Source organism: Bacillus sp. Root131 (assembly GCF_001429475.1).
GTDB lineage: Bacteria > Bacillota > Bacilli > Bacillales > Bacillaceae_G > Bacillus_A > Bacillus_A thuringiensis_S.
Genome location: NZ_LMJQ01000001.1, coordinates 1,806,501 through 1,921,843 on the forward strand (window position 1 = coordinate 1,806,501; position 115,343 = coordinate 1,921,843).

The window sequence follows — 115,343 nt, forward strand, 5'->3', positions numbered from 1 at the left end:
GGAATTTCGTATGGCACTGTAGATATCAAGAGAGGAGAGGGTTACATGCGTTCTCATTATAGTTATCTCAATGTAACGCCGTATTTATATTCATCAAAAGAATTACGCCACATGTATAACGAGTCAAGATCTAGAAAAGAGACGGAATCAATTCTTACTCACATGAGGAACCATGAAGTATTTGATAACAAAGAGTACAAAGGGTATTTCAGTTTATCACAAGTCATTGAAGAAGATTTATATGGAGAAGAGGAGGATATATTGAATTGGCAAGATTTAATGGAGCGGTATCAGATTGTAGCTACTAAATCGGGGATTAAATTTCGTGAAAAAGAAGAACTGACCGAGGAGGAATGGTTATGACACTTGCAGGAGAAGCAGTCATTATTTGGACAGCAACAGGTTTGTCTGTAATCGCGATGAATGTAGCTGAAAAAATGGGGAAGAGTGTTCCACATTGGCTTCCACGTATAACCTTGTATACGACGCTTACGGGCTCGTTCTTATATCTTCTACGTTATGTTCTCGTTATGTTTCTATGAAGGAATATGATGTGGAAGAGAGGGACAGTAGAAATCATAAGCGAAAATGCTTGTTCTGTCTTCTTCCAACAAAGTGCAATGATATCCTTATAGGATATCTAAAGGAGAAATGTTTATGCTGGAATTACTATTGGTCCCGACGACAGCTTTAACTATTGCATTCGTAAGTGATCGTTTTAAAAATAAAATAGATGATAAAAAGAAGATACAAGTATTTTTTGAAGTGTCAGGAATTGCAATTAAAAAAGATGATAAGATTCATTATCCAAAATTTAAAAAGCGAACTCATGATGATAGAAGTACAACATACGTGTATGAGTTGCCTGTTGGTATGCCAAGTAAAATTATTCGAAAGGTTGAAGATGTTGTAAGTGAAGGGTTAAATAAACCTGTTCGAATTCAGTATGACAATTATAAATTGAACATTCGTGTATTCGACCAAGAAATACCGAAGAAGTGGGAATGGTCAAACAATTTAATTCAAGGTGGAAAATGGCTTGTGCCAATAGGGCAAAGTTTAGAACAATTGATTTATCACGATTTTGATAAAACACCACATATGACATTAGGTGGTTTAACACGTATGGGAAAGACTGTATTCCTAAAGAATGTGATGACATCTCTTATTACTGCACAAGCAGAATATACGCACTTGTTTATTATTGATTTAAAAGGAGGATTAGAGTTCGGACCATACAAAAATGTAAAACAGATTGAGTCGATTGCAGAAAACCCAATCGAAGCTTTTCAGTTATTGAACATGGTTTTGAAAAAGATGGAAGAGAAAATGCTTTTTATGAAAGAACACCATTATACCAATGTGGTAGAAACAAATATAAAAGAACGCTATTTTATTATCGTGGATGAAGGCGCAGAACTTTGTCCTGATAAAAGTATGAATAGANTTTACATTATTGATTTAAAGGGTGGATTGGAGTTTGGACCTTACACGAACGTAAAACAGGTAGAATCTATTGCGGAAAAGCCAATTGAGGCCTTTCAAGTATTGAGTATGATTTTAAAAAGGATGGAAGAAAAAATGCTTTTTATGAAAGGACACCATTATACCAATGTGGTAGAAACAAATATAAAAGAACGCTATTTTATTATCGTGGATGAAGGCGCAGAACTTTGTCCTGATAAAAGTATGAATAGAAAACAACAAAAGTTATTAGGAGCTTGCCAACAAATGCTGTCTCATATAGCGCGTATAGGTGGAGCATTAGGATTTCGATTGATATTTTGTACACAGTACCCTACTGGTGATACTTTACCACGTCAAGTGAAGCAAAACAGTGATGCAAAATTAGGATTTCGATTACCAACTCAAACAGCTTCTCAAGTTGTCATTGATGAAACGGGTCTGGAATCGATTGAAAGTATACCAGGGCGCGCGCTTTTTAAAACAGATCGATTAACAGAGATTCAAGTCCCTTATATCTCAAATGAGCAGATGTGGGACGTATTAAAACAATACGAGGTGAAAAAAGATGCATATGCAGACACATATCAAAATGAATCGTCAGATGATGATTTTGACCTCGATTAGAAAGTTGAAATTCGCCACTAGAAGACATTTGATGGCCATTCACGATATGGGAGGAATACGGAATGCGAATCGGATTCTAAAAGATTTAAGCCCATATGTGAATAGTACCGTTTATAAAAAAGAGCATGTATACTACCTCAATAAACAAGGACGTGCGTTATTCGATGATGCAGAAAAGGTTGTGCCCACCATTCGATTAGCACACAGCCTCATGAGAAACGAAGCGTGGTTGCATCTATTTTGTCCCGAAGACTGGCAGATAGAAGCCCCTATACGTTATAAAGTGCATGAAAATAAGAGAACGATTATTCCAGATGTAAAGTACCGGGATAGTGACGGGATTTTAAACGCAGTCGAAATAGATCGTACACAAATGATGAATGTGAACAGTGAAAAAATGAATAAGTATGGTGAATTCACCTTGTATTATAAAAATAAATATAACGGGAAAGTTCCTATTGTTCACTTCTTTACAATCACACCATATAGGCAAAAGACGCTAGAACAATTTGCTATGCAGCATGGTGTATATGCAAAGGTATATGTGGCACCTGAAGTGTAAAGTGAAATCAGGACATCTGCTCTATTCAATATAGCCCCATTCCATCAGCTTCTTCTTTAGAGATTTTATAATATACACCTGGAGCAAAAGAGCTGTCTATTGTCTTTGTGGAAGGTATTTTTGAGCCATCAACCTCTAGCCAATTATAAAATATCCCATCACTAGTGCATGCACTTGTCTTACGATTTGCAAGATTATGTATCTCTCTAAAGTTATCAATGTAGTTATAGACCATCCTTTTGAATGTTCGAGTAAAGTATCCAATAGGATTTTTCATCAAATTTCCGTTATGCTCGTACTTATGTGTTTTAGAGTACAAAACCGAAGAAGCATTCGCAAGAAGGTTGTGAAATATATCTGTATCCCCTAGTAAATTAAATTGTTTTGCAGCCTTCTTCGCAATATTTTTGGCATTTTTGAAGGATTCATTAATAACATTTGATGAAAAAGAAGTTTGTAATTCCATACGCATAGATTGTGGCACACGATAATCAATGAAGTCTAAATCATGTCGAAAAGATTGCGAAACTTCCTCTTTACGTTTATTTATATCTTTAATCCTTTGTTTTAAGATTTTAGTAGTTGTTTTCTTGGTGTGACAAATTTCAGCATTTTTAGTAGGGTCTTCTGTGACAAACTCTTCTTTTGTGATGATTGGCTGGATTACAATAATGTTACTTGTTTGTCTCATATCACTTTTACGTTTCATTTCTAGTTGTTTGATGATACCAAGTAATTCTAAGTGTTGGCATGCACGAATAACTGTTCTACGACTAATATGAAGTACTTCAGCAATCTTCTTTTTGGATTTAAAAGAAACGCCAAAGTATTTAGAAGAATGGCTGTGTAAGTGATTAAGTACAGCCAATTGGTTTTTATTTAACTGATTAGCAAATTGTTTTTTATACGTTCGAACGGTATCATTCAATTCTGTAAGAGTTTGAAAGGATGCTAAGTTTTCATATGTCTCTATGCTAGCAAGAATGGTAATTGCTTGTTTCTTTTTCATAAGGCTTGTCTCCTCCTGAAATAAAAAAGCAACAGTATGCCACAAAATGTAAGCAAACTGTTGCGGAGGAACCCTTATGTACGATAAAATAAGGTACATAAAGAGTTACAGCAGGTGTTTGCCTAGTTACGTTAGGCGGACGGTTAATAAAGTGGTTGCACACTTTATTAACACGCTGTGCTCTTTTATTTTTTATTGGTTTCATTTTGATTTTTTTCGGTAACGAATTTGGTCACGAATAACCAGAAAAGTGTTGCCATTTATAAATTTAGGTAAAGTACAAAACTGCTTAATATAGCAGTTTTATGCGGTTTTAAGAAAATAAGGTTTTGTAAGTTATTTATGACGGGATTAAAACCAGATATTCTTGAACCGATGGTAGATTTAATTAAAGAAGTTGAGCCTGGATATAGCGGTATTTTTGCGGTATCAGAAGTGGAAGCGGCCATGCGTGATACTCGTACGAAGAAAACGAAAACAGTATGTACATTTTGTGGTGTAGGTTGTTCGTTTGAAGTGTGGACGAAGGGGCGTAAAATCCTTAAAGTACAGCCATCTTCAGATGCACCAGTTAACGCAATTTCCACTTGTGTAAAAGGGAAATTTGGTTGGGATTTCGTAAATTCTAAAGAACGAATTACAAAACCTTTAATTCGTAAAAATGGAACGTTTGTTGAATCTACATGGGAAGAAGCATTGAATGTAGTTGCAAGTAAATTAGGATCGATTAAAGAAGAGTACGGTAAAGATGCTATCGGTTTTATTTCTTCATCTAAAATTACGAATGAAGACAATTACGTTATTCAAAAACTAGCCCGACAAGTATTTGAAACGAATAATATTGATAACTGCTCACGTTATTGCCAATCACCAGCAACGGATGGTTTGTTCCGTACAATTGGTATGGGCGGTGATGCAGGAACGATTAAAGATATTGCGCAATCTGGTCTTGTTATTATTGTAGGATGTAATCCGACAGAAGGTCATCCTGTTTTAGCTACACGTATTAAACGTGCACATAAATTACACGGACAAAAGTTAATTGTAGCTGATCTTCGTAAAACAGAAATGGCAGAGCGATCAGATGTCTTTATTAGTCCAAAACAAGGAACAGATCAAGTATGGTTAATGGCTGTTACGAAATATATGATTGATCAAGGTTGGCATAATCAAGAATTTATTAATGAGAATGTAAACTTCTTTGAAGATTTCAAAGAGAGCCTGAAAGAATATACACTTGAATATGGAGAAGAAATGACTGGTATTTCAAAAGAAACACTTATTCAAATGGCTGAAATGATTCGTGATGCAGATGGTACATGTATCCTTTGGGGGATGGGAGTAACGCAAAATACAGGTGGCTCTGATACTTCCGCTGCGATTTCAAACTTACTTCTTGCAACAGGGAACTATCGTCGTCCAGGAGCAGGTGCATACCCACTTCGAGGTCACAATAACGTACAAGGTGCTTGTGATATGGGTACTTTACCAGGATGGCTTCCAGGATATCAGCACGTTACTAACGAAATGGAACGTGCGAAATTTGAAACTGCTTACGGAGTGAAAATTGATAGTGAACCAGGTCTTAATAATATTGAAATGCTTCACGCAATTGACGAAGGAAAAATGAAAGCAATGTATCTTGTCGGAGAAGATATGGCTCTTGTAGATTCTAATGCAAATCATGTACATGAAGTGTTAACGAGCCTTGATTTCTTCGTTGTGCAAGATGTTTTCCTTTCTAAAACTGCTCAATATGCAGATGTTGTATTACCAGCAGCGCCATCTCTTGAGAAAGAAGGTACTTTCACAAATACAGAGCGCCGTGTCCAAAGATTATATCAAGTTCTTCCTACGCTAGGAGATGCGAAACCAGACTGGTGGATCGTCCAGGAAGTTGCGAATAAACTAGGTGCAAACTGGAATTATAGCCACCCAAGTGAAATCTTTGCTGAAATGGCAAGTTTATCACCATTGTTCTCGCAAGCGAACTATGAAGTGCTTGAAGGATGGAACAGTTTCCATTGGGGAAGTTTTGATGGAACGAATACACCACTTCTGTTCCAAGATGGATTTAACTTCCCAGATAAAAAAGCTCGTTTTGCGATTGCTGACTGGGTACGTCCAGCTGAATTTCCAGCCGAGTTTGACCTTCACATTAACAACGGTCGTATGCTTGAGCATTTCCATGAAGGGAATATGACAAATAAATCAACAGGTATTCAAACGAAAGTACCTGGTGTTTTCGTTGAAATCTCTCCAGACCTTGCAAAAGAACGTGGCGTAAAAACAGGTTCGTTAGTTCGTCTTGTCTCTCCTTTTGGAGCATTAAAATTACGTGCACTCGTTACAGATCGTGTAAAAGCGAATGAGTTATATTTACCGATGAACTCTACAGATAACGAAACGGCAATTAATTTCTTAACAGGTCCTGCTGTGGATGTACGTACGAATACACCTGCGTATAAACAAACGAAAGTACGTATGGAAGTGTTAGAAGTTGATGGCGAAAATCCGATGCCAAAAGCGAACCCACGCAATAAAAAACGTCACCCTCAAGCTGGAATTGAGGTACATCGTAAGTGGGCACGTACAGGGTATGTGCATTTAACGGATAAGTAGGAGGAGAAAACTATGGCTGCACCTATAAAAATGATTCAAAAACAAGAATTAACTGAGGAAGAAATAAAACAGCAAAAGTTAGATGATTTAAAAGAGCTTCTAACTAATAATGAAGAAGCTCTAAATCAGATGTTTAATATAGTAGGGGAATTAAATGACATTGGAATGCTAGAAGCTGCAAATTCTATGCTAAAAGCGAAAGAACCAATTGCGAAGATTGTTCTAGGTCAAGTAACTCGTGAGCCTGTTACAAATTTAATTAATAATATGATGGGCGCTGCAGGTGCGTTAACTGAACTTGACCCAGAACTTACGAAAAAGCTTATAGGTAGTTTATTAGTCGGGCTAGAAGAAGGTAATGAACATCTAGAAAGTAATAAAAAAGTAGGGGTATTCGATCTTATGAAAGTATTGAAAGACCCAGATATTAACCGTGCGATCGGGTTTGGGCTTCATTTCTTAAAAGGAATGGGGAAAGGGTTAAAAGACGAATAAACTTCATGAAGTGAACCTTTTCGCCCAAATATTTGTACGAAATAGTTTGGGCGGAAGGCTCATTTTGGTAAAATATATAATAAAGTAAAATGAGGCTTTTGGGAGGTATAATTGTATGTCAAAAAAAGTACATGAATTTAATGATATGATCCGAAAACTTCGAAAGGAACTTTTCGGAAAAGGACCGGAACGAATTCATACTGTTTTTGCAGAAAATATGGCTATAGCGACTCTTTATGGAAACTTAACACCTACTGAAAAATTTATTTCAAGTACGATGGACGGTGCGGAAATGGTTCATCTGGCTAGAACAAAAATGATTCAAGAAGTGTATGCTGCGAATTCCCGTGAACATTTGGAGGAACTTGTTGGCGCGAAATTAGTGAATTTGTTTTCAGATATGAAAGTAGAAGAAGATATTGCAGTTTCGGTATTTGTTTTTGATAAAAATATAACGTGAGAGAAGGATACTGATCGTGAAACCGATACAGGTAGAAAGAGAAATCTTTCGTTATGAACAAGAGGTATTTAAGCATATAGAGGACAGCATTGTAACAGAGTTTCCTGTCACCATTAAAATGAACGGACAGGAGTTTGTTACAATGGTTAGTACTCCAGAATATATAGAAGATATGGTAATAGGCTTCTTAGCATCTGAAGGAATCATTCGAAAGTATGAAGATATTGATAGTGTATGGGTGCAGGAGAAAGAAGGATTTGTACATGTAACAACGACAAAAGTAAATCCGTATTATGAACAAATGCAAAATAAACGATATATTACGTCTTGTTGTGGTATGAGTAGGCAAGGATTTGTTTTTGCAAATGATGCACTAAGTGCAAAAAAGATGAAGGGTGTCCATGTACAGGTTGCTGCCGATGATTGTTTTCGGTTAATGAAAGAAATGCAGCAATCTGCGGATACGTTTCATCATACTGGCGGGGTTCATAATGCAGCTTTATGTGATGTGAATGGTATTATTTTAAGCCGAATGGATATTGGTAGGCATAATGCACTAGACAAAATTTACGGTTATTGTTTAAAAAACGATATTTCTATAAAAGATAAAATCATTGTTTTTAGTGGTCGTATTTCTTCGGAAATATTATTGAAAGTTGCAAAAATCGGTTGTGAAATTATACTATCAAAATCAGCTCCAACTGAGTTAGCTTTGCAACTAGCGGAAGATTTAGGTATTACGACAATAGGATTTATTCGTAATCACTCCTTAAATGTGTATACCCATCCAGAGCGTGTTTTAAATATAAAATAAAAGTGAGGCAATGAAGATGAAATCAGTTACATTAGACAAGTTGCAACGTCCGTTAAAGGATTTACGTATTTCAGTTACTGATCGCTGTAATTTTCGCTGTCGATATTGTATGCCAGAAGAAATATTTGGTCCTGATTACTCGTTTTTGTCTAATGACAAAATTTTATCTTTTGATGAAATTGAAAGGATAACACGTATTTTCGTTTCTTTAGGTGTGAGAAAATTACGGATTACAGGCGGAGAACCGTTACTTAGAAGAGGGCTTCCAAAGCTTATTGAGCGGCTTCATAAAATAGATGGTGTAGAAGATATCGGTTTAACAACCAATGGATCGTTACTTAAAAAATTTGCTCCTGATTTATATAAGGCGGGACTATCACGTGTAACAGTTAGCTTAGATTCCTTAGAAGAAGAGCGGTTTTTCTATTTAAATGGTAATAGGAGCAAAGTGCAAAGGGTTCTGGAAGGAATACAGGCTGCAGCTGAAGTTGGAATGAAAATTAAAATAAACATGGTCGTTCAAAAGGGAAAAAACGAACAGGACATTTTGCAGATGGCGCAATACTTTAAGGAAAACAAGCATATTCTTCGTTTTATTGAGTATATGGACGTTGGAAATTATAATGGTTGGGATTTAAAAGAGGTCGTCTCTAAACAAGAAATAGTAGATACGATTCATCAAGTTATGCCGTTAGAACGGATAGAAGCAAATTATTCTGGTGAAGTGGCTACTAGGTATCGTTATATAGGAAGCGACGAGGAAATAGGTATTATTTCATCGGTAACAGATTCTTTTTGCTTATCATGTACGAGAGCTCGTATTTCTGCAGAAGGAAAATTATATACTTGCTTATTTGCTTCTAAAGGAAATGATTTAAGAGAATTGCTTCGTTCTGAACATACAGATGAGGACATTACAGATGTAGTACGCGATATATGGAATAATAGGGAAGATCGTTATTCAGATGAACGCTTAAATCATAAAAATAAGAATACAATACCTAAAATTGAAATGTCACATATCGGTGGTTAATATATAAAGCTAGCGTCATAGTGAAAAATGGGGAATTTACAAGAGTTGTGGATTTTCTATTTTATAGTAAAAGTGATGATTGATATCTCTGTAAAAGATGTGCAGAGAAATTAAGCAGCATTCAAAAACCTTTATTTTGAGGAGGTTTTTTGAAGCTGCTTTTTTATTTGGAGAAAATGGAGGAATGGGTAATGGCATTTCATAAGCCGGAACAAATTGCTGAGCTTGTCATTGAGGCCGGTGTTCAAAAAGTAAGACAGACATTGCCAGCGATGCTTATTCTCGGTTTTTTAGGAGGAGCGTTTATTGCGATAGGTTTTTTACTTAACATTCGAGTTTTAGGGAATTTACCTGAGCGCTGGGGGAGTCTAGTGAATGTTTTAGGAGGAGCGGTATTTCCTGTTGGACTTATGCTCGTAGTATTAGCAGGAGGAGAATTAATTACGGGAAATATGATGTCACTGTCTATGGCGCTTTATGCAAAGAAAATTACATTGATAAGTGTACTGAATAACTGGGTTTGGATTACTCTCATGAATTTTATTGGGGCAATTTTCGTTGCGTATTGCTTTGGACATCTTGGCGGATTAACAGAGGGAGAGTATTTAAATAAAACAGTAGCGATAGCGGAAGGGAAGTTACATGAATCATTTGGAAGAACTTTAATTTTAGCAATTGGTTGTAATTGGCTCGTTTGTCTTGCTCTTTGGCTCGCTTACGGGACGAGTGATTTTGTCGGAAAAATCATCGGAATTTGGATTCCAATTATGGCATTTGTAGTGATTGGATTTCAGCAAGTAGTAGCAAATATGTTTGTCATTTCCGCTGTTATTTTTGCTGGTCATCTAACGTGGATGGATTTGGCTAAAAATTTTGTTCCTGTTTTTATCGGAAATGTAATTGGAGGAGCTGGGTTTGTTGGTTTTGCTTACTTTGCTTGTTATCAGAAACAACATTCTAATATGAAATAGAGTTCTTGAGAGGAAGGGTATGTAATGGCTGATCGGTATTCACGACAACAGTTGTTCAAACCAATTGGGAGTAAAGGACAAGAAAAAATTCGAAATAAACATGTGTTAATTGTAGGGGCAGGCGCATTAGGAAGTGCAAGTGCCGAAAGTTTCGTACGTGCAGGTGTTGGCAAGTTGACGATTATTGATCGTGACTACGTTGAATGGAGTAATTTACAAAGGCAACAATTGTACTCTGAACAAGATGCGAGAGAGAAAATGCCGAAAGCAATTGCTGCAAAAAATCGGTTAGAACAAATTAATTCGGAAGTACAAATACATGCTTTCGTAATGGATGCAACTTCAGAAAATATGGAAGGTCTATTAAAAAATGTAGATGTAATCATTGATGCAACAGATAATTTTGATATTCGATTTGTAATAAATGATTTATCACAAAAACATAATATTCCTTGGGTATATGGTTCTTGCGTTGGATCGTATGGTATGAGTTATACAATTATTCCGCAAGAGACACCGTGTTTACATTGTATGCTGAAAAATATTCCTGTTACAGGTGTGACATGTGATACCGCTGGAATTATTAGCCCGACTGTTCAAATCGTCGCAGCATATCAATTGGCAGAAGCACTCAAAATTTTAGTGGAAGATTTCTCAGCAATTAGAAAAACATTTTTCATGTTTGATATATGGAGTAATCAAAATCATTTTATAAAATTAGGGAAAATAAAAACAGACGCTTGTCTCTCATGCGGTTTGAATCGAACTTATCCTTATTTATCATACGAAAATCAAACGAAAGCAGCTGTTTTATGCGGAAGAAATACAGTTCAAATTAGAACAGTAGACAATAGGAAATACAATTTTGATGATATAGAAAAAGTATTACAAAAACTGGGGAAAGTAGATCGGAATCCGTATTTACTATCTTGCCAATTCGATGATTACCGCGTGGTTGTTTTTCGAGATGGTCGTGTTTTTATTCATGGTACAAATGATATTTCGAAAGCGAAACAACTATATTATCGCGTATTCGGTTAATAGAGAGGGTGTCAACAATGGAAAGAAGAGTGCCAATTACGGTTGAAGAAGCTGTTCGTAAAGTGATGGGATTTGCTGATAAAGGCTTAAAGGAGCTATTACCAATTGAATTAGCTTATGGACGTATATTAGCAGAGGATTTAATAGCTGACCATGATGTACCGTCATTTAATCGTTCGCCGTATGACGGATTTGCTATTCGAGCAGAAGATACTAATTTAGCAAGTTATGAAACGCCAATTGTATTTGAAGTAGTGGGTGAAATTGGTGCAGGATCGCTATTCCATGAGAAAGTAGGTCCGTTTCAAGCAGTTCGAATTATGACGGGAGCACAAATTCCGAATGGGTGTGATGCGGTTGTTATGTTAGAGCTGACTCGTCAATATGAGAAGAATGGCAACAATTATATGGAAGTGAAGCGATCATTCAAAAAGGGCGACAATATTTCTTTTCAAGGTGAAGATGCTCGTAAAGGAACGGTTCTTGCAAAGAAAGGATCGTACATTAATCCAGGTATTTCAGCTCTTCTTGCTACATTCGGTTATAGTGAAGTGCCAGTTGCGAGAAAGCCTGTAATTGGACTGTTAGCGACTGGGAGTGAATTGCTTGATGTCGATGATTCATTACAGCCAGGGAAAATCCGAAATAGTAATACGTATATGATATTGTCTCAAATTCGAAGAGCAGGCGGCAGAGTAAAATATTTTGGGAAGTTTAGTGATGATTTTAATACATGTTTTACAGCTGTGAAAGAAGCGCTTGGGCAAGTGGATATGTTAATTACAACGGGCGGTGTATCAGTAGGAGATTACGATTATTTACCAGCTATTTACGAAAAGTTAGGTGCCTCTGTTCTTTTCAATAAAGTTGCAATGCGGCCAGGGAGTGTTACGACTGTAGCACAATTAAATGGCAAGTTATTATTTGGTTTATCAGGAAATCCATCAGCTTGTTATGTAGGGTTTGAATTATTCGTAAGACCGTGTATTCGGGCGTATATGTTTAGTGAAAAAGTACATTTAAAAAGAGAAAAAGCATTATTAGGAGAAGATTTTCTAAAACCGAATCCATTTACAAGATTTGTACGAGCGAAATTGCAATATGATGAGGGGAAATTAATAGCTTATCCATCAGGTTTTGATAAATCTAGCTCAGTTTCCTCATTGGCAGAATCAAACGTGTTTATCGTATTGCCGGGCGGGACAAGAGGATATAAAAAAGATATGTTTGTCGATGTTCTTTTATTAGAAGATAACGAAGGTAGTGAATGGCCTTGGACATTTCATAAAGTGAGAGGTGGTTCTAATGGGACAAGTGTTATTTGAGATTGTAGATAATCCGATTTTAGTTGAAGAAGTAACGAATAAAGTCGCAAGAAGGGAAGTGGGTGCGATTACAACATTTATTGGTACCGTGAGAGAACTTACAAAAGGAAAACGAACGCTACATTTAGAGTATGAAGCATATAAACCGATGGCAGTAAAACAACTTATGAGAATTGGTGAAGAAATTAGTGAAAGATGGCCGGATGCAAAAGTAGCAATTACGCACCGTGTAGGGCGGCTAGAAATCATGGATATTGCGGTAGTCATTGCAGTTTCATCACCGCATCGTAAAGTAGCTTATGAAGCGAATGAGTACGCGATTGAACGTATAAAACGAATCGTTCCAATTTGGAAAAAAGAATTTCGGGAAGATGGAACGATGTGGGTTGGAGATCAACTTGAAAACACACCATATCCAGAAGGAAAACCAAAGAAGGAAGAATGAGAAAATGATTACAATTTTATTGTTTGCAAATTTGCGTGAGGAAGTCGGATTGGATCAATTAATAATTTCAGAAAAACAAGAAATGACTGTTGGGCAATTAAAAGAATGGTTGAAAGATAGTTATCATTTGCAATCCTTGGATACAGTAATGGTTGCAATTAATGAAGAGTTTGTAACGAATGAAGAGATGATAAAAGTAGGAGATATAGTCGCATTAATCCCGCCCGTTAGCGGAGGGTAATAAGCTTTTTCAACAGATGAAGCGCCGAGAAGATGTTGTATATAAATTAGAATAAGAGAAGGGATGAGTTCTATGCTTACTCAAGAACAAATAATAAATGCATTAAAACATGTAGAGGATCCAGAGTTACACAAAAGTGTTGTAGAATTAAATATGGTTAGAAATATACAAATGAACGGAACAGAGGTTAAACTTGAAGTAGTACTAACAATACAAGGTTGTCCGTTAAAAGCAAAAATTCAACAAGATATTGAAGAATCACTTCACGCAATTGGTGCCTCTAAAGTGGATGTAACATTTGGTTCTATGACACAAGAAGAACGTGCAGCTTTAACAGAGAAGTTAAAGAAAAATAGTAGAACAGAAACTGGTATGCCGAGCATGCTTCGCCTTGATTCAGGAGTACGGTTTATTACTGTAACGAGTGGAAAAGGTGGAGTTGGAAAATCAACGGTGACAATTAATCTTGCAACTGCACTAGCTCGTATGGGCAAAAAAGTGGGGATATTAGATGCAGACATATATGGTTTTAGTATTCCAGCTATGATGGAAACGAATAAGAAACCAACGATGATTGATCAAACAGCAATTCCGGTCGTTAGTCACGGTGTTAAAATTATGTCGATGGGATTTTTTACGGAAGGAAATAACCCGGTTATGTGGCGCGGACCGATGTTAAATAAATGGATTCAAAATTTCCTTGCGAATACGCACTGGGGAGAATTAGATTATTTACTTCTTGATTTACCACCTGGTACAGGAGATGTTGCTATTGATGTTGCAGCAATGATCCCGCAGGCGCAAGAAATTATCGTTACAACACCACACAATGTAGCTTCGTTCGTAGCGTCTAGAGTAGGAGTTATGGCAAAGCATACGAAACACGAGATTTTAGGGATTGTAGAAAATATGGCTTATTATGAAGAGCAAGATGGATCGAAAAACTATCTCTTCGGAAAAGGTGGCGGCGAAATGCTTGCAGAACAATTGCAAACAGAAGTGATCGCGCAAATACCTTTTGCAAAACGAGAAGAAAATAACGGTTCATCTGTATATGATGAAGACTCTCTTGTAGGAGAAGTGTTTACATCGTTAGCTGAGGATATTATTTATAGAGGATAGAGGGGGAAGTTTAATATGGCATGTAACATTGATCATTCTATTGAAGATGTGATGAATAAGCTTGAAAGTCAAAAGAGTTTTTTACCTGAAGGGATCTTTAAAGAGTTAAAGAGTTTTTTGCAAGGTATTCATTCACAGAAATTATTAAATGATGTTTTTCACCTCCTAAAAAAGTATGATTTAGTCAGTGAGGAAGAACGAGAGACGAGAAACGCACAATTATTGTACATTTTGAATTAAGTACTCTTTGGCTTTAGAATTTTTTCAGAAGGGGTGAATGTAATGAATATGAAAAAGATGATTGAAATGGTAGAAGCAACTAAAGTGACTGACGAAGAATTATCGATTTCTACTTTACATCAAAAGCTTGTGAAGTTGTATAGTCAAAAAGATTGTGCAGAGTATACGGAGTTATTAAAATATATTTTATCATTATCCGTGCAGCTGAAGCTGAATCTCGTATTGAAATATTTTGGTGTGCGTCCGGTTGTTGCTGCAGACGAGCGTATGCAATTTCAAGAGATATTTAAATGCTTAGCTAAGAAAGATGAGAATGGGGAATGGTTTCTAAATTTTGTTTCTTTATATGTAGGGCTAATTGTAGTTCTTCATTTTGATGAGAAAGTGATTGAGAGCAATTTTTTTGATGATATGGTAGTGGGTAAATGTAATGAAATATAAGATTCTGCTCATAACGTTTTTCTATTTAAATGCTTTAATTGCGATTTTAGTTGGTTATATAAATATGAAGGCAATTAATTAAGAAAAAGGAATGAAACTAGTTGGATAAAAAGAGTTCTTCAGTTGTTTCCGTCGTTTTTTCGTGTTACTATTAATCGAATTTTTCATAAGGAGAGAAAGCGATGAAATGGATTTATTTTCTTATTATTAACGTTATAGCTTTTAGCCTTATGGGGCTTGATAAACGAAAAGCAAAGAAGAAACAGTGGAGAACGCCAGAAAGTACGTTGTTTTTATCGGCGGCAGCTGGAGGAGCAGTTGGAGCTTGGATCGGCATGTATATGTTTCATCATAAAACTCATAAAAAGAAATTTGTTTTCGGCATACCGTTACTTGTTGTAATAACGGTATGTTTATTATTCGTTGTATGAGAAATGTCGAAAGAAATGCAGATTGATTATTGGTAAAGTGAGCATGTGAGACCGTATAATGGAGAAAAAATGAGAAGAGGAGAAAAAGGAAGATGGGGAGTCAATCAGCAGAGCAAAAAAAAGGAATACTATATGCGGCTGGTGCTTACACGATGTGGGGAATTCTACCGATTTATTGGAAATGGGTTGAGGAAGTTCCAGCAGATGAAATATTAGAGCACCGCATCGTTTGGGCATTTGTTTTTATGTTACTTGTATTAGGTGTTACGAAGAGGTTTCGCCAGTTTATTGGGGAATTTGTGAATCTTTTTAAACGACCTAAATTATTAATGTCATTAACAATAGCTTCAGTCTTGATTAGCGGAAACTGGTTTGTTTACATATGGGCCGTTAATCATAATCATGTTATTGAAGCGAGTCTTGGCTATTATATTAATCCGCTTATTAGTATTTTACTTGGTACAGTCGTTTTAAAGGAAAAGTTAAACTTTTGGCAATATGTTGCAGTTGGTTTAGCAGGAGTAGGGGTTGTCATTTTAACAGTACGTTTCGGATCTATTCCGTGGGTTTCTCTTTCACTTGCCTTTTCATTTGGATTATACGGATTAACGAAAAAACTATTAAACTATGATGCTACAATTGGACTTACGATGGAAACCATGTTAGTGACGCCGTTTGCGATCATTTATCTTGTTATGACAGGAGCACATGGTTTCGGCTCATTTGGATCTATTTCAATGTTATCAACGTTACTTTTAATAGGAGCAGGTATTGTAACAGCATTACCACTATTTTATTTTGCAAAAGGAGCACAACTTATTCCGCTTTATATGGTGGGATTTTTACAATATATTGCGCCAACAATTAGCTTAATTTTAGGTGTATTTGTATTTGGTGAACATTTCACATCTACACATATGATTGCATTTTTCTGTATATGGGTTGCTTTATTTGTATTCTCGGTAGCGAAAACAAAGTTTTTAGTGCAGAAACAACCGAAATTTATAAAAAATAAATCAGCAAAAGTATCATAATGCGTAGTATTTTCTACGCATTTTTCTTTATACTTATATTATATAGAATTTCCATTATAGTCAGTAAGGAGCTGAGAACATGGAAACAATTTTACATAATGATCCGCTTATGGCAGCTGTAATTTCATGGTTTTTAGCACAATTAACGAAAGTAGTCTTTAAATTAGTTAAAACGGGTGAATTTGATTTTGCAAAGTTTTTTGCTTCAGGTGGGATGCCAAGTTCTCATGCTTCAACAGTTACAGCGCTTGCTACAGGAGTTGGAGTTGTGGAAGGTGTGGAAAGCTCGATGTTTGCGGTTGCTGCTATTTTTGCCATTATTGTTATGTATGATGCTTCAGGAGTAAGGCTTGCAGTAAGTAAACAAGCAAAAATATTGAATGACTTTTTTCACGGTAGAGAAACAGAATATAAGAAGTTAAATGAACTTGTTGGGCATACACCGTATGAAGTAGTAGTCGGTGCTTTATTAGGGATTATTGTCGGAGTAGGATATTGTTTATGAGCAGAACATTTTATATGTTCTGCTTTTCTTTGTTTTCATACATATTCAGCTACCTTTTTGAATATCGTTATACGGATTTCGAAAGGGTGGGTGAGTAACTTGTTATTATATGAAAAAGTGTATGAAGAAATAGCGAGAAGAACAACTGCACTTCAAACGATGCAACGGCAAGATGGTACGTGGCGGTTTTGTTTTGAAGGAGCGCCACTAACAGATTGTCATATGATTTTTTTATTAAAATTATTAGGTAGAGATAAAGAGATAGAACCGTTTGTAAAAAGATTAGCATCACTCCAAACAAATGAAGGAACATGGAAATTGTATGAAGATGAAGTGGGTGGTAATTTATCTGCTACAATTCAATCTTATGCTGCCTTACTTGCATCGGAAAAATATACAAAAGAAGATGCGAATATGAAGCGAGCGGAAATGTTTATAAATGAGCGCGGGGGGGTGGCGCGTGCTCATTTTATGACGAAGTTTTTATTAGCGATTCATGGAGAATATGAATATCCTTCTCTCTTTCATTTGCCAACACCAATAATGTTTCTGCAGAACGATTCCCCCCTCAGTATATTTGAATTGAGTAGCTCAGCACGTATCCATTTAATTCCGATGATGTTGTGTTTAAATAAACGATTTCGAGTAGGGAAAAAGTTATTGCCAAATTTAAATCACATTGCAGGCGGGGGCGGAGAATGGTTTCGGGAGGATCGGTCTCCAGTTTTTCAAACGTTATTAAGTGAGGTGAAGAAAATTATAACGTATCCACTTTCTTTGCATCATAAAGGATATGAGGAAGTAGAACGTTTTATGAAAGAGCGTATTGATGAAAATGGAACATTATATAGTTACGCAACTGCCTCGTTTTATATGATTTATGCTTTACTTGCATTAGGGCATTCTATTCAATCGCCAATTATTCAGAAGGCTATAACGGGAATCGCATCTTATATATGGAAGATGGAGAGAGGGAGCCATTTGCAAAACTCTCCGTCAACTGTATGGGATACAGCTTTACTCAGTTATGCTTTGCAAGAAGCTCAAGTTCCGAAAGCAAGTAAAGTGATTCAAAATGCATCAGCGTATTTACTAAGAAAACAGCAAACGAAGAAAGTAGATTGGAGTGTACATGCACCGAATCTATTCCCAGGTGGTTGGGGCTTTTCGGATGTGAATACGATGATTCCAGATATTGATGATACAACTGCTGTGTTAAGAGCACTGGCGCGAAGTAGAGGGGACGAAAATGTAGATAATGCTTGGAAGAGAGCGGTTAATTGGGTTAAAGGATTGCAAAATAATGATGGTGGTTGGGGAGCTTTTGAAAAAGGGGTAACGAGCCGTATATTAGCAAATTTACCAATCGAAAATGCAAGTGATATGATTACAGATCCTTCTACACCAGATATTACAGGAAGAGTGCTAGAGTTTTTTGGGACATATGCGCAAAATGAATTGCCCGAGAAACAAAAACAAAGTGCGATAAATTGGTTAATGAATGTACAAGAGGAAAATGGATCATGGTATGGGAAATGGGGAATTTGTTATATATATGGTACATGGGCAGTGTTGACTGGTTTACGGTCACTAGGAATACCATCTAGCGATCCATCATTAAAACGAGCAGCTTTATGGCTTGAACATATACAGCATGAAGATGGTGGCTGGGGAGAATCTTGCCAAAGTAGTGTGGAAAAAAGATTTGTTACTTTGCCGTTTAGTACACCATCACAAACGGCATGGGCGTTAGATGCTCTCATTTCTTACTATGAAAAAGAAACACCAATCATTCGAAAAGGTATTTCATATTTGCTCTCCAACCCTTATGTAAATGAAAAATATCCTACTGGAACAGGTTTACCAGGTGGGTTTTATATTCGTTATCATAGTTATGCTCATATATATCCGTTGCTTACTTTGGCTCATTATACAAAAAAATATAGAAAATAAACCGAGAGATGTCTCTCGGTTTATTTTGTTGGGTAGTAGGTCCCTTTTGAAAAGAATAAGGTTGTGATGTACCTTATTTTTCGGTTGACTGGCGTTTTTGACGTGCATCAGCGGCATTTGCACGTGCGTTTGCTTCTAAGTCATTGTGGTCAGCGAGTTCGCGAGAGAACTCAACATCAATGCCATCAGTTGCTTTGCTTTGTTTGAAATTCTTTTTGTTCATTCGACACAATCTCCTTGCGTTTATGCGACGTTGCAAAGTTAGTTTGACACAAATAGACTTTTTTATACAAAGAGGAATTGGAAAGCAAAAAGCCGAAATATACAGTATAAGTAATAGAAATGGGGGATAGGAATGGAGTTTTTAAATGGGAAAACAGCTGTTGTAACAGGAGCTGCACAGGGAATTGGAAAAGAGATTGCAAGGGTTTATGCAAAACTAGGGGCGAAAGTATTAATTAGCGATGTAAATGAAGAGAATCTACAAAAGACGACACGTGAGTTATCAGATGAAGGATATGAAGTGTGCTCATATCGATGTGATGTGAGTAATCAAAATGAAGCAAAGTCGTTAATTGAATATGCGGTTCAAAAATTTGGTACATTACATATTTTGGTGAATAATGCTGGAATTACAAGAGACGCAATGTTACATAAAATGGAGAAGTCTGCTTGGGAACAAGTATTACAAGTGAACTTAACTGGAGTTTTTTATTGTATGCAACCAGCGCTTCTTTACATGAGACAACAAGGGTATGGACGCATTATTAACATATCTTCAATTAGTAGAGAAGGAAACATAGGTCAAGCAAATTATGCGGCTACAAAGGCAGGAGTTGTAGGATTAACAAAAACAGCAGCGAAAGAAGTTGGAAGTTTCGGTATTACTTGTAATGCGATTTGTCCGGGGTTTATGGATACAGATATGACAAAAACGATACCAGATAAAGTGAAAGAAAAGATGGTGGGCGCTATTCCAGTTGGTAGAATTGGAACGCCAGAAGATATTGCGAACGCAGCAGCCTTTTTAGCATCAGAATACGCATCTTATATTACAGGTGAAGTATTAAATGTGAGCGGAGGACTGCAAGTTTAAAGGAATACATAATGAAAAGAACCTGACCAGGTAAGTCAGGTTCTTTCTCATTAATTTAAGTTAAGCCAAACGCTCTTCACTTCTGTATAGTTATTTAATGCGTAAGATCCCATTTCACGGCCGAGACCAGATTGTTTAAATCCTCCAAATGGAGATGCTGCATCAAAGACGTTATAACAGTTTACCCATACTGTACCTGCACGTACTTTACTTGCAACATAGTGTGCAGTTTTAACATTTTCTGTCCATACACCAGCAGCTAAGCCAAATTGAGATTTATTCGCACGTTCAATTACTTCATCAATATCGTTAAACGGTATTGCAGAAATAACTGGACCGAAAATTTCTTCTTTTGCGATCGTCATTTCGTCATTTACGTCAGCGAATACTGTAGGAGAAACGAAGTAGCCTTGATCGAATGGATTATTTCCTCCGCAAAGTACTTCAGCGCCTTCTTCAATCCCTTTTTCAATGAAGCCCATTACACGTTTTTGTTGTTCTTCGGAAACGAGAGGACCGATTGTAGTTTCTGGACTTAGACCAGCGCCTTGATTTAATTTTTTAGAATAAAGGACGAGATCAGCCATGACATTATCATACATTTTCTTCGGAACAAATAAGCGTGATCCAGCAGAGCATACTTGTCCTTGGTTAAACATAACACCAGAAAGTGCACCAGGAATCGCGCGAGATAAATCAGCATCTGGCAAGATGATATTTGGTGATTTACCGCCTAACTCAAGTGTAACGCGTTTTAATGATTCGGATGCTTGTCGCATAATTTGTTTACCGACAGGAGTAGAACCGGTAAATGCAATTTTATCAACGAGTGGATGATTAACGAGAGCTTGTCCAGCTGATTCACCGAATCCAGGTACGATATTAATAACACCTTTCGGGAATCCAGCTTCTTCAATTAATTCAGCTAAGTATAGAGCAGATAGTGGAGTTTGTTCTGCAGGTTTTAAAACGATTGTACATCCTGTAGCAAGCGCTGCTCCCATTTTCCACATTGCCATAAGAAGCGGGAAGTTCCAAGGGATAATTTGACCAACGACACCAACAGCTTCATGGCGTGTATAGTTAAAGTAATCACCGGAAACAGGAATTGTTTGACCAACGATTTTCGTAGCCCAGCCAGCGTAATAGCGCATATGCTCAATTGCAAGTGGTATGTCTGCTGCCATTGTTTCACGGATTGGCTTTCCGTTATCTAATGTTTCGAGCTGTGCAAGCTCTTCTTTATGTTCTTCCATTAAATCAGCTAACTTGTACATGAGACGGCTTCGCTCAGCAGTGCTCATACGAGACCAAGGACCTTCGTCAAAAGCCATACGAGCTGCGACTACAGCTTTATGAATATCTTCACGACCAGCTTCAGAAACGACGGCAAGTGTTTCACCAGTTGCTGGGTTAGGTGTTTTAAATGTTTTTCCGGAAGCGCTTTCAATGAAAGATCCATTCACATATAACTTTTTTGTACCTTGAAGAAAATTTTCTACCTTTTCATGAAGATTTACAGCTAGTTGACTCATTGTATAACCCCCTTGAAAATATAATGTAAACGCAGTACGAGACGGCGCTTATTCCGAAATCAAGGATGTGGAAACTAGATGGAAAGCCTCTAATTAAAATCATAATTAATAAATACTGAAAATTCAAATTTCATTTGTGTTACAATTGTAAAAAATATGTAATGTAACAGAACCTTCTATATGATTGTAAAAAATCCTGCTTGTTTTTGCTTTCTAGTAGGAAAAACTAGAAGAACAATGGTACAATAATACATCGTGAGAGGAGGGGGAAAAATGAAAGATTATCATGATGATCCACGCTTTCGAATAGCCCATAGAGAAGCGTTAATTGGTCTTGGACTTGCTATTATTAATTTTATAATATGGTACGGATTCGCTTATGGGCTTGGTAGTAAAAATCCGAGTGAATATACATATGTATTCGGTTTTCCCACATGGTTTTTTTATAGCTGTATCGTTGGATTTATCGTTATGGTTATTTTACTTAGTTTAGTTGTTCGTTTTGTATTTCAAGATATTTCACTCGATGAGGAAGAAAAAAGTGAGGAATAATAGATGAATTGGTATGTAATCATTCCAATGATAATTTCGTTTATCGTTGTATTTTTAATTGGTGTATATGCTTCAAGACGCGTGCAAGCAACTGCTCATAATAAATTTTTACAAGAATATTTTCTAGGTGGGCGTGAGCTAGGCGGTTTATTATTAGCGATGACAATGATTGCTACGTACGGTAGTGCAAGTAGCTTTATTGGTGGCCCTGGTATTGCTTACAATATGGGGCTTGGATGGGTACTGTTATCTGCGATTCAAGTTGTAACAGGGTATATCGTTTTAACGGTTATCGGTAAAAAGTTTGCAATTATCGCTAGGAAGATGGAAGCAATTACTCTTATCGATTATTTAAAAGGGAGATACAATAATAAAGCAGTTGTTATACTCTCTGCGTTATGTATTATTATCTTTTTATTTTCGGCGACAGTAGCCCAGTGGGTCGGCGGTGGACGATTAATTGAGTCACTAACGGGTCTATCGTATACAACAGCACTATTTTTATTTACTTTTTCTGTACTTGTGTACGTATTAATTGGTGGATTTCGTGCAGTCGCGCTATCAGATACATTATTAGGAATCATTATGTTAGTTGGAACGACAATCATTTTAATTGCTACTGTCATTGCTGGTGGTGGAATTGAAAAGATTATGCAGGAACTTGTTCAAATTAATCCAAATTTAATTACACCATTCGGAGCAGATGGCAGTTTAACGAAATCATATGTTACATCATTTTGGATTTTAATTGGAATTGGCGTTGTAGGTTTACCGCAAATTAGCGTGCGTGCCATGTCTTATAAAAATTCAAAAGCTATGCACCAAGCTTTAATAATTGGAACAGTTGTCGTTGGTACAATTATGATCGGTATGCATTTAACAGGTGTATTTGCAAGAGTAGTACTTCCAGGTATAACGGTACCAGATAAAGTAATGCCGCTACTTGCGATGGAAGTGTTGCCACCGTGGTTAGCTGGAGTTTTCTTAGCCGCACCAATGGCAGCGATTATGTCTACAGTAAACTCTTTATTATTACTTGTAAGCTCGTCAATTATTAAAGATATATACGTAAATTACATAAAGAAAGATGCAGCAGACAGTACGATAAAAAAAGGAAGTTTGTGGATTACTGGTATTGTAGGACTACTCGTTTATGCAGCGGCGATTAAACCACCAGATTTTTTAATATGGCTAAATTTATTTTCTTTCGGTGGATTAGAAGCAGCATTCATTTGGCCAATCGTATTAGGGTTATATTGGAGGAAAGGAAATGCTACAGGAGCGCTTGCTTCCATTTTCGTTGGAGTAGGTTCATATATGTGTATTCATCTTTTCTATCCAAATCCGTTCGGTATACATACAGTTGTCTTCCCAATTTGTTTTGCGTTTATCGCTTATGTTATTGGAAGTATGAGTGCTGTAAAAAAAACAGTATAGGTTAGCTGAAGAACGTAGTCCTTATAGGACTGCGTTTTTTCGTATGAATTTGTTCTTTTTTATTCTGTATATCCACGTTTATTCATAAATTAATAACAACTGAGGGGATGGAGTTGAGGTCGATGAAAAAAGTGTTATTTTTAGGAGACCCAGGCATTGATGACTCTTTAGCAATTATGTATGGATTGTTGCATCCTGATATTGATATTGTTGGGGTAGTAACGGGATATGGAAATGTAACACAAGAAAAGGCGACAAGTAATGCCGCATATTTATTGCAAATGGCAGGACGGGAAGATATACCTGTTATTAATGGTGCGAAAATTCCTTTATCCGGAGATGTTACAACGTATTATCCAGAAATTCATGGGGCAGACGGTTTAGGGCCAATTAAACCTCCAAAAACTTTTTTGCCAAATATAAAGCCTTTTTGTGCATTTTTTGATCTTCTTGAAAAATATAAAGGGGAATTAATAATAGTCGATGCTGGTAGATCAACAACACTAGCGACGGCATTTATTTTAGAAAAGCCGATGATGAAGTATGTGAAAGAATATTATATAATGGGCGGTGCTTTCTTAATGCCTGGCAATGTAACACCAGTCGCAGAGGCGAATTTTCATGGTGATCCGATTGCGTCGCAATTAGTTATGCAAAATGCTAAAAATGTGACATTAGTACCACTTAACGTTACATCGGAAGCAATTATTACGCCGGAAATGGTAAAATATATTACGAAACACTCTAAAACGAGTTTTAATAAGTTAATCGAGCCGATATTTACGTATTATTATAAAGCTTATAGAAAGTTAAATCCGAAAATAAAAGGAAGCCCAGTACATGACGTCGTTACAATGATGGTTGCGGCAAATCCACCCCTTTTAGACTATGTATATCGTCGTGTCGATGTAGATACAGTTGGAATTGCAAAAGGAGAGAGTATTGCTGATTTTCGGCCGCAACCTGATGCAAAAGCATTAAAAAATTGGGTGCGAATTGGTTGGTCGTTACATTATAAAAAGTTTCTTGAGGATTTTGTGAAATTTATGACGTAGACATAATGGGAGCATACAAGTTAAAATAATGGAGATGGTTATTTAAATGACCATCTCCATTAATTTGTTTTTTAATGATAAATAGAGAAGAGTTACACAATAGGAGAGGAATTTTACTTGAAAAAAACTATAGTATGCGCAGTAATTGTGGGTATTTTCGTTTTGCTAATATCGGGTAACTTTTTAGTGAAAAAAGTATGGAGTTCAAATAATGATGATGCACAGTATATTGCATCTTTTATTGAAGAACATAAAGATGAAAAAAATAGTGCACTTCTAGTAAAGAGAAATGATAAAGTTGTTTATTCTGTAAATCCCAATGTTGTATTGCCAGTCGCTAGTACGATGAAATTAATTGTGGCGCTTGAATATACGAAACAAGTTACTGAAGGGAAAATTGATTCGTCTAGTTTCGTTTCGATTAATGATGTGAATCGTTATTATGTTCCGAATACAGATGGAGGTGCACAAGATAGATGGCAAAAGTATTTGGAGAAGACAGGCAAGATAACTGAAGGAGCGGTTTCTTTAGAAGAAGTGGCAAAAGGAATGGTTAAGTTTAGTTCGAATGCGAATGCTGAATACTTAATGGAATTGTTAGGATTAGATAACATTAATCGGAATTTACAAAGTTTATCACTTCCTGCACATCAACCACTATTTCCAATCGTTTCATCTTTATATATCCCGGGATATTTGCATAAAGAATTGCATGTTCCAAAATATAAAATAGAAAAAAAGTTAAAAGAAATGTCTCAAGAGCAATATCGTGAATATGCGATGAATATTCATGAACGCTTAAAGAAGAAGGGACCATTATTACAGAAGGAAATTCCGCTTTATTTAGAGGAACGTTACGACAAAATTTGGTCAGATAGATTACCAGCAGCTTCCGCAAATGATTATATGGTATTACTTCAAAAAGCAAACCATAAAGGCGGCTTGACAGAGGCTGAAGAAAAAGTATGGGCAAATATCGTTGAAACAGACATGAGTGCCAAGAAATACCGTAAAACATTTAGACATGCTGGGCAAAAGAATGGTTACACACCATGGACGGTGACAAAAGCAGTTTACGCTATGGATAAACGTGGAAACTGTACAGAAATTGTGTTTTTAGCGAATAATTTAAATGAAGACGATAGTGCAGAAATACGGAAACATTTAGCAAACTTACATTTCCAAGTGTTGCAAAGTGATAAGTATGATGCGACTTTTATTAAATAAACTCGGTGCAGAGAGCACCGAGTTTATTTTTATGTACAAGCACTTTTTTTCTATCTCTGGGTATGATGGGTAGTAATACTTAGGTGAGAGGGGAAAAGGTGATGAAACAGAGTAAGGAAGAGTTTATAAAGAGTGAAGGCGCTGATTTCCCTGGAAAAACATATGTGGATTGTGTATTACAACATGTATTTGATTTTCAACGAAATTACTTATTGAAAGATATGTTTCAAGTGCATAAAGCACATATTACGATGTTGACTGAAGAAAGTTTAATGAAAATAGAAGAAGCTAAAGTTATATTAAACGCACTTAGAAAAGTAGAGCGAATACCAAAAGATAAATTGGTATATACAGAGCAGCATGAAGACCTCTTTTTTTTAGTCGAACATTTAATTTCTCAAGAAGCGAAATGCGATTTTGTAAGTAATATGCATATTGGTAGGAGTAGAAATGATATGGGTGTAACGATGTATCGCATGAGTTTAAGGCGATATGTACTACGGTTAATGGAGCATCATTTGTTATTGCAAGAAAGTATATTACAACTTGCCGATAATCACAAGGAAACGATTATGCCAGCTTATACACATACACAACCAGCACAGCCAACAACATTTGGTCATTATACTTTAGCAATTTATGATACGATGCAAAGAGATTTAGAACGAATGAAAAAAACGTACCAACTTTTAAATCAGTCTCCAATGGGGGCGGCTGCACTCTCTACAACAAGTTTCCCGATTAAACGAGAACGAGTTGCTCATCTACTTGGATTTACAAATGTAATTGAGAACTCATATGATGCTGTTGCCGGGGCGGATTATTTATTGGAAGTTAGCTCGCTACTTATGGTAATGATGACGAACACGAGTAGATGGATTCATGACTTTTTGTTGTTAGCAACGAAAGAATATGACGGTATTACTGTTGCAAAGCCATATGTACAAATCAGTAGTATAATGCCGCAAAAACGAAATCCAGTTTCAATTGAACACGCTCGTGCAATTACGAGTGGTGCTTTAGGAGAAGCATTTACAGTATTTCAAATGATCCATAATACGCCATTTGGTGATATTGTCGATACGGAAGATGACTTGCAGCCGTATTTATATAAAGGAATTGAAAAGACCATTCGTGTTTTTTGTATGATGAATGCAGTTGTTCGAACGATGAAAGTAGAAGAAGAAACGTTGAAAAGTCGTTCCTATAAACATGCAATTACGATAACTGATTTCGCAGATGTTTTAACAAAAAATTATGACATTCCATTTCGGCATGCTCATCATGCAGCAAGTGCTATTGCAAATATGTCATTGGAGCAGAAAAAAGAACTACATGAATTACACTTCAAAGATGTAAATATGTATTTGCAAGAACATTTTAAAATAAATTTATTAGAAAAAGAGTGGAAAGAAATTATATCGCCAGAAGCTTTTATTCAAAAAAGAAATGTATACGGTGGACCGAGTAAAAAAGAAATGGAGCGCATGATTAAAAATCGAAAAGAGTCATTTCAAAATGAAGAAGAGGTATTTGAAAGGGAAAAACAAAGAATTTTACAAGCTGAAACGAATTTGAATTCATTAACTTTGAATATTGTTGAATCGTAAAAGAGGAATTTAGTGAATTAATCGCCAATACTTTATGAAACTATAAATAGAGAGAAGAGATTGTCGATGATTCAATTATATGTATATGAAGAGATTTTTCATTTTAAAGAAGATGTTACAACATTTCTAGAAAAGAATGAGCAGGAAAACAATCTCATATTAGGTGTATTACAAATGGTCCAAGAACCGATATTTATGGGGATAGCGAAACAAGGAGAAGAAATTGCCGTTGTATTTCTGCAAACAGAAGAGAAGAAACAAATCATTGTTGCAACTTCTGAAATTGCAGGAGTAGCTATTGAGGAACTTGCAAAAGAGTTAACGAAAGTATACCCGGATATTCCTGGATTGATCGGTAATAAGAAAATTGTACAGAAATTAGCGGAAGAGATTGCGGTATTAGAAAATAAGAAAACGAATGTTGCAATGGAGCAAGGTGTGTATGAGCTGAACAAAGTAAAGAAGAGGTGTAATGCGAACGGACTTTTCCGGGCAGTAAATAATGATGAATTACCATTAATAGAACAGTGGATATATCAATTTTGTGAAGATGTAAAGCTTCCTACTACGAAAGAAGAAGCAAAACAAACTGCGCATACATTAATAACTACAAATCGACTGTTTGGTTTGGAAGTGGATAGGAAACTCGTTTCTGTAGCTGCAAAAACGAGACCAACTAAAAATAATATAACAGTTAATTTTGTATATACGCCGAAAGAAGCAAGGAAAAAGGGATACGCATCTAATTGTGTAGCGGCACTTAGTCAATGTATGTTAGATGAAGGGTACAAGACGACTACGTTATATACTGATCTAGCGAATCCGACATCTAATAAAATTTATCAAGAAATCGGTTATGAGCAAATTGCGGAGTCTGTGCTTATATTTTTAGAGAAGTAGAACAAAAAGGTGTGCTAAAATAGCACGCCTTTTTATTATTCATCAATCCTAATAACCTCGCCTTGAGGGAAGTCCTCAGTTTCTAGTAAGTTACGAATAGCTTTCGCAACATATTCAGGTGATAATAGTTTTCCTTCTTCTTTTAATGCAATGAAGCGGTCCAAATTTATAAAATCTTCTTTATTTGTTTCACGAATTTTTGATTGCATATTTGTATCAACAACACCAGGTGCAAAAGCGACGATTTTTAATGGATATTCTTTTTCTACTTCTTCAGTTGCTACGCACTGTGTAAACATATTTACACCAGCTTTCGTTGTGCAATAAGCGCCCCAGCCAAAGTAAGGATTTTTTCCTGCGCCAGATGAAATGTTAATAACGCGTTTATCTACTTTCCAGCCTTTCGTATGCTTCATAAACGTAGATGTAAGAATCATAGGTGCAAGTAAATTAATGTGAACGTTCGTAATGAATTGTTCGCTTTCAGCTTTTTCAATTGGCTTCATAGGTGCAACTGTACCCGCATTATTAATTAAATGAATAGAGGATACATTTTCTTTTCTAATAGATGAAATGATCTCTTTAAAGTTAGTTTCTAAGTTATGTACATCTTGAAGATCTAGGGAATGAAAAATGCAATTGCTGTTATATTGTTCTGCAAGTTTAGTAAGCTCTTTATTTTCTCTTCTAGAAATAGAGATGACAGTTGTATTTTTTTCTAATAATTGCGTGGCAATAGCTTCCCCTAAACCTTGTGAAGTTCCTGTTATAATAACATAGCGCATAGTTTTATAAACTCCTCTCATATGTGCGGAATTTTGTTGGACAACGTACATCCCATAGGTTGTCTACATTTTATAGTATAGAGCACTTTTTACTATAAATGAAATGAGATGATTGTGTGCCTTTTATAAATCGTTTTACGACAACAGTACCTGGTGCCGTCACGTTCACTGGGAATACACTGGGACTTAGTCCTACATCACCTGCACCAGGTAATATTTTTGGTACACTTGCTGTGTTTACGACAGTAAATACAGCATTGCAAGTACCAGGATTCCCAGCAGGGACAACAGATGAATGGGAATTGAATTCTTCAAGTGCAATTTTAAATCTTCCAGCGGGAAGCAGTGTGTTATATGCAGAATTAGTTTGGGCTGGTACGTTCCGGACTGATACGGAAGATGTGTTACCATTTTTAAATGATAACATTACATTTACAACGCCAGCAGGGACGTTTTCTGTTACGCCAGATCCTGTTACCGCGCAGCAAGGTTCAGTAGGAAACCAGTTTTATTATGCTCGCTCTGCCAATGTAACGAATCTTGTTAGTGCAGGTGGAGCAGGAACATATACAACGGGTGCTGTGCCAGCTGCAAGAACTTCAGCCGACCCAACAATCAGTCGTTCAGCTGGATGGACGCTTGAGGTTGTGTATCAAAATGCCAATTTACCACTTCGAAATTTGTCAGTATATGCAGGTCAAGAAATTATTGATGCTTCATCACCACCAGTTGATGCCACTATTTCAGGATTTACTACTCCAGCTACAGGAGCTGTAACAGGACGAGTGCTCGTAACTGCTCAAGAAGGTGATTCTAACATTGTTGGAGATCAACTTCGCTTTGGACCGAATGCAAATGCTACAGTTGCATTATTCGGACCGAGAAATCCTGCGAATAATTTTTTTCAGTCACAAATTTGTAATGACAGTGGAAATTTAGATACGAGTGGCACGTTTGGAGATTTGAATCAGCCGTTAGGGATAGCTTTGGCCGTCCGAAGACAGGGGTGGGATATTACAAATGTAGATGCCTCCTCATCTTTAGTAAACAATCAAACATCAGCAACGGTTCGATTCGTTACTAATGGAGATGGATACGCTGCAGCTGGTTTTGGGGTTCAAATTGATGCAACGGGGCCAATTATTAATCCTGTTAAATCGGTCAATAGAACAGTTGCAGGAGTTGGAGATATTCTTACCTACACAATTACAGTTCCTAATACAGGTACAGGAAGTGCAGAAAATGTTATATTACAAGACAGTATTCCGAACGGAACGACGTTTGTTACAGGTAGTGTAACAGTAGGTGGAGTAACACAGCCGAATGCGAACCCTGCTAATGGAATTAATTTAGGCACAATCCCAAATAACACGCAAAGAATTGTTACATTTCAAGTACGAATAACATCGTTTCCGAACCCAAATCCTATTCCAAATCGTGCAATGGTGTCATATCAATTCCGTCCTTTCGTTAGTAGTCCTCCTATTACAAGTACGTCTTCTTCAAACACAGTACAAACGACAGTGAATCAAGCGACTATAAGTATGCAAAAATCTGTAGATTTACAGACGGCAACGCTTAATGATGTATTAACGTACACAGTTAATGTCACAAATAATGGGAACGTTACTGCAAACAATGTTATTTTTGTTGATAGTATACCTGCTGGAACAACATTTGTTCCAAATAGCGTTACAGTGAATGGAGTAGCACGCCCAGGAGCGAATCCAGCAAGTAGTATAAATCTTGGAAGTATTAATGCTTCGCAAACGACTATAGTGCGCTTTCAAGTTCGAGTAACATCTAATCCTCTTGTCAATCCAATTCCCAATCGTGCAAGTGCTACATTTACCTTTACTCCAGTGCCTGGTCAACAACCAGTTTCAGGGCAAGCGACAAGTAACACTGTAGTTACGACCGTTAACATAGCTGATATAAGAACGAGAAAAACAGTGGATAGAGCTTTTGCGACGGTAAATGATGTTCTTACGTACACTGTTACAATTGAAAATACAGGAAATGTACTTGCGACGAACGTTATTTTTCAAGATCCGATCCCAATTGGAACGACATTTATCGCAAATAGTGTGACTGTGGACGGGGTTTCACAACCTGGGGCAAATCCAGCAACTGGGTTTACAGTAGCTAATATATCTCCTGGCGGAAGTAGGACTGTTACATTTCGAGTACGAGTTACATCTACACCATCGGGAGGTACGATTGCGAATCGCGGAAATGTGTCTGCTAATTTCGTCGTTATTCCGAATCAGCCACCGATAACAATTAATAGACAAACGAATACAGTTGTGACACAAGTTAATACAGGCGGTTTAAATGTAATAAAAGAAGTGAATACAACGCAAGCGGCGGTAGGGGATACTTTAACATACACAATTGCCGTCCAAAATACAGGAAACGTTCCGTTAACAAATGTATTTTTCCAAGACCCTATTTCTTCTGCTGTTTCATTTGTTGCAAATTCTGTAACAATTAATGGAGTATCGCAAAGTGGATTGAATCCGAATACAGGATTTTCTCTTCCGAATATTCCTGCGGCTCAAACAGTTGTAGTCACATTTGACGTATTAATTGTACAGGATCCAGAAAATGAAGATATTTTAAATCAAGCAAATGTAACAGCAAGTTTTCAAGTGAATCCGAGTGAACCACCAGTAACCATCAATGTTCCGAGTAATGTTGTGAATACGACAGTACAAACAGGGAACTTTGAAGTTGTGAAATCAGTGAATACGGCTGTTGCAACTGTAGGGGATATTTTAGTATATACAATCGAAGTTATAAATGCAGGTAGTGTACCAGCTACAAATGTATTTTTCCAAGATTCAATTCCACAAGGGACATTATTTATTGAAAATAGTGTAGTTGTGAATGGTGTTTTACAAGAAGGGGCAGATCCAGAACTTGGATTCCAATTAAATGATTTGCCTACTGGCGCGAGTGTTATTGTTACGTTTGAAGTATTAATTGATGAAATTCCCCAAGGGAATAATGTCGTAAATAATGCGAATGTAACTGGAGATTTCCTTGTAAATCCAACAGAGCCACCGATTACTGTAACAGTACCAAGTAATACTGTTATGACGATTGTGAATTCTTCAGGGTTAAATGTAATGAAAAGTGTAAGTGCTACTGAAGCCGGTGTAGGAGATACGTTAACGTATACAGTTCGTATACAAAATAGTGGAACGGTGACAGCGACAAATGTATCATTCCTTGATCCGATTCCAGTTGGAACCACTTTTGTAGCGAATAGTGTAACAATAAACGGGACACCTCAACCAGGTTTAAACCCGACAATTGGATTTCCACTTGCTAATATTCCAGTAGGAGGTATGGTGACGGTCACTTTTCAAGTGGCAATCACGAGTGTACCACCAAATAGAGTTCTTCCGAATAATGCGAATGTAACTGCTGATTTCCAAGTAAGTCCTCTCCAGCCACCAATTACAATTGTAACGATTAGTAATATTGTTGTGACGCGAGTGAATGTAGGATCACTTAATGTAATGAAGAGTGTAAATACACCACAAGCCGGTGTAGGAGATACGTTAACGTATACGATTCTTATTCAAAATACAGGAACTGTTCCTGCAACAAATATTGTTTTTCAAGATCCAATTCCGTCTGGTACTGCGTTTGTAACAAATAGTGTGACGATAAATGGAGTTGTTCAGCAAGGTGCGGATCCTATGCTAGGTTTCCCGGTACCAAATATTCCGGTCGGGCAAACGGCTACGATTACGTTTCAAGTTACAGTGACGAGTGTTCCGAGCGGTGGAAATATAAGAAACCAATCGAACGTTACTGCAAGTTTTCTTATAAATCCAGCAAACCCTCCAATAACGACTGTTACAAATAGTAATTTTGTTGTGACGCAAGTAAACACAGCACAGTTAAATATACAAAAATCTTCATCTGTACAACAAGCAGCACTTGGAGAAACTTACACGTATTCTGTTGTCATTCGGAATAACGGTACAGTAACAGCAACGAATGTCTCTTTCCTTGATCCAATTGCTTTAGAAACAACATTTGTAGCAAACAGTGTAACGATAAATGGAACGCTACAACCTGGATTTGACCCAAATGTTGGTTTCCTGCTTCCTAATATTGCTGCTGGAACATCATTGACAGTAACGTTCCAAGTTACGGTAGTTGCACCGTCTACACGTGGAGCAGTATTAAATACAGCATCTGCTACAGCCACTTTCTTATTAAATCCTTTACAACCACCTGTAACAACCACGAATTCAAGTAATACAACGGTAGTTACAATACCGTTACCTCCTCCTGGTGAAGTAACAGCAACAAAAACAGTTGATGTTGCAACTGGGGCCGTTGGGGATGTATTAACGTATACTGTGCTCATTTCAAACGTAGGAATTATCCCTGTTACAGATGTGTTCTTCCAAGATGTCATACCAGAAGGAACGACGTTTGTTGACAATAGTGTAACGATAGGTGGAGTGCAGCAACTTGGTTTAAATCCAGAAATAGGATTTACAGTTACTCCATTATTAATCGCTGGTGGAAGTATTGAGGTCACATTCCAAGTGACGATTACAGAAATTCCAGATAATGAAGTCATATTAAATGATGCAGATGTTACATTTACTTCACAACCAAATCCGCAGGAACCACCGATTACGGAAACGATATTAACAAATTTAGTCGTTACGACAATTAATATAGCGTTTATTTTTCCATTGAAACTAGTAGATAAAGAAGTAGCGACGGTAGGAGAAATATTAACGTATGATGTATTGATTTTTAATTTCGGAACAGTGCCAGCGACGAATGTTCAATTTATCGATACTACTTCCGCGGGTGTAGCATTTGTACCAGGAAGTGTGAGCATAAACGGGGTACCAGCACCAGGATTAGATCCTTTCATTGGTTTTACAGTTCCAGATATACCTGTCGATGATTTTGTACTTGTCACATATCAGGAAGTGGTTACAAGCATACCAGAAGGTGGAACGATTGTTAATTTTGTAGACGTTACAGCTACATTTGCTGTAAGTGAAACAGAACCGCCTATTACGGAAACAACGACAAGTAATACGACATTAACAGAAATCAATGAGCCTGGTTTGAATGTTTTAAAATCAGTGAGTCAGCCGGTTGTTGCAGTAGGCGATACAATCACATATACAACAGTAGTTCAAAATACAGGAACAGTGCCAGCAACGAATGTTCAATATAGTGATGTATTACCTTCCTCTATAGCATTCGTGCCGAACAGTGTAACGATAGATGGTGTGTTACAACCTGGATTCAATCCGAATAACGGATTCCCGCTTCCAGATATAAATCCAGGTGAAAGTGTAGAAGTCACCTTCCAAGTAACCGTTGTTAGTGCGCCATCAAACGGAACAATTGCCAATACGGCAAATGTAACTGGAAGTTTTGTATTAGTACCAGGAGAACCACCAGTTATAGTAACAGAGCCGAGCAATACAACACTTACAACTGTAAATAGAGGGCAATTTAATGTTATTAAACAAGTAAATAGGGTTGCTACTCTCGTTGGAGATATATTAACGTATACGGTTCAAATAACGAATACAGGAACAGTAACAGCTAATGCTGTTCAGTTTGTTGATACCATTTCAGCAGGGGCGTCATTTGTACCAAATAGTGTAACGATAAATGGAGCCTCGCAACCAAACTTAAATCCAATTACTGGATTTGGAGTTGGAGATATACCGGTAGGTGAAACAGTTATAGTGACGTTTCAAGCGACAGTTACAAACATCCCGTCATCAGGAACAATTACGAACGTTGCAAATATAACAGGAAGCTTTACTTTAGTGCCAGGAGAACTACCAGTTGTAGTAACAGAGCCGAGTAATACGACGATAACTAGAGTGAATAGAGGACGATTCAGCGTTATAAAATCTATAAATAAAGAAGCGACACGATTAGGAGATACGTTAACGTATAGTGTGCAAGTTACAAATACGGGAACGGTAACAGCAACGAATGTTCAGTTTATCGATGTTCCATCACCTAGTTTAGAATTCGTTCCTGGAAGTGTACAAATAAATGGGGTTCCGCAAGTAGGTTTAGATCCATTTGTAGGCTTTGCATTGCCTGATCTTGCAGTAGGGGATAGTGTATTAATTACATTTGAAGTAAATGTAATCGCAGTTCCGCCTTCTAGTAGCATTATGAATACAGCAAGAGTAACGGGAGATTTCGAATTGATTCCAGGAGAACCTCCGTCTACAATTACAAATTCAAGTAATACGACGGTTACGCCGGTAAATAGAGGCAGCTTAGATATGTTAAAAGAAGTAGACCATTCAGTTGTTGGTGTAGGAGAAACGGTAACGTATACTGTTCGTATATTAAATACTGGTACTGCTGATGCAATGAATGTTCAATTTATCGATGTGCTATCTCAGGAAGCTGATTTCATTCCAAATAGTGTAACGATAAATGGGGTTCCGCAACCGGGGTTAAATCCGCAGATTGGATTTACGATACCTGATATACCAGTTGGTGAGACGGCACTTGTAACATATGAAGCTACGATTACAAGTTTTCCGGATGGTGGAACAGTAGTAAACGTTGCTGGAGCGTTAGCAGAATATATTTTAGTACCAGGAGAGCCGCCAGTTACAGTGATGGACACGAGCAATACAGTTATTGTAACGGTAAATACTGCAATCTTATTTGTTGCAAAAGGAGCAAACTTTGAAGTAGCAATGATAGGGGATGTTGTCACTTACGGAATCGCTGTTATAAATGATAGTACAGTTCCTGTGACCAATATTGTGTTAACAGATATCATTGATCCGAATACGCTATTTATAAATGGTACGGTAACGGTAAATGATGTACCTCTTCCATTTGCTAATCCGAATACTGGTATTCCGTTAGGTGATTTTCAGCCAAATGATGCAGCAATTATTAATTTCCAAGTTGTAATAACAGGAGGGCAAGTAAATAATTTAGTTACAAATACCGCTACAGCGAATGGGCTCGCAACTGTAAATCCGAATGAGCCGCCAGTAGTAGTTGAAGGTGATAGTAATACAGTTGTTATCCCGTTTATTCCTCAAAATGTCTCAACGACAGTCGTAAAAACGGCAGATTTACAGGCAGCAACAATTGGAGATGTCATTACGTTTACGACAGTCATCACAAATACGGGTGATACTGTAATGCAAAATATTCGTTTTCAAGATATGTTAGATAGTAGTGTTCGATTTGTTCCTGGAAGTGTAACGGTTGATAATAGGCCAGTGCCGAATGTAAGCCCGGCAGTAGGGTTTCTTATCGGAATTTTAAATCCTGGTGAAGCAAGGACAGTTTCGTTCCAAGTAGCAGTACAGAGCGCGCCAAATGGCTCAGGAAATTATATAAATCAAGCGAGTATTCGTTTTGAACATCAAGTAGGCACAGTATTGCCACCTGTTACACAAATAGTAGAAAGTAACATAGTTGTCATTCCATTTGTTCCAACGATTGAACAAATTTGTGAAACAAACTTTAATTGCTTAGATAAAATTCCATTTCAATGTTCTCCGTGTAATCATTTGCATGGACATAAAAAATAAAAACAGAAAGAGCATCCTGAAAAATAATTGGATGCTCTTTCTGTTTTAATCATATAGATTCATTTTCGGGTGAGGTGAAAAATTCGTCGGTTTTGTCGGAGAGTAGTAATGGAATGGCTCCTTTTATAACAGAAATGTCCCAGTCCCACCATGCGAGATTCTCTAGTTTGTCAATCGTTTCTTGTGGGAAACGATATCGAACAAATTTTGCAGGATTACCAGCTACAATTGCATACGGGGGTACGTCTTTTGTAACAACGCTTCTGGCGCCGATAATGGCCCCGTTACCAATTGTAACACCAGATAAAATGCAGGATTGATAACCGATCCATACATCATTGCCGACTACGATATCACCTTTTGAAGAAGGGTGACCAGTAATATGTGCTCCTTCATCAAAAAGTGCATTAAATGGATAAGTTGTTATCCAGTCTGCGCGATGTTCACCGCCGAGTATGAAAACGACTTCTTCTGCTAATGAACAAAACTTACCTATTTTTAATTTTGTTTCATCGTTCCAAGAAAAAATGGTTGGCCCTACTTTACTATAAGTATAATCACCAATATCATATTTATTATATTCAGGTTTTTGATTTAAATATAACATGCTTCTTCAGCCTCCTTTCTCAATTAAGCGATACGTATGGAATATTATATGCAAGATGTAGTAATGTGAACTGTATTAATAGGTGAAATGAAAAAAAGGGAGTGGGATGTATGCGATACGAAATGGGTTTATATAATAAACCGTTTCAGTCAATTCAATCAGGAAAAAAAGTATATGAAGTACGCCTATACGATAAAAAACGTCAACTAATAAACAAAGGCGATGAAATCGTATTTACGAATCTTACGACGACAGAAATGATGACGGTAAAAGTAACGGAAATAAAGCGATACGAGAGCTTTAAATCTATGTATGAACAAATTGATAAAAAATTATTGGATTGTGAGAATGATAGTTTAGAGGAAATGTTAGAAAGTACATACAAAATATATACGAAAGAACAAGAAAAAGAGTGGGGAACAGTCGCGATTCGTATTGAGGAAATAAAATGATAAGAAATCGCGGGGCGGCTATCATTGTACAGGAAGGGAAAATTGCTCTTATAAAACGTATTCGAGAAGAGGAAACATATTATGTTTTTCCTGGCGGAGGGGGTGAGGAAGGTGAAACGCCTGAAGAGGCAACGAAAAGAGAGGTATATGAAGAATTAGGGCTACATATAAAAGTGGAGCACCTTATTGCAAAGGTAAAATATAAAGGAAATGAATATTATTATGGTGCCTATATTACAGGCGGAGTGTTCGGAAGTGGAACAGCTGAGGAATTTCAGCGGGAAGGTAGAGGAAGTTATATTCCGTTATGGCTACCGATAAACGAGTTGGAAAAAGTGAATATAAAACCTTATGAAGTGGTCGGAAATATATTTAATCATTATAAAATATAACGTCTGACAACATACAAAAAAACCCATTGACATAGGCTTCTGATTTAAGTATTGTATTCGAGTATGTTTATAATCAGGAGGTTTATATGAGCAATCAAACTACTACACATCATGTGAAAATGACAACAGCGGATCCATCTGGAATTGGTCTATTTGGATTAGCAATGGTAACACTTGTAGCATCATCTCAAAAGTTAGGCTTAACAGATGGCGTTTCACTTGTATTACCATGGGCAATCTTTTTAGGAGGATTTGCACAAATCTTTGCTTGCATTCACGATGCAAAGCATAACAATACATTCGGTACGACAGCATTTGGTGCGTACGGCCTATTTTGGTTAGGTGTTGGAATGACTTGGTTAATTCAACTTGGAGTATTTGGCGAAAAATTAGCACAAGCTGCAGATTCAAAACAGCTTGGTGTAGCCTTTATCGGATATTTGATTTTCACAATCTTTATGACGATTGGTGCAATGGAAACACATAAAGTATTATTTATGATCTTTGTCCTTATTGATTTCTTATTTATTGGTCTTTCATTAAGTACTTTAGGTGTTATGCCGCACGCAATGCATAATTTAGCAGCATATTCTGAACTTCTTATTTCATTATTATCTTTCTACGGTTCAGCAGCAGCAGTGTTAAATACACACTTTGGAAAAGTTGTTTTACCAGTAGGAAAGCCTTTTGGTATTTTTAAAAAGTAATAAAAAAGCACAGATGATTGTATAGTCATCTGTGCTTTTTTATTTATCCCGCTATTTGCCGGGCAGTAAGACCCCCCACCTCAAAATTCAGTGGAAGCAAAGAAGTTAGGGGAGGGCCCTGCTGCCCGTAAAAGTCCGATTGGTTCAACTAATAATGAGTGGGGGATGAACAAAACTCCCACTCATTAAAATTTCACTTTATTTGAAATAAGTAATATAAATAAAAGTAGAAAAAATCAATTGAAATTGATTCTCATTATTAATATAATGAGAATGAGAATCATTTATTGTTAGAGGGGGATGCCAAAGTGGCAAAAATTTTAATAGCTTATGCAAGTATGTCAGGAAATACAGAGAGTATTGCTGATTTAATTAAAGTTAGTTTAGATGCTTTTGATCATGAAGTAGTATTGCAAGAAATGGAAGGCATGGATGCTGAAGAATTATTAGCTTATGATGGAATTATTTTAGGATCTTATACGTGGGGCGATGGTGAATTACCATTTGAAGCGGAAGATTTTCATGAGGACTTAGAAAATATAGATTTAGCTGGGAAAAAGGTAGCGGTATTCGGATCAGGTGATACGGCGTATGAACTATTTTGTGAAGCGGTAACGATATTTGAAGAACGTCTTGTAGAACGCGGTGCAGAGCTTGTACAAGAAGGGCTGAAAATTGAATTAGCTCCAGAAGATGAAGAGGATGTTGAAAAATGCAGTAATTTTGCAATTGCATTTGCTGAGAAGTTCTAAGAATGGGAGTGTCAACGTGGAGACAATGTTAAGTGCAACTGCTATTGCAAAGTTAAGAGATGGAAAACTGTTGTTAGCTACTACATATAATGGCTTATTTATTGAACAAGACGGAGAATGGAAACGAATTTTAAATGGTTTTCAAAAACGAATTAGGGATTTACATAGCGAAGATAATGTAGTTTATGGTGTAGGTGACGAAGGGATTTTTATTCGTAGTATGAATGGTGGGGAGAACTGGACAATTCAGCGTTTTCCAACAAAAGCAACGAGTTGGAATGTATGTAGCAATGTACAAGGAACTGTCATTGCTCATGGAGAAAAAACGCTGTATCTTTCTAATAATTTCGGTTCGACATGGGAGACTATTCATCCGTTTCTTGAGTATGGCAGTGCGGCACCGTCTATTCGATCGTTATTTTTATATAAGCATTACTTATTTATTGGTACGAAAATACATGCTAAATATGGTGGTGTTTGGCTCTTTGATTTGAAGACACGTAAATTAAAGAGGATTAAAATTGCGATGAATCAAATGATCTCCGCGTTGACTTTACACAATTCTTATTTAGTAGCGGCAAGTGGATCGTGCAAGGGAGTTAGCGGGAATATTTCTTATTGTAAAATAGATGAAAGTATTGCGAGTGAAAAAATATATTGGCATACATGTCAAAGTGAGCAGAAAGCAAGTAGTTATTTAGACTTAAGTGTAGATCAACATGTTTTATATACAACTTCAACACAAAATAAGGCGGGTATTAGTAGTGTGTGCCGTGTGCTTCTTGACGAAGGTATTGTTACAGTATGTGATTCAGTTAAAGGGCACGGATGGCGCATTGTTAATCAAAAAGATGGTTATGTAGTAGCCGGATCAGGCGAATTAAAAGCAATGCAGTGGGAACAAAAAATAATTTAAGAAAAAAACTTTACTTTTATTATATTGATATGATATAGTATATTTAAACCATTTTACTTTTAATAATATAGAGATTTAAATGAGCTGTAACTTCCGAGGAGGATAGCAATGTTAAATCTCCTCAGGGGTTGCAGTTTTTTAATATCTGGCTTATTATTGTAAGGTGGTTGAAAATGAATATGTACATATAGGTACATTGTAGGAGGATTTTTTTCATGCAAAACGGTAAAGTAAAATGGTTTAACTCAGAAAAAGGTTTCGGTTTCATCGAAGTTGAAGGCGGAGAAGACGTATTCGTTCATTTCTCAGCTATCCAAGGCGAAGGCTTCAAAACTTTAGAAGAAGGTCAAGAAGTTACTTTCGAAGTAGAACAAGGTAACCGTGGACCTCAAGCTACTAACGTAAACAAGAAGTAATTTTTGAAAAAAGAAGGGCGAGCCCTTCTTTTTTTTGCATTTTTATAGATGTCCTCCTACTTACATATCATAACGAGACTGAATTTTCATTTATTTATTCGGAGTATTTTTGTATAAAGTACATGAATAAATAAATACTGAAAATAGAGTGTTTGTGTGAAAAGGAATTTAGAAAGAGGTAAATAAATTGAAAAACGCTACACATTTCATTGTGTTTGATATTGAGAGGAATTTCAGACCGTATAAATCAGAAGATCCGTCAGAAATAGTTGATATCGGAGCTGTAAAAATAAAAATAGGTACAATGAAGATAATTGAAGAGTTTTCGGAGTTAGTAAAACCAAGTGCACGATTAACTCGTCATACGACAAAATTGACTGGAATTACAAAGGAAGATTTAATTGGTGTAGAAAAATTCCCTCAAATTGTAGAGAAATTTATTCAGTTCATCGGCGAAGATTGTATATTTGTTTCATGGGGAAAAGAAGATTATCGCTTTCTATTTCATGATTGTGCATTACATGGTGTTGAATGCCCAAGTATAGAAAAAGAAAATAGAATTGATTTGCAAAAATTTGTTTTCCAAGCGTATGAAGAATTATTTGAACATACGCCAAGTTTACAATTTGCAGTAGAACAGCTCGGTTTAACATGGGAAGGGAAACAGCACCGAGCTCTAGCAGATGCTGAGAATACAGCAAATATACTTCTTAAAGTATATAGCGAGAGAGATATTCATAAACGGTACAAAAGACATGGCGAACTGGAACTTGTAAAGGACGGGAAACTAACGGAAAAAGCGAAAAAAAAGATGCGAAAATGGGTGTTTAAAGAACTAAAGAAAAATACAGAACGCTCTTTTGAATGGAGTACATTTGAAAGTAGTGACACGTGGGAAAGTATTACGGAAAGATATTATATAAGTGAAAATACAGTAGAACTGCTGAAAAAACATTTTCGTACGGCAGTGCGAAAAGCAGAACGGCAGATTAGGTATTTGGCTGAGATGGAGGAGAATGTAGAGGTTAAATGACATTCTCCTTTATTTCTAGCTACATAAATTTAACATCATTATATTGATGGATGAATAAAGTATTCATATTAAATAGGAATTGATTTGTTGTGATTGGGCCATTATAATTACTTTGAAAATTAAGGGGCGGTAAGAATTTTTAAATACATTCATAAAATTAGAGCCCATAGAAATGAAAGAGGATACAGTTAAATGGAAGCAATCTTCAACATTGTAACAGTTGTAGTTTTGGGGATAATATTTACCACGCTATCAGCAGTAATTATACTTCCTTTCATAGCAAAGAAGAAGAATTGGAAAAAGCTTAATATATCTTTAAAGCGTGGTGTATTAAAGATTAAAATCGAAGAGTAAAATATGAGTTTTATACAAGGGAGGTGTGATAGTGATAGACTTGGATATTAAAGACGTCACCGTACAGATGGAATTAAACGGTGTCTTTTGGAATGAGGATGGGGTTGCTGAAATGACGGTGACTACAAAAGCTGAGCATTCTCTTCTTCTTCGTTTAGTAGTTGACTTGAAAAGTAAAACTATTAGGGCGACAAGTGCCGACATAGTAAATGGATTCTGCCCTCTGTGCAAACAGAAAAAGGACAAATGTAGTGAACTTAATGACTTGCAAAACAAAATGGAAATTTTAGAAGAAGCCTACGATTGGGTGAGAGAGCATCCGGAATATCGTTTTCAATTATCTTTTTACGAGTATAATAAATTTGAGGTAGTGAAGTGAAGTTTTCATTTTACCAACATACATAGTGACTACTCTAATGGAAATACGCTTGCACAACAAGGAAGGAATTTACTTGATTCTGCGACAATTGATATCTTGAATCAATAATAATTTTTAAAAATAAGCATATTTTTGTTATAAATCAGGAAAAACGATTCTATTAAGAATCGTTTTTTAATATAAACATCAACTAAGCTCAAAATAAAAGAGCGCTTATTAAAAGCGCCCAATAAAAACAGATATATGGAAGGATTTATTCAATCCCGTTCGGATCATACGAATACTGTTGCTTATTCTCAATCCGCTCAATCACATCTTGCAGCTCATCTGGCTTCAGAAACTCAATAGGAGAGAAGCCCTTTTCAAATGTAAGTGTGTCTGCTTCAATCATAAGTACATATCGGTCATTTACCTTCGCAATATGTATTTGATCCCCGAAATCAGCAAGTAACGCCTTCACAGAAATATGGTCTGCTTTTAGCTTTAATTCCACTTCAGGAGCATGCTCAACGATTTGAGCGGTAGCTTCCATTACTTCTTCGGTTGAAAATTGTTCCATAATTTCGCGTTTCGGACTGGCAGCCCATACTTCCATCGCTTGGTCGAATTGTTCGCGTTCTTCTGTACCTTCTTCAAATACATCTTCAATTTGGTCGTATACCATGTCCATTACTTGTGTTTTCATAATTTCAGGCATAGAGCGTTCATATTCGACGAATTTTAAGAAGTCTTCAAAGTAGCGGGCGTGTGATGCTTGGTGAATTTTTAATTCGCCCACTTCGACCATACCTTCTTCAGGCATGTACGGATATTGGATAGATTTCATATTCTTTGTTGTGATGGCCATTTCAACGTTACGAATCAGTGTTGATTCATCAGAAATAGAAGCCACCTTTGGTTCGAAGTCGCATTTCATTACAAATACGAATGGATCATCAAAGTATTTGCGTAGTTTTGCCTGAGCAATTAAAAATACACCACCGCGTACAGCGCTTGTGTCAAGATATGTATAAACGAGAGGTTCGCTCATATCTTTAAAGTTTTCCTTTGTTTCTGCAAAGCGAATACGATTAAAAAGGTTGTAATGAGGGTTTGAATCAAGTTCGTGCCCTTCCTCTACAATAAAGCGACCAATTTTTGTTGGGGCTTGTTCTGTTTTTGCATGACGTTCTACTTTTCGCTTCGATATTTTTAATAACTCACCATTCAAAAATTCTTTTAAGGAGCTATCTTCATATTCTTCAGCGTCTAAAGTTTGAAAATGTTTGTAGCGTTTATCAACTGCTTCACCTTTTCCTTCTACTTGTACAACATAAAAGGAAAGATAATTTATTTCAAAATCCATATTTATCACCTTGTTTCATTTCATTAACTCTTATCAGTATAGAGATGGAAAAAACTTTCGTCAATTTATATAAGGAAGGGGGAGCCCCTTCCTTTATATAATTTTTATCCCGCTATTTGCCGGGCGGGCTGCCCGTAAAAGCCCGATTGGTGAAGGTTGATTAAAGTTTCACTTTATTTTCTCGATTAAAATCCGTCTTCTAATGCTGCGAATGGAATGTTTAGTCTGTTTTCTACTGTGCGTAAACGTTGGTTTAAGCGGTTTAGTCTACGTGTATGGCGCTCAACTGTATTTTCTAGTTGACGTACTCTTTGTTCAAGCTCATTTACGCGTCTTTCTAATTGACGATTTCCAGTGCCAGGAAAAGAGATTGGAAGTTGGAATTGTCTATTTTGGTCATATGGATTCGTTTGCTCTGCGTGATCTATATAAGATTGGTATTGTGCTTGTAAGTCATACTGTGGTTGTTGGTACGCATATTGATTATATGGATCATATGGATTGTAGGGATACATAATAACATCCTCCATTTCTTTAAAATAGGTTGAATTCACCATAATGTATGTGCAAAAGCGGAGCGGTGGCACGGCAAATACCTATTTATGTTGAGGGATTTTTCTTTATAAAAAATAGCTTGAGGGTTTTTGATTTGTATTTCTTTTGCTTAATGGTATATACTGGATAAAAGGGAGAGTTTACATAAAAGTTACAATTCTATCAAACTCAAACTTTTATGTAAATATGTATAGACATTTGTAAAAGAAAAGAGTAATTTATATAGAGTGAAAAATAACTTGTAACATTTTATAAACATATTGTAAAATGATTGTAACAAAACATACATAAAAATGAAATAAATACATAATAGTGATGTTGGGGAAAGGGAGAGAGTATATTGTTCCGTAAAGTAAAGGGTATATTAGTTGGGGTGTTATGTGTAGCTGTAGTGAGTGGCTGTGGTACAAAAGTAAGTGATGTTGCATTGGTAAGTGATATTGGTGGGCACACTGTAGAGGCTAAAGCAGAAGTGCAGGATACTATTAGTTTAGTTGATGGTCGAACTGGTACTGAAGTGAAAAAATTAGATTTATCTGGTTTAGGCTATTTTGAAGATGAAGCGAAATTTAAAAAGTCTGTAACAAAGGTTGTTGGTGAGGTTGGAAAAAGCGTCGACAAAAAAATGGTTCCTTCACGTATAGCACCTGATGGAAGTTGGCAAGAAGGAAAACCTTCTTATGAATTAATGGAAAAAGAATTAGTAGATAAATTGTTAAATGTGGGTATGTGGGATGCTACGTATCAGTTGCCGATCGTGGAGAAAAAACCAGTCGCAACATTAAGTGATGCGCAAGGAAATGGTACGGTAATTGGTAGATATGAAACGAACTTAGGCGGTTCAACAGGTGGCCGTATTGAGAATATTCGTTTGTCAGCAGCGAGTATAAATGGAGTTGTGTTAGCAAAAGGAGACCGTTTCTCTTTTAATTCATTAATCGGTGATACAACACCAGACAAAGGATATCAATTAGGGAAAGAAATAGTTGATGGTAAATTAGTAGATGGATACGGTGGTGGTGTTTGCCAAACATCTTCAACTTTATACAATGCAGCAGATCAAGCTGGCCTGAAAATGGTGGAGAGAACTACACATTCTAAAACGGTAGGTTATGTTCCTCAAGGAAGAGATGCTACAATTGCATATCCATATTTAGATTTAGTATTTGAAAATACGAATGATGCACCTGTGAAGCTTTATATGGGCATTCAGGGTGGAAAGCTAGTTGCTGAAGTACATAAAATGAGATAAGCGTTAAAAAGCCCCCTTTTCTGAAAGTTAGAAAAGGAGGCTTTTTTTATTATGAAAATAAAAATGTATGTAAATTCTGACTTTTCTTATTTACATAGGATGATTTTAGTTGTATCCTTCATAGTAACGGTTATATGTAATGGTAAAATATAGGGATAAGGAGATGAAGTTATTCATGGTACGAATTCATCCGAAAACACGTATTGGTCATGTTGAATTTAAAGTGAAAGATTTAGAGCGTCAAATTGCTTTTTATGAGAATGTTGTAGGATTAGAGGTAATTAAGCAAGAGGGGAATAAAGCATATTTAGCAGGAAAAGGTAGTAAGAATACATTACTTGTTCTTGAAAAGATAGAGGACGGGGTACTGCAAGAACCGCGTACGACTGGTATATATCATGTAGCCTTTTTAGTTCCGACTCGTGAAGCTTTTGCTTCTGCGCTATTTGGGGTTCTTCGTAATAAGAATGTAATTGACAGCCCAGCTGAGCAAGAAGGGCGTTATACATATTCAAATGAAATTTTACCAATCTCAAGGTTTAACAGTGCAAGTGATCATACATATAGCGAAGCGTTTTATTTGCAAGATCTAGAGGGGAATGGTATTGAAATTTATGCAGACCGTCCGCGTGATCAATGGGGAGAAGGACCAGGAGGAAGTACGCCACTAGATTTAAAAGAGCTGGCAACACTCGTTGATTATGAGGCTGATGGATTACCTGCTAATACTGTCGTTGGGCACGTACATTTACGAATAGCTGATGTAGAGAAATCACAAGAGTTTTATGTAGAGACAGTAGGGTTTGAAGTGCAACAACGTGAAGATGACTGCTTATTCATTTCTGCAGGAGGATATCATCACCATATCGGTGCAAATACGTGGAACGGAGTAAATAATCCACACCCACCAGTACATGCAACTGGACTAAAGGTATATACAATTGTACTACCGCATAAAGAAGCGTTAGATGCAGTGAAAGAAAGATTAATAGAAAAACAACATGAAATAAATGAAACTACAAATGGGTTTACGGTAGTAGATCCAAGTGGTATTACAGTGCAGTTTGAAATAGAAGCAGTGTAAAATAAGCGAGAAAGTGTATAATCACTTTCTCGCTTATTTGTGATCATTCATAGCTCAATCCAATATCTTCTTACTACATTCCCATCTTCCTCAGTGAAATCATCATCACGAAGCCCGCCGTTATGTAAAATCGTTTTTTCAGAAGCGGTATTCACTGCGTCGCAAACGACAAGTACTTTCGTGATGTCTAATTCCTTCGTTTTTTCTAATGATAATGCTAGTAATTTCGTAGCATAACCTTTTCTTCTTTCAGAAGGGCGAATGCCATAACCGATATGACCGCCAGCGTTAAATAGATGTTCAGTTAAACTATGACGTATATTAACAGCTCCGACAATTCTATTATTATTTGTAACGAGCCAATATGTAGAATCTGGTACCCAAGTTTCAGGGATATTTATTCCGTTATGCGCATCGAGAAGTTCTTGAACCATAGCTGGGAAGTTAGCAGGATTTTTTGAGATAACCCACGGGATCATTGTTTCACCGCTATCTTTCCATTCGATATAGAAATCTAAGTATTCTTCTTGTAAATCAGTAGTAGGTGTAAGTAACGAGACGTTCATTGTTAGTAAGCTCCTTTGTTTATGTAGTATTTATAAAAAAATTATGACACAAAATGAAAGCGTTTTCTTAAGTTTCTCAACCTAATTTCATGTAATTCACCTTTGATTTTTTAGAAAATTAGTGAAGATTTAAAATTAGAAGTTATTTATTTTATGTTAATATTTTAAATATTAACATAAAATGGTCGGAGTATTAAGTGTATTTTAGTGGTATTCCTTCATGTTGATAAATGGATGTTTGTGATAATTTTTGTTTTATCTATCTATAATGAATGAAAGGGGGAAGTGCCCGTGAGTGTAGATTTTGATTTTATTATACGAATCGGTGTTGCTGGCTTGTTAGGAGCAATGATTGGTATTGAAAGAGAAATTCGATCGAAAGAAGCTGGATTAAAGACTCATTTCCTCGTAGCGGTAGGAAGTGCGTTAATAATGGTTGTTTCGAAATATGCCTTTTCAGATATTGTGTATGAAGAGCATACGTCTCTAGACCCAAGTCGGATTGCAGCACAAGTCGTTAGTGGAGTTGGTTTTTTAGGTGCAGGCACAATTATTATTCAAAAGCAGGCGGTGAAAGGATTAACGACCGCGGCTGGTTTATGGGCTACTGCCGGCATAGGATTAGCAATTGGAGCGGGAATGTATGTAGTAGGGATTGGAGCGACGATTCTCGTTTTAATTGGTTTAGAAATTGTGAGTCGTATTTTTAAGGTGCAATTTTTATTTCCACAAAATATAACGGTGCAAATGTGTATAAATAAACATGAAGCGGTACAACAAATAGTAGAAACGCTACAAGTGAAAGGCATTCCAATAGTTTCATATGAGGTGGAGGCTTCACAGCAAGGTACAGAAACTGTTTATAAGGTAGGGATGCAACTGAAAAATATATCGTCAGAAGAAAAGAATGAGTTTATTCAGTATATGCAAACATTACCGGAAGTTACGTTTATAAAGTTAAAATCATAGTGTTGAAAACGAGGATAGATGTAGCAGGAATTTTGCTATTATCTATCTTTTTTGATATAAAACGCACATAAAGTCAAGTGCTAATTTTGCGCAGCAAGGATACATATGTGAACGTTCCCTTATTTTTTCTCAATACAGGACAAAAAGTAAAATTAGTAAAATAATGGAGCGGGACACTAAAAATGTAAGGTAGGGGAGAGTATGAAAGGCTATTCAAAAAAAATGTTAGTAGGGGTAAGTTTTGCTAGTTTAATGTTAGGGAGTTTTCAAGGGGTAAGTTTGGCAGAAGATACTAAGGGAGAGCAAGTTTCTTATCGAAATGTACTCAAAATGGAGCCAGTCGGTGTACAACTACCAGTACAAGAATTAGCTCATTCATCGAAATTGCTCGAAAGCAAGTCTTTTGAGCAAAGGATACAATTTGCTGATTTATCACAAAGACCGCCTGAGGTAAAAAAGGAAAGTAAGCAATTAGCTGTAGCGAAAACTTATACAATTGCTGAATTAAATCAATTAAGCAATCAGCAGTTAGTAGATTTACTTATAACCATTGATTGGGAGCAAATTACGGGGCTATTTCAGTTTAATACAGACAGTCTAGCATTCTATCAAAATGATAGTAGAATGCAGGCGATTATTAATAAATTGAAGCAGCAAGGACAAGCCTATACGAAGGATGATTCAAAAGGGATTGAGACATTAGTAGAGGTATTACGTTCAGGATTTTATTTAGGATTTTATAATTCGGAACTTAGTAAATTAAATGAACGGAGTTATCATGATAAATGCTTACCTGCATTAAAAGCGATAGCTAACAATTCAAATTTCAAGCTGGGTACATTAGAGCAAAATAGAGTGGTATCATCATACGGAAAGTTAATAGGAAACGCTTCGAGTGATGTGGAAACGATAACATCGGCTGCAAAGATTTTTAAACAATATAATGATAATTTCTCTACATTAGTATATAATCTTTCAGCTGGAAATGCTATTTACGATATTATGCAAGGTGTTGATTACGACATTCAATCGTATTTGTACGATACGAGGAAAGCACCGAAAGATACAGTATGGTATCAGAAAATAGATAGTTATATTAATGAACTAAGTCGTTTTGCATTAATGGGAACGATTACCGCAAAAAACGGTTGGCTTATTAATAATGGCATTTATTATACAGGTAGGCTCGGTTCGTTCCATAGTACAGGAACGAAAGGATTACAAGTTGTAACAGATGCGATGAAAATTTATCCGTATTTAGGGGAGCAATATTTCGTAGCTGCTGAGCAAATCGCGACGAATTATGGCGGAAAAGATGCAAATGGTAAAGTGGTGAATTTAGATCAAATAAGAGAAGATGGAAAGAAAAAATATTTGCCAAAAACGTATATGTTTGATGATGGGGCAATTGTTTTAAAAGCTGGAGATAAAGTGACAGAAGAAAAAGTAAAACGTTTATATTGGGCGGCAAAAGAAGTGAAGGCACAATTCCATCGTACGGTTGAAAGTGATCAACCTTTAGAAAAAGGAAATCCTGATGATGTATTAACGATGGTTATTTATAATAGCCCAGCAGAATATCAGTTTAATCGTCAATTGTACGGATATGAAACGAATAATGGTGGTCTTTATATAGAAGGAACAGGTACGTTCTTTACTTATGAGCGTACGCCAGAAGAAAGTATTTATAGTTTAGAAGAATTATTCCGACACGAGTTCACGCATTATTTACAAGGTAGATATGAAGTACCAGGGTTATGGGGTCAAGGGAAAATATATGAAAATGAAAGATTATCTTGGTTTGAAGAAGGGAATGCTGAATTTTTTGCAGGGGCAACGAGAACGGATAATGTTGTACCGAGAAAGAGTATTATAGGAGGATTATCTTCAAACCCAGCAGAGCGTTATACGGCAGAGCGAACGTTAAATGCAAAGTATGGAACATGGGATTTCTATAATTATTCCTTTGCTTTACAATCGTATATGTACAATAAGAGATATGATATGTTTGATAAAATACATGATCTTATTAGGAAAAATGATGTAACAGCATATGATGCATATCGCTCTACATTAAGTAAAGATGCGAATTTAAATAAAGAATATCAAGATTATATGCAAATGCTATTTGATAATCGTGAGAAATATAACGTACCATTAGTATCAGACGATTATTTAGCAAATCATGCACCGAAACCAGTTTCAGATATTGCGGCAGAAATAACGGCGGAAGCAAAATTGAAAAATGTATCAGTGAAGAAAAATAAATCAAAGTTCTTTAATACATTCACACTACAAGGAACATATACAGGAACTGCAGCAAAAGGAGAATATGAAGATTGGAAAATAATTACACAAAACGTTAATGATACGTTAAAACGTTTAAGCGCAAAAGAATGGACAGGCTATAAAACGGTAACAGCATACTTCGTAAATTATCGCGTGAATGCATCAGGACAATTTGAATATGATGTTGTGTTCCACGGTATTAATACAGAAGAAGGTGCAGAGAATAAAGCGCCAGTTGCGGTTATAAACGGTCCGTATAGTGGAAATGTGAATGAAGCAATTTCATTTAAAAGCGACGCATCAAAAGATGAAGACGGGAAAATTACTTCATATAAATGGGAGTTTGGAGACGGTACTGTAAGTAATGAGAAAAATCCAACTCACGTATATACAAAAGAAGGAGCGTATACAGCGAAATTAACAGTAACAGACGATAAAGGAGCAACTAATACTGCTACAGCGACTGTAACTGTTCAAAAGAAAGAAGATAACAGTTTAGAAAAAGAACCGAATAACTCATTCCAAACAGCAAACAAACTGCAGTTAAATCAAGTTTTACGTGCTAGTTTAGGAAATGGAGATACAAGTGATTTCTTTGAAATTAATGTGGAGACTGCTAAAAATCTTCAAATTAACGTAACGAATGAAAATAATATCGGAATGAACTGGGTACTTTATTCTGAAGCAGATTTAAATAATTATGTTACGTATGCTCAGCAACAAGGGAATAAACTAGTAGGTAGTTACTACACGTATCCAGGGAAGTATTATTTACATGTGTATCAGTATGGTGGTGGAACAGGGAATTATACGGTGGAAGTAAAGTAGTAAAAGGGGAGTTGTCTTTTTCAATGAACGGCACAAGGTCTGTACTTTAATGAAAAAACAACTGTAGGAAATGTCCCTAACGATAATAACAAATTAAGTGTCGAGAGATGCTATATTTACATTAAACAAATCTAATTAGTAAAAGAGATAAACTATTATTTCATCCAGATGTAAGAAAAGTTATAAATATTAAGTGCGTTTACTGTAATTAAACTAAAGGATCAGAGTGTATCTGTAACAATAGATAAGCTCTGACCCTTATTATTTTATAAATTTAAGATAATTAATAAGTAAGCTAGCTAGCGGGATTCTTAAAATTCATTTATATAATTAACTAAACAGAAAATTTTTATCACATTGGCAAGGGATACTAATAGAAAAGCGTGTCCCTTTACCTAATTCACTCTCTATCTCTATATCTCCGTTTAATTCTCTAATAATACTATAAGCAATCATAGTACCAAGCCCAGTTCCTTTTTCTGTTGTTGAATAGAATGGCAAAGCAATTCGTTTTATTTGTTGAGATGACATCCCAATTCCTGAATCAATAATATCAATTATGATATTTCCTTTTACTTTTTGTATATTTATTTGTAATAATCCACCATTTTTCATAGCCTCAATTCCGTTTTGGATGATGTTGTTTAGACAGAGTTTGAATTTTTCGGGGTCCCCATTTATATAAAAGGAATCTGTACTATTTTGTTTGATTTCAACTTTGTATGATAGAGCGAGTGGTGAAATAGTATCTTTCACCTGATTTAAAATGTGATTAATATCTATTTTCTCTTTTAGGGTGTTCTGTGGTTTGGTTAAAGATAAATAGTTATTAATAGTAGATTGTATTTGCTGCATTTCAATTAACATGATTTCTAAGTATTGATCCTGAGATAGCTTAGAGGCATGTTTTTCATTTAATAATTGAGTGAATCCATGTACCGTGGTTAGTGGATTGTGGATTTCGTGTGCAATTGACGCCGCTAGTTCGCTAGCTATATAAAATTTTTCAGCCCGTTGCAGTTTTTCTTCCATTTTATATTTCTCAATCATTCCCTCTATTAAATAAACTGATAATAATACTGTGAAAATATTAATGACTATATAATTTAATAAAAATTCTATGAGAGTAGAGTCTATTTTCCCTCCTGTATTTATTTGAGTTACAATACCGCAAATAGAAAGTGAAGTTGTACATACTAAAATAAGGAGTAAGCTTAATAATACTTTTTTTTCTTTAATATACATAGGTAATAGGTAACGAAAGAGCATTGTTATACCAAAAATAATAGTGAAGATAATAAATGATGGAAGAACGCCATTTCCGCCTAAGTAAAACCGATAAGAAAGATATAAAATTCCTATAAAAATAATGTTTTTTGTATTTCCATATAGAAAAACTAATATAATAGGAATAAAACGTAAATCATAAATAAATCCCACATGTAAATGAAAAGGAAAAGTCATACAAAAAATAATAGCAATGGAGGAAAGGATAGAAAATAACATATTATTACATGTTGTTTTTTCTTTAAACTCTAGCCAAAATACGTGATAGCTAAGGATACAAATTATTATAATAAAGGTATTTAATAAAAGAGTAGAAATTCCCATAGTTTTGCATCTCCGATAGTTTGTAAGTAGAATTATGTATGAGTTGGACATAGATGTTTAGTATTAGTAGACTTTTTATCTAAAAAAGGAAGGGTACTTGAAAAACATGCTGTTATATTACTCGTATTAAAATTGATAAGGAAAATAGAAAAAATCTATTTAAATTTATGTACATATGAAATTATCAACTAACTTTTGTATGGGTAAAATCGGGATTTAGTTACTGATAAAATAAGGTTTTTAAAGTATGAATATTCTGTGAAAATGATATGCGTGGTGACTTCTGTTTTGTAGCCTCCGTTATATTAACATGGAATATATCAAATTACAAAGTGAAATTTTAGAAAAATTTTATTAGTACATTTTATCTGAAATAGAAATGCTATTTATGTGAGTATTTTGGTACTTACTCGTATAAAACTTTGTTAGAAAAAGACTTTAAAATTTACATGTTTTTTATGAAGCGTAATATTGTAGCTTTATCTATGTGGGGTTCTCAATAACTGTTAATACAAAAAGTTAAGATATATAGTTTTATAGATATGAATTATTACATAAAAACGCACTTGGAAAAGGATGTATGATGGTAATAGAATACAAACATCAAGGGGGAACTTAAAATGAAGTTAAATAAACTAGTGCTTAGTTGTGGAGTAGTTTCAGCATTAACACTTGGTGTGTTAGGGAATAATACTTATGCTGAAGAAGTACACAAAACGAATGATCCAATTCATGTAGTTGAACATGTTTCTGCAGACTTATTATTAACCCAAACAATGGATTATAGTGGCGAGGCTGAAACTTCTTTCGTATATGATGGGAGTACTGACTTAAGCTTCTCTATGAAAAATAATGGTCAAAATACAATGGGATATAGTGTAAAAGGTCCAAATACAGAGCTAATTGTTGGTGGTTATATAAAACCTGGAGAACAACAAATTAATGTTACAAATGTACGGAATGCTTTATCTCCATTACCGAATGGAACATATAAAATTTACGTTTCAAATGATGATGGTTCTAAGGGGCAATTCCAAGTTTCAGTAAGATCTATGAATTAAATTTAAAACGCTTTGTTTTTAAGTTAATTTAATCTTTACTTATTGGAAAGAAGCTAAATTGAATTGAGAATTACCGATAAAAATGAAAACGAGCACCTTATCTAATTGTGAGAGGGTGTTCTTTTTTGCTATTAAACAGAAAACAATTACTTCCAACCACCTATAAATATATTTTGATATTTTCATTGCTAATCTACTAGTTTGTGTCAACGAGAGAATGTCTACTATAAAAGATATTAAAATAAAGATGATGTAACATTCAGCTAAATTATATGGGGAAATAGAAAAACCACTCTTATATGAGTGGTTTTTAGTAATTATTTTTAGGTTATACATTTAAAATTAGGCTAAGTTATAGAAATAATAAACATTTAATCCCGCATTAACTGGCAGTAAGACTCCCACCTCAAAATTCAGCGGAAGCAAAGAAGTTAGGTGGGGGTCGGGCTGCCAGTAAACGCCCGATTGGTTCAACTAATAATCAGTGGGGGATGAACAAAACCCCCACTGATTAAAGTTTCACTTTATCCGTTGTGATTATTTTGGTTCTGGATAATGATTGTAGTAAGAGATTCTAATAAATTCTTGGTAGACATTTGTTAATTTGGCATCTCTAAGAGCATCGTTGAATTTTTGCATACGTACACTACCTTGAGCGTAGCCTCCACCTGGGGCATAAGGGTTTCTAGCTTCAAAGTCATCCAAAAATACTTTTAATTTTTTATAGTCTTGAGATTGATAGAAAGCCACGGCCTCTTCAGGAGTGACATCAAAGTAAGAGGATGATGTTGAGTTATAAGAAGCTGCTTGAGCAGTAGGTGCCTCTAGCATAGTTGCAGCTCCACCGAACATAGTAAGCGCCATAGAAGATACAATAATTTTTTTAAACATAATAAAACCTCCATGTAGAATATTGGACTAATAGCAATCCTGTAATCATTATAGTTACATTAAAAATGATTATCAAATGCAATGTTGCATAATGTATCCTGCTATTTGTGGGCAGTAAGGCTCAAAGCAGAGAAGTTAGATGGGGATCGGGCTGAATAAAGTTTTACTTTATTCTTTGAATGAAGAGTCACCCTTATATCTCAATGAAGGAGCGTAATAGAGAATTAATAGATTAAAAGAGGTGTATAAATTACTCGGATTAACAAGAAAATGAAAAGGCTATTTTTAATAAGGGGAAGGTTAATAGAAGATTAATAACTGGAGCAAAGGAATTGCTATTTATATATTTAACATACATATTTGTCTTTTAAATTGTAGGCGTGTTTTAGAATTTGTATATAGTAAATTCGTTAAAAAACTTGATAAATAATAAAATGTGTAAATTTTTTGACTATTTCATTAAAATTATTTAATATTTGTAATTTATTGTTTTATAATGATAATCGGGTCGATCGTGAATGTTTTAGATATTGCGATATATACTCGGATTAATTTATTCTAGGGAGGTTACAAAATTGGGTAAGAGAGTCATTATAAGAGTTTTTACATTATTATCAGTACTGGCATTATTCCTTAATGTATTTTTACCTAGGGCTAGTGCAGAGGTTATGACGCACGAGAAATATTCAATGAACTGGAGTTATAGTAATAGTTTAGGAAAGCACATTCGAACTGAAATGATTAAAAATTCAAGTGGTCAAATTGCTTATTGCTTAACTCTTGGACTAAAATCACCAAATGGTGAAGATCTTCCTGAAATGGGGAAAACAGATAATGTAGTATATAGGGTCCTATTAAACGGTTTCCCGCAAAAAAGTGTTCAGCAGTTGGGAGTAGCTAATCAGAATGAGGCACACTACGCAACTCAGCTTGCAGTTTGGAATGCATTAGGTCAACTTGATGTAAATGAATTAAAACATGAGAATAAAAATGTTGAAAAAGCAGCTAAGGCTATTATTAGTAATGCTAATAATAGTGAGGAGACTCAAGATGTTTTTATGAATGTGATTCCTGCTGAAAAGCAAAAAGCAGAATTAAAGGGTGAATTCTTCGAAACAAATCTATATTCAGTACAAACAAATGCTAAGGGTGGTTCTTATAAAGTAGTAGCAAAAAATGCACCTAATGGAGTAAAAATTGTTAGTGAAAATGGTGAAGTGAAAGATCAACTTTCAGTTGGAGAGAAATTCCGTATCCAAATTCCTAAAAATACTAAAACAGGTGAATTTAATCTAAGTGTTGCTGCAAACTTAACAAAAGTTCAAGCAATTGCTTACCGTGGTACGGATACTGTTCAGAATGCTACAGTACTATTAGAAAGAAATGAAGAAAAGCTTAGTAGTGATCTTGCAGTAAATTGGGAAGCAGCTGGTTCTTTAAAAATTAAAAAGGTTGGAGAAAATGGAGAAGTTTTAGCTGATGCAGTATTTGAGGTCTTTAATGCAAATAATGAATCAGTTGGAAAAATCACGACTGGTGCTGATGGTATAGCAGAATTAAACAACTTACCAATTGGTACTTACACATTAAAAGAAATTAAAGCACCAACAGGCTATGTTTCAGATGATAAACCACAAACTATTGAAGTTAAGACAGGAGAAACAGGAGCTGTCCAAATAGTAAATAACAAAGTAAAAGGTAACATCGAAATTAAAAAGCTTAGTGATTCAGGAAAGGTTTTACCAAATGTTGAATTCACAGTCTTCACTGAAGATGGTAAAGAAGTGAAAAAAGTAGTAACAAAAGAAAATGGAATTGCAAACGTTGAAGGTCTTACGTATGGTAAATATTATTTCTTAGAGACACAAACACCTAATGGATATATTGGAAATAAAACAAAGTATCCTTTTGAAATTAAAGAGCACAATAAAACACTTACTTTTACAGTGGAAAATACAGAAGTAAAAGGTAGTGTAAAATTACTTAAAGTGGATAATGAAGATGTTAGTAAAAAATTAGAAGGTGCAGAATTCGAGCTAAAAGATGCAAGTGGAAAAGTAATTGGTGAATATAAAACAGATAAAAATGGTGAGATTAACGTCAAAGATTTAGCGTATGGTAAATATTCATTTGTAGAAAAGGCTTCTCCAAATGGTTATGTTCTTGTTAAAGAACCAATTATGTTCGAAATAAAGGAACATGGAAAGATTATTGAGTTATTGGCAGTTAATCATCTTATCAAAGGTGATCTAGAAATTACAAAGGTAGATGTAGCTGATGGAAATAACAAGCTTCCAAATGCAGAATTTACGATTTATAACGAAGCAGGAAAAGAAGTAGTAAAAGGAAAAACAGACGATAAAGGAATCGCTAAATTTGAAAAGTTACCATTTGGAAAATACACATATAAAGAAACTGTTGCACCAAAAGGTTATGTATTAAATGAAGAAACGTTCTCTTTTGAAATTAAAGAGAATGGTCAAATCATTAAACACATTGTCAAAGATGAAAAGATTCCTTCAATAAAAACAACAGCTACTGATAAAACAGATGGTACAAAAGAAATGCACACGTCTAAGTCTGTAACAATCCAAGATAAAGTGGAATACAAAGATCTACAAGTAGGTAAAGAGTACACTGTAAAAGGTAAATTAATGAATAAAGAGACTAATAAACCATTAGTTGTAAATGGTAAAGAAGTAACTGCTGAAACGAAGTTTACACCAACAGAAGCAAATGGTTTTATTACACTAGATTTTACTTTTGATGCAACTGGTTTAGAAGAAAAAGAAGTAGTAGTATTCGAAGAGTTACTGAAAGACGGAAAAGTTGTTACGACACATGCTGATATCAATGATAAAGGTCAAACAGTTAAGTTCGTTAAGCCATCAGTAAAAACGACAGCTACAAACAAAGCTGATGGTGGAAAAGAGATTCATTCAAAGGATTCTATCACTATTCAAGACAAAGTGGAGTATACTAACTTAGTTGTAGGTAAAGAGTACACTGTAAAAGGTAAACTTATGAACAAAGCTATTAACAAACCATTATTAATTGATGGAAAAGAAGTAACAGCTGAAACGAAGTTTACTGCAAAAGAAAAGAACGGTTTTGTAACATTAGACTTTACTTTTGTTGGTGCTGAACAGCAAGGAAGAGAAGTAGTCGTGTTTGAAGACTTATTACATGAAGGTCAAGTAATTGCAACTCATGCTGACATTAATGATGTAGGTCAAACAGTTCGGTTTGTAGAACCTTCTATTAAAACGACAGCTACAAATAAAGCTGATGGTTCTAAAGAGTTAGACGCTTCTAAATCTGTAACAATCCAAGATAAAGTGGAATACAAAGACTTAATCGTGGGTAAAGAGTACGTTGTAAAAGGTAAACTAATGGATAAAGCAACAAACAAGCCATTATTAGTTGATGGTAAAGAGGTAACAGTAGAATCTAAGTTTACTGCTAAAGAGAAGAATGGTTCTATCATACTAGATTTCACATGTAATGCTTCTGCATTACAAGGTAAAGAAGTAGTAGTATTTGAAGAACTGTATCAAGATAATATATTAATAGCTATTCACGCTGAAATTGAAGATAAGGGACAAACAGTGAAATTTAAAGAGGTAAAGCCGGAACAACCTAAACCAGAACAGCCGAATTCGGATGAAAATACTCCAACACCAGAGCAACCTAACGAGCAAGTAAAAGAACAACCACAACCTAAGAAAGAAATCCAATCTAAAATTGGATGGTTACCACAAACAGGTACTAATCTTACAAGTTGGATCTCTATGGCTGCAGGAGCATTACTGTTAATTGTTGGTGGAGTGATTTTCTTAAAACGTAAAAATGCATAGAAATTAAAAATAAGCACATCTGTTTTTATAACAAGATGTGCTTATTTTTATCATTTTAGCCAAGAAAACTCCTATATTTAAGTCTGAATGGCATTTAAAATAGCAACTTTATTTGTAGTAAATAATACATAATTTTGTTTTACTGTTTTAATTAAAATACGGTCTGTTGTCCCATAAGCTGCTCCAATACGTATTACATCTACGTCTTCAACACCAGCATAGGTAGCATCTTCGGTAACCTCAATCACATCACGTAATGGAATTGTAATCTCCGCCAATTGCCATGAAATAATTAACTCTTCATTTGTTTTTTTTACATTAATGCCTAGCATTATACCAAGACCCTTCAACAATAATATGCTACACTTCTAATCTCATTATATAAATTTTTAGATTTTTTATCTATATGTAGCCATAGAATTTATTTATATTTGTGAGCATCTTAATGATGTCAAACAAATAGAAGGATATACAGTCTTTCTATTAAGAAATATGTTAAGAACAAAAGTTCACTTCAAATTAATATGAATTTGATATGGTTGAGATATTATGAACGAGAAACAGTAAGAGTTGCAGGAAGGAAATGAATAATGAGACTTAAATTAGTAGGGATTTTCAGTTGTGTAATTATGATGTTAGGTATTTTTATAATTTACACCAATCAATCTATTGGTAAAGAACCAGATAAGACGAACTATGAATCTCGTGAAAACTCCATAAATAAAGAGAAAGATAGTAGAGGAAAAGGGCAATCAAAATACAATGAAAGTTCTTTTGCTAGTATACAGGCTGTAGTTAATAAGGAATATGGATTACCCGAAGACTATAAACCAGAGGATTTAGTTGTACCAAATGTACCATTCTCATTTAGTGGAACGGTAGAAAAGAGCCACCTCCGTAAAGAGGCGGCAGAAGCACTGGAAAAGTTATTTGATTTAGCAAAGCAGGAGGGGATTCAGTTAAATGCTGTTTCGGGATTTCGTTCCTATGACTATCAACAACGACTGTATGCGAACAATGTGAAAAGAAAAGGACAAGAGCATACGGATCGCTTCTCGGCAAAACCAGGACATAGCGAACATCAAACAGGGTTAACAATGGATGTTTCTTCTAAAAGTGCGAACAATGAATTAGAGCTATCTTTTGCTAATACGAAGGAAGGAAAATGGCTGAAAGAAAACGCGCATCGTGCAGGGTTTATCATTCGTTATCCTAAGGGGAAGGAAAGTATTACAGGTTATGCATATGAACCTTGGCATATTCGCTATGTAGGAGATATTGCTGAAAATATATATGAACAAAAGCAGACTTTAGAAGAATACATGAATCTATGAAAATAGAATTGAAGAATTAAACGGGCTATCAATAGACGTGAGATTGTAAAAGGCAGGGGATATAAATTAAGGTGTTTTTTAATTTTTTTAGTGAAGAGGGAAGGTATCCCTCTTCTTTTTTCATTCCTTGTAAAATTTGAGGATGTCTTAGGGGAGTGAAAAGATGGATTGTGTAGGTGTATTAATAAAGGCTACTTTCGATGGCTTCTGGAGATGTTTTTTGAGGGAATATATTCATTGCAGCAATTGACTATATTATAGGAGCATTCACGTTGGGATATAACAGAGAATTATAGAGTAAAGTAGGATTCAAAAGCATTGTTAACAATGTGGGTGTTATAAGTTATTTTCCTATCAAAACAATTAGTTTTTGTTCAAAATTTAAGAGTGTTATTTTATTATATCTAGTAACTATTTATATTATTTAATAATTACTTGATTTACTATTAAGGTGATTATCTTACAAAATTGTAAGGTTATTTTAATTGACACTCGTATGTATAAGTAACTATACTAGTTACAAAATGTTGGTGAGTATATTTAATAATCTTTATCTATAAGTGTATGTCCGAGGATTATTTTTGGAGCAATAATTCGATTTTAAATTTATTATCTGATATATATTAATATAAACAACTTAATCTATTCTTTATTCAAGGTCGTATTATTTAAAGATTAATTATAAATGATATATTTACCAAATTGTAATAATTTGATAGAGGTGTTACATTTTGAAATACAAATTAATTGCTACAGGAATTCTTGCTGGAAGTCTATTAACCTACTCATCTAATACATTTGCAAATACTCATAAGTTCCCAGATGTTCCTGCATGGGCGGACAAATCCGTTAATTATTTAGTTGATAAACAGGTATTGAATGGCTATCCAGACGGAACGTTCGGTTCAAATGACTCATTAGACAGAGCTTCGGCTACAAAAATTATGACAAAAGTTTTAGGTATACAAATTGACTCTAATGCAAAACCATCATTTACAGATTCACAAAACCACTGGGCTACTCCGTATATTGCTGCTGCTGAAAAAGCTGGTATTGTTAAAGGTGAGGGAAATGGAATCTTCAATCCATCCGGAAAAGTAACTCGTGCTGCTATGGCTACGATGCTAGTAAATGCATATAAACTACAAAGCGCAGCAAATCATAATGAGCAGGTTAAATTTGAAGATTTAAAAGGGCATTGGGGAGAAAAATATGCCAATATTTTAATCGGTTTGAAAATTTCCAATGGTACTGAGAACGGTTGGCAACCAAATAGATTTATAACACGTGCTGAAGCTGCTCAACTTACTGCAAAAACAGATATGATGCAACATCGTCCCCAAAACCCATTAGAAAGCAAAACAATCATTATTGATCCTGGACATGGTGGCGAAGATCCTGGGAAATCCACAAAGGGATTACCTGAAAGTAAGATTGTACTAGACACTTCTTTACGTCTACAACAATTACTTGAAAAGCATACACCATTTACAGTTTTATTAACTCGTCAATCTGATAATAGACCGGGGCATGATCAAAAAAGTTCTTTACAGGAACGTGTTAAATTTGCTAAGAAAAATCAGGGTGATATCTTTATAAGCGTACATGCAAATGCTTTTAATGGTAATGCAAAAGGGACAGAAACATATTACTATAAATCTTCTAAATCCGAAAAAACAAATCCTCATGTGGAAGAAAGTCGTGTTTTAGCAGAAAAAATTCAAACACGTTTAGTAGAGGCACTTCAAACACGAGACAGAGGAGTTAAACATGGAGACCTTCATGTAATAAGGGAAAATGACATGCCAGCTGTGTTGACGGAACTGGCGTTTATAGATAATGGTATTGATTACAGTAAATTATCTACGGAAGATGGCAGACAAATTGCAGCAGAAGCCATTTATGAAGGAATTTTAGATTATTATGAATGGAAAGGAAATAATGTATCTGAATATAGGCTGTAATAAGTAATTGAAAATATAGTAATTCTCGAAATGAAGAATTCTATAATTTTTTTGTATTTTTTTAAACAATAATTTTAAATTTGTATTTTATGTTTTAATATTATTGATAATAGTTATCAATAATAGTGAGAGGAAGATTAGTGAAACATGTGTTTTTAGTTAGTGTCATAAAAGTTAATGAATTTCTATATTGTATGGCTATGAATCTATCTCTATTTTTGCGAACTAGAAATAATATATTTATATCTTTTAAATGTTTAAGAAGGAGTGGCTGTCTGTATGAAAAAAGCAAAAGAAATAGCTAAATGTGTTGCGGTAGCGTCCGTTATTATGTCTGGATCATTTAGTTTACAAGCAACATCTGCATTTGCAGATTCTAAAGGAACTGTAGAAAATCTTCAAAATGGTGGGAAGGTCTATAATAGTTTTAAAACTACTTATGACATGAAGCAGAATATCAAAAATTCGATAAAGGTTTCTTTTATTGAGGATCCTTACGCAGATAAAAAGATTGCAATTGTGACCACTGATGGTAGTAATATTGATGCTAAATATACAGTTAATAGTGGATACTATAACGCAGGCTTAAAATGGCCATCAGCTTATCATACTGAAGCAGAAATAACAAGTGGTGATAGTGCTCAGTTCCATAAAGCTGCCCCAGTTAATACAATGACTTCAGCAAAGGTCACTTCTGAGGTAGGGTATACACTTGGTGGAAGTGTTAAAGTAGGAGTAAATGATAAAGGGCCAAATGCCGATGCAAGTATCACAGGTAGCTTTGCTTGGAAAGAAAGTGTATCTTATGATCAAGTAGATTATAAAACGGTATTAGAGACTCACACAGATAAGAAATTAAATTGGAAAGTAGGATTCTTTGTGAATTAAGCAATATCAACGGTTAGAATAGTGTTGGTAACATCTTGGTAACGATTATACCAAATCGTTCTCCATAAAAGCAACTACTTCCGCTTGTTTTGATGGATATAAATGACTATAAGTATTTAAAGTTGTTGCAACATCTGAATGACCTAAACGTTGTGCTACTATAAGTGGACTAACACCTTTATTTATTAGATATGATGCATGAGAATGTCGGAATTCGTGTAGCACGATCTTTTTTACTTGGGCGATTTTTATATATTTTATAAATTTTTGTCGTAAGGTACTCGAAGATATACTATTGTAAAACTCACCAAAAACTACATAATCACTTTTAACTGGTGCGTTTAGGGCGGCAGTTTTTTTTATGTCGTGTAACATATCCATTATAAAGCTAGGTAACATTATTATTCGATTAGATGCTTTTGTTTTAGGTTCCGTAACTTGCCGATTATATTCAGTTTTGTTAATGTTAATTGTTTTCTCATCAAAATTAATGTCTGACCATGTTAATGCCATAAGCTCTCCTTTTCTAGCTCCACTATAATAAAGTACTGAAAAAAATGTTTTATATAATGGATCGTCCACAGCTAAAATAAATTGTTTAAACTCTTCAAATTCCCAAAAATTCATTCGTTTATTCGATTCTTTTTCAAAATTCCCTGTAATTTTTGCGGGGTTATTTGTTAAACCATGAAATTTAATTGAGAAATTAAATATAGCAGAAAGGACTGCATGAATCTTTTTTAGATGCTTAGCTGAATACTTATTAATAATCTTATTTTGATAATTCATGACATGTTTAGGAATAATCTGCTCCACCTTTAAATTTCCAAACTCTATTACTAAATGATTGTAGATTACATTTTTTATTGTTTCTATTGATGATTGCTTTCTTCTTTGCGAATACCAATTAAAATAGCTATCAGCAGCTTGAGAAAAAGTTAAACTTGAAGTTGTCTCCTTTTCCACTAACATTTTTGCTTCAGCTTCCCGTGCCTCTTTCTTTGTTTTGAACCCACGACGTTTTACTTGTTTTAGTGTTCCATCGAATTGTCGGATTCTAGTGACGAAGTAGTATGTTCCACGTTGTTCATCTTTATAGATTACCAAAGGAATTCCCCCTTGTATGCGTATAGAATTATAAATAAATTAATTGTTTAGAAAATAGTATAACATTGTGTTTTATAAAAAGAAAAGACGCTTCAATTAAATTGAGCGCCTATTTCAAAAATATATGGCATAGAAGAGTTAGGAATACCATTAAATAATACCATATTTAGGTTTTTCAGAACTTGAGAAAACTTCCATATTATTAAGTATCAAAAAAAAGATGCTCTAATGAGAACATCTTAATAATCGATTTAAGTTTGAAGAAATAACAATTGGTAAACGGCTAATTTTATGTTATGCCATTTGTTAATAAAAGGAGACAGTCCAATAAAAAGAATCCGCTACAATCTGCAACGGATTCTAGTCTTAGAAGTTTGAAGCAACTAAGACGTTTTGTGATGGAAATTCGAATATAACATATGACGTTTAAAAACCAAATGGACCTTATAGGATTTGAACCTATGACCGGACGGTTATGAGCCGTCTGCTCTGACCAACTGAGCTAAAGGTCCTTGTATGGATAGTATATCAGCGTGTATAAAAAAAGAAAAGGCACAATCAATATGANGGTTATGAGCCGTCTGCTCTGACCAACTGAGCTAAAGGTCCTTGTATGGATAGTATATCAGCGTGTATAAAAAAAGAAAAGGCACAATCAATATGAAAGTGCCTTTTCTTTCAGCTTAATATTTCTTTAAATAAATAGAGGTGTACCTCTTTTATTGGGATGTAAACACACCCTATAAAACAGAATCATCTTTAAATCCAGATTGTTAGCACACACAATAAAAAAGAAGCGAGGTAAATATTTAGATAAACGCTATGTCACTAGTGCGATTGACATATTACGCTCTTAATAATAAGAGAATCTGCTTTATAGAATATATCCACGTTTTTTATTGTACTACTTTTATTATGCACATGGTTTATTTTTTGGTGATTATGCAAAATTGCATTATTGCAGTTTCTATAAAACAAAAAAAGACATCCAAATAAGGATGTCTACGAAATTAAACCATCTTACTTTTAATAACAGAAGAGTAAGGGAACTCAATTATTATTAAACCATCATATTGATAAAAACAGAAAGGATACTTTTATATTATCATATAGTGCTATCTGTTAATATTGATAAAAAATAAAAGGGGATTTTTGGGGAATGGATAGAAATTAATGATTGGCTGGTTGTGAATTTTTCGTAATGGCTGGTTTTTCACCTTTAAAATTAAAATATAATAACAAAACAATGGGGGAATGGGAAACAATTGTCATTTTAGAGGAACAATTGTTGAAAAAATCAAAAAAGACAATTATTTTAAAGGGAATTGTGTTATATTGGGTGCGTATATCCAATTATGGAAGAGAATTTGCAGTTTTGAAAGTTTATGAAATTAACAAAATAATATTATTGAACATAAATAAAGACCCATAGAAGCGCGTGTAAGAGTGTCCTACCACAATTACACCGTTCCTTAACCCAGCCTTAGGAAACACTTGCCTCGTATGAGTCCATCTTAGTATATCACATTTACGCAATGTTCCTTATTGAAAAAATTGTTAGGATGGAAAATTTATGTTCGGAGAAGGGGGAAGTAAGTTTGTGAAGGAGTTAAAAGAAAGGACGATAAAAAATTCTAAAAAACATCTACAAAAAGAATTTAAGTACAATTTGATGAAAGAACTAATGAAGAAGATAAAGCAAGATATGGATGATAAAGGATTTAAGATTCGTCCATTAGCAAAGAAAGTAGGTGTGGATCGTTCTGTTATTACTGACGGAATTGTAACTGGTAAAACAGCTGAAATGAAATTAGACACATTTATGAAAATTATGGATGTTGTCTATGAAAATTTAGAAGAACGGCAAGAAGTGATACGGAAATTTATTAAACTTTCTCGAAATGATCTTAATATTCGTAAATCTTTGGTTTATTGTCAAGGTACTGGTGAGTATGATGTAATAGCAGATTTGGTGAAAATACATCAAGGAGATCGTTTATTAAATAAATATATTCGAGTGTATGAGTTATTCAACAAACGTAATCAAAACATAAAAAAAGGACAACCATTAATCGAAGAGATGGATGAACAGTTATTCTCAAGTGATGCAGAACTCCAAGTAGTAATCAATATATTATACGCTTTGTCTATGCATGACACCTTCAATATAAGAGCGATGAATCCGTATATGGATAAGGTGGAAAAAAATCTAATTGAGGTTCATGATAAATTTATAAACAATTGGTTAACAATGTTTTTCGATGAAAGGATGGCATATGTTAATTTGTTTGATGATAATTTAGAATTATGTCGTCAAAAATGTGAAAAGTTACTAAAAGAGGCTAATAATGTCCCACTAATTTATACGACTAGTATGTGTTGCATTGGCGAAAGTTATATGTTTGATGACAAATTCCTTGCTGAGAAGTGGATTTCGGATAGTATTGCTTACCTAGATAAACATGGAGTATCTCGCGAAAGCAGAAAGTATAAAGCTTTTAATACTACGCTAAATTACTTATATATCGAATTTGGTTTTAATTTAGACAAAATTAATTTCGATTACATTGATACTTCAGAATTAGGTTACTATATAGGATTGTATGAAGATAAGGAAAAAGGGTTAGAAATGATATATAATTTAGTTAAAGAACGTGGTAGTTCACCGTTTACTGATTACTACATCGCTAGGATAAATGAAGATTTAGAGGGCTTGGAAAAGGCTCTTATACGCTTTGAGCGGGTTGCAAACTACCATTATGCTAAAGCGGTACGACGTACAATTCAATTGTTAAAAAATAAGCAGGAAGAGGTCGAGAGAGTATGAGAAAAGTTGGTATACTATTGTTAAGTGTTGTCGGTGCGTTCGCACTAGTATTAAACACAGGGGTATTGGAGAAAGACCAAGCTGTTAGTAAGCAAACAAATAACGAATATGTACAATATATGAGTTCAGAACCCGGAGGGTCTTGAGTTTAATAGGAATAAATGGGAGACGTTGCCAAATGGCGACGTCTTTCGTGCTTTCTAGGCCTGGTTGATTATATGTACATGTCCAAAAAAACAACCGTAAATTTTTACCAATATAAAAAGGAGGGGTTTTGATGCTAAAAACAGTAGGAGTAGATGTTAAAGAAAAAATAAGTGAGTTAGTTGAACTTGCATATAAAGGAAATCAAGAAGCGATTGAGAAATTAATCAAAATAAAAAAAGAACTTGGTGGAAATTAATCTGCCAAGTTCTTTTTTTATAAATCATTAATCATGTTTATAATTTTTTCTCGTTTATCCGCAGGGAGCTGATTGATACGTTTCATAATATCTTCAACATCATCTATTATTTTTTTTGATGTTTCTTTATCAAAAGTTTTATGCTTTGAAAGCCCCATAATATAATCAGCAGAAACGTTTGTAACACGAGCGATATTTTCTACGGTCTCCCTACTAGGTTCGCGTTTATTTGATTCATATAGCGAAATCATTGTGTAGTTTACACCGACAGCATCTGCAAGTTCATTTTGTTTCATTTTTAAAGATTTACGAACCTCTTTTATACGACTACCCATAGTTTCAGACATTATTAAACCTCCTTTTAACTTTACGTTTATTTCTCTCTTTGTTATATATAATGTACAATAAAACTTTGCTTAAAGACAAGTTTTTTTATTTTTTTTTAGAAAAATACTTTGCAACAAGCAAATTTAATTGTACAATGTGTTTAACAAAAGAAAAATAAAGAGAAAAAGATAAACAAATACTTTGCAACAAGCAAATTTTATTATTAAATACTTTGCTTGTAGCAAAATTTTAGGGAGGTATATAGTGTGGATAATAAAAAAGACTTATCTGCTCGAGAAGCAAAAAAGGCTTACATGCGAGCCTGGAGAGCAGCTAATAAAGAAAAGGTTAAAGCAACTCAGGAACGATATTGGAAGAAAGTGGCGCAGAAAATGAATATGAAAGAAAGTGAAATTAAGAATGATTACAATCGCAATTGGTATCAGAAAAATAAAGATAAAAGAAATGATTACATGCGAGATTATTACCAAAAGAAAAAACAAAATTCTTAAGGTAACTGAAAGAAGGTGATAACAAAATGATAGAGGAAAGCAAGTTTTCATTAATGATAGTTGCAATCTTGATTTGTATAGTCTCTTTAGCAGTTTGTTTTTTGGATGAGCCAATTGAAAAGTTTATAAAGGATGATGATAGAGATGTATAAAAACCTATTTATTGTTCGAAGAGAACATCGTATGACGCAAGAGGATGCTGGGAAGTTAGTAAACATATGCCAGCAAACGTATTACCTAAAGGAAAAAGGAAAACGTGATTTTACTCTTACAGAAGCAAAATTACTCGCACAACATTTTAAGACAACAGTAGACGACCTATTTGCGAAGTAACTGGAGGGGAATTTTAATGAAAAACGGTAAAAAATTGACAAAGCGTGAAAAAATGCACCTTAAATCATACAAATTGAATCCTGAAAGCTGGTTAATCTTTAAGAAGGTAGATGGCGAATTACATTTAGTTCATCGTCACACAAACTCAATACGAGTCATTCCAAGTGCATAGGGTGGTGGACTGGACAAGCATTATTAAAATTTAGGAGGGCTTTACATGGATGGATTAACAGTAGCAAACGAACTGGTATTTGCAAGTAATGGTGAGGTAGTAACAGATAGTTTGACAATTGCTGAGATGTTTGGAAAGGAGCACAAAAATATAAAACGAGATATCTTAGAAACAATTTCGAAATTAGCAAGTCTACAACATAATGCTGAAGTGGATGAACTAGGTATTAATTTTAATACGCTCAAATTTGAGCCCATTGAATATCGAGATAACCGCAATCGAATACAAGAAAAATACATTTTAAACTTCGATGCGTTTATGCTCGTAACTATGAGTTATACAACGCAAAAAGCAATGTTGCTAAAGGTAAAATACATCAATGAGTTTAACCGTATGAAAAACTATATTCAGAGCCAGCAACAAGTTCCTACAGATCCAATGAGTATCTTAAAGCTTACTTTTGAAGCGCTAGAAGGGCAAAAGCAAGAACTCCAGCACATCAAATCAGATGTCAAAGATTTAAGAGAAAATGCTCCGTTATTCGCTGTAGAATGCGATGAAATATCAAATGCAGTCAAGCGTCATGGCGTTGCGCTATTAGGTGGTAAACAGTCTAATGCGTACCAGCATGCGGGGATTAGAGGTAAAGTCTACCGTGATATCTATAAGCAGCTGTATCGTGAATTTGGAGTAACAAGCCATAAAGCAATTAAACGTGGTCATTTAGCACTCGCAACAAAGATTGTTGGAGAGTATACGTTACCTATTGTGCTGAGTGAGAAAATTAATATAGTAAACTCTCAAATTAAGTTTTCTGAGATGTAGAGCAAGCCGAAAGGGGGAGATAACCATGATGGAAGAAAGTATTGTATCACTATGTATTGTTGGGTTTGGCATCTGTGGGCTTTTATTTGCTGTTTATGCTCTAGATAAACCAATCAAAGAATTTACAAAAGATGTGGAATGAATTTGAGGGGAGAAAGCGCTATGACGTTATCAGTTTTAAAGAAAGATGTAAAGAAAAAACAAATACTAGATGAATTCTTGCAGCATTGTGAAAAGAAGCAAATAGAGGCAATTCAAAAGAATGATCCATTGTTACTTTGTACTTGGATTAAAGAAGCAAGATTGGCTCGAAGGGAGCTTATAGCGCTATATCGTGAGAAAGAAAAACATGATACCCAACTTGAACGGGATCGTAAAAGCATTCTAGGGATTGTGGAACATTTAAAAAGTAGAGGTATTAATGCTTCAACTGTAGGGAGGGCACATCATAGTACGCTTTCTGAGGAGTGCTATTAAAAGTGAAAAAGCCCTATAGAATAGGACTTCTTCTGTACATAGGTCATACTACTTGAAGTGCACTGACATTCATCATAAATAGTATATCAGATATATTCTGAATTATCTTCATGTAAATGCTTCCAAAATGACGAAAAGACCTATAATAAGGTCTTCTCATCGGCAATATCAGTCTAGAACAGTATACCTAACAGGAGTGAGTTAAGTAACCGGAATGCTTTTATAGTATAGCAAACTATTATATCTAAAAACAAGAAGGGATGGTAAAAGAAAATGACAGCAGAAGAATTATTTAAAGAAAAACAATATTTAGTAATTGCGGCAATCAAGCAACAATTTGGAAGTATCGCAAGAGCTGGACAGATTGCAGAAATAAACAATATGGATTTGGAGGATTTAATTCAAGTTGGCCATCTGTATTTATGGGAGCATTGTGTGAATTATGATCCAGAGAGAGTAGATACATTCAATGCATACGTGATGAAAGGTATGAAATGGGCAATGAGTGATGAGCTTCACTTGAAAGGAACGCCTTTTAAGATAAGCAGACGAGTTGGTCATGAGGAACGAAATAAAATGAATATTCATTCGATTGATTTACATCGAGATGAGGAAACAGTAAACGAATTCTACGCAGTTTCTCCAATTGATGTGGAAGAAGAAGTAATGTTATCTATTGAATTTGAAGAAGTAACAAGTGTACTTGAAGAAAAAGAAAAGTCAATTATACTGCACGTTGGTGAGGGGTATACCACAGAAGAAATTGCTATCAAATTAGAGATGAAAAAATCTACTGTTCATACAAGAAAGACACGGGCATTTTTAAAGATGAATCCAGATTATAAGCCACTAAAACAAAAATCCTTTTTCTTAGGGAAAAGAATGATAAAGAGAAACCACCAGTTGGGGCTGGTGATTTAATAGAAACATATATGTTGTCCATAGTAACACATGTTGTCCACGAGATGCAAAAAAAGACCTGTTATAGCAGGTCAAAAGTCAGGGTATTTCGTGAAAGAATACAACTTATTCATCATTCTAACAGGAAAAAGTGAAAAGTAAAAGATTGAAAATAAAAAAAATTAAATCTTTTTGTTGAGAAATATCAAATACCCTAGCAGTAAAGATATATTGAAAAAATGTTAGATAGAGAAGGGTGACGGGGATGAATACCAATGTAATAAAAGTCGCAAGAATAAACCTGCAAGGTAACACTTTAGACCAAGGTTGGTTTAAGTATCTTACTTTAGAAAATGGCAAGCCCTATATGGTTGCGATTACAATACTTAGCGAAATTTTTTATTGGTATAAACCAACTGAGATAAAGGATGAAAGAACAAATGAAATCCAATATAAACAAAAATTTAAAGCAGACAAACTGCAAAAAAGTTATCAACAATTGGCTGATTCATTTGGTTTTACCAAAAGACAAGTACAAGAAGCATGCAAAGACTTAGTAAAAAGAGAATTAATTGCAATTGAATTTCGTACGATCATAGTTAACGGAACGAGGCATAACAACGTTATGTATGTGGAACCAATTGTGAAGAACATCGAAAAAATTTCTATTTTATATCAAGACCCTATCACATCAGAAAGTGACACCCTCCCACATTCTAATGAGAGAGACTCCCACATTAAAACGAAGGAGGCTCTCACATTGAAACGTGGGACAAATACAAAGATTACTACAGAGATTACTACAAATAAAAAGACTTCTTGTCACAAGTTTGAAACTTGCGACATGGAGCATGCCAAATTGTTATTTCAGTTAATTTTAGAAACCAATTCAGAACATAAAGAACCGAACTTCGAGAAGTGGGCCAATGAATTTCGCTTAATTCGTGAAAGAGACAAGAAAACAAATCAACAAATTGTGTATCTCTTGGAATGGTCCCAGAATCATTCCTTCTGGAAAAAGAATATATTGTCACCTAGTAAGTTGAGAAAGCAATGGGACAGGCTGGTGATTGAAGCCAAAGAAGAACACGAGGTGAAGAAAAATGAGCAGATTCGCAAGCATAGCGGAAGTCATGGCAGATTTGCAAAAGAGGGCTATGAAAAACTGCCAGAGCCGACAAGAACGTGGAGAGAGCTTACAGAAAAAGAACGAGAGGAATCACAACAAGAATATGAAAATAACATTGAATGGCTCGGAGAAGACGCTTAATGATACCTGTCCGTTATGCAGTGGAACGGGAATAATCTTAAATGGATGGACAGGTAAAATGTGTGATTGTCAAAAGAAACAATCTGAAATAGCAAGGTTGAAAAATGCAATGATACCAGAAGAATTTGAAGAAGCACGTTTTAAAAATTATATTCGTCATACCGATATGCAAAAGAAAATGTTTAACAGCATGATGGAATACTTAAAAAAGTTTAATGAAATCAGGGATACGAAGCGCAATAGCTTTGGATATATCGCTACATATGGCGAGGCAAGATTAAAAGCTTTATCCATCGATGAACGAGTTGAAAAAATGAAACTTCACAACAATTACGGATTAGGTAAAACACATCTACAAATAGCAGCTGCTAGATGGATCATACAAAATGTTCAAACTGTAAATAAAGACATTGTAAATGCACAACCGAGAGGGTGCAGAGTAGTTTGTATAAGTGATGTCACTTTTATGACAGAGATTATGTCGGCAAAGCGTGATGATAAAAAGGAGTACTTTGAAAAGCTTCATACCGTCGTAGATTATGCGGATGTGCTGGTTTGGGATGATTTGGGTAAGAGCAAACATACAGAATCCCGTGAAGAAATGTATTACGAAATCATTAATGAGCGATATAAGCGTAAAGCGCCCATCATTTTTAGTTCAAATGAAGATGAATATACCTTACCTGAAAAAATTGGGTTTGCAGCTGCTGATAGATTGCTAGGGATGGCAAACGATTATTTGATTGAAGTCGAGGGAGAAAGCTATAGACGGTAAAAGAGAGAAATGAATCATTTTGCGGGAATGGAGTTGAGAGCATGGAACAATTAACTTTTGAAGACATCGTAGGAAACATGGACTATACAGCACATAGTACGGCTGCGAAGTTCCTCTCTAATCATTCAGTAACACCAACTTATGCAGTAGAATTTTTTGATCGGGATAAAAAGCAGAAGTTACGTTGGTTTGAAGTTAATACAGAGGGTGAAGCAAAAGAAATGGCCGAAGAAACATACGGGAGAATTCAAATTATAAAAGTATATGTGTCCAATCGAACGTTGAAAGAAATTATGGAGCTGGACTAAGGGCATTTTCATCCAGAAAGCACATGCATTTCCTAAAATGGACAAGCCTATGCAAAGGAGAACGAACATAGATGAAAAGAGAAATAGACATGAAAACAAACGGCATCTACATTGTGGTGGATGGGAAAATCAACTTTGAAGAACCCCCAAAGAGCGGCTACGGACAGCAAGTCTTATATTGGGTAAAGGGAAAAGTGTCTCATACACAAACAACGATTACGAAGAAGTTTAAATAAAACGAGGTGGGAAAATAATGAATATACAAGAAGCTACTAAGTTAGCGATGGAACAAAATAAATTTATTTCACGATTACACTTTATGAAGACCTTTAAGGTCAAGATTAAGCCAACAAATACGTATGAGTTGTGTGGAAATTATCCAATTTATCCTAACGAATTTAAACCGCGCAGGGCGTGGAATCCCTGCGCAGATGATTTAATTGCTGATGATTGGATAATTGTTGATTAGGATAACCATGATCTTGCTTCTTTTGCAAATTTGTATCCGGTTTTAAGAAAATTATTCTCTTCACAATATGCAATCCCTTGTGGAAGTAAGACAGTGTTATAGGCGACATTGTCTGCTGCATACACAGAGACTAAATCTTCATCTCGCAAACGATAGAGTGCTTTCGAAATAAAATCATCAGTCTCATTTTGGTACAACTCTTTAAATGTTTCAAAAGAGAACATATCTGTCCCATGGTTTTTATACTCAGTTACCATGTATTTTAGTAGTTTTTCTGAAAGCTTAGTTATTTTCATTAATTACACCTCCCCTCTATGGGGAATTATATCAAGAAAATTACAATAAATGAGAATTTTATGGAGAATTTAGTCGGGAAGCAAGTCAAGCACGTGTAGATATAAAGTAAGACAAAATTTGAATTTTATTAAATATAGCTAAACCAATTGTTGGATTAGGACTTCTTGTAAGGATTGGAAATGAGGTCGTTTTTCCAGCGCCAGTTGGTCCTGGCAGTCCAGTTCCAACAAGGTTAACGACCTATAGAGGTAACAATAAGTTAATTCCTAAATAATGTATTACGCTTTGAATGTTATAAGAAAAGCGGAGGATGGATTAAATATCTTTAATACATAAGCGTTTGTAACTGTGGATCTTGTGATAAAAGGAGAATGGATATGGACAGAAAAATTACATTTAAAGCTAAGAAGGATATTTTTTGGGAGGACTGGGGGCATTTAAGATTGGTCTTTTCAAGAGGGAATGTATATCCAGGTATTCTTCATAAAGATGGAAGTGTTACAGCAGAGACACCTTATTTTGAAGGCATTTCTGATTACGTAGATATAGACTCTATAGAAATAATTTAAACCAAAGCGTTATTTTAATCGGAATGGCAGGTAATTGACCAAATCACCTGCCAAGTGCCTAAACAGTCCGGAGGGGTAAAGCTCCGTTTTGAAAGAGTGTAGCTGACTTGGAGATAGTATTTGTAATGTAAAAAAAGATTATTCGTAAAGGAGAATGAAAAATGAATACAATCACTATTAAATTTGGCCAAGGTACAGAAGCTTGGAAGGATATGCAAGAAGTTGTTAAGGTACTACATGGTAAAGGATATATCGCTCAGCCTTATGAGGACATTGGAACAGTTAAATTAACTAAGGAAATCAATGACGAGTTAGTAGATAAGAAAAGGCAATTCAATTGTGATCTTTGTTTTCAAAACAAGATTATTGAGGAGAAATCAATTTATCAATTCGATGAAGATGGTGACATTGTAGCATGTGTAGAATGTGAGAAAAAGGCATTTGAACAATTAGGAAATCAAACAAAATAGTTATTTGAATAGAAAGGGCGAATAAAAATGAGATATCAATTTAGAGTTTGGAATGTAATGAGTAAAAAAATGATGGGATGGGGAGAGATTTTTGATTTACCTGCATGGGAGATCTTCCCCGGAACTCCGGAACAACGAGCGTTTAATGTAATGCAATACACAGGCTTAAAAGATAAGAACGGAAAGGAAATTTACGAAGGTGATAGTGATGGGTTTTACATTGTGAAAAACGGAGAATTTCCAGTTAGATGTCACGAAACAGGTGAGATTATCGATAGAGCGCACGGTTGGTATTTAGATCCGATAGATAAATCAACGGAGCCTTCTAGTTGGGAAATACCTTTGAATGATTTCTATATAAACAGACTGGATGCATTTGATAAAAACATTTATGACAATCCAGAGCTACTAGAAAACTAAACAAAATTCTTATTTTGAAGCGTCAGGGAGGGTATTGGATTTGGATAAGTACCGAAAATTACATTTGATACTTAAAGATACAAATCAAAAGTTATTGGTGTATAGCCAAGAAAGTTTTAATTCCATTATGGATTATTTGAATGAAGATAAATTTATTATGTTATTCGAGCTAGAAAATAATTTGTATCTTCCTTGTGCAATAAATACAGCAGATATTATTGCTATTTCAAGAGTTGAAGATTAAAACAAAATCTTTATTTTAAACTAAAGAGCGCCTTGTAAAGCACCCCTAATACCTAATCATAATGAAAATAATGAGCTCATATAGGGAGGTATTTATAACAATCATGGATCATCATGTTCCAGCTTAGATTTCTCGGCTGGAGGAATAAAATGCTCACGAACAAAGTTTTGATAAATCATACCGCTTATAAATGTAATATAAAACACTACACACAAAAAGATTAAAATATATTTAAATAACTTCTTCAAATTAGCACCACCCTAAAAGAGAGTTTTCATAGGATGTGTAAAAAAAGGTACGCTTATACAAGGGCGGAGCGGTTAGCAAGAATAAAATAAAATCGTTATTTGAATAAGGACGGTGAAAAATGAGTTTACTACAAACATTATTAGAAACAATTAATCAAGAATGGTCTAGTCAAAGTACGGATGTATTTGGAGAAGTTGATAACGTTCTATCGATAGCATATATTGCTCCTGTTTTAGCAAAATACATTGAAAGTGAAGGTGATAAGGTCCCAACGGAATTTGAGCCTAATAAATTTAACTCTGATAAAGAGGGTAATTATTACACGGTAGAAATCAAAGTTTGTACAGATCAAGATACATTGATTGAATTTTATTATGAGTAATACGAAGTCTGGAAGAGAACAAAAGGCTATTTGATCAATTATTTTACAAATAAAAAGAGCACATTAATATATGTGCTCTAGGTAAAGGTCTTTAAAAGAGGAGTTTTAAAGAATTTAAATTGACAATATAATATATGCTTGTCTTTAAAAAGTGTGACTGAAATAAAACCTTCATTTTAGAAAAAAGGGGAGTTGGAACGTGAGCCCAAAAGTGTACGCCGTTTATAAAGGTGAATCACTAATATGTATTGGAACTGTACAGGAGTGCGCTCAACATTTGGGAGTGCTTCCTAAGACAGTATATTATTACAAGTCATCATCTTATAAAAAAAGAGTGGCTATTAGAAAGAACGCTCGTAATTATTTAACTGTTATAGCCTTAGAAGAAGATTAACATAAAAATTTCATTTGGGTGGAAGTGAGGTGTAGGGGATGGAATTAGTTTTTTGGATGGTTATCTTCATTGTACTGGGCCAAATTGTTTGTACAAAGATGGATTTAAAAGACTTAAAAAAACGTTTAGATACTTATAAGGAAATGCTGGATATGCAAAACGAAAAGATTGATGACTTATGGAGATATATTAATAAGCGTTAATTAGTAGAAAATATTTAAAAAGAAGGACCCACATTGAGGGGGTGGGTCCTTTTAATGAAGCCAAGCATATATACTAAGCATATAGAGATTAACTATATATTACCAAAAACAGATTGAGATTTCTATGTGTTAATTGTTGAGAAATATTTTTTAAAAGTTTCATTTTTTAGAAAATCAACAAAATAAAACGAGCACTTGTGCCAGAGTGCCCGTTTTATAAGATGACATCATTTATTATGTTATGTTTGTGAGTCATGAACAATTAAATGAGTCGAAAAGTAAGGTTCGAAATAGTTTATGTACCTGTTAATAAATAGGTGCTTGTACTAAAAAGAAGTGAAAAAATACAAGGGAGGATTATTTGAGTTCAGGCTTATCGCCCATGTATAGTATGTGCTATGCATGAAAGGATATTCAGATTTGCAAAAAATAAAAAGAGCACCTTCGAACAGTGCTCTTTCCCGGAAGTGTATATTGCATGGACTTGCAAGAGGTTTTTAAGGAATAAAATGAATAAGCTCGCTCCTGAAAGGAAGAAGCCATACAATAACATATGAAAACGTCGTCGCAGGAGTGACAATGAAAGTATTTAAAACGCAACAAAATGATTTTCTTAAGTGGTATTTGAATGTTTTTTTGTAATTTCATAGCGAAAAATATTTTATCAGAATTGGTAGGATGCACAAATTTACTGTCGAATTGATACATGAACTAGAAGGAGGGAGACAGTATATGCTATATCATTTGATAAAATTAGGGGAAGCATTAGAATCTGAAGTAAAGCAATCTGAGGGTAGATTATATTTTGATTCAGTTAATTTTGGAGTTTGGGTGTCAAAAAGTATTTTGTATATCGAAAAGTATCATAAAGATTCTTTTATAGTAAATCAAATGAAGCAAAGTTATAAAGAAATAGATTATACAAATAATTATACATTTTACAAATTGATGTTAAGTACATTGAAAGTAATACAAGAAGAGGAAAATGAAGAAAAAGAGGAGGCTAAAGCATAATTTATAATCAATTGAAGGGAAAATCATAAGGTTATCATATAAGTTTTGAGTAGAAGAATGGAATAAAGTCCGGCTAGAAAACTAGAGGACACCAATTCATTAAAGCAGCAATTCAAGCTGTTTTAGGAATCGGTGTCCTTTTTATTTTGAGAAGGGAGATGGGGAGATGAAGGTGTTGAGAGATCAATTAAGTGAATGGAAAAGCAATCAAACAAAAAAGAAAACTAAGAAAAAAACGAAAAGAGAAGTTAAGCACTCGTAAAATTGAGGATTTAATGGAGGGGCATAGACCTTGTTATGAACGAAGATATGGAGCAATAAGAGAAAAGTAATTTAAAAATAAAAAGGAGTGGTCTGGAATGACTAAGCAATTATCTTTCTTACCAAAAATTGATAGAGCAGCAACACAAGAGAAATTAGAGGGCATTCTTGAAAGTGTACGTATATATAAGCAATTTGGAATGATGCGTAAGGAAATGAAAGTCACTCCTTCTTATGAAAAGAGAGAGCATGGTCCTACACATGCAGTTGGCAAACCGTTAGAAGATGTAGCAATCTCTAATATCCAACAAAGCAAACGTGAGGAATGGTTAGAGAAAACGGCATTTCGAGTTGAACAAGCATTAAGTCGATTCGGAAACAGTACAGCTGGAAAAAATCAGAGGGACATTATAGTGAAACGATATTTAGAAGACGAAGATGTATGCGATTATATGGTGTATAACGAAATTGGCATGAGTGAACGTACGTATCGACGTGTGAAAGCTAGAGCGTTTTATAAATTGGCCTTTGCTCTTAGATTAGAAGTATATGAAACTGAAGAAACTGGAGGGAATGAATCATGAATTTTGTCCAGCCCATACGTGATCCAGAGCAAATACAACAAATCAAAGAATACTTAAAAGAAAAGAATGCACGTAACTATATTTTGTTTGTAATGGGAATCAATACAGGGTTACGCATAAGCGACATTCTAAAACTGAAGGTAGGAGATGTACAAGGAAGTCACATCTCAATGCGTGAAATCAAGACAGGGAAGCAAAAACGTATTCAAATTACACCATCTTTAAAAAGAGAGCTGAAATGGTTCAACGAAGGAAGAGAAGTCGAAGAATATTTATTAAAGAGTAGGAAAGGGAAAAATCGTCCTATTGGCCGTAGTATGGCATATAAAATATTAAAAAGTACAGCTGCGGAGTTTGGATTGGATGAAATCGGTACACATACACTCAGAAAGACCTATGGGTATCATATGTATATGCAGACGAAGAATATAGCTTTGTTAATGGAGATATTTAACCATTCAAGCGAAAAAGTAACATTACGGTATATAGGAGTAAACCAAGATGCAATGGATAAAGCAATGAGCAGATTTAAAATCTAATCATTGCTTTTTCTTTTTATATTTCTACTAATTACCCATAAATTTCGTACTGTGTAATTGAGAAAAGGAAGTCTTATCAAAACAGTGATAACAAGGGATGTAGCGTTTTGGTGAATGACACACAATTAAACATATGGGTAATTCATTTGCTGGAATCATAGTATGAAATAATGAATACAAATAAATGTAGAACATAAGGGGAGGAAATCTAATTCATGTTAAATGAAGAATTATTAGAAGCGCTAATTAAATATCGAAAGTTTAACGGGAAAAATCCTGATATCTTACAAGTAAATCCAAGGTATTTTAGAAGCCTTCTAGAAGAATTGAATTATCCAGAGTGGCTTATTAAAAAGAAAGAAGCAGAAACAGGAACGAAAAAAAGTTTATTAGGAGTGGCAGTTGAGCTAACAGATACAGTAGAAAAATTTAAACTATGAAAAAAGTTGGCAGAGTCGTGACCGCTTTTTGGCAGGAAATGTGCCGGTTGTTTTGGAATTATCGTGTTATATTTGTATTGTGAGAAGTGGCGGAAAACACAACTCATAAAATTTCTTTATAATATATGTTGTTTAAACGGTTTCATAATGACGGCACATAAAATCCGAAACCAGCAGATGGTCTTGATTGAGTGGTACTGTTGGTAAGAAAGAGCATCCATTTGAGATGCTCTTTTTTGTATTAAGAAGCAAACCAAACAACTAGCAGTATGAGAAAAATGAAAAGAAATAACAACCAGCTTGCAATCTTCATAAAGCACTTCCTTTAGAAATGGTATGTGTTAAAAGTGCAATTAATTTAATATAAATGTTAAAAATAAGTATACAGTATTAGGGCAGTCATTTTATGAGGTAAGGGTGGTAATTAGGATGAGTGGCTATTCTAAACTTATTTTATCCAATGGGAATGAATATATTGTGCCAATTCACCCGAGTATTTTAATTGAGAAGGAACTTACAAATAAGAATGGGGAGATTTATAATAAGTTTATTCTTGTTCCACAAATAGATACAGAAACAGGGAGTAAGATGCAATTTAATTTAAATCCTCAGCATATAGTAACAATTGAAGAATTTAGCATAAGAAGACAAAAGACCGTTCCTTCCGTATTTAGAGTGGAAACAAATAATGAAAGATTGAAGGGAAAGCATCCATAGCGGTTGCTTTTTTTATTTCGGAGGAGGATGAAGGATGGAATCTATAACAAAAATAATTGCTAATTTAGAAAGAAGTGTTAACGGTTTACAAAGAGATAATGATGGTATGAAACAAGCATTACTTAATGTTTCAACGAGTGTAGAAGCATTGAATAGAAAAGTCAATATGTTAGAAGAAACGTTAGCAACGAAAGCAGATATAATTCATGTTCAACGATTAATCAAACAATCTGGGGAGGATTCACAAAATGGCTAATAACAAATTAATTATTGAAGTAACTGCGGATACAACTGAAGCATTAGAAGGGATTAAGGAAGTAACAGAAGCTGCTAATGAATGTGCATCTGCATTAGAGGATTTGGATAAGGTTATGGGTAGGTTTACAAATAAGAATGAACAAGAAGATATAAAGTTTGTCATGACTTTAGGTGAGAAAGTATTGGTTAAATCTATGATTGAACATACAGCTGATTCAATCCGAGTTCGGGTAATTAAAGGAGAAGAACTTAGGAGTGAGAAAAAATGAAACTAACTAAACAAGAACAAGCGGTTGCAATTGGTACATTCATTTCAATGCTAGGACAAGACCTTGTAAATGAACGCATTGATAAACAGAAATTAGAAAATGTACTTCCTATCTTTAATGAAATGCAAGATAATACAACACCAAAGCAAAAGAGAGAAGCAATGATTAGTTTGCTTGGTAAAGCGGTGGATGAATTCTTAGAAAAATAGCTATAAAAAAAGAAAAGCAACTCGCTTGGGGGGCGAATTACTTTTCCAAATGGCAATGTTAACTCTATTATAACAATTTGTATTTATTTGTAAATATATAATCGGAATATTCTTTTAAATGAGGTGAGGATAGATGCAAGTCTACTGTTCTAACTGTAATAAAGATTATGATATGCAACCACAAGTAGCACAGCTTTCTAATCGCATTGAGAAGTGTTACTTCACATGTCCTCATTGCGAACATGAGCATGTCGCTGCATATGTGAACGATAAGATTCGTAAGCATCAAGCGGATATAACTAAGTGTCATGAACGGATTAATAAAAAGAATCTAGCCATCGAGGATGAAATGAAACGATTGAGGAAGAGGATGGAAGGTGCCAAGTAAACCATTCAAGCCGTGCAAGTCATTAGGTTGCAATGAACTAACACGGGATAAGTATTGTGCTAAACATACCGAAAAAGAAAAAGAAACTGTAAGATATTACGACAAACATATTCGAAACAAAAGCTCACGTTCATTCTACAACTCAAGACTGTGGAAGGATATGCGTGAGCTTATTTATCGTAGAGATCATGGCCTATGTGTTCAATGTAGAAGCAAGGACATCATTAAGATAGGTGATGTAGTCGATCATATCATTCCTATTCGTGTTGATTGGTCGCAACGATTAGAACCGACTAATTTACAGACGCTTTGCCATGCTTGTCATAACAAGAAAACAAAAGAAGATGAGAAGAAAAACAAAAAATAATTCGAAAGAAAAAATTCATAAACACCCCCCACCATGAAAAAGCAAAAGGCGACTTCCTGGAGACCGCCGCCTAGCTTTCCGTGCAAAAAGTTCGTTTTATTCCATAAAAGGGGGTTCAGCCGAGGGAGGTGGCTCACATAGGAAGGAAAGCGAAGCCGATTCATTTGCATTTATTAGAAGGTAATACAAATCGATTGACAAAGGATGAAATCGAACAGCGATTAAAAGCTGAAAAACAGTTACAAGCAAAAAAAGACAAGGTAAAGCCACCAACGTGGTTAGATTCAGTTGCAAAGAAAGAGTTTAGGAGAATTGCTGGTGAATTATTGGAGCTAGACGTAATCACGAACATAGATGTGAATGCATTGGCAACGTATTGTGATGCTTATTCTGACTATGTTGAATGCACCAAAATTATCCGACAAGAAGGACTTCTTGTTGAATATACCAATAAGGCAGCTGAAACAAATAAAGTTCCACATCCACTACTTACAAAGAAAAAACAATTGCATGAACAAATGAAGGCTTTGGCTGTTGAGTTTGGTCTTACACCAAGTGCAAGAGCGAAAATTGTCATTCCAAATAGTAAACAAGGTCCGAAAACAAACGTAGAGAAGGAGTTTGACGTATAACATGATCAGACAATGGATGTTGGACTACTGTGATGATGTATTACATGGTGAAGTTGTTGCTTGTCAGAAGCATAAACAAGCTTGTAAACGATTTTTAAGAGATATTGAGCGTGAAGGTTCTGAAGACTTTCCATATGTTTTTAAAGAAGAAAAAGCGCTTCGTTTCTTAAAGTGGATGTCTCTTTTTAAACATACAAAAGGAAAGTTAGCAGGTCAGAGAATTGAACCACATTCGATACAAATTTTTGTGTTTAGCAATATTTATGGGTGGGTTCATCGTAATACGGGATTACGTCGATTTAAAAAGGCGTATTGGCAAGTCGGACGTAAAAATGCTAAATCCCAATCGTTAGCGTGCGTGGGTTCATATGAAGCGATGGCCTTTGGTGAAAATATGTCGGAAGTATATGTTGGTGCCACAAAAACAGAGCAAAGTAAAATTGTTTGGAACGAAATTAAAGCGCAAATGAATGGGTGCGAAGACCTAAAAGAAAAATTCAATATTGCGTATGGGAAAATCGAACATCTCAAAACAGATTCTTTTATTTCCGCGCTCTCAAAAGATGCGGGGAAATCTGGTGATGGACTGAATGTTCAGTGCGGGATTATCGATGAGTATCATGCCCACCCTACTTCTGAAATTTATGATGTTCTGGTTTCAGGTTCGGGCGCTCGTCCGAATCCACTCATGATGATTATAACGACAGCTGGTTTCAATTTGAGTCATCCTTGCTATCGTGTGGAGTATCAATATGTTTCTAAGATTTTGGACCCTAATATTGATATTGAAAACGAAGAATACTTTGTCATGATTAATGAGTTAGATAAAGATGATGAGATTACGAATCCAGAAGTGTGGGAGAAAGCAAACCCAATCCTATGTAGTTATGAAGAAGGACGTACTTTCTTAAAGGGAGAACTTCAATCAGCCCTTGATGTACCTGAGAAAATGCGTAATTATCTCACGAAAAACATGAATAGATGGGTAGATATGAAAGAAAATGGCTACATGGATATGCAAAAATGGAAAGATTGCAAAGAAACGGTGGAATTATCAGAATTAAAAGGGTTGGAATGCACAGTAGGTGTCGATTTATCAGCAAAAATTGACTTAACAAGTATTTCATTTGAATTTAAAAAGGATGATAAGTATATCGTAATTAGTCATAGCTTTATGCCCGAAGATACGTTAGCTGAAAAGAGAAAAACGGATAAAGTTCCTTATGATCTGTGGGTACAACAAAAATGGATCACAACAACACCTGGTGCAGTAGTTGATTACGAATATATTAAAACGCATATTAGAAATATGGAAAAAGACCATAAATTTAAGATTAAAGAAATATGTGCTGATCCTTGGAACGCAACACAATTTATGCAAGACATGGAGACAGAAGGGTATACCATGATAGAAATACGCCAAGGGATGGCAACTTTATCAGGCCCTACAAAGGATTTTCGTGAACAAGTGTATCAAAAGAATGTCATCCATAATAACAACCCTGTGCTGAACTGGGCAACTAGTAATGCTATAACAAAACAGGATGCTAACGAAAATATCATGTTGGACAAGTCGAAAACTACAGAAAGAATTGATCCGATAGCGGCTGTTATTAACTCGCATGTTCGATGCATGCTCAATTCTGGTGAGATGGACTTAAATTCCTATATATTAAGTCAAGATTTCTCATTTTAGGAGGAATTACATGCGATTCTTGTTGTTTTTTATAAGTATTTTAGAAGATATTCTATTGATTTCGGGGTTGTCCATTATTGTAGGGACGACTTTTTTTGTTAACCCGATTTATGGATGGTATCTGTTAGGGATTATTCTCACAATGTTGGGGGTGGTGATGATAAGAAGATAGAAAGGAGGTGAAACTTTTGATTTTTCGGCAGTTATTTAGAAATCAGGATACGACAGATTTAAAAAATCCTTCTCCTTGGTTTAAAAGTTTATTTGGATATCAAGCCGCAAGCGGTGAAAAGGTAACGGTTGAATCCTCTTTAGGTGTTCCGACGGTTTATCGATGTATTAATATCCTTGCAAATAGTGTTGCGATGCTTCCTTTTCAAACGTTTAAAAAGACAGCGAAGGGAAGGGAACGGGATAAGGCACATCAAGTATCGTTTGTTTTGGAAAGACGCCCGAATCCTTACCAAAGCCCATTTAAATTTAAACATTTAATCGAAACACATCGAAATACATGGGGAAATGCCTACATCAATATTCATTGGGGTGTAGATGGAAGGCCAAAAGAGTTGTGGGTATTAAATCCAGCTGTTACAACGCCCACGGTGGACTTAAAGACCAATAAACTATGGTATTTTACGAGCTTGCCAGACGGTACACCTATAAAAATACCTGATGAAGACATAATCCATCTTACTACACTATCTACTGATGGTTTAAGGGGGAAACCTCCTATTCAAATTGCAAGAGAGTCTATAGGTAGCTCACAGGCGGCCCAAAAGTTTAAAGGTAAATTCTTTACAAACGGTGCAGCGCATAGCGGGATATTAAAAACAGAACAACCTTTAAATAAAGAGGCTAAAAATAAACTTCGTGATGCCTGGGAAGAAGCAAATACAGGGTTAAATAATGCGCAAAGAATAGCTATTTTAGATGCTGGACTAGAGTTTGAAAAGGTTGGAATGCCTTTGAAAGATGCTCAATTTATCGAAGGTATGAAGTTTGATAAAGGTGAGATTGCAAATATTTTTAATATTCCTTTGCACATGATTAATGAGTTAGATCGTGCTACTTTCTCCAATATTGAGCAACAAGCGTTGGATTTTATTCAAAATACATTGAGTCCAATTCTTATTCAATATGAAGAAGAGTTTTCTTATAAATCATTTTCGTTTCATGAACAAAAACGATATTACTTAAAGTTTAATTTAACAAGCTTATTACGTGCTGATTCTAAATCACGAGCAGAATTCTACAAAATTATGTTAGATGCTGGTGCATTTTCAATTAATCAGGTGCTGGAACTGGAGGATATGGACGGGATTGGGGAATACGGTGATAAACACCGTGTTGACTTAAACCATGTATCTATTGAAATCGCAGACGAATATCAATTGACAAAAGCAAATGGAGGAGTTTTACAGAAGGGAGATGAGGACGATTAAAGACGTATTTACAATTAAAAATCAAACAGATTCTTCAGCTGATCTATTCATTTATGGTGACATCATAAACAATACCGGATGGAAATGGGACGATTCCGATGTGATGCCGGATGATGTGAAAAATATTTTAGGGCAGTTGGATGATAAAAGTAATTTAAATATCTATGTAAATAGTGGTGGTGGTTCTGTATTCGCTGGTTTAGCTATTTATAACATGTTGAAACGTAATAAAGCGCAAAAAACTGTTTATGTGGACGGTGTTGCAGCTTCTATCGCTTCCGTAATCGCCTTGGCTGGTGATCGTGTTGTTGTCCCTTCTAATGCTTTTTTAATGGTCCATAAACCATGGACTGTAAGTAGAGGGAATGCAAATGTACTTCGTAAAATGGCAGAGGACTTGGATAATCTTGAGGCTGGAATTATGAATGTATACAAAGAAAACTTGAAAGAAGGCATCGAAATGGAAGTAATTCAGCAATTAGTAGATGCTGAGACCTGGTTAAGTGGTGAAGAAGCTGAAAAATACTTCAATATTGAAGTTGTGGAAGCAAAAGAAGTCGCAGCTTGTAGTAGTGATTACTTTGATAAATATCAGAAAACACCTAGTAAAGTAGTAGCAAAAGCTCCTTCTATTCCAAAGAAAGACAATAATGAACAATTAAAAATTCAAAACGCACTAGACCTGTTAGAGCTATAGGTCTATTTTTTGTGCCAAAACAAGGAGGAAATACGGAATGGATAAACGTGAACAAGAGTTACGCCAAAAAGTTGCAGATTTGAAAGCGAAAGCGGAAGAGTTTAATAACAGCGGTAAATATGAAGATGCAAAAGCGAAAATTGAAGAAGCGAAAAACGCGAAAAATGAATTAGATAACTATCTAGCAATGATGCAAATTCAAGTTTCTGACCCTGTAAATTCACAAGCAAGGGTTTTGCCTCCATCATCAGTTAAAAATGAAGATTCATCGTATAAAGAAGTGTTTATGAAAGCTATACGTGGTCAAAATTTAAGTCATGAAGAAGCAAGCGTTATGCAGGAATACAAAGCAGCATTATCTGAGAATACAGGTAAAGACGGCGGTTATATTGTTCCAGAAGATATTACGACAACGATTAATCAATTAAAACAAACGGTTGATAACTTAGAGCAATATGTAAATGTGCAACCTGTTTCAACGAATAAGGGCGCTCGCACATTAGAAAAACGTGCAGCATCTACACCTTTCGCTCCATTATCTGAGTATGGAAACCCAAATGCAATGCAAGAAATTGCTTCGCCACAATTTGATCGTTTACCGTATGTTATTGAGGATTATGCAGGATTTCTACCTGTACCAAATGATTTATTAAATGATACGGATCAAGCGCTAGAAGCTTATTTACGTCAGTGGATTGCGAAGAAATCTATTGCAACTCGTAATTATTTAATTTTACAAGAAATCAACAAATTAACAAAAGTTGATTTAAAGGATTATAAAGGCATTAAAACAGCGTTAAATGTCACATTAGACCCAGCTTTCTCGGCTGTAGCAAACATTATTACAAACCAAGATGGATTCAATTATTTAGATCAATTAGAAGATAAAGATGGCCGTCCACTTCTTCAACCAGATCCAACAAATCCAACACGTAAGCTATTATCAGGAAAGCCCGTTATTGTTTTATCCAATAAGACAATTGCTACAGATAAAGATGGTAAAGCACCATTTATTGTTGGGGACCTAAAAGAAGCAGTTGTGTTATGGGATAGACAGCAGTTATCGCTTGATATGACAAAAGAGGGTGGAAGTGCTTGGAGAGGTAATACAACAGAATTCCGAGCAATTGAACGTGAAGACGTTACGTTATGGGATACAGAAGCGGTTGTATATGGCCAAATTACAGTTACAGCTAAAGCTTAATGATGTAGGAGGGGTTCTTCTTGGTACTAACATTAGAAGAAGCAAAAAAGTATCTTCGTGTGGATGGTGATGAAGAGGACAATCTCATTACATCTTTCGTAATAGCAGCTGAAATATATATTAAAAATGCTACAAGTAAAAATGTAGATTTGAAGAGCGAGCTTGCTAAATTAGCAGCTCGTATTTTAATTGCTCATTGGCATGAAAATCGTGAAGCAGTTGGAAAGGCTGAACAATTAGCATTTAGTTTGCAGTCGATATTAGTTCAGTTGCAATATTGTGGTGGTGATTCAAGTGAATCCAGGTAAATTAGATAAACGTCTTACATTTCAAGTGAAAGACGAGGAAGCAAAGAGCCCGGACGGTGATCCAATAGAAGGTTACAAGGATTCCTTTACTGTATGGGGCTCTTTTATTTTTTTAAAGGGAAGAAAATATTTTGAAGCAGCGGCAGCTAATAGCGAAATTCAAGGTGAAACAGAAATCCGATATCGTGCTGATGTGAATGCTGATATGAAGATTAAATATAAGAACGTAATTTATGACATTGTTTCAGTTATTCCAACTGAAAAACACACTTTATCAATCATGTGGAAGCGTGGTGGAATGAATGGCTGATGGTGTTGATTTTTTAGGTTTTGATCGCCTGATATCTGAATTAGAGCAAATGGGTTTACGTGGAGAAAAGATTGAGGATAAAGCCCTTGCAGCAGGTGGTGAGCCTATTCGAAAAGCTATTTCTGAAATAGCCCCAAGGAGTGATAGCCCTAAAAAAGCAACAAAAAGCGAACCGTGGCGAACAGGACAACATTTGGCTGATAATATACGGGTTACAAAAGCAAAAATGGAGGGCGGCATAAAAACAATCAAAATTGGTATAGATAAAGCGGATCGTTCCCCCTATTTCTATGGAAAGTTCTTAGAATGGGGAACTTCTAAAATGCCAGCAGAGCCATTTATAGAACCTGGATTTAATTCTTCAAAAGAAGCGGCAATTCGTGCTATGACAGACATCTTGAAGAATGAAATGAGGTTGAATGTATGATAAATTTACGACCTGAAATCGTGCAAGCTCTTGAAAATAATCAGGAGCTTGTTTTTTTATTGGGTGGAAAACGTGTTTATTATCGTAAAGCTAAAAATGCTGAAGAGTTTCCGCGTATTACGTTTTTTGAACTAGACAATAGACCAGATGGATTTTCGGATAATGAAGAAAGTGAAAGTGAAATCACATTTCAAATCGATATTTGGTCAAAAGGTAGTACAACAGCAATCCATCAAAAAGTAAATGAAATCATGAAAAGTATTGGTTTCTCACGTTATGCGGTTGCTGATTTATATGAAGATGATACACAAATTTTTCATTACGCGATGCGATTCGCAAAAGGAGTGGAGTTATAGATGGCCGGAGAAGTGATTAAAATTAGTTCAACTGTCGGTGTAGATAGCCTTGTTTATGCCAAGTTATTGAAAGATGATGCAACAGGTGTTGACTATAGTGCAGTGAAAGAAATGGAAGGCGCTGTAAAGATTAAAACTTCTAAAAAGGTAGCTTCGGAGATTATGTGGAGCGATAATAAAAAATCAGAAATTGCTGAGTCTGATGGGGAAGTAGAAGTAGAGATTGAACTTCGTAGTATTTCATTATCAACCAAAGCAGATATTGAAGGGTATCCAGAAGTGAAAGACGGTGTGTTAGATGAGAGACGCGAAGGTGAAAAGCCTTATTTAGCAATCGGATGGCGTTTCTTAAAGGCTAATGGAAAATATCGATATGTTTGGTTATTAAAAGGGAAGCTTTCACAAGAGGAAGAAGAAGGCGAAACGAAGAAGGATAAGCCTAACTTCCAAACAACCAAACTCAAAGGTTCATTTATTGAGCGTGATTTTGACGATAGGCCCAAATTTACGGCAGATGCTGATGAACCTACATTTACAAAAGCTGTGGGAGATAATTGGTTTAAAAAGGTGTATGAGAAGCCTGTAGTACAACCACCAGCAGGAAAGTAGGAGGGAGCAAAAGCTCTCTCTTTTTATTAACTACGAGGAGGAATAGCTATGAAACTAACTTTACAAATTGATGGGGAAAAGAAAACTTTTCATTTACCGGAATTCATTCCAGCTCGTTTAATCCGTCAGGCGCCTGAGCTTGCTGATATTCCAAACAATCCAGGTCCTGAGGATATGGATAAAATGGTCCAATATGTAGTAAAAGTTTACGGTGAACAATTTACATTAGATCAATATTGGGACGGCGTGGATGCTCGTAAATTTTTATCTACAACTTCAGACGTAATTAATGCAATTATCAATGCAACTGTGGATGCGGCTGGTGGTACACCAGCAACTGGAGAAGAAACAAACCCAAACGTGTAGAGGGAGGGGGGCTAACGTTCAGTGAGTTTATGGACGAACTCTACCTCTCTTTATTACGTCAGGGGTATAAACACCATCATATCGATAACGAAATGGATATCTGGCATTATTTAAGGCTAAACCAAAAATATCGTGAACAAGATCATTCAAATAGTGGAAATCAGAATTCAAATGAAATGGAAGTTCCAGCAGAAAACATTATCTAATAAGGGGGAAGATGATGGCGAATGAAATGAATAATTTAGTCGTTAGGCTGTCCCTTGATAATGTGAATTTTCGTCAAGGTATAGCCAATTCAGGTCGTGCGGTTAGGACATTACAGAATGAGCTGAAATCTGTAAGTACAGGAATGGGTGGCTTCGCAAATGCTAGTCAACAAACGCAAGCAAAAATGAATACACTCAGCAGGCTTATTGAGGCGCAAAAAGAAAAAGTTAGAGCTTTGCGACAAGCCTACGATCAAAATAAGGCTAAGTTAGGTGAAAATGATGCAGCAACCCAGCGATATGCTTCGCAAGTGAATAAAGCAGTTGCTGATTTAAATAGATTTGAAAATGAATTAAAGCAAGTAAACCGTCAAGCTGAACAAAAAGGGATGGATAAGTTAAACAACTCTTTAAAATCTCTACAGGCTGAATTTCAGTCTATTACAACAGGCATGGGCGGTTTTTCTAATGCGACAGAACAAACACGAGCTAAAGTAGATGTTTTATCTCGTATGGTAGATAAACAAAAAGAGAAGATCAGGGAACTTCAACAAGCCTATAATCGTGCCAAAACTGAAGAAGGTGAAGCAAGTCAGTCAGCACAGCGGTACGCCGAACAAATTCACCGGGCAACAGGTGAACTAAATCGATTTGAAAACGAATTACGTCAGTCGAACCATGAATTAGAACAACAAGGAAACCGTTTATTAAACTTTGGTAATCGTATGGAGACATTAGGTAATCATTTGCAAAATGCTGGTATGCAAATCGGTATGGTGTTTGGTGGAATGACTTACGCAATAGGTCGGGGGTTAAAATCAGCTGTAGAAGAATCCATGAATTTTGAGCAACAAATGGCCAATGTGAAAGCTGTGTCTGGCTCTACTGGAGAAGAAATGAAGAAATTAAGCGAATTAGCTGTCAACATGGGAGAAACAACAAAATACTCTAGTGTTCAAGCAGGACAAGGTATAGAGGAATTAATAAAAGCTGGAGTTAGTTTAACAGATATTATAAATGGCGGGTTAGAAGGTGCTCTTAACTTGGCGACAGCAGGAGAACTAGAATTAGGTGAAGCGGCGGAGATTGCATCCACAGCCTTAAATGCATTTAAAGCAGATCATCTTTCTGTTGCGGATGCAGCAAACATTTTATCTGGAGCGGCTAATGCTTCAGCAACAGATGTACGGGAGTTAAAATACGGTCTTTCAGCTTCATCAGCAGTAGCAGCAGGAGCTGGCATGACTTTTAAGGATACAGCTACTACGCTCGCGGTATTTGCTCAAAATGGTTTAAAAGGTTCTGATGCAGGTACGTCTTTAAAAACAATGCTTATGCGCTTAAATCCAACGACGAAAGAAGCGTATAACCAAATGAGGGATTTAGGATTAATTACTTATAATGCACAAGCTGGTTATGATTTTCTTGTTAAAAACGGTATACAACCAGCTTCAAGGAGCGTTGGTGATATTGAGCAAGCTTTAGAAGGCTATGTCATGAAAATAGAAGGTGCGAAAAAGTGGAATGACAAATGCGATACGACATTCCGTGAATTAGCTACAAGTTCAGCTTTCTTATCTTCAAAATTCTATGATCAACAGGGGCATATTCAAAGTCTAGAAAATATTTCAGGAACCCTTCATGAATCGATGAAAGATTTAACAGACCAGCAACGAAGTATGGCTTTGGAAACGTTATTCGGATCGGATGCTGTACGTGGTGCAACGATTCTTTTCAAAGAAGGTGCGAATGGGGTAAACAGCATGTGGGATGCGATGTCAAAAGTGACAGCAGCTGAGGTTGCAGCCACTAAGATTGATACATTAAAGGGACGTCTTACATTACTAGATTCAGCGTTTTCGACAATGAAAAAGACAATTGGTGATGCGCTTGCCCCTGTGGTTAGTGTTTTTGTAGCTGGTTTGCAAAAACTTGTAGATGGATTCAATGCTTTACCTGGTCCGGTACAAAAGGCCATTGCAATTACAGGTGGTATTGTTCTTGCGCTAACAGCGGTTGCTACTGTTATTGGAGTAATAATGGGGGCAATCGGTATGGTTGTTTCAGGTATTGGTTCTTTAGCAATAGCAATGGGTGTAGCTACAGCAGCTACTAGTGTAACGGGTGCAGTTTTAGGAATATTAACCGCAGTTTTAGGACCAGTAGCAATTGCTTTAGGTGTGGTAGCGGCCGCTGTTGGTGTTGGGGTATTAGCATATAAAGGGTATCAAAAAGCAACTGAAGAAAGTATTGCTTCTGTAGATCGCTTTGCTACAAATACAGAAGGGAAAGTAAGTTCTTCTACAAAGAAAGTTCTTGGTGAGTATTTCAAGCTGTCTGATGGCATTAGACAAAAGTTGACTGAAATTAGATTGAACCATGAAGTGATAACAGAAGAACAGTCGCAGAAGTTAATTGGCCAATATGACAAGTTAGGTAACACGATTATAGAAAAAACAAATGCAAGACAACAAAAAGAAGTTGAGGGACTTAAAAAGTTCTTTGCGGATTCTTATGTGTTAACCGCGGAAGAAGAAAATAAACGGATCGAACAAATGAATCAACACTATGAACAAGAAAAGTTAAAAACGCAAGAAAAAGAAAATAAAATCAAAGAAATTATACAAACGGCAGCAAATGAAAAGCGTGAATTCACTACATCTGAAAGGATTTCTTTACAAGCTTTACAGGACGAAATGGATATGACAGCTATCCAGCATATGTCTAAAAATCAAATGGAACAAAAAGTTATTTATGAGAATATGCGAGTACAAGCTAGTGAAATTACAGCTAGACAAGCAGCAGAAGTCGTTGAAAATAGTGCCAAAGCAAGAGATAAAGTTATTGAAGATGCGAAAAAGACTCGTGATGATAAAATAGCATATGCGATACGTCTACGGGATGAGTCAGGAACGCTTAATAAAGAAGAAGCGGATGCAGCTATTGCAGAAGCGAATCGTCAATATAATAGCACAGTCTCTACAGCAAAAGACAAGCATAGGGAAATCGTGGATGAAGCTAAAGCACAAGCTGGTGAACACGCAAATCAAGTAGATTGGGAAACTGGTCAAGTAAAGTCAAAATATCAGGTTATGAAAGATGACGTTGTTCGAAAAATGAAAGAAATGTGGTCAGATGTTACCAACAAATATGAGGATATGAAAACATCCGCAAACAGTAAGGTGGATGAAATAAAAAATACAGTTTCAAAGAAATTTGAAGAAAAGAAAAAAATTGTTACAGATAAAATGGAAGAAATAAAACGCGGCATTGAAGATAAGTGGAATACAGTTGAAAAATTTTTCAAATCTATAAATTTACGTTCCATTGGTAAGTCAATTATAGAAGGCCTTGAAAAAGGGTTAGATGATGCGACAGGTGGTTTATATAGTAAGGCGAAAAGCATAGCTGGAGAGATTAAAAATACAATTGCGGGAGCATTAGATATAAACAGTCCATCAAAAGTTATGATTCCTTTAGGAAGTGCCGTTCCAGAAGGTCTTGGTGTTGGTATAGATAAAGGACAAGTATTTGTAGTAGACGCTGCGAAACGAGTTGTAGGTGCCTTGAATTATCAAATGAGCAACATTGGATCAGCATTTTCAGGTATGGCATCCGATGGCTTACGTAAAATTTCGGAAAGTGATATATTCCAATTTAATGGGGATGATCCGCTATCGAAATATTTTAATGCTATCTTTGTAGACGGAGATTATCTAAATGATTGGCTTACACATATACCAGAAAGTATGCATGACGTTGTGAAAGAAATTGGCCTTCAAATGGAACGATTTGAAGGTCTTTCAATCAATGAGGTTAGAAGCTTCCCTAGATGGAGAGAAGTTTTATCAGATAATCCAGGAGAAGTTTGGTATAGACCACTAGAATCATCTGAGCAACGTAGTTATGCGAATCAAATTGAAAAAGAACTAAATCTCACTTTGAATATGACCAATGTTTTAGATGGAAAAGAGTTGGCAAATGGAAGTTACACTTATACTACAAAGCTTCAAGATCGTGAACAAAAAAGAAGAGCGGAATTTTAAGGGTGGTGAACATGTTGGGGAAACTCAGTTTTACTTTTAATAAGATTAGAAAAGATTATGTTCAAATGCTAGTTGGAAGAAAGCGCCCTTCATGGGCTCCGATAAAAAGAAGATTGGTAAGAGTCCCTCATCGTGCAGGGGCTCTTTTTCTTAATACCGAAACGGGTGAACGACGTATTGATGTTCCTCTTGTGATTAAAGCGAAAAAAGATATGGCTGATTTACAAAAGGTAAAAGAAGATTTGGCGGATTGGCTATATACAGAGCAACCAGCTGAACTTATTTTTGATGATGAGTTAGACAGGACTTATTTAGCATTAATTGATGGTTCTGTAGATTTGGACGAATTAGTGAATAGAGGTAAAGGGGTTATTACTTTTGTTTGTCCAATGCCATATAAATTAGGAAAACAAAATACTCATTCGTTCTCTCAAAATGGTTCTACTGAAGTCACTGCTTCTTTTGTCAATCAAGGGAATATAGAAGCACCTGCAATTATTGAAATCGAAGCACAGAAACCAAGTACATTTTTAGATGTGTGGTTTGGTGAGTATCCGTATAATCGAGATTACTTCAGAATTGGTTATCCTTTGAAAACAGAGCAATTACCCGTAGAAAGAAATCAAAGACTTATATGGGACGAAATGGCTACCACTGTAGGGTGGAGTAAAGTCAGTTCAATGGAAGATGGCAATCCGATTGGTGAAATGAAGTCAGATAAATATCAATTTTATTGTTCTGATTTTGGTACTAGTACGGGGAAAGGGTGGCACGGTGCGGCTGTTAAAAAGAATATCCCTGGGGGTCCAGTAGAAGATTTTATTATGCAAGCCTATGTTACATGTAAGAGTAAAAAAATTAATGAAATGGGCCGTGTTGAGATAGCGATACTTGATGAAAATAGCAAGGTTCTTTCCAAAATCGCTATGAATGATCTTTTTTGGCAAGCAGAGCAAAATTTCGGAACAATGGTAATTGGATATGATAATAAGCCAGGTAAAATAGGTTTGATTTATGAGAGTGGTGATTATCCGAATACATGGAATCAGTATTTTGGACGATTGTGGATAGCTAGAACGGGAAATGTGTGGGAGGCTTATATTTCGAAATTCCTTCCCGGGACGGAAAGAGATGATTCAGAACGATTTGCAAGGTGGACGGATGAAAAAAACGATCATATGGAAAAAGCAGCACAAATTCAGATTAGTATTATGCAATGGCAAGATGTACCACCAGTAGAAGCAATGACCGTTTCAGATTTAAAATTCTGGAAAGTGAATTTAAATACTCAAAATAATCCGCCTTACATTTTTGACACGGGAGACAAGATTATTATTGATACAGAAAAAAGTCTTGTAACCATTAACGGTAAAAATGCAATTAATTTAAAAGACATTTTTAGTAATTTTCCAGCTGTAATACGTGGGGAGAATCGTATTGATATCATGCCACCAGATGTGAAAGCAACTGTTCGTTATAGGGAGAGATACAGATGAGAACACCAAGCGGCATTTTGCATGTTGTGGATTTTAAAACAGATCAAATCGTTGCAGCTATTCAGCCGCAGGACTATTGGGATGATAAAAGGCAGTGGGAAATCAAAAACAATGTTGATATCTTGGATTTTACTGTTTTTGATGGAACACCTCATTCGGCTACTTTACAACAACAAAATCTTGTTTTAAAAGAAGTTCGTGACGGAAGAATTGTACCATATGTTATTAGAGAAACAGAAAAGAATTCAGACAACCGATCCATTACCACATATGCTTCAGGAGCTTGGGTTCAAATTGCTAAGTCAGGTATTATAAAACCGCAAAGAATAGAAGGGGAAACGGTAAACAAATATATTGATATGGCCCTAGTAGGCATGAAATGGAAACGTGGGAAAACGGATTATGCAGGATTCCATACGATGACCATTGATGAATTTATTGATCCACTAACATTTTTAAAGAAAATAGCTTCTTTATTCAAATTAGAAATTCAGTACCGTGTTGAGGTTCAAGGATCACAAATCATTGGATGGTATGTTGATATGATTCAAAGACGTGGTCGAGACACAGGCAAAGAAATAGAGCTCGGGAAAGATTTGATAGGCGTTACACGTATTGAACATTCAAGAGATATTTGTACAGCACTAGTTGGATTTGTGAAAGGTGAAGGCGACAATGTAATTACCATCGAAAGTATCAACAGGGGACTTCCGTATATTGTTGATAATGATGCATTTCAACGATGGAACGAACGTGGTAAGCATAAGTTTGGTTTTTATACGCCAGAAACAGAAGAGTTAAATATGACGCCAGAACGTTTAATGACGTTAATGGAAATAGAATTAAAAAAACGTGTTAATTCTTCCGTTTCGTATGAAGTAGAAGCACAATCGATTGGACGTATTTTCGGACTAGCACATGAACTAATTAACGAGGGTGATACTATCCGAATCAAAGATACAGGGTTCACACCTAAGTTATACCTTGAAGCGCGTGTAATTGCCGGTGATGAATCTTTTACGGATCCTACACAAGATAAATATGTGTTTGGTGATTATCGTGAAATTACGGATCCGAACGAGGAATTACGAAAGATTTACAATCGAATTCTTAGTAAATTCGGTGAAAAACAAGAAATGCTGGATCAGCTAGATAAATTGGTGAAAGAAGCGAATGAAACAGCAAGTAACGCTAAGAAAGAATCAGAAGCCGCGAAAACACTTGCCGAAAAGGTACAAGAGAATATTAAAAATAATACTGTTGAAATTATAGAAGCTAAGAATTCGCCAACAACAGGGCTTAAACCTAATAAAACGCTTTGGCGTGATATTAGTAACGGAAAGCCCGGCATTTTAAAAATATGGACAGGTACAGTTTGGGAATCGGTTGTACCAGATGTTGAATCAGTTAAGAAAGAAACACTTGAACAGGCTAATAAAAATATCGAGTCCACAAAAGCAGAATTAAACAAAAAGGTACAAGAAGCACAGAATCAAGCTACAGGACAATTCAATGAAGTACAGGAAGGTTTACAAGGTGTCAGTCGTACAATTTCTAATATCGAAAATAAACAAGGTGAAATCGATAAAAAAGTAACTAAGTTTGAACAGGATTCTAATGGATTTAAAACTTCTATTGAATCGTTAACAAAAAAAGATAATGATATCAGCAATAAATTAAATACAGTCGAACAAACTGTAGAAGGTACAAATAAGAATATTTCTGATGTGCAGCAAACAACAAGTGAGCTCAAGAAAACAACAACTGACATTAAAGAAGAAGCTGGGAAAATCAGTGAGAAGTTAACGAGTGTAGAAAAAAAGGTTAATAGTGATAAAGCTGGTGGACGTAACCTTTTATTAAAATCAAATGTTAAATATGAAAAAACAGACTATCTAATCAATCAATATTCTCTAACTGAAAATTTCTTTGCGAGTGAGGAATATACCTTTGTAATGAAAGGGAGTGTCCCGCAAGGTCAGAAATTTGGAATTTGGCAGAATGGTGGGTCTAGCAATGTTGGATATGCAACAAGTGTTTACGCGAATGGAATAACGTATGTAACCTTCAAAGCTGTTGCGGCTACAAGTGGAAATGAACGAAAGTTAAGCTTATATAATTATCCGAGTAGTAATACGAAATCTATTGTGGAATGGGTTGCCTTGTATAAAGGGAATAAACCGCAGGATTGGACAGCACCGCCTGAAGAGCAGGTAACAACGGATGAGTTCACCCAGAAAACAACTGAAATTACAAAAAGTGTGGATGGAATTAAAGAAACAATTACAAAAGTGGAAAATAATCAAAATGGGTTTGATAAACGTGTTGCTACTGTAGAAAAAGATGCAACTACTATTAAACAAAATGTCTCTTTCATACAAAATACGCAGACAGAACAAGGAAGACAATTACAAGAGGCGAAAGCTGGATGGGAAAATACTGCGAAAGCACTTCAAGGTAAAGTTGAGCTTAAACAAGTAGAGGATTATGTTGCGGGATTTAAGATTCCAGAGTTGAAGCAAACAGTTGATAAAAATAAACAAGATTTGTTGGGCGAATTAGCTAACAAACTTGCAACGGAACAATTTAATCAGAAAATGACTATGATCGACAACCGTTTCACTATAAATGAAGAGGGTATCAATGCCGCAGCAAAAAAGAAAGAAGTATACACAATAGAGCAAGCAAATGGGCAATTTGCCACATCATCTTATGTAAGAGATATGGAAACCCGTCTTCAGTTAACTGAAAAGGGCGTTAGTCTATCTGTAAAAGAAAATGATGTAATCGCAGCATTCAATATGAGTAAAGAAAACATTACCTTGAATGCGAACAGGATTAACTTAGTAGGTTTTATAACAGCAAATCATATTAAAGGAAAAGTTTTAGAAGGAGTAACACTTAAAACGAGTGGAAACAGATTTGTTGAAATAAATAAACAAGACATGAAGATTTTCGATTTAGATAAGCCACGTGGTTATATAGGATTTATGGAGACAAATGATGGAAGTATTCAACCTTCATTAGTCCTTGGTTCTGATAATAGAAAATACGCTGGTACAGGATCATTTTATATTTATCAAGTCATGCCGCGAATTAATGGAGTCGATCAACCTTCTAAAGCGTATGCAAAATTTGGGGTTTCTAAAGGAGAAAATGCAGAAGGAACTAATATTTGGTCAAATTATATTCAAATGCAGAATGACGGTGGACATCTGAGTGTATATTCAGATGGACAATTTCGTTTTCAAAACTTGAATGATATTATCTTTGAATCTGAAGGATGGGCTCCAGGATATGGTTACTTCTCTGTAACTACAACTGAACCACATATTTTTACAAATAACGCGGGGCAGTTTACTTTCAAAAGAAAAGGCAGTGACTATAAAATACATTTCGTAAACGGCGCCACCGATCATGATTTAATTATGGGTAATGCAATGATAAGGTCAAGTTTTGTACAAGGTTATAACAATGGCTTGCAGATTAAAGATATGATGGGTAAGGGATGGAAAGATATAGAATTAAGAACATTACGAGCGCAAGAGAATATTAGCGCTACAGGGCGTATGTGGGCGCAAGAATTTATCCCTAATTCTTCTCGTAAGCTTAAAACGGACATAGAAGACCTTCCATTCTCTGCTTTAGATAAAATCAACTCTGTAAACATCAAACAGTATCACTTTATAAGAGATGTTGAACGCTTCGAGTCAGGGGAGTCTATTACACTTCCAATTAATTACGGTATGATTGCGGAGGACTCTGACGATGTATTCACCACACCACAGAAAGACGCTGTAACACTTTATAGCTCGGTTGCAATTTCTATTCAATCAATACAAGAAGTTGACTTTAAAGTTAAAAATCTTCAATTTGACCACGGTATGTTGAAGCAGGAAGTTGACACTCTTAAAGAACAACTTGAAGCAGAAAAACTTGAGAAAGTTTCAATGAAAGCTGAAATTTATGAATTAAAGTTATTAGTACAACAATTAATAAATGAGGAACCAAAGCAGCCATAAGCTGTTTTTATTTTGCACAAAATAGGGCTTTTGTATAAAATTTTTCATGCATTCACTCAGAAAAGGTTTGTCTCATAGTATATAGAGATTGCCTTATTAAGATTTCAAAAAGGATGTGAATGTATGGAAGACATATATGTAAAAATCGAAAGCTTAAAAGCAGAGCAAAAAGAAATCATGCGAGATATTCGTAATTTAGAAACTCGTACAACGATAAACGAAAAAGATATTTCTACCATCAATCAGCAATTAGAAAAAATCAGTCTAAATACCACATGGATTTTACGAATTGTTATCAGTGCAATAGTCATGGCAATTCTAAGTTTGGTATTCAAAGGTGGGATTTAGATTGTTCATATAAAAGTATTTATGAAAGAGGGACAAGCGTCTCTCTTTTTTTATCTGAAAGAAGGAGGAAAGAATGTGGATCGTATCGATGTAGTAGCAAAAGTTTTTATTGCCACTTTTGGTGGATTTTGTGGGTATTTCTTGGGAGGATGGGATGCAACATTGAAAATCTTAGTGACAATGGCGGTTATTGATTATGTAACTGGCATGATAGCAGCAGGATATAACGGAGAATTAAAAAGTAAAGTTGGTTTCAAAGGCATCGCCAAAAAGGTGGTGCTTTTTCTTTTAGTTGGGGCAGCAGCGCAATTAGATGCAGCGTTAGGAAGTAATAGTGCAATCCGTGAAGCAACAATTTTTTTCTTCATGGGTAATGAGTTACTTTCACTTTTAGAGAATGCCGGAAGAATGGGCATTCCACTTCCGCAAGCTTTAACAAATGCAGTCGAGATTTTAGGTGGAAAACAAAAACAAGAAGAGAAAAAGGGAGATGTTCAATAATGGAAATTAGAAAAAATTAGTTGACCCAAGTAAATATGGTACAAAGTGTCCTTATACAATGAATCCAAAATTTATCACAGTTCACAATACGTATAATGATGCGCCAGCTGAGAATGAAATTGCTTATATGATACGAAATAATAATGAGGTGTCATTCCACATTGCAGTAGACGATAAAGAAGCTGTACAAGGCTTACCTTTAGAAAGGAATGCATGGGCTTGTGGAGATGGGAATGGTTCAGGAAACAGAAAGTCGATTAGTGTGGAGATTTGTTATTCTTTAAGCGGCGGGGATAGGTATTATAAAGCAGAAAATAATGCAGCTATTGTTGTAGCGCAAATCATGAAACAATACAACATTCCAATAAGTAAAGTTCGCACACACCAATCGTGGAGTGGAAAATACTGCCCGCATCGTATGTTAGCGGAAGGGCGTTGGAATTCTTTTATAGAAAGGGTGCAAAACGCATATAACGGTGGTGGGGATACAGGTTCTACAAAACCATCTAACAATGGTGTAGGTGTTATTACAATTACAGCGGATGTCTTACGCGTTCGTACAGGACCAGGAACAAATTATGGCATTGTAAAGAATGTGTATCGAGGGGAACGCTATCAATCTTGGGGCATTCAAAATGGCTGGTACAACGTTGGTGGAAATCAATGGGTTTCTGGGGAGTATGTGAGGTTTGAGGGATAGTTGATTGCACGGATGAAAAACTATGTGTATAGGAAGTAATAAGAAGTGCTCCTGACCAGGGCGCACTTCTGTAAAAAGGAGAAAAATCCAATGACAATTCATTCTATGTACAATAAGACGTAAATATACAAAAAAAAGAACATTCCTGGTTGGATGGGAGGAATGTTCTTTTGTGGTTTCTCTTGAACCACTTTATATGTATGCACCAGAATCATGTTATATGACTTCAGAAATAAAAAAAGCAATCCAGGTGGTGAGGCCGGAATGCTTTTTCTGTATATAGAAAGGTATCATGCTAGGAGCAATTTAATATATGCTTCTAAAGTGCATAATGTTCCATCGAAATAAAAAGACGCCTTCCCCAGTCGAAGGCGTCAAAAATGTGGTGATTCTCTAGATGCATAAATAATATATGCAATAATAATGAAAGATAGAACAGGGTCTTGACTGTAAAATGAATGTAATTTATATTTTAAATACGGTCTCTAATCTACCTATGTATAGTGAAAAATCTGTTTCTTTTTGGAGACGGATTTTTTGCGTTTCACCTAGAAATTTATACAAAAGAATAGTTTTATAAACAAAAATAAGAGCCGCATTTGACGGCTTTTTATTTTGAAATTCTTCTGTTGAAAAAGAAATATAATTTAGTAAATATGTATTGAAGCTCTTTTAGATTGATTTTTAAAGTGTAAGTTTTATATTCTTTATTTAAAGTCTCGCTGACATTTATAACATACTTATTAATTATCTGTACAGATAAGTTTCGATTAGCATTATTAACCACAGTGACAATTCTGTTTTCATCATCTTCTAGCATGGGCTCATATGTGTAAAATAAAGTATTATCATTCTGTAATCGACTCTGCTTTTTTAATGAATCATGCACACATTTTTTTACTAACTCTTCCATTTTGGTACATTCATCATAAGTCATATTAATTTCATTAATTTCTTGATTTTTAAAATATTCTTGAGTAATTTGAATTGATTTTTGTTCTGAATCAGCTTCTAACATTATTACTTGATAAGTATTTTTTTTGAATATACCTTTTCTATGCAATATGATCACCGCTAAATTTATATTTTTATAAATTTGAAATTCTTCTAACTTGTTTTTCTTTCTTCTTAAAATCCCTCTTATACTGTTTGAAGTCTTGTTTATAGGCTCTAAATTTCTCCCCAGTAGCAACGTTTTTAACTAAATATGTTGTACGCTTAAATTCTCTAATGTAATAGATGACTTATCCAACTAAAAGGGATATACACATTGTTGCTGGGATAGCTAAAATACAAAGAACGATAATGAGTGCAGAAATTTTATCTGATTTATAAACTCTTTTTAACACTATGCGTTTTCCAGAAGCAGCTTGCGCTTGTTGTAATTGTTGCATGCGTTGTAGCGATGCGACGGTATCATAACTCATGTGTTCAACCTCCTGTTTTAAGTTGTATTAAATTAATACATATTTATAGTATTTTATTTTGATATAACTACACTGTTTTTGTACATTTTGTCTACCTGTTCGTTATTATATCCATATGTCAGTGTCAATCTGTCATCTACAAACAAACAAGTGCCTACATTAAAACCTCGACACCCAGCCATAAATTTTGAAAGTTTAGGGATAAAACCAACTGCTTCAATATCCATTAAAATAAAACGTACTGGAATTGCTCTTTTATTTTGCTGTGCACCTTTTAATATATGACTCATAAATGAAAAGAGTTGTTTTCCCATATCTGGGACGAAATCTTCTTGTTGTTGATCATTTTCTGTATACGTGAAATAAACAATTATTTTACGCTTTAATAGTTGTAGTAAATCTTGTTTAGAATTTGAATGTAGTTCTGTATAAGGAAGCAATAAGATTTCATAACCCTGGTCATATTTTTGGGAAGATGTTTTTTGATACATGATTCCCTTGTAATCTAATACAGATATTGATTCCTCATCACATCCTATGATAAATTGTTCTACTTCAATTAATCCATTTTTAGGATCGTAATAATTTTCAATAATTCGATTTAATGTTTTGAATGGTGGTTGTTTTGACATTGTAAGTACTCCTGGTTATATTTTTTCTCTTGATGTTTTTCAGTGGCTAATTTTTCAGGTGTTCTCCTTCTAACCTTAATTTCTATCCCATAAATTTTTTCGTAAACTTCTTCAAAAACTTCTTCTATTTTTCGTTCCCCAAAAGTTTCTTTGATAGTGAAGCCTTTATATTTAATTATTTTATTCAAAAACCCTCACCTTCTTCAACCCAAATATCCTCTAATTTCATCTCTAACACCCTAGCTATTCGATATGCCACAGGTAAGGTAGGGAGTCCACCTTTTAATAAATTTGTCATTGCAGAATTGCTAATTTTCGCTTGTTTTGCAACGTGAGAGTATTTAATTCCCCTTTTATCTAATATTTGTTTCAATTCACTCTTCATAATTTACACCCCCACTTATAAATTTTCGCTTGTCTTTATTAATAATTTTCTATGGACAGGCAATAATCCTTCTTCTCGTTCATATACCTATATTACTGCCATACGGAAGCCCACGAAGAATTCTACTTGGACTTCCGTATGGCATTGTAGATATCAAGAGAGGAGAGGGTTACATGCGTTCTCAGTATAGTTACCTCAATGCAACGCCATATTTATATTCATCAAAAGAATTACGCCACATGTATAACGAGTCAAGATCCAGAAAAGAGACGGAATCTATTCTTACTCACATGAGGAACCATGAAGTATTTGATAACAAAGAGTACAAAGGGTATTTTAGTTTATCACAAGTTATTGAAGAAGATTTATATGGAGAAGAGGAAGATATATTGAATTGGCAAGATTTAATGGAGCGGTATCAAATTGTAGCTACTAAATCAGGGATTAAATTTCGTGAGAAAGAGGAACTGGTTGAGGAGGAATGGCTATGACACTTGCAGGAGAAGCAGTCATTATTTGGACGTCAACAGGTTTGTCTGTAATTGCGATGAGTGTGGCTGAAAAAATGGGGAAGAGTGTTCCACATTGGCTTCCACGTATAACCTTGTATACGACGCTTACAGGCTCGTTCTTATATCTTCTACGTTATGTTCTCGTTATGTTTCTATGAAGGAATACGCTGTGGAAGAGAGGGACAATAGACCCTGCAAGCAAAAATGTTCGTCCTGTTACCTTCCAAAAAAGTGCAATGATATCCTTATAGGATATCTAAAGGAGAAATGTTTATGCTGGAATTACTATTGGTTCCGACGACAGCTGTAACTATTGCATTCGTAAGTGATCGGTTTAAAAGTAAAATAGATGATAAAAAGAAGATACAAGTATTTTTTGAAGTGTCAGGAATTGCAATTAAAAAAGATGATAGGATTCATTATCCAACATTTAAGAAGCGAACTCATGATGATCGAAGTACAACATATGTGTATGAGTTGCCTGTTGGTATGCCGAGTAAAATCATTCGAAAGGTTGAAGATGTTGTAAGTGAAGGGTTAAATAAACCTGTTCGAATTCAGTATGACAATTATAAATTGAACATTCGTGTATTCGATCAAGAAATACCGAGGAAGTGGGAATGGTCAAAAAATTTAATTCAAGTTGGAAAATGGATTGTGCCAATCGGGCAAAGTTTAGAACAATTGATTTATCATGATTTTGATAAAACACCACATATGACATTAGGTGGTTTAACACGTATGGGAAAGACTGTATTCCTAAAGAATGTAATGACATCTCTTATTACTGCACAAGCAGAATATACGCACTTGTTTATTATTGATTTAAAAGGAGGATTAGAATTCGGACCATACCAAAATGTGAAGCAGGTTGAGTCGATTGCAGAAAACCCAATCGAAGCTTTTCAGTTATTGAACGTGGTTTTGAAAAAGATGGAAGAGAAAATACTTTTTATGAAAGAACATCATTATACCAACGTGGTAGAAACAAATATAAGAGAACGCTATTTTATTATCGTGGATGAAGGTGCAGAACTTTGTCCAGATAAGAGCATGAATAAAGAACAACAAAAGTTACTAGGAGCTTGTCAACAAATGCTTTCTCACATAGCGCGAATTGGTGGAGCATTAGGATTTCGATTGATATTTTGTACACAGTACCCTACTGGCGATACTTTACCACGTCAAGTGAAGCAAAACAGTGATGCAAAATTAGGATTTCGATTACCAACTCAAACAGCTTCTCAAGTTGTCATTGATGAAACTGGTCTGGAATCGATTGAAAGTATACCAGGGCGTGCGCTTTTTAAAACAGATCGATTAACAGAGATTCAAGTCCCTTATATCTCAAATGAGCAGATGTGGGACGTATTAAAACAATACGAGGTGAAAAAGGATGCATATACAGACACATATCAAAATGAATCGTCAGATGATGATTTTTACCTCGATTAGAAAATTAAAATTCGCTACCAGAAGACATTTGATGGCCATTCATGATATGGGAGGAATTCGGAATGCAAACCGGATTTTAAAAGACTTAACCCCATATGTAAACAGTACCGTTTATAAAAAAGAGCATGTATATTACCTCAATAAACAGGGACGTGCGCTATTCGATGATACAGAAAAGGTTGTGCCTACCATTCGATTAGCACACAGCCTCATGAGAAACGAAGCGTGGCTATATCTGTTTTGTCCTGAAGATTGGCAGATAGAAGCCCCTATACGTTATAAAGTACATGACAATAAGAGAACGATTATTCCAGACGTAAAGTACCGTGATAGCGATGGGATTCTAAATGCAGTCGAAATAGATCGCACACAAATGATGAATGTGAACAGTGAAAAAATGAATAAATATGGTGAATTCACTTTGTATTATAAAAACAAATATAACGGGAAAGTCCCTATTGTTCATTTTTTTACAATTACACCATATAGGCAAAATACACTAGAACAATTTGCTATGCAGCAAGGTGTATATGCAAAGGTATATGTGGTACCCGAAGTGTAAAAGAGAGCATCACATACCAAATTCGGGGTCAAAATAATATTTGTTCATCAAGTTGTTCACGATACCGTTGAAATAAGCGAACTTCCCCTTTTTCATCTTGACTCCATTTTTTACCTTCATCGCAAATTCTTTCATAGCTTGTACACCAATTTGTAGTTCTTGATCTTTGTCAAACGCCGTTTGCCCTGTTGTATGATTTATCACACGATTGCATTGTTTTACAACCTTCCAAAACTCTTGGATTGTTGTAGCTTTTGAGTAAAAAGCAGAAGTTAGGGAAGCAAAACGTTCTGGAACCCAATCAGCCACAAATTCAGCGCATTTAATGTTTTCTTTAGGTACAGTATTATTATCATCATTACCTTTACGTTTATTTATATCTTTACTCTTTTGTTTTAAGATTTTAGTATTTGTTTTAACGGTAGGACACTTCTTAGTCATTTCAGTAGGTTGCTTGTGGGACACTTCATATACAATTGGTTGGATAATAATTGCATTAGAAGTTTGACGCATATCTTTTTTTCGCTTCATAGCTATTTGCTTAATTATTCTTAAAGTCACAAGTTTCATCATTAAACGTTGTACAGTTTTATATGATACGCTCATTATCTCAGCTATTCTATTTTTACATAGGAAACTAACACCTATGTATTTGCAGCTATGACGCTTTAAAATTTCAAGTAATGCAATTAGTTTAGATTGTACATCCGCACGTTTAATAGACGTTTTAATTACATCTCTGTATACTCTAACCGTTTGATTTAATTCCTGTACATTTGAAAATGTTGATAAATTATGATAGGACTCTGGTTGAGCTAATACATCAATACGTTTTTTCATAACGGTTTGTCTCCTTTTTGGAAACAAAAAAGCAACGTCACCTATTTATTGGGTAAACGTTGCTTAATAAACCTAATATGAGGTACAATACTCATGAGAGGATAGCAAGTGTTTACCTGGTCAGCTCAGGTGGACGGTATATAGAGTGTTGACGCACTTTATATACACGCTGTGCTCTTTTGCTTTTTATGGTCACATTTTGGTAACGAATGAATAAAATTTAGAGTTTATTCATGATTTTTGAAAACATACAAACCGTTGATATATAAGCATTTTATTTGATTTTTAAAACGTAGATTTCAATGATTAATAGAAAGTAGGATTCCAATCATTTAATTTCCCAGAGTGGGGAATTTATAATCGTGATTCATTCAATACTTTCTATGGTAATCAACTATTTATGAAATCACGTAGTTATAATGAAGGGACGAATAATTTTGTTTCAAAAGATACAGTACCAGCTTTAACAGGATATGGTTTTTCTCCAAACGTAGTAGCGGTTATTACTGCTGATAAAACAGAAACTACATCAGATTTAAAAATAACAAATCGTAGAATTTCAGATCAGTACAATATTGAGTGGGTAAGTTCAAAATGGTGGGGAACAAATAATAAAGATACATATAATGAATTCTTTACGAACCACTATAAATTAGACTGGAAAAACCATCAAGTTACTCTTGATAACCAAAAATTCCTTGAAGAACAAATGAATAGTATCAACAGCGTGAATGATAAACTTAACAAAGGAAAAGGGAAGTTATCTCTTTCAATGAATGGAAATCAACTCAAAGCTACGTCTAGCAATGCTGGTTATGGTATCAGTTATGAAGATAAGAATTGGGGTATCTTTGTAAATGGTGAAAAGGTCTATACTTTTAATGAAAAATCAACTGTAGGCAATATATCTAATGATATTAACAAATTAAACATTAAAGGACCTTATATCGAGATTAAACAGATCTAGTCAGAAAATGATGGACGATTGATGGATAATTCTCTCATCAAGCTACGAGTATACTAGTTTATCCCGCTATTTGTGGGCAGTAAGACCCCTCACCTCAAAATTCAGCGGAAGCAAAGAAGTTAGGTGGGGGCCCTGCTGCACCTAAAAGCCTGATTGGTGAGGGCTGATTAAAGTTTCATTTTATTTTAAATCTGTATAATGTAACGAAAGGACCAAAGTTTATCTATAAAATGGATAAACTTTGGTCCTTATTATGTTTTTATTCGCACACGAAATTAAGATAAAATTAGATGTTTTTTGTCTATTCTTTTACTCAATTAGAAAAGAGCGTAAAGTATTTGAAAACTATTGATGCTACGCAAGGGGATATTGTTTAAAGTAATCAGAACTTCATCGGTTGTTAAGTTACCACTTTAAATATATAATTAAATTTCATTAAAAAGATACTCTATTCAAAGTCCTTATTGGGTTTTTGAAGTGAAATATATACTATTTGAGGTGTGTGAAATGGGGAAATCTCGAGAGCAGACGATGGAAAATATCTTAAAGGCTGCTAAGAAAAAATTTGGAGAGCGTGGCTACGAAGGTACGAGCATACAAGAAATCGCAAAAGAAGCGAAAGTGAATGTTGCTATGGCCTCTTACTATTTTAATGGGAAAGAAAACCTATATTATGAGGTGTTTAAGAAATATGGTCTTGCTAATGAGCTACCCAATTTTCTTGAGAAGAATCAATTTAAACCTATCGATGCCCTTAGAGAATATTTAACGGTTTTTACTAAACATATAAAAGAGAACCCTGAAATTGGATCATTGGCATATGAGGAGATTATTAAGGAAAGTGCACGATTAGAAAAGATTAAACCGTATTTCATAGGTAATTTTGAACAGTTAAAAGAAATATTACAGGAGGGTGAAAAGCAAGGAGTTTTTCATTTCTTCTCCATAAATCATACGATACATTGGATCACTTCTATTGTTTTATTTCCAAAGTTTAAAAAGTTTATTGATTCTTTAGGGCCAAATGAAACGAACGATACAAATCATGAATGGATGCCAGAAGACTTAGTGGACAGGATTGTTACTGCATTAACAGATAAACCTAACGTGTAAATTATTCAGTATTTATGAATTCTGTTATTACTATTTAAAGCCTAATTTCTCAATGTATTGTAGAGAAATTAGGCTTTTTTCAACACGTCATTAAGGTTTTTATAGTTCAAGGACTCAAGTTAATGATTATATTTTCAAGTATTCGTTTTGAGCTACATAGATATAGTTTTTGTTGCAACTGTTTGTTGAAATGCTTTATCATGCTCAACAATAACCATTGTGGGATTAAATTGTTGAATAAGTTCTTCAATCTGCATACGGGAATAGATATCTATAAAATTTAGTGGTTCGTCCTATATATATGGGCTTTTTCACATAAACTTTTAGCGATAAGCAGTTTTTTCTTTTGTCCACCAGAATAATGAGATATATCTTTCTCGAATTGAATTCGATCAAAGTCCATCTTACTTAGGATGGATTTAAATAAGGTTTCATCAATCTTGTGCTCTTCAATGAAGTCTGATAGCGCCCCCTTCAAATGAGAAGTATCTTGTTGGACATAGGAAATGATGAGTCCTGTACCTAAAGTAACTAAGCCTGTATGCTGTATCGGATGTCCTAGAAGTAGTTTTAGGATACTACTTTTTCCGCTCCCATTCGTTCCATCAAGTACAATTCGGTCACCTTGTTCAACTATGAAGCTAATCGGCTCATTCACAATTTGGTCATTGTACTTAACGGACACGTCAACCAAAGTAACCAATTCATTTGATTTAAATTGCAATTGTTCCAATTTTAATGACTCAGTTTTTTCCACATTTTTTAGTAATTTTGACTTTTCCTCAATAGCTTTTTGTTGCCTTGATTCAAGGTTTTTTGCTCTTTTCATCATCTTGGCTGCTTTATGTCCTACAAACCCCTTATCCAACTTAGAGCCTGAATTCCTCGTTCCATTTTTTGAAGCTTCCACGTCATGAGACCAACTTGCTGATCGTTTGGAAGACTGTTTTAATCTCCCTATGTCTTTTTGTAGACGCTCATTTGTAGCCTTCTCGTGCTCTTGCTGTCTATCAAAATTTAACTTCCAAGAAGAATAGTTACCACTTTGAATTTCAATATTTGCTCTATTAATAGATAGGATATGGTCAACGCACCCATCTAAAAAGATTCTGTCATGTGAAATTAAAATAAATCCTTTTTTCTTCCTTAGATAATTAGAGACTATCTTTCGTGCATCTGTATCTAAGTGATTTGTTGGTTCATCAATTAATAGGAATTGACCCGCATTTAAAAACAGTGCAGCAAGCAACACCTTTGTTTGTTCCCCATTTGATAATGTTTTAAATGGTCTGTACATGACCTCAGCATCAACATTTAAATAGGATATCTCACGTAGAAATTCCCAATCTGCGGCTTGGGGACAAATTTCTTCAAGGATTTCATGAGTGAATTTGTTCCTATCTGAAACAGAGTAGGGGAAGTAATTGAATTCTACCGAAGCAAGGATTTTCCCGCTATACTCATAATTCCCTAACAATAAATTAAAGAATGTCGTTTTACCTCGTCCGTTTCTACCAATAAATCCTAGCTTCCAATCCGTATCTATTTGGAAGTTTACACTTTCAAAAATATTATCAAAGCTACCTGGGTATGAAAAAGTTAAGTCTTGGACCTTTATCATTGACATAATAATTCCTCCTTTATATATCGAAACGTTTCATATAAAGTCGGAACATCCATCCATTTTTTAATTCCTCTATATAAGTTTGATGGATATTAACGACTTATATAGAGCATTACATGTGTAACAATAGTGTCTGAAGTACTCATTTTTCTCGCTCCTTTATTTGTGAAGTACATTTAACAATTAGTAAGTTTCAACTAAGCTAAACGGGAATAAAAAAATCCCCCAATTTGTAATCGGAAGGATTAGTCTTTCGTCTATACTTAATAAGTACTTATTAATCATTTGAATCATGACAAATAAAGTATGAACTGAATTTTAAAAATGGATAGACTAACCCTATATTTTGTAGTTTGAAGTTATAAAATTCAACTTAAAATATAAATTAGTTAATCATTATTCATCCATCATTCCTTTCATAATTCTATTTTTAGAGTAACATTCTTTTTAGGGAGATGCAATATTAGCTTCAATTTCATCTAATCCTAGATCATTTATAATTCTTTGAGTAAGGAGATAAAATTTTACCTCTCTTTTTATAAACATCAAATTTTTGTTCAATAGGTCATGTCTTTTGTCCGTTAAAAAGGGAGGATATGAAATTGACATCAACCTTTGTTGTAACTATAATAGTTACAGTATGTTCCGTAAACTAATTCGAATTGCTATGTTAATGATAGTATATTTTCATTCCTTTTTAAGTGTGACAGGTAGCAACTAACTATAATCCAATAGAGGATTAGATTCTATCTCATATTTAAAGGGTAGATAAGTTGTACCCGCCAAATTTACGATGCGCAAATACTTAAAAAACTACATTTTTCAGCTTATCCTTTTTGGAATCCTCAGTATTGATAATTGTAAACATCTACAAAAAGTTAGCAAGACTGTTGTATGTAGAAAGAAATCTTTTAAAAAGGTCATAATATGGATAATAGGTAACACACATTTAAATTTAGTAGGAGTTGTGCCACTATCAAGAAATTTTTTTAATAAAAGTATAGAAAAAACTCAAGAAGGTGAGTCCATTGCGTAAACATGCATATGTGCAATTTTATGTATTGATATTGGCTTTAATAGCTTATATAAGCTTTTGCTTTATATTTATATTTGTTTTTCCAAGTCTTTATTTCGTATCAGATTTTAATATCCGACTATCATCTTTAGTTGTTGAAACTACTGTATTTATCTCACTACTGTATTCTATATTATCCAGAAAAATTAAGTTAGGAGTATTCTGGGTGTGCATTATTATTGCGATAGGTTGTTTCTTGATAGGGAATTTTATATCTGCTTTTCAAGTACTTAATGTAGAATTACCAATAAAAAATTTTAATATCTCTGATGTATTTTTGTTGCTTTTCTTATTCTTCTTTCTCTTTGCGTTCTTTTATAAAATCATGATGGAATGTAATAAATGGGAGAAAGCATATTTGCTTTGTGATTTATGCATTGTTGTTACTGCTATTTTTACATTAGAGTGGTATTTATTTAATAAACCTTCTGCAAATATCTTATTCTTATCAATTGGAGATGTTTTTCTCTCATTTATTTTTCCGATTATAGATTTATTACTTCTATTACTTGGAGTTACACTAATCTTTCGACCTGCTATTTTCAATGCAAAAAGCAAATTGTATATTTTTATCCTAGTATTAACTGGATTAGCTATTACGGACTATTTGTATTTTTACTTACAAGGTGATTTGTCAGAGCGTTCAGTTATATTTTTAAGGTGTTTGTATAGAGTTTTCCTATTATTTATTGCTATTGCTGCTACAATTCCAAAGGATGCTTCTTCTAAAAGAAATTATTTTATTATTAATCCGACATTTGGAGAGAAACTTCTTGGCATATTCCCTTATCTTGCAGTTGCAGTCTTAATTGGCTTTACTTTGAAAGAGCAAACGTCTTCAGCTACATTGATTACGGGAAATTGTATTGCTTTTGTATTTGTACTGATTCGTCATACAATCGTACGAATGCAAAACAAAGATTTAACTGAAACATTAAAAGTGTTTAATAATCAATTAGAACAAACAGTATCTCAAAGAACAAGGGATTTAATAAACAAATCTAATGATTTGGTAAAAAATCAAGAAAGATTTAAGTCATTATATGAGTATCATCCGGATCCTATTTTAACGATTGATTCAACTGGTATCGTATTAAACATAAACCAGGCTGGAAGTATGTTATTAGGAAAAGACAGTGCTGTATTAATAGGGAAAGAGTGCTTCTCTATTTTTTTAGATGAAGATAAATCTGAATTGGAAGCGGCTATAAAGAAAGGGAGACGATGTAGTTCATCTTCACTACAGTTGCGTGTGAAAAATAACAATGAGAAGGACATGCTGTTTTGGTATGTCACTATAGTTCCTATTATGATAGAAGGTCAAACTTTTGGGAGTTATGTAATGGTAAAAGACATAACGAGGATGAAACAACAACAGGATGAGATAAACTACCTTGCATTCCATGATACGGTGACGGAGATTGGAAATCGTATATTCTTCCAACAAGAATTAGATAGATCCATTAAGCGTGTGCAAAAAACACAGGATAAATTTGGGCTCCTGTATATTGATTTAAACCGCTTTAAGACTATTAATGATACACTGGGCCATTCCATTGGTGACAGGGTTTTAAAAGAAGTTGCCAAACGTTTTAGGACATGTCTTTCACCGACAATTCCTCTAGCAAGAATAGGTGGTGATGAGTTTGCAATCATTGTCCATAACCAAACAGAGCAACAGCTATTGAATTTGTGTAAAACTCTATTTCTTATAACTGAAGAACCATTCGTAGTAAATCAGCATAGTTTTTACTTATCTCTTAGTATAGGAATAGCAGTGTATCCATTTGGAGGAATAAATACTACTACACTTTTACAACACGCTGATATCGCTATGTATAGCGCAAAGGAAAAAGGTAACAATGCTGTTTGTATGTATGACGAGAAATTATCTCAAAAAGTAACCCGTCGATTACGATTAGAACAGGATTTACCAAATGCAATTGAAAATAATGAGTTGTTTTTATTGTATCAACCACAAATTGACAGTAAGGAAGGTAAGGTTATTGGTGCAGAGGCTTTAATACGTTGGCAACATCCAGAACTTGGGCTGATTTCTCCGTTTGAGTTTATACCTATCGCAGAAGAAACGGCGCAGATTATTTCAATTGGAAAGTGGACGTTACAGAAAGCGTGTCGACAACTGAAAGAATGGCATTCTGCGGGCTTTTCAAATCTAAAGATGGGGATAAATTTATCAGCTATAGAGTTTGAACAGAAAGATTTTGTTCAAACCATTATATATACCATAGAAGAGATAGGAGTACCTGCTAATTCGATTAATTTGGAATTAACAGAGCGAATCGCCATGGTAGATGAAAAAGAAACTTTATCAAAGTTAAAAGCATTAAAATCATTTGGTGTACATTTATCAATTGATGATTTTGGTACAGGTTATTCCTCATTAGCGTATTTACCTCTTTATCCAATTGATACTTTGAAAATTCCAAGAGAATTTGTTAATAGGATTGGAACTTCTACTGATGGAGGTGAAATTATACAGACCATTATTTCACTTGCTCATACTTTAAACATGAAAGTCATAGCAGAAGGGGTAGAAACGAAAGAACAATTAACAGTGTTACAACGTAATGCATGTTATCTAATTCAGGGCTATTACTACAGTAAACCTGTAAATGATGATGAATTTATTGTTTTTTTAAGTACAATACAAAATGAATAAATGAAAAATCAGTATATGTATGAAATAAAGTGAAAAGAGGTTCTATCCATATGGATTTGAACCTCTTTTCACTTTATTTTCAGGAGTTATGCAGCAAGGTTTCAGCCTTTGAAAGTAAAATAAGTATCTATATTCCTTGTATTTTGGGTTAATGGGATATGAGGTGAAAGTTGCTTCTTGTGAAAAAGAATTAGAGCCAGCTTGTATATTCTTAAAGCAATTTGAAAAAGGATTAGCAGTTTGTATGGAATTAGGAAATGAAGAGTATGTATATCATTTCAATATTTTACGTTCTCTTAATGAAGATGAAGCAATTAAACTCTTAGAAGAAGTGAAAAAAGTATTTCTTACTTCGAAAAGCAAGGTTTATGGGATTTCGTAGAAGAATATGCAGATCTAAAAAAGGAAGAAATTATACAATAATCACATGCTATCATTTTTAATAGCTAATTAACAAAGGGACTCCAATTATGGAGTCCCTTTGTTAATGGGGTAATGCTTTGGTTTATCTAATTATAGAAATATTTGTAAAAAGTGTAAAGGGGTCCTAGTTTGGAGGGGGAATTATTTAATCTTTTTTATTTAATAAAAGGGATAATA

At 35.0% G+C, this 115,343-nt stretch carries 122 protein-coding genes, 1 tRNA gene and 6 pseudogenes; 106 read left to right on the plus strand and 23 right to left on the minus strand.

What is annotated here, in order from left to right:
- Window positions 1-45: 45 nt before the first annotated feature.
- The 5 genes and pseudogenes from ASE54_RS09090 (at window position 46) to ASE54_RS09110 (ending at window position 2,653) form a co-directional block, all read left to right on the plus strand.
- Window positions 46-363, plus strand: a complete 318-nt coding sequence (locus tag ASE54_RS09090) for a hypothetical protein (protein WP_001256514.1) — start codon at window positions 46-48, stop codon at window positions 361-363.
- On the plus strand, window positions 360-542 hold the full coding sequence (locus ASE54_RS09095) for a hypothetical protein (RefSeq protein WP_000170774.1): 183 nt from the start codon (window positions 360-362) through the stop codon (window positions 540-542). Before ASE54_RS09090 ends, ASE54_RS09095 begins: the two co-directional genes overlap by 4 nt.
- A gap of 115 nt (window positions 543-657) precedes the next feature.
- Window positions 658-1,446, plus strand: a 789-nt coding sequence (locus ASE54_RS09100) for an FtsK/SpoIIIE domain-containing protein (RefSeq protein WP_057187473.1), incomplete at its 3' end; no start/stop codon positions are given.
- Between the two features lies 1 nt (window position 1,447).
- A pseudogene (locus ASE54_RS35660) lies at window positions 1,448-2,091 on the plus strand (cell division protein FtsK); the annotation flags it as partial.
- A complete protein-coding gene (locus ASE54_RS09110; RefSeq protein WP_003262705.1) occupies window positions 2,033-2,653 on the plus strand; it encodes a replication-relaxation family protein in 621 nt (206 codons plus the stop codon). The pseudogene ASE54_RS35660 and the gene ASE54_RS09110, both read left to right, overlap by 59 nt.
- Before the next feature lie 25 nt (window positions 2,654-2,678).
- Here the strand turns inward: ASE54_RS09110 and ASE54_RS09115 are convergent, their stop codons facing one another.
- Window positions 2,679-3,662 (minus strand): helix-turn-helix domain-containing protein, encoded by a 984-nt coding sequence (locus tag ASE54_RS09115; RefSeq protein WP_000730121.1) that lies wholly within the window; start codon window positions 3,660-3,662, stop codon window positions 2,679-2,681.
- Between the two features lie 339 nt (window positions 3,663-4,001).
- Here ASE54_RS09115 and fdhF point away from each other — a divergent pair.
- The 17 genes and pseudogenes from fdhF to ASE54_RS09200 form a co-directional block, all read left to right on the plus strand.
- Window positions 4,002-6,284 (plus strand): annotated as a pseudogene (gene fdhF, locus ASE54_RS09120) (formate dehydrogenase subunit alpha); the annotation flags it as partial.
- Between the two features lie 12 nt (window positions 6,285-6,296).
- A complete protein-coding gene (locus ASE54_RS09125) occupies window positions 6,297-6,779 on the plus strand; it encodes a DUF1641 domain-containing protein (RefSeq protein WP_000729897.1) in 483 nt (160 codons plus the stop codon).
- Between the two features lie 115 nt (window positions 6,780-6,894).
- Window positions 6,895-7,239, plus strand: a complete 345-nt coding sequence (locus tag ASE54_RS09130) for a DUF2294 domain-containing protein (RefSeq protein ID WP_000039580.1) — start codon at window positions 6,895-6,897, stop codon at window positions 7,237-7,239.
- 16 nt (window positions 7,240-7,255) lie between these two features.
- Window positions 7,256-8,053 carry a formate dehydrogenase accessory sulfurtransferase FdhD gene (gene fdhD / locus ASE54_RS09135; protein WP_000802662.1) on the plus strand — a complete coding sequence of 266 codons (798 nt, stop codon included), beginning with the start codon at window positions 7,256-7,258 and terminating at the stop codon, window positions 8,051-8,053.
- 16 nt (window positions 8,054-8,069) lie between these two features.
- A complete protein-coding gene (moaA, locus tag ASE54_RS09140) occupies window positions 8,070-9,086 on the plus strand; it encodes a GTP 3',8-cyclase MoaA (RefSeq protein ID WP_000844114.1) in 1,017 nt (338 codons plus the stop codon).
- A gap of 191 nt (window positions 9,087-9,277) precedes the next feature.
- Window positions 9,278-10,057 (plus strand): formate/nitrite transporter family protein, encoded by a 780-nt coding sequence (locus ASE54_RS09145; protein WP_000863998.1) that lies wholly within the window; start codon window positions 9,278-9,280, stop codon window positions 10,055-10,057.
- Window positions 10,058-10,081: 24 nt separating this feature from the next.
- A complete protein-coding gene (locus ASE54_RS09150) occupies window positions 10,082-11,098 on the plus strand; it encodes a molybdopterin-synthase adenylyltransferase MoeB (RefSeq protein WP_000785263.1) in 1,017 nt (338 codons plus the stop codon).
- A 17-nt stretch (window positions 11,099-11,115) separates the two neighbouring features.
- Window positions 11,116-12,423: a gephyrin-like molybdotransferase Glp gene (glp, locus tag ASE54_RS09155; RefSeq protein ID WP_000442187.1), complete on the plus strand. Its 1,308-nt coding sequence runs from the start codon at window positions 11,116-11,118 to the stop codon at window positions 12,421-12,423.
- A complete protein-coding gene (moaE, locus tag ASE54_RS09160) occupies window positions 12,404-12,868 on the plus strand; it encodes a molybdopterin synthase catalytic subunit MoaE (protein ID WP_000531885.1) in 465 nt (154 codons plus the stop codon). Before glp ends, moaE begins: the two co-directional genes overlap by 20 nt.
- 4 nt (window positions 12,869-12,872) lie before the next feature.
- Window positions 12,873-13,109 (plus strand): molybdopterin converting factor subunit 1, encoded by a 237-nt coding sequence (gene moaD / locus ASE54_RS09165; RefSeq protein ID WP_000628473.1) that lies wholly within the window; start codon window positions 12,873-12,875, stop codon window positions 13,107-13,109.
- Window positions 13,110-13,181: 72 nt separating this feature from the next.
- A complete protein-coding gene (locus ASE54_RS09170) occupies window positions 13,182-14,231 on the plus strand; it encodes a P-loop NTPase (RefSeq protein ID WP_000957496.1) in 1,050 nt (349 codons plus the stop codon).
- 15 nt (window positions 14,232-14,246) lie between these two features.
- Window positions 14,247-14,471, plus strand: coding sequence for a hypothetical protein (locus ASE54_RS09175; protein WP_000752380.1), 225 nt, complete (start codon window positions 14,247-14,249; stop codon window positions 14,469-14,471).
- Window positions 14,472-14,513: 42 nt separating this feature from the next.
- The gene (locus tag ASE54_RS09180; RefSeq protein WP_001056282.1) at window positions 14,514-14,912 is read left to right on the plus strand and encodes a hypothetical protein; all 399 of its coding nucleotides are present in this window, start codon (window positions 14,514-14,516) and stop codon (window positions 14,910-14,912) included.
- Window positions 14,913-15,094: 182 nt separating this feature from the next.
- Window positions 15,095-15,343, plus strand: a complete 249-nt coding sequence (locus tag ASE54_RS09185) for a DUF1294 domain-containing protein (protein WP_000871349.1) — start codon at window positions 15,095-15,097, stop codon at window positions 15,341-15,343.
- A 92-nt stretch (window positions 15,344-15,435) separates the two neighbouring features.
- Window positions 15,436-16,377: an EamA family transporter RarD gene (rarD, locus tag ASE54_RS09190; RefSeq protein ID WP_000535542.1), complete on the plus strand. Its 942-nt coding sequence runs from the start codon at window positions 15,436-15,438 to the stop codon at window positions 16,375-16,377.
- A gap of 79 nt (window positions 16,378-16,456) precedes the next feature.
- Window positions 16,457-16,882 (plus strand): divergent PAP2 family protein, encoded by a 426-nt coding sequence (locus tag ASE54_RS09195; RefSeq protein ID WP_000447819.1) that lies wholly within the window; start codon window positions 16,457-16,459, stop codon window positions 16,880-16,882.
- 99 nt (window positions 16,883-16,981) lie between these two features.
- Window positions 16,982-18,835: a prenyltransferase/squalene oxidase repeat-containing protein gene (locus ASE54_RS09200; protein WP_000928168.1), complete on the plus strand. Its 1,854-nt coding sequence runs from the start codon at window positions 16,982-16,984 to the stop codon at window positions 18,833-18,835.
- A 73-nt stretch (window positions 18,836-18,908) separates the two neighbouring features.
- On the opposite strand, the gene ASE54_RS09205 is transcribed toward ASE54_RS09200, so the two are convergent.
- On the minus strand, window positions 18,909-19,058 hold the full coding sequence (locus tag ASE54_RS09205; protein WP_001035815.1) for a YfhD family protein: 150 nt from the start codon (window positions 19,056-19,058) through the stop codon (window positions 18,909-18,911).
- A 132-nt stretch (window positions 19,059-19,190) separates the two neighbouring features.
- Here ASE54_RS09205 and fabG point away from each other — a divergent pair, with 132 nt between their 5' ends.
- Window positions 19,191-19,931: a 3-oxoacyl-ACP reductase FabG gene (gene fabG / locus ASE54_RS09210; RefSeq protein WP_000395038.1), complete on the plus strand. Its 741-nt coding sequence runs from the start codon at window positions 19,191-19,193 to the stop codon at window positions 19,929-19,931.
- Window positions 19,932-19,981: 50 nt separating this feature from the next.
- Here the strand turns inward: fabG and dhaS are convergent, their stop codons facing one another.
- On the minus strand, window positions 19,982-21,466 hold the full coding sequence (gene dhaS / locus ASE54_RS09215; RefSeq protein WP_000080306.1) for an aldehyde dehydrogenase DhaS: 1,485 nt from the start codon (window positions 21,464-21,466) through the stop codon (window positions 19,982-19,984).
- 273 nt (window positions 21,467-21,739) lie between these two features.
- Here dhaS and ASE54_RS09220 point away from each other — a divergent pair, with 273 nt between their 5' ends.
- The 6 genes from ASE54_RS09220 to ASE54_RS09245 all read left to right on the plus strand — a co-directional run bounded on the left by ASE54_RS09220 (window position 21,740) and on the right by ASE54_RS09245 (window position 28,247).
- On the plus strand, window positions 21,740-22,018 hold the full coding sequence (locus tag ASE54_RS09220; protein WP_000656243.1) for a DUF997 family protein: 279 nt from the start codon (window positions 21,740-21,742) through the stop codon (window positions 22,016-22,018).
- 3 nt (window positions 22,019-22,021) lie between these two features.
- Entirely contained in the window at window positions 22,022-23,455 is a 1,434-nt protein-coding gene (gene panF, locus ASE54_RS09225; protein ID WP_001104822.1) for a sodium/pantothenate symporter, read from the plus strand.
- A 122-nt stretch (window positions 23,456-23,577) separates the two neighbouring features.
- Complete coding sequence (locus ASE54_RS09230) at window positions 23,578-24,510, plus strand: nucleoside hydrolase (protein ID WP_000756462.1); 933 nt, start codon at window positions 23,578-23,580, stop codon at window positions 24,508-24,510.
- 117 nt (window positions 24,511-24,627) lie between these two features.
- Complete coding sequence (locus tag ASE54_RS09235; RefSeq protein WP_000751367.1) at window positions 24,628-25,737, plus strand: serine hydrolase; 1,110 nt, start codon at window positions 24,628-24,630, stop codon at window positions 25,735-25,737.
- Between the two features lie 101 nt (window positions 25,738-25,838).
- Entirely contained in the window at window positions 25,839-27,347 is a 1,509-nt protein-coding gene (argH, locus tag ASE54_RS09240) for an argininosuccinate lyase (protein ID WP_014895313.1), read from the plus strand.
- 66 nt (window positions 27,348-27,413) lie between these two features.
- Entirely contained in the window at window positions 27,414-28,247 is an 834-nt protein-coding gene (locus ASE54_RS09245; RefSeq protein WP_000615511.1) for a GNAT family N-acetyltransferase, read from the plus strand.
- 35 nt (window positions 28,248-28,282) lie between these two features.
- Here the strand turns inward: ASE54_RS09245 and ASE54_RS09250 are convergent, their stop codons facing one another.
- Complete coding sequence (locus ASE54_RS09250) at window positions 28,283-29,032, minus strand: (S)-benzoin forming benzil reductase (protein WP_001271057.1); 750 nt, start codon at window positions 29,030-29,032, stop codon at window positions 28,283-28,285.
- A 116-nt stretch (window positions 29,033-29,148) separates the two neighbouring features.
- Between ASE54_RS09250 and ASE54_RS09255 the strand changes: the two genes are divergently transcribed.
- A complete protein-coding gene (locus tag ASE54_RS09255; protein ID WP_001115907.1) occupies window positions 29,149-36,621 on the plus strand; it encodes a DUF11 domain-containing protein in 7,473 nt (2,490 codons plus the stop codon).
- Window positions 36,622-36,670: 49 nt separating this feature from the next.
- Here ASE54_RS09255 and ASE54_RS09260 read toward each other — a convergent pair whose 3' ends face one another.
- Window positions 36,671-37,228: a CatB-related O-acetyltransferase gene (locus tag ASE54_RS09260; protein ID WP_000966310.1), complete on the minus strand. Its 558-nt coding sequence runs from the start codon at window positions 37,226-37,228 to the stop codon at window positions 36,671-36,673.
- Window positions 37,229-37,338: 110 nt separating this feature from the next.
- Here ASE54_RS09260 and ASE54_RS09265 point away from each other — a divergent pair, with 110 nt between their 5' ends.
- The 9 genes from ASE54_RS09265 (at window position 37,339) to ASE54_RS09300 (ending at window position 42,629) form a co-directional block, all read left to right on the plus strand.
- The gene (locus tag ASE54_RS09265) at window positions 37,339-37,680 is read left to right on the plus strand and encodes an ASCH domain-containing protein (protein WP_001268365.1); all 342 of its coding nucleotides are present in this window, start codon (window positions 37,339-37,341) and stop codon (window positions 37,678-37,680) included.
- Window positions 37,677-38,072, plus strand: coding sequence for an NUDIX domain-containing protein (locus ASE54_RS09270; RefSeq protein WP_000620825.1), 396 nt, complete (start codon window positions 37,677-37,679; stop codon window positions 38,070-38,072). The genes ASE54_RS09265 and ASE54_RS09270 overlap by 4 nt, the downstream gene beginning before the upstream one ends.
- Window positions 38,073-38,158: 86 nt before the next feature.
- Window positions 38,159-38,779 (plus strand): GPR1/FUN34/YaaH family transporter, encoded by a 621-nt coding sequence (locus ASE54_RS09275; protein ID WP_000070938.1) that lies wholly within the window; start codon window positions 38,159-38,161, stop codon window positions 38,777-38,779.
- Window positions 38,780-39,087: 308 nt separating this feature from the next.
- The gene (locus ASE54_RS09280) at window positions 39,088-39,531 is read left to right on the plus strand and encodes a flavodoxin (RefSeq protein WP_001062758.1); all 444 of its coding nucleotides are present in this window, start codon (window positions 39,088-39,090) and stop codon (window positions 39,529-39,531) included.
- A gap of 16 nt (window positions 39,532-39,547) precedes the next feature.
- Window positions 39,548-40,447 (plus strand): hypothetical protein, encoded by a 900-nt coding sequence (locus tag ASE54_RS09285; protein WP_000449483.1) that lies wholly within the window; start codon window positions 39,548-39,550, stop codon window positions 40,445-40,447.
- Window positions 40,448-40,662: 215 nt separating this feature from the next.
- Window positions 40,663-40,863: a cold shock-like protein CspB gene (cspB, locus tag ASE54_RS09290; protein ID WP_001179150.1), complete on the plus strand. Its 201-nt coding sequence runs from the start codon at window positions 40,663-40,665 to the stop codon at window positions 40,861-40,863.
- A 187-nt stretch (window positions 40,864-41,050) separates the two neighbouring features.
- On the plus strand, window positions 41,051-41,896 hold the full coding sequence (locus tag ASE54_RS09295; RefSeq protein WP_014895312.1) for an exonuclease: 846 nt from the start codon (window positions 41,051-41,053) through the stop codon (window positions 41,894-41,896).
- A gap of 192 nt (window positions 41,897-42,088) precedes the next feature.
- Entirely contained in the window at window positions 42,089-42,250 is a 162-nt protein-coding gene (locus ASE54_RS36275; protein WP_000387294.1) for a hypothetical protein, read from the plus strand.
- Between the two features lie 31 nt (window positions 42,251-42,281).
- On the plus strand, window positions 42,282-42,629 hold the full coding sequence (locus ASE54_RS09300; protein WP_000566111.1) for a hypothetical protein: 348 nt from the start codon (window positions 42,282-42,284) through the stop codon (window positions 42,627-42,629).
- Between the two features lie 253 nt (window positions 42,630-42,882).
- Here ASE54_RS09300 and ASE54_RS09305 read toward each other — a convergent pair whose 3' ends face one another.
- Together ASE54_RS09305 and ASE54_RS09310 are read right to left on the minus strand one after the other, a co-directional pair.
- Window positions 42,883-43,974, minus strand: coding sequence for a DUF3900 domain-containing protein (locus ASE54_RS09305; protein ID WP_000345047.1), 1,092 nt, complete (start codon window positions 43,972-43,974; stop codon window positions 42,883-42,885).
- Between the two features lie 185 nt (window positions 43,975-44,159).
- Complete coding sequence (locus ASE54_RS09310; RefSeq protein ID WP_000283708.1) at window positions 44,160-44,489, minus strand: hypothetical protein; 330 nt, start codon at window positions 44,487-44,489, stop codon at window positions 44,160-44,162.
- 380 nt (window positions 44,490-44,869) lie between these two features.
- On the opposite strand from ASE54_RS09310, the gene ASE54_RS09315 reads away from it, so the two are divergent.
- Both ASE54_RS09315 and ASE54_RS09320 read left to right on the plus strand, forming a co-directional pair.
- Entirely contained in the window at window positions 44,870-45,781 is a 912-nt protein-coding gene (locus tag ASE54_RS09315; RefSeq protein WP_000488994.1) for a VanW family protein, read from the plus strand.
- Between the two features lie 175 nt (window positions 45,782-45,956).
- Window positions 45,957-46,865: a VOC family protein gene (locus ASE54_RS09320; protein WP_000251641.1), complete on the plus strand. Its 909-nt coding sequence runs from the start codon at window positions 45,957-45,959 to the stop codon at window positions 46,863-46,865.
- Window positions 46,866-46,912: 47 nt separating this feature from the next.
- Here ASE54_RS09320 and ASE54_RS09325 read toward each other — a convergent pair whose 3' ends face one another.
- Window positions 46,913-47,431, minus strand: a complete 519-nt coding sequence (locus tag ASE54_RS09325; RefSeq protein ID WP_001103111.1) for a GNAT family N-acetyltransferase — start codon at window positions 47,429-47,431, stop codon at window positions 46,913-46,915.
- A 291-nt stretch (window positions 47,432-47,722) separates the two neighbouring features.
- On the opposite strand from ASE54_RS09325, the gene ASE54_RS09330 reads away from it, so the two are divergent.
- Window positions 47,723-48,400 carry an MgtC/SapB family protein gene (locus tag ASE54_RS09330; RefSeq protein ID WP_000109726.1) on the plus strand — a complete coding sequence of 226 codons (678 nt, stop codon included), beginning with the start codon at window positions 47,723-47,725 and terminating at the stop codon, window positions 48,398-48,400.
- A gap of 201 nt (window positions 48,401-48,601) precedes the next feature.
- Window positions 48,602-51,517, plus strand: a complete 2,916-nt coding sequence (colA, locus tag ASE54_RS09335) for a collagenase ColA (RefSeq protein ID WP_000679517.1) — start codon at window positions 48,602-48,604, stop codon at window positions 51,515-51,517.
- A 330-nt stretch (window positions 51,518-51,847) separates the two neighbouring features.
- Here colA and ASE54_RS09340 read toward each other — a convergent pair whose 3' ends face one another.
- A complete protein-coding gene (locus ASE54_RS09340; RefSeq protein WP_000513024.1) occupies window positions 51,848-53,128 on the minus strand; it encodes a HAMP domain-containing sensor histidine kinase in 1,281 nt (426 codons plus the stop codon).
- Window positions 53,129-53,748: 620 nt separating this feature from the next.
- Between ASE54_RS09340 and ASE54_RS09345 the strand changes: the two genes are divergently transcribed.
- Window positions 53,749-54,189, plus strand: coding sequence for a hypothetical protein (locus ASE54_RS09345; protein WP_000773517.1), 441 nt, complete (start codon window positions 53,749-53,751; stop codon window positions 54,187-54,189).
- A gap of 537 nt (window positions 54,190-54,726) precedes the next feature.
- Here the strand turns inward: ASE54_RS09345 and ASE54_RS09350 are convergent.
- Window positions 54,727-55,080 (minus strand): hypothetical protein, encoded by a 354-nt coding sequence (locus ASE54_RS09350; protein ID WP_000473481.1) that lies wholly within the window; start codon window positions 55,078-55,080, stop codon window positions 54,727-54,729.
- Window positions 55,081-55,655: 575 nt separating this feature from the next.
- On the opposite strand from ASE54_RS09350, the gene ASE54_RS09355 reads away from it, so the two are divergent.
- Window positions 55,656-58,937, plus strand: coding sequence for a VaFE repeat-containing surface-anchored protein (locus ASE54_RS09355; protein WP_000520177.1), 3,282 nt, complete (start codon window positions 55,656-55,658; stop codon window positions 58,935-58,937).
- 77 nt (window positions 58,938-59,014) lie between these two features.
- Here ASE54_RS09355 and ASE54_RS09360 read toward each other — a convergent pair whose 3' ends face one another.
- Entirely contained in the window at window positions 59,015-59,269 is a 255-nt protein-coding gene (locus ASE54_RS09360; RefSeq protein WP_000900691.1) for a hypothetical protein, read from the minus strand.
- Window positions 59,270-59,527: 258 nt separating this feature from the next.
- Here ASE54_RS09360 and ASE54_RS09365 point away from each other — a divergent pair, with 258 nt between their 5' ends.
- The 3 genes and pseudogenes from ASE54_RS09365 to hlyII (ASE54_RS09375) form a co-directional block, all read left to right on the plus strand.
- Window positions 59,528-60,271 carry a M15 family metallopeptidase gene (locus tag ASE54_RS09365; protein ID WP_001237444.1) on the plus strand — a complete coding sequence of 248 codons (744 nt, stop codon included), beginning with the start codon at window positions 59,528-59,530 and terminating at the stop codon, window positions 60,269-60,271.
- Window positions 60,272-61,002: 731 nt separating this feature from the next.
- Window positions 61,003-62,235 carry an N-acetylmuramoyl-L-alanine amidase gene (locus ASE54_RS09370; protein WP_000875666.1) on the plus strand — a complete coding sequence of 411 codons (1,233 nt, stop codon included), beginning with the start codon at window positions 61,003-61,005 and terminating at the stop codon, window positions 62,233-62,235.
- 279 nt (window positions 62,236-62,514) lie between these two features.
- Window positions 62,515-63,108 (plus strand): annotated as a pseudogene (gene hlyII / locus ASE54_RS09375) (hemolysin II HlyII); the annotation flags it as partial.
- 60 nt (window positions 63,109-63,168) lie between these two features.
- On the opposite strand, the gene ASE54_RS09380 reads toward hlyII (ASE54_RS09375), so the two are convergent.
- Window positions 63,169-64,230, minus strand: coding sequence for a tyrosine-type recombinase/integrase (locus ASE54_RS09380; protein ID WP_000237490.1), 1,062 nt, complete (start codon window positions 64,228-64,230; stop codon window positions 63,169-63,171).
- A gap of 438 nt (window positions 64,231-64,668) precedes the next feature.
- Window positions 64,669-64,742 (minus strand) — tRNA-Ile (locus ASE54_RS09385).
- Between the two features lie 689 nt (window positions 64,743-65,431).
- On the opposite strand from ASE54_RS09385, the gene ASE54_RS09390 reads away from it, so the two are divergent.
- The 4 genes from ASE54_RS09390 to ASE54_RS37365 all read left to right on the plus strand — a co-directional run bounded on the left by ASE54_RS09390 (window position 65,432) and on the right by ASE54_RS37365 (window position 67,460).
- Window positions 65,432-65,662, plus strand: coding sequence for a hypothetical protein (locus ASE54_RS09390; RefSeq protein WP_042992861.1), 231 nt, complete (start codon window positions 65,432-65,434; stop codon window positions 65,660-65,662).
- A 141-nt stretch (window positions 65,663-65,803) separates the two neighbouring features.
- Complete coding sequence (locus tag ASE54_RS09395) at window positions 65,804-67,057, plus strand: AimR family lysis-lysogeny pheromone receptor (protein WP_000466635.1); 1,254 nt, start codon at window positions 65,804-65,806, stop codon at window positions 67,055-67,057.
- Complete coding sequence (locus ASE54_RS36280; RefSeq protein WP_001233256.1) at window positions 67,054-67,203, plus strand: hypothetical protein; 150 nt, start codon at window positions 67,054-67,056, stop codon at window positions 67,201-67,203. The genes ASE54_RS09395 and ASE54_RS36280 overlap by 4 nt, the downstream gene beginning before the upstream one ends.
- A gap of 131 nt (window positions 67,204-67,334) precedes the next feature.
- Window positions 67,335-67,460: a hypothetical protein gene (locus ASE54_RS37365; RefSeq protein ID WP_000921421.1), complete on the plus strand. Its 126-nt coding sequence runs from the start codon at window positions 67,335-67,337 to the stop codon at window positions 67,458-67,460.
- Window positions 67,461-67,477: 17 nt separating this feature from the next.
- Here the strand turns inward: ASE54_RS37365 and ASE54_RS09400 are convergent, their stop codons facing one another.
- Window positions 67,478-67,807, minus strand: a complete 330-nt coding sequence (locus ASE54_RS09400) for a helix-turn-helix transcriptional regulator (protein WP_000005254.1) — start codon at window positions 67,805-67,807, stop codon at window positions 67,478-67,480.
- Window positions 67,808-68,053: 246 nt separating this feature from the next.
- Here ASE54_RS09400 and ASE54_RS09405 point away from each other — a divergent pair, with 246 nt between their 5' ends.
- From ASE54_RS09405 to ASE54_RS09445, 11 genes are all read left to right on the plus strand, one after another.
- Window positions 68,054-68,299: a hypothetical protein gene (locus ASE54_RS09405; protein WP_000368958.1), complete on the plus strand. Its 246-nt coding sequence runs from the start codon at window positions 68,054-68,056 to the stop codon at window positions 68,297-68,299.
- Between the two features lie 144 nt (window positions 68,300-68,443).
- On the plus strand, window positions 68,444-68,632 hold the full coding sequence (locus tag ASE54_RS09410) for a helix-turn-helix domain-containing protein (protein WP_000277643.1): 189 nt from the start codon (window positions 68,444-68,446) through the stop codon (window positions 68,630-68,632).
- 16 nt (window positions 68,633-68,648) lie between these two features.
- On the plus strand, window positions 68,649-68,804 hold the full coding sequence (locus ASE54_RS36285; RefSeq protein ID WP_000788370.1) for a hypothetical protein: 156 nt from the start codon (window positions 68,649-68,651) through the stop codon (window positions 68,802-68,804).
- A gap of 45 nt (window positions 68,805-68,849) precedes the next feature.
- Entirely contained in the window at window positions 68,850-69,629 is a 780-nt protein-coding gene (locus tag ASE54_RS09415) for a phage regulatory protein (protein WP_000348892.1), read from the plus strand.
- 162 nt (window positions 69,630-69,791) lie between these two features.
- Window positions 69,792-70,106 (plus strand): hypothetical protein, encoded by a 315-nt coding sequence (locus ASE54_RS09420; protein WP_000176229.1) that lies wholly within the window; start codon window positions 69,792-69,794, stop codon window positions 70,104-70,106.
- Window positions 70,107-70,379: 273 nt separating this feature from the next.
- Window positions 70,380-71,027 (plus strand): sigma-70 family RNA polymerase sigma factor, encoded by a 648-nt coding sequence (locus tag ASE54_RS09425; protein WP_000123129.1) that lies wholly within the window; start codon window positions 70,380-70,382, stop codon window positions 71,025-71,027.
- Window positions 71,028-71,271: 244 nt separating this feature from the next.
- A complete protein-coding gene (locus ASE54_RS09430) occupies window positions 71,272-72,276 on the plus strand; it encodes a hypothetical protein (protein ID WP_014895311.1) in 1,005 nt (334 codons plus the stop codon).
- A complete protein-coding gene (locus ASE54_RS09435; RefSeq protein ID WP_000705175.1) occupies window positions 72,239-73,051 on the plus strand; it encodes a DnaA/Hda family protein in 813 nt (270 codons plus the stop codon). Before ASE54_RS09430 ends, ASE54_RS09435 begins: the two co-directional genes overlap by 38 nt.
- A 41-nt stretch (window positions 73,052-73,092) precedes the next feature.
- A complete protein-coding gene (locus tag ASE54_RS09440; RefSeq protein ID WP_000436950.1) occupies window positions 73,093-73,359 on the plus strand; it encodes a hypothetical protein in 267 nt (88 codons plus the stop codon).
- A 71-nt stretch (window positions 73,360-73,430) separates the two neighbouring features.
- Window positions 73,431-73,595: a DUF3954 domain-containing protein gene (locus ASE54_RS33885; RefSeq protein WP_000817807.1), complete on the plus strand. Its 165-nt coding sequence runs from the start codon at window positions 73,431-73,433 to the stop codon at window positions 73,593-73,595.
- A 17-nt stretch (window positions 73,596-73,612) separates the two neighbouring features.
- The gene (locus ASE54_RS09445; RefSeq protein WP_001025406.1) at window positions 73,613-73,828 is read left to right on the plus strand and encodes an MW1434 family type I TA system toxin; all 216 of its coding nucleotides are present in this window, start codon (window positions 73,613-73,615) and stop codon (window positions 73,826-73,828) included.
- Here the strand turns inward: ASE54_RS09445 and ASE54_RS09450 are convergent.
- Window positions 73,825-74,124, minus strand: a complete 300-nt coding sequence (locus ASE54_RS09450; protein WP_000705117.1) for a hypothetical protein — start codon at window positions 74,122-74,124, stop codon at window positions 73,825-73,827. The two genes, ASE54_RS09445 and ASE54_RS09450, sit on opposite strands and share 4 nt — an antisense overlap.
- 378 nt (window positions 74,125-74,502) lie before the next feature.
- Between ASE54_RS09450 and ASE54_RS09455 the strand changes: the two genes are divergently transcribed.
- From ASE54_RS09455 to ASE54_RS09470, 4 genes are all read left to right on the plus strand, one after another.
- Window positions 74,503-74,694 carry a hypothetical protein gene (locus tag ASE54_RS09455; RefSeq protein ID WP_000375184.1) on the plus strand — a complete coding sequence of 64 codons (192 nt, stop codon included), beginning with the start codon at window positions 74,503-74,505 and terminating at the stop codon, window positions 74,692-74,694.
- Between the two features lie 161 nt (window positions 74,695-74,855).
- Window positions 74,856-75,164, plus strand: a complete 309-nt coding sequence (locus ASE54_RS09460) for a hypothetical protein (protein WP_001092479.1) — start codon at window positions 74,856-74,858, stop codon at window positions 75,162-75,164.
- A 27-nt stretch (window positions 75,165-75,191) separates the two neighbouring features.
- Window positions 75,192-75,584: a YopX family protein gene (locus ASE54_RS09465; protein ID WP_001270306.1), complete on the plus strand. Its 393-nt coding sequence runs from the start codon at window positions 75,192-75,194 to the stop codon at window positions 75,582-75,584.
- 40 nt (window positions 75,585-75,624) lie between these two features.
- Window positions 75,625-75,828, plus strand: coding sequence for a hypothetical protein (locus ASE54_RS09470; RefSeq protein ID WP_000362234.1), 204 nt, complete (start codon window positions 75,625-75,627; stop codon window positions 75,826-75,828).
- A gap of 101 nt (window positions 75,829-75,929) precedes the next feature.
- Here ASE54_RS09470 and ASE54_RS36290 read toward each other — a convergent pair whose 3' ends face one another.
- Complete coding sequence (locus tag ASE54_RS36290) at window positions 75,930-76,076, minus strand: hypothetical protein (RefSeq protein ID WP_000732617.1); 147 nt, start codon at window positions 76,074-76,076, stop codon at window positions 75,930-75,932.
- Window positions 76,077-76,195: 119 nt separating this feature from the next.
- Here ASE54_RS36290 and ASE54_RS09475 point away from each other — a divergent pair, with 119 nt between their 5' ends.
- The 31 genes from ASE54_RS09475 (at window position 76,196) to ASE54_RS09620 (ending at window position 101,468) form a co-directional block, all read left to right on the plus strand.
- The gene (locus tag ASE54_RS09475) at window positions 76,196-76,459 is read left to right on the plus strand and encodes a hypothetical protein (protein ID WP_000055205.1); all 264 of its coding nucleotides are present in this window, start codon (window positions 76,196-76,198) and stop codon (window positions 76,457-76,459) included.
- Window positions 76,460-76,658: 199 nt separating this feature from the next.
- On the plus strand, window positions 76,659-76,853 hold the full coding sequence (locus ASE54_RS09480; RefSeq protein ID WP_000074683.1) for a hypothetical protein: 195 nt from the start codon (window positions 76,659-76,661) through the stop codon (window positions 76,851-76,853).
- A gap of 38 nt (window positions 76,854-76,891) precedes the next feature.
- Complete coding sequence (locus ASE54_RS36295; RefSeq protein WP_000424246.1) at window positions 76,892-77,056, plus strand: hypothetical protein; 165 nt, start codon at window positions 76,892-76,894, stop codon at window positions 77,054-77,056.
- 732 nt (window positions 77,057-77,788) lie between these two features.
- Entirely contained in the window at window positions 77,789-78,070 is a 282-nt protein-coding gene (locus ASE54_RS09490) for a hypothetical protein (RefSeq protein ID WP_000965619.1), read from the plus strand.
- A 359-nt stretch (window positions 78,071-78,429) separates the two neighbouring features.
- Window positions 78,430-78,915 carry an ArpU family phage packaging/lysis transcriptional regulator gene (locus ASE54_RS09495; RefSeq protein ID WP_000166145.1) on the plus strand — a complete coding sequence of 162 codons (486 nt, stop codon included), beginning with the start codon at window positions 78,430-78,432 and terminating at the stop codon, window positions 78,913-78,915.
- Window positions 78,912-79,454 (plus strand): site-specific integrase, encoded by a 543-nt coding sequence (locus ASE54_RS09500; RefSeq protein WP_001012129.1) that lies wholly within the window; start codon window positions 78,912-78,914, stop codon window positions 79,452-79,454. The genes ASE54_RS09495 and ASE54_RS09500 overlap by 4 nt, the downstream gene beginning before the upstream one ends.
- Before the next feature lie 215 nt (window positions 79,455-79,669).
- Window positions 79,670-79,894, plus strand: coding sequence for a hypothetical protein (locus ASE54_RS09505; protein ID WP_000930963.1), 225 nt, complete (start codon window positions 79,670-79,672; stop codon window positions 79,892-79,894).
- 429 nt (window positions 79,895-80,323) lie between these two features.
- Window positions 80,324-80,611 carry a hypothetical protein gene (locus tag ASE54_RS09510; protein WP_000017441.1) on the plus strand — a complete coding sequence of 96 codons (288 nt, stop codon included), beginning with the start codon at window positions 80,324-80,326 and terminating at the stop codon, window positions 80,609-80,611.
- A gap of 34 nt (window positions 80,612-80,645) precedes the next feature.
- A complete protein-coding gene (locus ASE54_RS09515) occupies window positions 80,646-80,867 on the plus strand; it encodes a hypothetical protein (RefSeq protein WP_000443967.1) in 222 nt (73 codons plus the stop codon).
- Window positions 80,860-81,138: a hypothetical protein gene (locus ASE54_RS09520; protein ID WP_000002724.1), complete on the plus strand. Its 279-nt coding sequence runs from the start codon at window positions 80,860-80,862 to the stop codon at window positions 81,136-81,138. The genes ASE54_RS09515 and ASE54_RS09520 overlap by 8 nt, the downstream gene beginning before the upstream one ends.
- The gene (locus tag ASE54_RS09525; protein ID WP_000778970.1) at window positions 81,135-81,347 is read left to right on the plus strand and encodes a hypothetical protein; all 213 of its coding nucleotides are present in this window, start codon (window positions 81,135-81,137) and stop codon (window positions 81,345-81,347) included. The genes ASE54_RS09520 and ASE54_RS09525 overlap by 4 nt, the downstream gene beginning before the upstream one ends.
- 133 nt (window positions 81,348-81,480) lie before the next feature.
- Complete coding sequence (locus ASE54_RS09530) at window positions 81,481-81,735, plus strand: hypothetical protein (RefSeq protein ID WP_001198488.1); 255 nt, start codon at window positions 81,481-81,483, stop codon at window positions 81,733-81,735.
- Window positions 81,725-82,102 carry an HNH endonuclease gene (locus ASE54_RS09535; protein WP_001139462.1) on the plus strand — a complete coding sequence of 126 codons (378 nt, stop codon included), beginning with the start codon at window positions 81,725-81,727 and terminating at the stop codon, window positions 82,100-82,102. Before ASE54_RS09530 ends, ASE54_RS09535 begins: the two co-directional genes overlap by 11 nt.
- A gap of 128 nt (window positions 82,103-82,230) precedes the next feature.
- Window positions 82,231-82,734, plus strand: a complete 504-nt coding sequence (locus tag ASE54_RS09540; RefSeq protein ID WP_000940125.1) for a phage terminase small subunit P27 family — start codon at window positions 82,231-82,233, stop codon at window positions 82,732-82,734.
- Between the two features lies 1 nt (window position 82,735).
- A complete protein-coding gene (locus ASE54_RS09545; RefSeq protein ID WP_000621122.1) occupies window positions 82,736-84,430 on the plus strand; it encodes a terminase TerL endonuclease subunit in 1,695 nt (564 codons plus the stop codon).
- A gap of 188 nt (window positions 84,431-84,618) precedes the next feature.
- Window positions 84,619-85,872, plus strand: coding sequence for a phage portal protein (locus ASE54_RS09550; protein WP_000577485.1), 1,254 nt, complete (start codon window positions 84,619-84,621; stop codon window positions 85,870-85,872).
- The gene (locus ASE54_RS09555; RefSeq protein WP_001259161.1) at window positions 85,859-86,569 is read left to right on the plus strand and encodes a head maturation protease, ClpP-related; all 711 of its coding nucleotides are present in this window, start codon (window positions 85,859-85,861) and stop codon (window positions 86,567-86,569) included. The genes ASE54_RS09550 and ASE54_RS09555 overlap by 14 nt, the downstream gene beginning before the upstream one ends.
- A 37-nt stretch (window positions 86,570-86,606) precedes the next feature.
- Window positions 86,607-87,773, plus strand: coding sequence for a phage major capsid protein (locus ASE54_RS09560; protein WP_003263053.1), 1,167 nt, complete (start codon window positions 86,607-86,609; stop codon window positions 87,771-87,773).
- Between the two features lie 20 nt (window positions 87,774-87,793).
- A complete protein-coding gene (locus ASE54_RS09565; RefSeq protein ID WP_000244597.1) occupies window positions 87,794-88,081 on the plus strand; it encodes a head-tail connector protein in 288 nt (95 codons plus the stop codon).
- Entirely contained in the window at window positions 88,068-88,391 is a 324-nt protein-coding gene (locus ASE54_RS09570; RefSeq protein ID WP_001068030.1) for a phage head closure protein, read from the plus strand. Before ASE54_RS09565 ends, ASE54_RS09570 begins: the two co-directional genes overlap by 14 nt.
- On the plus strand, window positions 88,384-88,818 hold the full coding sequence (locus tag ASE54_RS09575; protein WP_000763219.1) for an HK97-gp10 family putative phage morphogenesis protein: 435 nt from the start codon (window positions 88,384-88,386) through the stop codon (window positions 88,816-88,818). The genes ASE54_RS09570 and ASE54_RS09575 overlap by 8 nt, the downstream gene beginning before the upstream one ends.
- Window positions 88,815-89,174, plus strand: coding sequence for a DUF3168 domain-containing protein (locus tag ASE54_RS09580; RefSeq protein ID WP_000609192.1), 360 nt, complete (start codon window positions 88,815-88,817; stop codon window positions 89,172-89,174). Before ASE54_RS09575 ends, ASE54_RS09580 begins: the two co-directional genes overlap by 4 nt.
- Window positions 89,175-89,783, plus strand: a complete 609-nt coding sequence (locus tag ASE54_RS09585) for a major tail protein (protein WP_000896770.1) — start codon at window positions 89,175-89,177, stop codon at window positions 89,781-89,783.
- 48 nt (window positions 89,784-89,831) lie between these two features.
- The gene (locus ASE54_RS09590) at window positions 89,832-90,149 is read left to right on the plus strand and encodes a hypothetical protein (protein WP_000779154.1); all 318 of its coding nucleotides are present in this window, start codon (window positions 89,832-89,834) and stop codon (window positions 90,147-90,149) included.
- 29 nt (window positions 90,150-90,178) lie between these two features.
- Window positions 90,179-90,355 carry a hypothetical protein gene (locus ASE54_RS36800; protein WP_000344050.1) on the plus strand — a complete coding sequence of 59 codons (177 nt, stop codon included), beginning with the start codon at window positions 90,179-90,181 and terminating at the stop codon, window positions 90,353-90,355.
- A gap of 14 nt (window positions 90,356-90,369) precedes the next feature.
- Window positions 90,370-94,401, plus strand: coding sequence for a phage tail tape measure protein (locus ASE54_RS09595; protein ID WP_001262739.1), 4,032 nt, complete (start codon window positions 90,370-90,372; stop codon window positions 94,399-94,401).
- 11 nt (window positions 94,402-94,412) lie between these two features.
- The gene (locus ASE54_RS09600; protein WP_000900857.1) at window positions 94,413-95,897 is read left to right on the plus strand and encodes a distal tail protein Dit; all 1,485 of its coding nucleotides are present in this window, start codon (window positions 94,413-94,415) and stop codon (window positions 95,895-95,897) included.
- Window positions 95,894-99,919, plus strand: coding sequence for a phage tail spike protein (locus ASE54_RS09605; RefSeq protein WP_001260181.1), 4,026 nt, complete (start codon window positions 95,894-95,896; stop codon window positions 99,917-99,919). The genes ASE54_RS09600 and ASE54_RS09605 overlap by 4 nt, the downstream gene beginning before the upstream one ends.
- A 123-nt stretch (window positions 99,920-100,042) precedes the next feature.
- On the plus strand, window positions 100,043-100,267 hold the full coding sequence (locus tag ASE54_RS09610; protein ID WP_000389535.1) for a hemolysin XhlA family protein: 225 nt from the start codon (window positions 100,043-100,045) through the stop codon (window positions 100,265-100,267).
- 75 nt (window positions 100,268-100,342) lie between these two features.
- The gene (locus ASE54_RS09615) at window positions 100,343-100,768 is read left to right on the plus strand and encodes a phage holin family protein (protein WP_014895309.1); all 426 of its coding nucleotides are present in this window, start codon (window positions 100,343-100,345) and stop codon (window positions 100,766-100,768) included.
- A gap of 58 nt (window positions 100,769-100,826) precedes the next feature.
- Window positions 100,827-101,468, plus strand: coding sequence for an N-acetylmuramoyl-L-alanine amidase (locus tag ASE54_RS09620; protein ID WP_001068398.1), 642 nt, complete (start codon window positions 100,827-100,829; stop codon window positions 101,466-101,468).
- A gap of 610 nt (window positions 101,469-102,078) precedes the next feature.
- Here ASE54_RS09620 and ASE54_RS09625 read toward each other — a convergent pair.
- The 5 genes and pseudogenes from ASE54_RS09625 to ASE54_RS09645 all read right to left on the minus strand — a co-directional run bounded on the left by ASE54_RS09625 (window position 102,079) and on the right by ASE54_RS09645 (window position 103,912).
- Window positions 102,079-102,531, minus strand: coding sequence for a hypothetical protein (locus tag ASE54_RS09625; protein WP_014895308.1), 453 nt, complete (start codon window positions 102,529-102,531; stop codon window positions 102,079-102,081).
- A 25-nt stretch (window positions 102,532-102,556) separates the two neighbouring features.
- Window positions 102,557-102,895 (minus strand): annotated as a pseudogene (locus ASE54_RS35665) (hypothetical protein).
- Between the two features lie 53 nt (window positions 102,896-102,948).
- The gene (locus ASE54_RS09635; protein ID WP_000043393.1) at window positions 102,949-103,527 is read right to left on the minus strand and encodes a type IV secretory system conjugative DNA transfer family protein; all 579 of its coding nucleotides are present in this window, start codon (window positions 103,525-103,527) and stop codon (window positions 102,949-102,951) included.
- Window positions 103,497-103,706 (minus strand): hypothetical protein, encoded by a 210-nt coding sequence (locus ASE54_RS09640; RefSeq protein WP_309414769.1) that lies wholly within the window; start codon window positions 103,704-103,706, stop codon window positions 103,497-103,499. Before ASE54_RS09640 ends, ASE54_RS09635 begins: the two co-directional genes overlap by 31 nt.
- Window positions 103,707-103,711: 5 nt before the next feature.
- The gene (locus ASE54_RS09645) at window positions 103,712-103,912 is read right to left on the minus strand and encodes a helix-turn-helix transcriptional regulator (protein WP_000834294.1); all 201 of its coding nucleotides are present in this window, start codon (window positions 103,910-103,912) and stop codon (window positions 103,712-103,714) included.
- Between the two features lie 173 nt (window positions 103,913-104,085).
- On the opposite strand from ASE54_RS09645, the gene ASE54_RS09650 reads away from it, so the two are divergent.
- The 4 genes from ASE54_RS09650 to ASE54_RS09665 all read left to right on the plus strand — a co-directional run bounded on the left by ASE54_RS09650 (window position 104,086) and on the right by ASE54_RS09665 (window position 106,441).
- Window positions 104,086-104,403 (plus strand): hypothetical protein, encoded by a 318-nt coding sequence (locus tag ASE54_RS09650; protein ID WP_001257567.1) that lies wholly within the window; start codon window positions 104,086-104,088, stop codon window positions 104,401-104,403.
- The gene (locus ASE54_RS09655) at window positions 104,400-104,582 is read left to right on the plus strand and encodes a hypothetical protein (RefSeq protein ID WP_000170782.1); all 183 of its coding nucleotides are present in this window, start codon (window positions 104,400-104,402) and stop codon (window positions 104,580-104,582) included. The genes ASE54_RS09650 and ASE54_RS09655 overlap by 4 nt, the downstream gene beginning before the upstream one ends.
- Window positions 104,583-104,697: 115 nt before the next feature.
- A complete protein-coding gene (locus tag ASE54_RS09660) occupies window positions 104,698-105,879 on the plus strand; it encodes an FtsK/SpoIIIE domain-containing protein (protein WP_014895307.1) in 1,182 nt (393 codons plus the stop codon).
- The gene (locus ASE54_RS09665) at window positions 105,821-106,441 is read left to right on the plus strand and encodes a replication-relaxation family protein (protein WP_000548071.1); all 621 of its coding nucleotides are present in this window, start codon (window positions 105,821-105,823) and stop codon (window positions 106,439-106,441) included. The genes ASE54_RS09660 and ASE54_RS09665 overlap by 59 nt, the downstream gene beginning before the upstream one ends.
- A 9-nt stretch (window positions 106,442-106,450) precedes the next feature.
- On the opposite strand, the gene ASE54_RS09670 is transcribed toward ASE54_RS09665, so the two are convergent.
- A complete protein-coding gene (locus tag ASE54_RS09670; protein ID WP_000745810.1) occupies window positions 106,451-107,281 on the minus strand; it encodes a hypothetical protein in 831 nt (276 codons plus the stop codon).
- Window positions 107,282-107,594: 313 nt separating this feature from the next.
- Here ASE54_RS09670 and hlyII (ASE54_RS09675) point away from each other — a divergent pair.
- A pseudogene (hlyII, locus tag ASE54_RS09675) lies at window positions 107,595-108,248 on the plus strand (hemolysin II HlyII); the annotation flags it as partial.
- Window positions 108,249-108,755: 507 nt separating this feature from the next.
- A complete protein-coding gene (gene hlyIIR / locus ASE54_RS09680; RefSeq protein WP_000520485.1) occupies window positions 108,756-109,361 on the plus strand; it encodes a hemolysin II regulator HlyIIR in 606 nt (201 codons plus the stop codon).
- Between the two features lie 152 nt (window positions 109,362-109,513).
- Here the strand turns inward: hlyIIR and ASE54_RS09685 are convergent.
- Window positions 109,514-110,988 (minus strand): annotated as a pseudogene (locus tag ASE54_RS09685) (Lsa family ABC-F type ribosomal protection protein).
- A 1,025-nt stretch (window positions 110,989-112,013) separates the two neighbouring features.
- Here ASE54_RS09685 and ASE54_RS09695 point away from each other — a divergent pair.
- Both ASE54_RS09695 and ASE54_RS09700 read left to right on the plus strand, forming a co-directional pair.
- Window positions 112,014-114,743, plus strand: coding sequence for an EAL domain-containing protein (locus ASE54_RS09695; protein WP_025989074.1), 2,730 nt, complete (start codon window positions 112,014-112,016; stop codon window positions 114,741-114,743).
- A 151-nt stretch (window positions 114,744-114,894) separates the two neighbouring features.
- On the plus strand, window positions 114,895-115,125 hold the full coding sequence (locus ASE54_RS09700; RefSeq protein WP_002162674.1) for a hypothetical protein: 231 nt from the start codon (window positions 114,895-114,897) through the stop codon (window positions 115,123-115,125).
- The last annotated feature ends 218 nt before the right edge of the window (window positions 115,126-115,343 follow it).

Excerpts from the sequence above, each read along its gene's own strand:
- ASE54_RS09090 (WP_001256514.1), top strand. The coding sequence starts at position 46 with ATGCGTTCTCATTATAGTTATCTCAATGTAACGCCGTATTTATATTCA.
- ASE54_RS09095 (WP_000170774.1), top strand. The coding sequence starts at position 360 with ATGACACTTGCAGGAGAAGCAGTCATTATTTGGACAGCAACAGGTTTG.
- ASE54_RS09110 (WP_003262705.1), top strand. The coding sequence starts at position 2,033 with ATGCATATGCAGACACATATCAAAATGAATCGTCAGATGATGATTTTG.
- ASE54_RS09115 (WP_000730121.1), bottom strand. The coding sequence starts at position 3,662 with ATGAAAAAGAAACAAGCAATTACCATTCTTGCTAGCATAGAGACATAT.
- ASE54_RS09125 (WP_000729897.1), top strand. The coding sequence starts at position 6,297 with ATGGCTGCACCTATAAAAATGATTCAAAAACAAGAATTAACTGAGGAA.
- ASE54_RS09130 (WP_000039580.1), top strand. The coding sequence starts at position 6,895 with ATGTCAAAAAAAGTACATGAATTTAATGATATGATCCGAAAACTTCGA.
- moaA (WP_000844114.1), top strand. The coding sequence starts at position 8,070 with ATGAAATCAGTTACATTAGACAAGTTGCAACGTCCGTTAAAGGATTTA.
- ASE54_RS09145 (WP_000863998.1), top strand. The coding sequence starts at position 9,278 with ATGGCATTTCATAAGCCGGAACAAATTGCTGAGCTTGTCATTGAGGCC.
- ASE54_RS09150 (WP_000785263.1), top strand. The coding sequence starts at position 10,082 with ATGGCTGATCGGTATTCACGACAACAGTTGTTCAAACCAATTGGGAGT.
- glp (WP_000442187.1), top strand. The coding sequence starts at position 11,116 with ATGGAAAGAAGAGTGCCAATTACGGTTGAAGAAGCTGTTCGTAAAGTG.
- moaE (WP_000531885.1), top strand. The coding sequence starts at position 12,404 with ATGGGACAAGTGTTATTTGAGATTGTAGATAATCCGATTTTAGTTGAA.
- moaD (WP_000628473.1), top strand. The coding sequence starts at position 12,873 with ATGATTACAATTTTATTGTTTGCAAATTTGCGTGAGGAAGTCGGATTG.
- ASE54_RS09170 (WP_000957496.1), top strand. The coding sequence starts at position 13,182 with ATGCTTACTCAAGAACAAATAATAAATGCATTAAAACATGTAGAGGAT.
- ASE54_RS09175 (WP_000752380.1), top strand. The coding sequence starts at position 14,247 with ATGGCATGTAACATTGATCATTCTATTGAAGATGTGATGAATAAGCTT.
- ASE54_RS09180 (WP_001056282.1), top strand. The coding sequence starts at position 14,514 with ATGAATATGAAAAAGATGATTGAAATGGTAGAAGCAACTAAAGTGACT.
- ASE54_RS09185 (WP_000871349.1), top strand. The coding sequence starts at position 15,095 with ATGAAATGGATTTATTTTCTTATTATTAACGTTATAGCTTTTAGCCTT.
- rarD (WP_000535542.1), top strand. The coding sequence starts at position 15,436 with ATGGGGAGTCAATCAGCAGAGCAAAAAAAAGGAATACTATATGCGGCT.
- ASE54_RS09195 (WP_000447819.1), top strand. The coding sequence starts at position 16,457 with ATGGAAACAATTTTACATAATGATCCGCTTATGGCAGCTGTAATTTCA.
- ASE54_RS09205 (WP_001035815.1), bottom strand. The coding sequence starts at position 19,058 with ATGAACAAAAAGAATTTCAAACAAAGCAAAGCAACTGATGGCATTGAT.
- fabG (WP_000395038.1), top strand. The coding sequence starts at position 19,191 with ATGGAGTTTTTAAATGGGAAAACAGCTGTTGTAACAGGAGCTGCACAG.
- dhaS (WP_000080306.1), bottom strand. The coding sequence starts at position 21,466 with ATGAGTCAACTAGCTGTAAATCTTCATGAAAAGGTAGAAAATTTTCTT.
- ASE54_RS09220 (WP_000656243.1), top strand. The coding sequence starts at position 21,740 with ATGAAAGATTATCATGATGATCCACGCTTTCGAATAGCCCATAGAGAA.
- panF (WP_001104822.1), top strand. The coding sequence starts at position 22,022 with ATGAATTGGTATGTAATCATTCCAATGATAATTTCGTTTATCGTTGTA.
- ASE54_RS09230 (WP_000756462.1), top strand. The coding sequence starts at position 23,578 with ATGAAAAAAGTGTTATTTTTAGGAGACCCAGGCATTGATGACTCTTTA.
- argH (WP_014895313.1), top strand. The coding sequence starts at position 25,839 with ATGAAACAGAGTAAGGAAGAGTTTATAAAGAGTGAAGGCGCTGATTTC.
- ASE54_RS09245 (WP_000615511.1), top strand. The coding sequence starts at position 27,414 with ATGATTCAATTATATGTATATGAAGAGATTTTTCATTTTAAAGAAGAT.
- ASE54_RS09250 (WP_001271057.1), bottom strand. The coding sequence starts at position 29,032 with ATGCGCTATGTTATTATAACAGGAACTTCACAAGGTTTAGGGGAAGCT.
- ASE54_RS09260 (WP_000966310.1), bottom strand. The coding sequence starts at position 37,228 with ATGTTATATTTAAATCAAAAACCTGAATATAATAAATATGATATTGGT.
- ASE54_RS09265 (WP_001268365.1), top strand. The coding sequence starts at position 37,339 with ATGCGATACGAAATGGGTTTATATAATAAACCGTTTCAGTCAATTCAA.
- ASE54_RS09270 (WP_000620825.1), top strand. The coding sequence starts at position 37,677 with ATGATAAGAAATCGCGGGGCGGCTATCATTGTACAGGAAGGGAAAATT.
- ASE54_RS09275 (WP_000070938.1), top strand. The coding sequence starts at position 38,159 with ATGAGCAATCAAACTACTACACATCATGTGAAAATGACAACAGCGGAT.
- cspB (WP_001179150.1), top strand. The coding sequence starts at position 40,663 with ATGCAAAACGGTAAAGTAAAATGGTTTAACTCAGAAAAAGGTTTCGGT.
- ASE54_RS36275 (WP_000387294.1), top strand. The coding sequence starts at position 42,089 with ATGGAAGCAATCTTCAACATTGTAACAGTTGTAGTTTTGGGGATAATA.
- ASE54_RS09305 (WP_000345047.1), bottom strand. The coding sequence starts at position 43,974 with ATGGATTTTGAAATAAATTATCTTTCCTTTTATGTTGTACAAGTAGAA.
- ASE54_RS09310 (WP_000283708.1), bottom strand. The coding sequence starts at position 44,489 with ATGTATCCCTACAATCCATATGATCCATATAATCAATATGCGTACCAA.
- ASE54_RS09320 (WP_000251641.1), top strand. The coding sequence starts at position 45,957 with ATGGTACGAATTCATCCGAAAACACGTATTGGTCATGTTGAATTTAAA.
- ASE54_RS09325 (WP_001103111.1), bottom strand. The coding sequence starts at position 47,431 with ATGAACGTCTCGTTACTTACACCTACTACTGATTTACAAGAAGAATAC.
- colA (WP_000679517.1), top strand. The coding sequence starts at position 48,602 with ATGAAAGGCTATTCAAAAAAAATGTTAGTAGGGGTAAGTTTTGCTAGT.
- ASE54_RS09340 (WP_000513024.1), bottom strand. The coding sequence starts at position 53,128 with ATGGGAATTTCTACTCTTTTATTAAATACCTTTATTATAATAATTTGT.
- ASE54_RS09345 (WP_000773517.1), top strand. The coding sequence starts at position 53,749 with ATGAAGTTAAATAAACTAGTGCTTAGTTGTGGAGTAGTTTCAGCATTA.
- ASE54_RS09350 (WP_000473481.1), bottom strand. The coding sequence starts at position 55,080 with ATGTTTAAAAAAATTATTGTATCTTCTATGGCGCTTACTATGTTCGGT.
- ASE54_RS09360 (WP_000900691.1), bottom strand. The coding sequence starts at position 59,269 with ATGCTAGGCATTAATGTAAAAAAAACAAATGAAGAGTTAATTATTTCA.
- ASE54_RS09365 (WP_001237444.1), top strand. The coding sequence starts at position 59,528 with ATGAGACTTAAATTAGTAGGGATTTTCAGTTGTGTAATTATGATGTTA.
- ASE54_RS09390 (WP_042992861.1), top strand. The coding sequence starts at position 65,432 with ATGGCTGGTTTTTCACCTTTAAAATTAAAATATAATAACAAAACAATG.
- ASE54_RS09395 (WP_000466635.1), top strand. The coding sequence starts at position 65,804 with ATGTTCGGAGAAGGGGGAAGTAAGTTTGTGAAGGAGTTAAAAGAAAGG.
- ASE54_RS36280 (WP_001233256.1), top strand. The coding sequence starts at position 67,054 with ATGAGAAAAGTTGGTATACTATTGTTAAGTGTTGTCGGTGCGTTCGCA.
- ASE54_RS37365 (WP_000921421.1), top strand. The coding sequence starts at position 67,335 with ATGCTAAAAACAGTAGGAGTAGATGTTAAAGAAAAAATAAGTGAGTTA.
- ASE54_RS09400 (WP_000005254.1), bottom strand. The coding sequence starts at position 67,807 with ATGTCTGAAACTATGGGTAGTCGTATAAAAGAGGTTCGTAAATCTTTA.
- ASE54_RS09410 (WP_000277643.1), top strand. The coding sequence starts at position 68,444 with ATGTATAAAAACCTATTTATTGTTCGAAGAGAACATCGTATGACGCAA.
- ASE54_RS36285 (WP_000788370.1), top strand. The coding sequence starts at position 68,649 with ATGAAAAACGGTAAAAAATTGACAAAGCGTGAAAAAATGCACCTTAAA.
- ASE54_RS09415 (WP_000348892.1), top strand. The coding sequence starts at position 68,850 with ATGGATGGATTAACAGTAGCAAACGAACTGGTATTTGCAAGTAATGGT.
- ASE54_RS09420 (WP_000176229.1), top strand. The coding sequence starts at position 69,792 with ATGACGTTATCAGTTTTAAAGAAAGATGTAAAGAAAAAACAAATACTA.
- ASE54_RS09425 (WP_000123129.1), top strand. The coding sequence starts at position 70,380 with ATGACAGCAGAAGAATTATTTAAAGAAAAACAATATTTAGTAATTGCG.
- ASE54_RS09430 (WP_014895311.1), top strand. The coding sequence starts at position 71,272 with ATGAATACCAATGTAATAAAAGTCGCAAGAATAAACCTGCAAGGTAAC.
- ASE54_RS09435 (WP_000705175.1), top strand. The coding sequence starts at position 72,239 with ATGAAAATAACATTGAATGGCTCGGAGAAGACGCTTAATGATACCTGT.
- ASE54_RS09440 (WP_000436950.1), top strand. The coding sequence starts at position 73,093 with ATGGAACAATTAACTTTTGAAGACATCGTAGGAAACATGGACTATACA.
- ASE54_RS33885 (WP_000817807.1), top strand. The coding sequence starts at position 73,431 with ATGAAAAGAGAAATAGACATGAAAACAAACGGCATCTACATTGTGGTG.
- ASE54_RS09445 (WP_001025406.1), top strand. The coding sequence starts at position 73,613 with ATGAATATACAAGAAGCTACTAAGTTAGCGATGGAACAAAATAAATTT.
- ASE54_RS09450 (WP_000705117.1), bottom strand. The coding sequence starts at position 74,124 with ATGAAAATAACTAAGCTTTCAGAAAAACTACTAAAATACATGGTAACT.
- ASE54_RS09455 (WP_000375184.1), top strand. The coding sequence starts at position 74,503 with ATGGACAGAAAAATTACATTTAAAGCTAAGAAGGATATTTTTTGGGAG.
- ASE54_RS09460 (WP_001092479.1), top strand. The coding sequence starts at position 74,856 with ATGAATACAATCACTATTAAATTTGGCCAAGGTACAGAAGCTTGGAAG.
- ASE54_RS09465 (WP_001270306.1), top strand. The coding sequence starts at position 75,192 with ATGAGATATCAATTTAGAGTTTGGAATGTAATGAGTAAAAAAATGATG.
- ASE54_RS09475 (WP_000055205.1), top strand. The coding sequence starts at position 76,196 with ATGAGTTTACTACAAACATTATTAGAAACAATTAATCAAGAATGGTCT.
- ASE54_RS36295 (WP_000424246.1), top strand. The coding sequence starts at position 76,892 with ATGGAATTAGTTTTTTGGATGGTTATCTTCATTGTACTGGGCCAAATT.
- ASE54_RS09490 (WP_000965619.1), top strand. The coding sequence starts at position 77,789 with ATGCTATATCATTTGATAAAATTAGGGGAAGCATTAGAATCTGAAGTA.
- ASE54_RS09495 (WP_000166145.1), top strand. The coding sequence starts at position 78,430 with ATGACTAAGCAATTATCTTTCTTACCAAAAATTGATAGAGCAGCAACA.
- ASE54_RS09500 (WP_001012129.1), top strand. The coding sequence starts at position 78,912 with ATGAATTTTGTCCAGCCCATACGTGATCCAGAGCAAATACAACAAATC.
- ASE54_RS09505 (WP_000930963.1), top strand. The coding sequence starts at position 79,670 with ATGTTAAATGAAGAATTATTAGAAGCGCTAATTAAATATCGAAAGTTT.
- ASE54_RS09510 (WP_000017441.1), top strand. The coding sequence starts at position 80,324 with ATGAGTGGCTATTCTAAACTTATTTTATCCAATGGGAATGAATATATT.
- ASE54_RS09515 (WP_000443967.1), top strand. The coding sequence starts at position 80,646 with ATGGAATCTATAACAAAAATAATTGCTAATTTAGAAAGAAGTGTTAAC.
- ASE54_RS09520 (WP_000002724.1), top strand. The coding sequence starts at position 80,860 with ATGGCTAATAACAAATTAATTATTGAAGTAACTGCGGATACAACTGAA.
- ASE54_RS09525 (WP_000778970.1), top strand. The coding sequence starts at position 81,135 with ATGAAACTAACTAAACAAGAACAAGCGGTTGCAATTGGTACATTCATT.
- ASE54_RS09530 (WP_001198488.1), top strand. The coding sequence starts at position 81,481 with ATGCAAGTCTACTGTTCTAACTGTAATAAAGATTATGATATGCAACCA.
- ASE54_RS09545 (WP_000621122.1), top strand. The coding sequence starts at position 82,736 with ATGATCAGACAATGGATGTTGGACTACTGTGATGATGTATTACATGGT.
- ASE54_RS09555 (WP_001259161.1), top strand. The coding sequence starts at position 85,859 with ATGAGGACGATTAAAGACGTATTTACAATTAAAAATCAAACAGATTCT.
- ASE54_RS09560 (WP_003263053.1), top strand. The coding sequence starts at position 86,607 with ATGGATAAACGTGAACAAGAGTTACGCCAAAAAGTTGCAGATTTGAAA.
- ASE54_RS09575 (WP_000763219.1), top strand. The coding sequence starts at position 88,384 with ATGGCTGATGGTGTTGATTTTTTAGGTTTTGATCGCCTGATATCTGAA.
- ASE54_RS09580 (WP_000609192.1), top strand. The coding sequence starts at position 88,815 with ATGATAAATTTACGACCTGAAATCGTGCAAGCTCTTGAAAATAATCAG.
- ASE54_RS09585 (WP_000896770.1), top strand. The coding sequence starts at position 89,175 with ATGGCCGGAGAAGTGATTAAAATTAGTTCAACTGTCGGTGTAGATAGC.
- ASE54_RS09590 (WP_000779154.1), top strand. The coding sequence starts at position 89,832 with ATGAAACTAACTTTACAAATTGATGGGGAAAAGAAAACTTTTCATTTA.
- ASE54_RS36800 (WP_000344050.1), top strand. The coding sequence starts at position 90,179 with ATGGACGAACTCTACCTCTCTTTATTACGTCAGGGGTATAAACACCAT.
- ASE54_RS09595 (WP_001262739.1), top strand. The coding sequence starts at position 90,370 with ATGGCGAATGAAATGAATAATTTAGTCGTTAGGCTGTCCCTTGATAAT.
- ASE54_RS09600 (WP_000900857.1), top strand. The coding sequence starts at position 94,413 with ATGTTGGGGAAACTCAGTTTTACTTTTAATAAGATTAGAAAAGATTAT.
- ASE54_RS09605 (WP_001260181.1), top strand. The coding sequence starts at position 95,894 with ATGAGAACACCAAGCGGCATTTTGCATGTTGTGGATTTTAAAACAGAT.
- ASE54_RS09610 (WP_000389535.1), top strand. The coding sequence starts at position 100,043 with ATGGAAGACATATATGTAAAAATCGAAAGCTTAAAAGCAGAGCAAAAA.
- ASE54_RS09620 (WP_001068398.1), top strand. The coding sequence starts at position 100,827 with ATGAATCCAAAATTTATCACAGTTCACAATACGTATAATGATGCGCCA.
- ASE54_RS09635 (WP_000043393.1), bottom strand. The coding sequence starts at position 103,527 with ATGTCAAAACAACCACCATTCAAAACATTAAATCGAATTATTGAAAAT.
- ASE54_RS09645 (WP_000834294.1), bottom strand. The coding sequence starts at position 103,912 with ATGAAGAGTGAATTGAAACAAATATTAGATAAAAGGGGAATTAAATAC.
- ASE54_RS09650 (WP_001257567.1), top strand. The coding sequence starts at position 104,086 with ATGCGTTCTCAGTATAGTTACCTCAATGCAACGCCATATTTATATTCA.
- ASE54_RS09655 (WP_000170782.1), top strand. The coding sequence starts at position 104,400 with ATGACACTTGCAGGAGAAGCAGTCATTATTTGGACGTCAACAGGTTTG.
- ASE54_RS09660 (WP_014895307.1), top strand. The coding sequence starts at position 104,698 with ATGCTGGAATTACTATTGGTTCCGACGACAGCTGTAACTATTGCATTC.
- ASE54_RS09665 (WP_000548071.1), top strand. The coding sequence starts at position 105,821 with ATGCATATACAGACACATATCAAAATGAATCGTCAGATGATGATTTTT.
- ASE54_RS09670 (WP_000745810.1), bottom strand. The coding sequence starts at position 107,281 with ATGAAAAAACGTATTGATGTATTAGCTCAACCAGAGTCCTATCATAAT.
- hlyIIR (WP_000520485.1), top strand. The coding sequence starts at position 108,756 with ATGGGGAAATCTCGAGAGCAGACGATGGAAAATATCTTAAAGGCTGCT.
- ASE54_RS09700 (WP_002162674.1), top strand. The coding sequence starts at position 114,895 with ATGGGATATGAGGTGAAAGTTGCTTCTTGTGAAAAAGAATTAGAGCCA.